This window comes from Micromonospora sp. LOL_013 (genome assembly GCF_048060315.1).
Classification (GTDB): domain Bacteria; phylum Actinomycetota; class Actinomycetes; order Mycobacteriales; family Micromonosporaceae; genus Micromonospora_E.
On sequence record NZ_JBHMIQ010000003.1, the window covers coordinates 56,995 to 171,035 of the forward strand.

The 114,041-nt window shown below is 70.2% G+C and carries 105 protein-coding genes, 1 tRNA gene and 5 pseudogenes (2 of these 111 only partly in view); 50 read left to right on the forward strand and 61 right to left on the reverse strand.

Annotation, left to right across the window (positions count from 1 at the left end; all coding sequences use genetic code 11):
* The 3 genes from ACFHWS_RS03280 to ACFHWS_RS03290 all read right to left on the reverse strand — a co-directional run.
* A protein-coding gene (locus ACFHWS_RS03280) for a nitrite/sulfite reductase (RefSeq protein ID WP_416552313.1) crosses the window boundary here: on the reverse strand, positions 1–773 show its 5' portion. The gene continues 919 nt to the left of window position 1, outside the view; only the first 773 of its 1,692 coding nucleotides appear in the window; it begins with the start codon at positions 771–773; its stop codon lies off the left edge, out of view.
* 327 nt (positions 774–1,100) lie between these two features.
* Complete coding sequence (locus ACFHWS_RS03285) at positions 1,101–2,618, reverse strand: sensor histidine kinase (RefSeq protein WP_416567590.1); 1,518 nt, start codon at positions 2,616–2,618, stop codon at positions 1,101–1,103.
* Positions 2,619–2,658: 40 nt separating this feature from the next.
* Positions 2,659–3,711, reverse strand: coding sequence for an SIS domain-containing protein (locus ACFHWS_RS03290; RefSeq protein WP_416552311.1), 1,053 nt, complete (start codon positions 3,709–3,711; stop codon positions 2,659–2,661).
* A gap of 303 nt (positions 3,712–4,014) precedes the next feature.
* Here ACFHWS_RS03290 and ACFHWS_RS03295 point away from each other — a divergent pair, with 303 nt between their 5' ends.
* Positions 4,015–5,751, forward strand: a complete 1,737-nt coding sequence (locus ACFHWS_RS03295) for a tetratricopeptide repeat protein (protein ID WP_416552375.1) — start codon at positions 4,015–4,017, stop codon at positions 5,749–5,751.
* A gap of 87 nt (positions 5,752–5,838) precedes the next feature.
* Here ACFHWS_RS03295 and ACFHWS_RS03300 read toward each other — a convergent pair whose 3' ends face one another.
* Entirely contained in the window at positions 5,839–6,054 is a 216-nt protein-coding gene (locus ACFHWS_RS03300) for a biotin/lipoyl-binding carrier protein (RefSeq protein ID WP_416552310.1), read from the reverse strand.
* A gap of 222 nt (positions 6,055–6,276) precedes the next feature.
* On the opposite strand from ACFHWS_RS03300, the gene ACFHWS_RS03305 reads away from it, so the two are divergent.
* Positions 6,277–6,351 carry a 50S ribosomal protein bL37 gene (locus ACFHWS_RS03305; RefSeq protein WP_370461611.1) on the forward strand — a complete coding sequence of 25 codons (75 nt, stop codon included), beginning with the start codon at positions 6,277–6,279 and terminating at the stop codon, positions 6,349–6,351.
* Positions 6,352–6,400: 49 nt separating this feature from the next.
* Here the strand turns inward: ACFHWS_RS03305 and rsrA are convergent, their stop codons facing one another.
* The 5 genes and pseudogenes from rsrA to ACFHWS_RS03330 all read right to left on the reverse strand — a co-directional run bounded on the left by rsrA (position 6,401) and on the right by ACFHWS_RS03330 (position 10,025).
* Positions 6,401–6,685, reverse strand: coding sequence for a mycothiol system anti-sigma-R factor (rsrA, locus tag ACFHWS_RS03310; RefSeq protein WP_278174373.1), 285 nt, complete (start codon positions 6,683–6,685; stop codon positions 6,401–6,403).
* 5 nt (positions 6,686–6,690) lie between these two features.
* Positions 6,691–7,392, reverse strand: a pseudogene (locus ACFHWS_RS03315) (sigma-70 family RNA polymerase sigma factor); the annotation flags it as partial.
* A gap of 451 nt (positions 7,393–7,843) precedes the next feature.
* Positions 7,844–8,557 (reverse strand): alpha/beta family hydrolase, encoded by a 714-nt coding sequence (locus ACFHWS_RS03320; RefSeq protein ID WP_416552309.1) that lies wholly within the window; start codon positions 8,555–8,557, stop codon positions 7,844–7,846.
* Positions 8,558–8,607: 50 nt separating this feature from the next.
* Positions 8,608–9,003, reverse strand: coding sequence for a WhiB family transcriptional regulator (locus ACFHWS_RS03325; protein ID WP_416552308.1), 396 nt, complete (start codon positions 9,001–9,003; stop codon positions 8,608–8,610).
* A gap of 251 nt (positions 9,004–9,254) precedes the next feature.
* On the reverse strand, positions 9,255–10,025 hold the full coding sequence (locus ACFHWS_RS03330; protein ID WP_416552307.1) for an SOS response-associated peptidase: 771 nt from the start codon (positions 10,023–10,025) through the stop codon (positions 9,255–9,257).
* Between the two features lie 48 nt (positions 10,026–10,073).
* On the opposite strand from ACFHWS_RS03330, the gene aroA reads away from it, so the two are divergent.
* The 4 genes from aroA (at position 10,074) to ACFHWS_RS03350 (ending at position 14,578) form a co-directional block, all read left to right on the forward strand.
* Entirely contained in the window at positions 10,074–11,372 is a 1,299-nt protein-coding gene (aroA, locus tag ACFHWS_RS03335) for a 3-phosphoshikimate 1-carboxyvinyltransferase (protein ID WP_416552306.1), read from the forward strand.
* The gene (locus tag ACFHWS_RS03340; RefSeq protein ID WP_416567591.1) at positions 11,345–12,547 is read left to right on the forward strand and encodes a ribosome small subunit-dependent GTPase A; all 1,203 of its coding nucleotides are present in this window, start codon (positions 11,345–11,347) and stop codon (positions 12,545–12,547) included. The genes aroA and ACFHWS_RS03340 overlap by 28 nt, the downstream gene beginning before the upstream one ends.
* 66 nt (positions 12,548–12,613) lie before the next feature.
* Positions 12,614–13,405: a histidinol-phosphatase gene (hisN, locus tag ACFHWS_RS03345; protein ID WP_123605243.1), complete on the forward strand. Its 792-nt coding sequence runs from the start codon at positions 12,614–12,616 to the stop codon at positions 13,403–13,405.
* Positions 13,406–13,489: 84 nt separating this feature from the next.
* The gene (locus ACFHWS_RS03350; protein ID WP_416552373.1) at positions 13,490–14,578 is read left to right on the forward strand and encodes a hypothetical protein; all 1,089 of its coding nucleotides are present in this window, start codon (positions 13,490–13,492) and stop codon (positions 14,576–14,578) included.
* Here ACFHWS_RS03350 and ACFHWS_RS03355 read toward each other — a convergent pair.
* Positions 14,554–15,801: pseudogene (locus tag ACFHWS_RS03355) on the reverse strand (glycosyltransferase); the annotation flags it as partial. The gene ACFHWS_RS03350 and the pseudogene ACFHWS_RS03355 overlap by 25 nt on opposite strands.
* Positions 15,802–16,315: 514 nt before the next feature.
* Here ACFHWS_RS03355 and ACFHWS_RS03360 point away from each other — a divergent pair.
* Both ACFHWS_RS03360 and ACFHWS_RS03365 read left to right on the forward strand, forming a co-directional pair.
* Positions 16,316–16,783, forward strand: coding sequence for a hypothetical protein (locus ACFHWS_RS03360; protein WP_416567592.1), 468 nt, complete (start codon positions 16,316–16,318; stop codon positions 16,781–16,783).
* 28 nt (positions 16,784–16,811) lie between these two features.
* Positions 16,812–17,393 (forward strand): DUF5709 domain-containing protein, encoded by a 582-nt coding sequence (locus ACFHWS_RS03365; protein ID WP_416567593.1) that lies wholly within the window; start codon positions 16,812–16,814, stop codon positions 17,391–17,393.
* 30 nt (positions 17,394–17,423) lie between these two features.
* Here ACFHWS_RS03365 and ACFHWS_RS03370 read toward each other — a convergent pair whose 3' ends face one another.
* Both ACFHWS_RS03370 and macS read right to left on the reverse strand, forming a co-directional pair.
* Complete coding sequence (locus ACFHWS_RS03370; protein WP_416552372.1) at positions 17,424–18,053, reverse strand: response regulator; 630 nt, start codon at positions 18,051–18,053, stop codon at positions 17,424–17,426.
* 41 nt (positions 18,054–18,094) lie between these two features.
* Positions 18,095–19,297 (reverse strand): MacS family sensor histidine kinase, encoded by a 1,203-nt coding sequence (gene macS, locus ACFHWS_RS03375; RefSeq protein WP_416552303.1) that lies wholly within the window; start codon positions 19,295–19,297, stop codon positions 18,095–18,097.
* 138 nt (positions 19,298–19,435) lie between these two features.
* On the opposite strand from macS, the gene ACFHWS_RS03380 reads away from it, so the two are divergent.
* Positions 19,436–19,954 (forward strand): ATP-binding protein, encoded by a 519-nt coding sequence (locus tag ACFHWS_RS03380; protein WP_416552302.1) that lies wholly within the window; start codon positions 19,436–19,438, stop codon positions 19,952–19,954.
* On the opposite strand, the pseudogene ACFHWS_RS03385 reads toward ACFHWS_RS03380, so the two are convergent.
* Together ACFHWS_RS03385 and ACFHWS_RS03390 are read right to left on the reverse strand one after the other, a co-directional pair.
* Positions 19,935–20,586: pseudogene (locus ACFHWS_RS03385) on the reverse strand (ribose-phosphate diphosphokinase); the annotation flags it as partial. The gene ACFHWS_RS03380 and the pseudogene ACFHWS_RS03385 overlap by 20 nt on opposite strands.
* Positions 20,587–20,595: 9 nt before the next feature.
* A complete protein-coding gene (locus ACFHWS_RS03390) occupies positions 20,596–21,570 on the reverse strand; it encodes an acetylxylan esterase (RefSeq protein ID WP_416567594.1) in 975 nt (324 codons plus the stop codon).
* Between the two features lie 84 nt (positions 21,571–21,654).
* On the opposite strand from ACFHWS_RS03390, the gene glpK reads away from it, so the two are divergent.
* Both glpK and ACFHWS_RS03400 read left to right on the forward strand, forming a co-directional pair.
* Complete coding sequence (glpK, locus tag ACFHWS_RS03395) at positions 21,655–23,181, forward strand: glycerol kinase GlpK (RefSeq protein WP_416567595.1); 1,527 nt, start codon at positions 21,655–21,657, stop codon at positions 23,179–23,181.
* A gap of 206 nt (positions 23,182–23,387) precedes the next feature.
* Entirely contained in the window at positions 23,388–24,083 is a 696-nt protein-coding gene (locus ACFHWS_RS03400) for a methyltransferase domain-containing protein (protein WP_416567596.1), read from the forward strand.
* 60 nt (positions 24,084–24,143) lie between these two features.
* Here the strand turns inward: ACFHWS_RS03400 and aspS are convergent, their stop codons facing one another.
* The 3 genes from aspS to ACFHWS_RS03415 form a co-directional block, all read right to left on the reverse strand.
* On the reverse strand, positions 24,144–25,448 hold the full coding sequence (gene aspS, locus ACFHWS_RS03405; protein ID WP_282234087.1) for an aspartate--tRNA(Asn) ligase: 1,305 nt from the start codon (positions 25,446–25,448) through the stop codon (positions 24,144–24,146).
* A gap of 267 nt (positions 25,449–25,715) precedes the next feature.
* A complete protein-coding gene (locus ACFHWS_RS03410; RefSeq protein ID WP_416567597.1) occupies positions 25,716–25,919 on the reverse strand; it encodes a hypothetical protein in 204 nt (67 codons plus the stop codon).
* A 19-nt stretch (positions 25,920–25,938) separates the two neighbouring features.
* On the reverse strand, positions 25,939–26,709 hold the full coding sequence (locus tag ACFHWS_RS03415; protein WP_416567598.1) for a class I SAM-dependent DNA methyltransferase: 771 nt from the start codon (positions 26,707–26,709) through the stop codon (positions 25,939–25,941).
* Positions 26,710–26,895: 186 nt separating this feature from the next.
* Between ACFHWS_RS03415 and ACFHWS_RS03420 the strand changes: the two genes are divergently transcribed.
* Together ACFHWS_RS03420 and ACFHWS_RS03425 are read left to right on the forward strand one after the other, a co-directional pair.
* Positions 26,896–27,228 carry a YnfA family protein gene (locus ACFHWS_RS03420; RefSeq protein ID WP_282234084.1) on the forward strand — a complete coding sequence of 111 codons (333 nt, stop codon included), beginning with the start codon at positions 26,896–26,898 and terminating at the stop codon, positions 27,226–27,228.
* A gap of 155 nt (positions 27,229–27,383) precedes the next feature.
* On the forward strand, positions 27,384–28,310 hold the full coding sequence (locus ACFHWS_RS03425) for an endonuclease domain-containing protein (RefSeq protein ID WP_416567599.1): 927 nt from the start codon (positions 27,384–27,386) through the stop codon (positions 28,308–28,310).
* Positions 28,311–28,393: 83 nt separating this feature from the next.
* Here the strand turns inward: ACFHWS_RS03425 and ACFHWS_RS03430 are convergent, their stop codons facing one another.
* Entirely contained in the window at positions 28,394–28,639 is a 246-nt protein-coding gene (locus tag ACFHWS_RS03430) for a DUF397 domain-containing protein (RefSeq protein ID WP_416567600.1), read from the reverse strand.
* Positions 28,617–29,492 (reverse strand): helix-turn-helix domain-containing protein, encoded by an 876-nt coding sequence (locus ACFHWS_RS03435; protein WP_416567601.1) that lies wholly within the window; start codon positions 29,490–29,492, stop codon positions 28,617–28,619. Before ACFHWS_RS03435 ends, ACFHWS_RS03430 begins: the two co-directional genes overlap by 23 nt.
* Positions 29,493–29,597: 105 nt before the next feature.
* Between ACFHWS_RS03435 and ACFHWS_RS03440 the strand changes: the two genes are divergently transcribed.
* Positions 29,598–29,963, forward strand: a complete 366-nt coding sequence (locus ACFHWS_RS03440) for a hypothetical protein (protein WP_416567602.1) — start codon at positions 29,598–29,600, stop codon at positions 29,961–29,963.
* Between the two features lie 89 nt (positions 29,964–30,052).
* On the opposite strand, the gene ACFHWS_RS03445 is transcribed toward ACFHWS_RS03440, so the two are convergent.
* Complete coding sequence (locus ACFHWS_RS03445; protein ID WP_416567603.1) at positions 30,053–30,694, reverse strand: class I SAM-dependent methyltransferase; 642 nt, start codon at positions 30,692–30,694, stop codon at positions 30,053–30,055.
* 109 nt (positions 30,695–30,803) lie between these two features.
* Between ACFHWS_RS03445 and ACFHWS_RS03450 the strand changes: the two genes are divergently transcribed.
* Together ACFHWS_RS03450 and ACFHWS_RS03455 are read left to right on the forward strand one after the other, a co-directional pair.
* Positions 30,804–31,394 (forward strand): helix-turn-helix domain-containing protein, encoded by a 591-nt coding sequence (locus ACFHWS_RS03450; protein WP_416552292.1) that lies wholly within the window; start codon positions 30,804–30,806, stop codon positions 31,392–31,394.
* A 94-nt stretch (positions 31,395–31,488) separates the two neighbouring features.
* Positions 31,489–33,057 (forward strand): MFS transporter, encoded by a 1,569-nt coding sequence (locus ACFHWS_RS03455; RefSeq protein ID WP_416567604.1) that lies wholly within the window; start codon positions 31,489–31,491, stop codon positions 33,055–33,057.
* 30 nt (positions 33,058–33,087) lie between these two features.
* Here the strand turns inward: ACFHWS_RS03455 and ACFHWS_RS03460 are convergent, their stop codons facing one another.
* Positions 33,088–33,918, reverse strand: a complete 831-nt coding sequence (locus ACFHWS_RS03460) for a phosphoribosylaminoimidazolesuccinocarboxamide synthase (RefSeq protein WP_416552290.1) — start codon at positions 33,916–33,918, stop codon at positions 33,088–33,090.
* A gap of 393 nt (positions 33,919–34,311) precedes the next feature.
* Here ACFHWS_RS03460 and ACFHWS_RS03465 point away from each other — a divergent pair, with 393 nt between their 5' ends.
* Positions 34,312–35,565 (forward strand): ABC transporter substrate-binding protein, encoded by a 1,254-nt coding sequence (locus tag ACFHWS_RS03465; protein ID WP_416552289.1) that lies wholly within the window; start codon positions 34,312–34,314, stop codon positions 35,563–35,565.
* A 149-nt stretch (positions 35,566–35,714) separates the two neighbouring features.
* Complete coding sequence (locus ACFHWS_RS03470) at positions 35,715–36,911, forward strand: helix-turn-helix domain-containing protein (protein ID WP_416567605.1); 1,197 nt, start codon at positions 35,715–35,717, stop codon at positions 36,909–36,911.
* 358 nt (positions 36,912–37,269) lie between these two features.
* Here ACFHWS_RS03470 and ACFHWS_RS03475 read toward each other — a convergent pair whose 3' ends face one another.
* From ACFHWS_RS03475 to ACFHWS_RS03505, 7 genes are all read right to left on the reverse strand, one after another.
* Positions 37,270–37,962, reverse strand: coding sequence for a DUF1775 domain-containing protein (locus ACFHWS_RS03475; protein WP_416552286.1), 693 nt, complete (start codon positions 37,960–37,962; stop codon positions 37,270–37,272).
* Positions 37,963–37,978: 16 nt separating this feature from the next.
* Positions 37,979–39,694, reverse strand: a complete 1,716-nt coding sequence (locus tag ACFHWS_RS03480) for a copper resistance protein CopC (protein WP_416552285.1) — start codon at positions 39,692–39,694, stop codon at positions 37,979–37,981.
* A 2-nt stretch (positions 39,695–39,696) separates the two neighbouring features.
* On the reverse strand, positions 39,697–40,422 hold the full coding sequence (locus tag ACFHWS_RS03485; protein WP_416552284.1) for a YcnI family protein: 726 nt from the start codon (positions 40,420–40,422) through the stop codon (positions 39,697–39,699).
* Positions 40,423–40,557: 135 nt separating this feature from the next.
* Positions 40,558–41,211 (reverse strand): GNAT family N-acetyltransferase, encoded by a 654-nt coding sequence (locus ACFHWS_RS03490; RefSeq protein WP_416552283.1) that lies wholly within the window; start codon positions 41,209–41,211, stop codon positions 40,558–40,560.
* Positions 41,212–41,321: 110 nt separating this feature from the next.
* The gene (locus ACFHWS_RS03495; protein ID WP_416567606.1) at positions 41,322–41,951 is read right to left on the reverse strand and encodes a GOLPH3/VPS74 family protein; all 630 of its coding nucleotides are present in this window, start codon (positions 41,949–41,951) and stop codon (positions 41,322–41,324) included.
* Positions 41,932–42,249 (reverse strand): hypothetical protein, encoded by a 318-nt coding sequence (locus ACFHWS_RS03500; RefSeq protein ID WP_416567607.1) that lies wholly within the window; start codon positions 42,247–42,249, stop codon positions 41,932–41,934. Before ACFHWS_RS03500 ends, ACFHWS_RS03495 begins: the two co-directional genes overlap by 20 nt.
* Before the next feature lie 156 nt (positions 42,250–42,405).
* Positions 42,406–42,786 (reverse strand): hypothetical protein, encoded by a 381-nt coding sequence (locus tag ACFHWS_RS03505; RefSeq protein WP_416567608.1) that lies wholly within the window; start codon positions 42,784–42,786, stop codon positions 42,406–42,408.
* A 421-nt stretch (positions 42,787–43,207) separates the two neighbouring features.
* On the opposite strand from ACFHWS_RS03505, the gene ACFHWS_RS03510 reads away from it, so the two are divergent.
* Both ACFHWS_RS03510 and ACFHWS_RS03515 read left to right on the forward strand, forming a co-directional pair.
* Complete coding sequence (locus tag ACFHWS_RS03510) at positions 43,208–43,828, forward strand: hypothetical protein (RefSeq protein WP_416552279.1); 621 nt, start codon at positions 43,208–43,210, stop codon at positions 43,826–43,828.
* Positions 43,829–43,910: 82 nt separating this feature from the next.
* On the forward strand, positions 43,911–44,327 hold the full coding sequence (locus tag ACFHWS_RS03515; RefSeq protein ID WP_416552278.1) for a PRC-barrel domain-containing protein: 417 nt from the start codon (positions 43,911–43,913) through the stop codon (positions 44,325–44,327).
* A 111-nt stretch (positions 44,328–44,438) separates the two neighbouring features.
* On the opposite strand, the gene ACFHWS_RS03520 is transcribed toward ACFHWS_RS03515, so the two are convergent.
* Positions 44,439–45,356, reverse strand: coding sequence for a DUF6745 domain-containing protein (locus ACFHWS_RS03520; protein WP_416552277.1), 918 nt, complete (start codon positions 45,354–45,356; stop codon positions 44,439–44,441).
* 107 nt (positions 45,357–45,463) lie between these two features.
* Positions 45,464–46,828, reverse strand: coding sequence for an Nramp family divalent metal transporter (locus ACFHWS_RS03525; protein ID WP_416567609.1), 1,365 nt, complete (start codon positions 46,826–46,828; stop codon positions 45,464–45,466).
* A 208-nt stretch (positions 46,829–47,036) separates the two neighbouring features.
* Between ACFHWS_RS03525 and ACFHWS_RS03530 the strand changes: the two genes are divergently transcribed.
* Positions 47,037–47,546, forward strand: a complete 510-nt coding sequence (locus tag ACFHWS_RS03530) for a hypothetical protein (protein ID WP_416552275.1) — start codon at positions 47,037–47,039, stop codon at positions 47,544–47,546.
* A 114-nt stretch (positions 47,547–47,660) separates the two neighbouring features.
* Here the strand turns inward: ACFHWS_RS03530 and ACFHWS_RS03535 are convergent, their stop codons facing one another.
* Positions 47,661–48,347: an SDR family oxidoreductase gene (locus tag ACFHWS_RS03535; RefSeq protein WP_416552274.1), complete on the reverse strand. Its 687-nt coding sequence runs from the start codon at positions 48,345–48,347 to the stop codon at positions 47,661–47,663.
* A gap of 60 nt (positions 48,348–48,407) precedes the next feature.
* On the opposite strand from ACFHWS_RS03535, the gene ACFHWS_RS03540 reads away from it, so the two are divergent.
* From ACFHWS_RS03540 to ACFHWS_RS03575, 8 genes are all read left to right on the forward strand, one after another.
* On the forward strand, positions 48,408–48,791 hold the full coding sequence (locus ACFHWS_RS03540) for a MerR family transcriptional regulator (RefSeq protein WP_416552371.1): 384 nt from the start codon (positions 48,408–48,410) through the stop codon (positions 48,789–48,791).
* Positions 48,792–49,024: 233 nt separating this feature from the next.
* Positions 49,025–50,275 carry a hypothetical protein gene (locus ACFHWS_RS03545; RefSeq protein WP_416567610.1) on the forward strand — a complete coding sequence of 417 codons (1,251 nt, stop codon included), beginning with the start codon at positions 49,025–49,027 and terminating at the stop codon, positions 50,273–50,275.
* A 191-nt stretch (positions 50,276–50,466) separates the two neighbouring features.
* Positions 50,467–50,691, forward strand: a complete 225-nt coding sequence (locus ACFHWS_RS03550; RefSeq protein ID WP_416567611.1) for a hypothetical protein — start codon at positions 50,467–50,469, stop codon at positions 50,689–50,691.
* A 568-nt stretch (positions 50,692–51,259) separates the two neighbouring features.
* Positions 51,260–52,573, forward strand: coding sequence for a polysaccharide lyase family 7 protein (locus tag ACFHWS_RS03555; protein WP_416567612.1), 1,314 nt, complete (start codon positions 51,260–51,262; stop codon positions 52,571–52,573).
* Between the two features lie 573 nt (positions 52,574–53,146).
* Positions 53,147–53,893, forward strand: a complete 747-nt coding sequence (locus ACFHWS_RS03560; RefSeq protein WP_416567613.1) for a polysaccharide lyase family 7 protein — start codon at positions 53,147–53,149, stop codon at positions 53,891–53,893.
* Positions 53,894–54,187: 294 nt separating this feature from the next.
* On the forward strand, positions 54,188–55,405 hold the full coding sequence (locus ACFHWS_RS03565; protein ID WP_416567614.1) for an ISAs1 family transposase: 1,218 nt from the start codon (positions 54,188–54,190) through the stop codon (positions 55,403–55,405).
* A 37-nt stretch (positions 55,406–55,442) separates the two neighbouring features.
* Positions 55,443–55,964 (forward strand): radical SAM protein, encoded by a 522-nt coding sequence (locus tag ACFHWS_RS03570; protein WP_416567615.1) that lies wholly within the window; start codon positions 55,443–55,445, stop codon positions 55,962–55,964.
* Positions 55,951–56,313, forward strand: coding sequence for a hypothetical protein (locus ACFHWS_RS03575; RefSeq protein WP_416567616.1), 363 nt, complete (start codon positions 55,951–55,953; stop codon positions 56,311–56,313). Before ACFHWS_RS03570 ends, ACFHWS_RS03575 begins: the two co-directional genes overlap by 14 nt.
* Here ACFHWS_RS03575 and ACFHWS_RS03580 read toward each other — a convergent pair.
* Positions 56,305–56,847: a class IV adenylate cyclase gene (locus ACFHWS_RS03580; protein ID WP_416567617.1), complete on the reverse strand. Its 543-nt coding sequence runs from the start codon at positions 56,845–56,847 to the stop codon at positions 56,305–56,307. The genes ACFHWS_RS03575 and ACFHWS_RS03580 overlap by 9 nt on opposite strands.
* A gap of 127 nt (positions 56,848–56,974) precedes the next feature.
* On the opposite strand from ACFHWS_RS03580, the gene cutA reads away from it, so the two are divergent.
* Entirely contained in the window at positions 56,975–57,304 is a 330-nt protein-coding gene (gene cutA / locus ACFHWS_RS03585) for a divalent-cation tolerance protein CutA (protein ID WP_416567618.1), read from the forward strand.
* A gap of 95 nt (positions 57,305–57,399) precedes the next feature.
* On the opposite strand, the gene ACFHWS_RS03590 is transcribed toward cutA, so the two are convergent.
* Both ACFHWS_RS03590 and ACFHWS_RS03595 read right to left on the reverse strand, forming a co-directional pair.
* Positions 57,400–58,023 carry a GNAT family N-acetyltransferase gene (locus tag ACFHWS_RS03590; protein WP_416567651.1) on the reverse strand — a complete coding sequence of 208 codons (624 nt, stop codon included), beginning with the start codon at positions 58,021–58,023 and terminating at the stop codon, positions 57,400–57,402.
* The gene (locus ACFHWS_RS03595; RefSeq protein WP_416567619.1) at positions 58,017–58,382 is read right to left on the reverse strand and encodes a hypothetical protein; all 366 of its coding nucleotides are present in this window, start codon (positions 58,380–58,382) and stop codon (positions 58,017–58,019) included. Before ACFHWS_RS03595 ends, ACFHWS_RS03590 begins: the two co-directional genes overlap by 7 nt.
* 368 nt (positions 58,383–58,750) lie before the next feature.
* Between ACFHWS_RS03595 and ACFHWS_RS03600 the strand changes: the two genes are divergently transcribed.
* From ACFHWS_RS03600 to ACFHWS_RS03615, 4 genes are all read left to right on the forward strand, one after another.
* The gene (locus ACFHWS_RS03600; RefSeq protein ID WP_416567620.1) at positions 58,751–59,536 is read left to right on the forward strand and encodes a helix-turn-helix domain-containing protein; all 786 of its coding nucleotides are present in this window, start codon (positions 58,751–58,753) and stop codon (positions 59,534–59,536) included.
* Positions 59,523–59,714 carry a DUF397 domain-containing protein gene (locus ACFHWS_RS03605; RefSeq protein WP_416567621.1) on the forward strand — a complete coding sequence of 64 codons (192 nt, stop codon included), beginning with the start codon at positions 59,523–59,525 and terminating at the stop codon, positions 59,712–59,714. The genes ACFHWS_RS03600 and ACFHWS_RS03605 overlap by 14 nt, the downstream gene beginning before the upstream one ends.
* Positions 59,715–59,725: 11 nt before the next feature.
* Positions 59,726–60,199 (forward strand): hypothetical protein, encoded by a 474-nt coding sequence (locus ACFHWS_RS03610; protein ID WP_416567622.1) that lies wholly within the window; start codon positions 59,726–59,728, stop codon positions 60,197–60,199.
* 73 nt (positions 60,200–60,272) lie between these two features.
* The gene (locus ACFHWS_RS03615) at positions 60,273–61,010 is read left to right on the forward strand and encodes an SDR family NAD(P)-dependent oxidoreductase (RefSeq protein ID WP_416567652.1); all 738 of its coding nucleotides are present in this window, start codon (positions 60,273–60,275) and stop codon (positions 61,008–61,010) included.
* Positions 61,011–61,530: 520 nt separating this feature from the next.
* Here the strand turns inward: ACFHWS_RS03615 and ACFHWS_RS03620 are convergent.
* The 5 genes and pseudogenes from ACFHWS_RS03620 to ACFHWS_RS03640 all read right to left on the reverse strand — a co-directional run.
* The gene (locus ACFHWS_RS03620) at positions 61,531–61,926 is read right to left on the reverse strand and encodes a hypothetical protein (RefSeq protein WP_416567623.1); all 396 of its coding nucleotides are present in this window, start codon (positions 61,924–61,926) and stop codon (positions 61,531–61,533) included.
* 630 nt (positions 61,927–62,556) lie between these two features.
* Positions 62,557–63,843, reverse strand: a complete 1,287-nt coding sequence (locus tag ACFHWS_RS03625) for an HsdM family class I SAM-dependent methyltransferase (RefSeq protein WP_416567624.1) — start codon at positions 63,841–63,843, stop codon at positions 62,557–62,559.
* 139 nt (positions 63,844–63,982) lie between these two features.
* Positions 63,983–64,069: pseudogene (locus tag ACFHWS_RS03630) on the reverse strand (hypothetical protein); the annotation flags it as partial.
* On the reverse strand, positions 64,066–64,332 hold the full coding sequence (locus ACFHWS_RS03635; RefSeq protein ID WP_416567625.1) for a DEAD/DEAH box helicase family protein: 267 nt from the start codon (positions 64,330–64,332) through the stop codon (positions 64,066–64,068). The pseudogene ACFHWS_RS03630 and the gene ACFHWS_RS03635, both read right to left, overlap by 4 nt.
* 1,081 nt (positions 64,333–65,413) lie before the next feature.
* Positions 65,414–65,629, reverse strand: a pseudogene (locus ACFHWS_RS03640) (hypothetical protein); the annotation flags it as partial.
* Between the two features lie 292 nt (positions 65,630–65,921).
* On the opposite strand from ACFHWS_RS03640, the gene ACFHWS_RS03645 reads away from it, so the two are divergent.
* Together ACFHWS_RS03645 and ACFHWS_RS03650 are read left to right on the forward strand one after the other, a co-directional pair.
* The gene (locus tag ACFHWS_RS03645; RefSeq protein ID WP_416567626.1) at positions 65,922–66,773 is read left to right on the forward strand and encodes a hypothetical protein; all 852 of its coding nucleotides are present in this window, start codon (positions 65,922–65,924) and stop codon (positions 66,771–66,773) included.
* A gap of 212 nt (positions 66,774–66,985) precedes the next feature.
* Positions 66,986–68,848 (forward strand): galactose oxidase-like domain-containing protein, encoded by a 1,863-nt coding sequence (locus ACFHWS_RS03650; protein WP_416552254.1) that lies wholly within the window; start codon positions 66,986–66,988, stop codon positions 68,846–68,848.
* Positions 68,849–68,861: 13 nt separating this feature from the next.
* Here ACFHWS_RS03650 and ACFHWS_RS03655 read toward each other — a convergent pair whose 3' ends face one another.
* On the reverse strand, positions 68,862–69,833 hold the full coding sequence (locus ACFHWS_RS03655; RefSeq protein WP_416567627.1) for a glycoside hydrolase family 6 protein: 972 nt from the start codon (positions 69,831–69,833) through the stop codon (positions 68,862–68,864).
* 240 nt (positions 69,834–70,073) lie between these two features.
* On the opposite strand from ACFHWS_RS03655, the gene ACFHWS_RS03660 reads away from it, so the two are divergent.
* Positions 70,074–72,065: a glycosyltransferase family 2 protein gene (locus tag ACFHWS_RS03660; protein ID WP_416552252.1), complete on the forward strand. Its 1,992-nt coding sequence runs from the start codon at positions 70,074–70,076 to the stop codon at positions 72,063–72,065.
* 314 nt (positions 72,066–72,379) lie between these two features.
* Here the strand turns inward: ACFHWS_RS03660 and ACFHWS_RS03665 are convergent, their stop codons facing one another.
* A complete protein-coding gene (locus ACFHWS_RS03665) occupies positions 72,380–73,681 on the reverse strand; it encodes an aKG-HExxH-type peptide beta-hydroxylase (protein ID WP_416567628.1) in 1,302 nt (433 codons plus the stop codon).
* A 323-nt stretch (positions 73,682–74,004) separates the two neighbouring features.
* On the opposite strand from ACFHWS_RS03665, the gene ACFHWS_RS03670 reads away from it, so the two are divergent.
* The 3 genes from ACFHWS_RS03670 (at position 74,005) to ACFHWS_RS03680 (ending at position 79,357) form a co-directional block, all read left to right on the forward strand.
* Positions 74,005–74,202: a hypothetical protein gene (locus ACFHWS_RS03670; RefSeq protein WP_416552250.1), complete on the forward strand. Its 198-nt coding sequence runs from the start codon at positions 74,005–74,007 to the stop codon at positions 74,200–74,202.
* A 16-nt stretch (positions 74,203–74,218) separates the two neighbouring features.
* Positions 74,219–78,142: an FxSxx-COOH system tetratricopeptide repeat protein gene (gene fxsT / locus ACFHWS_RS03675; RefSeq protein ID WP_416567629.1), complete on the forward strand. Its 3,924-nt coding sequence runs from the start codon at positions 74,219–74,221 to the stop codon at positions 78,140–78,142.
* Between the two features lie 63 nt (positions 78,143–78,205).
* Positions 78,206–79,357: a hypothetical protein gene (locus ACFHWS_RS03680; protein ID WP_416552248.1), complete on the forward strand. Its 1,152-nt coding sequence runs from the start codon at positions 78,206–78,208 to the stop codon at positions 79,355–79,357.
* 26 nt (positions 79,358–79,383) lie between these two features.
* Here ACFHWS_RS03680 and ACFHWS_RS03685 read toward each other — a convergent pair whose 3' ends face one another.
* The 6 genes from ACFHWS_RS03685 to ACFHWS_RS03710 form a co-directional block, all read right to left on the reverse strand.
* On the reverse strand, positions 79,384–81,717 hold the full coding sequence (locus tag ACFHWS_RS03685; protein ID WP_416552247.1) for an AAA family ATPase: 2,334 nt from the start codon (positions 81,715–81,717) through the stop codon (positions 79,384–79,386).
* Positions 81,714–82,463 carry a hypothetical protein gene (locus ACFHWS_RS03690; protein WP_416552246.1) on the reverse strand — a complete coding sequence of 250 codons (750 nt, stop codon included), beginning with the start codon at positions 82,461–82,463 and terminating at the stop codon, positions 81,714–81,716. The genes ACFHWS_RS03685 and ACFHWS_RS03690 overlap by 4 nt, the downstream gene beginning before the upstream one ends.
* A 317-nt stretch (positions 82,464–82,780) precedes the next feature.
* Positions 82,781–83,602 (reverse strand): hypothetical protein, encoded by an 822-nt coding sequence (locus tag ACFHWS_RS03695; RefSeq protein WP_416567630.1) that lies wholly within the window; start codon positions 83,600–83,602, stop codon positions 82,781–82,783.
* A gap of 177 nt (positions 83,603–83,779) precedes the next feature.
* Positions 83,780–83,856: transfer RNA gene (locus tag ACFHWS_RS03700), tRNA-Met, on the reverse strand.
* A 162-nt stretch (positions 83,857–84,018) separates the two neighbouring features.
* Positions 84,019–86,991 (reverse strand): UPF0182 family protein, encoded by a 2,973-nt coding sequence (locus ACFHWS_RS03705; protein ID WP_416552244.1) that lies wholly within the window; start codon positions 86,989–86,991, stop codon positions 84,019–84,021.
* A 133-nt stretch (positions 86,992–87,124) separates the two neighbouring features.
* The gene (locus tag ACFHWS_RS03710; protein WP_416567631.1) at positions 87,125–88,150 is read right to left on the reverse strand and encodes a PDZ domain-containing protein; all 1,026 of its coding nucleotides are present in this window, start codon (positions 88,148–88,150) and stop codon (positions 87,125–87,127) included.
* 104 nt (positions 88,151–88,254) lie between these two features.
* Between ACFHWS_RS03710 and ACFHWS_RS03715 the strand changes: the two genes are divergently transcribed.
* Positions 88,255–89,514 (forward strand): zinc-dependent metalloprotease, encoded by a 1,260-nt coding sequence (locus ACFHWS_RS03715; RefSeq protein ID WP_416552242.1) that lies wholly within the window; start codon positions 88,255–88,257, stop codon positions 89,512–89,514.
* Between the two features lie 15 nt (positions 89,515–89,529).
* Here the strand turns inward: ACFHWS_RS03715 and ACFHWS_RS03720 are convergent, their stop codons facing one another.
* Positions 89,530–90,126, reverse strand: coding sequence for a hypothetical protein (locus ACFHWS_RS03720; RefSeq protein ID WP_416552241.1), 597 nt, complete (start codon positions 90,124–90,126; stop codon positions 89,530–89,532).
* Between the two features lie 105 nt (positions 90,127–90,231).
* A complete protein-coding gene (locus ACFHWS_RS03725; RefSeq protein WP_278167200.1) occupies positions 90,232–90,762 on the reverse strand; it encodes a M48 family metallopeptidase in 531 nt (176 codons plus the stop codon).
* Between the two features lie 484 nt (positions 90,763–91,246).
* On the opposite strand from ACFHWS_RS03725, the gene ACFHWS_RS03730 reads away from it, so the two are divergent.
* From ACFHWS_RS03730 to ACFHWS_RS03740, 3 genes are all read left to right on the forward strand, one after another.
* Positions 91,247–91,414: a DUF5679 domain-containing protein gene (locus tag ACFHWS_RS03730; RefSeq protein WP_233606684.1), complete on the forward strand. Its 168-nt coding sequence runs from the start codon at positions 91,247–91,249 to the stop codon at positions 91,412–91,414.
* Positions 91,415–91,683: 269 nt separating this feature from the next.
* The gene (locus tag ACFHWS_RS03735; protein ID WP_416552240.1) at positions 91,684–92,790 is read left to right on the forward strand and encodes a hypothetical protein; all 1,107 of its coding nucleotides are present in this window, start codon (positions 91,684–91,686) and stop codon (positions 92,788–92,790) included.
* A 10-nt stretch (positions 92,791–92,800) separates the two neighbouring features.
* Positions 92,801–94,129 (forward strand): ABC1 kinase family protein, encoded by a 1,329-nt coding sequence (locus ACFHWS_RS03740; RefSeq protein WP_416567632.1) that lies wholly within the window; start codon positions 92,801–92,803, stop codon positions 94,127–94,129.
* 92 nt (positions 94,130–94,221) lie between these two features.
* On the opposite strand, the gene ACFHWS_RS03745 is transcribed toward ACFHWS_RS03740, so the two are convergent.
* The 4 genes from ACFHWS_RS03745 to ACFHWS_RS03760 form a co-directional block, all read right to left on the reverse strand.
* A complete protein-coding gene (locus tag ACFHWS_RS03745) occupies positions 94,222–94,365 on the reverse strand; it encodes a hypothetical protein (RefSeq protein ID WP_416567633.1) in 144 nt (47 codons plus the stop codon).
* Between the two features lie 85 nt (positions 94,366–94,450).
* The gene (locus ACFHWS_RS03750) at positions 94,451–94,855 is read right to left on the reverse strand and encodes a WhiB family transcriptional regulator (RefSeq protein ID WP_278167197.1); all 405 of its coding nucleotides are present in this window, start codon (positions 94,853–94,855) and stop codon (positions 94,451–94,453) included.
* A gap of 138 nt (positions 94,856–94,993) precedes the next feature.
* Positions 94,994–95,377, reverse strand: coding sequence for a hypothetical protein (locus tag ACFHWS_RS03755; RefSeq protein ID WP_416567634.1), 384 nt, complete (start codon positions 95,375–95,377; stop codon positions 94,994–94,996).
* Between the two features lie 93 nt (positions 95,378–95,470).
* Positions 95,471–97,648 carry an ATP-dependent DNA helicase UvrD2 gene (locus ACFHWS_RS03760; RefSeq protein WP_416552236.1) on the reverse strand — a complete coding sequence of 726 codons (2,178 nt, stop codon included), beginning with the start codon at positions 97,646–97,648 and terminating at the stop codon, positions 95,471–95,473.
* Positions 97,649–97,836: 188 nt separating this feature from the next.
* On the opposite strand from ACFHWS_RS03760, the gene ACFHWS_RS03765 reads away from it, so the two are divergent.
* The 4 genes from ACFHWS_RS03765 (at position 97,837) to ACFHWS_RS03780 (ending at position 100,144) form a co-directional block, all read left to right on the forward strand.
* Positions 97,837–98,082: a mycoredoxin gene (locus ACFHWS_RS03765; RefSeq protein ID WP_123605336.1), complete on the forward strand. Its 246-nt coding sequence runs from the start codon at positions 97,837–97,839 to the stop codon at positions 98,080–98,082.
* A gap of 161 nt (positions 98,083–98,243) precedes the next feature.
* Complete coding sequence (locus ACFHWS_RS03770) at positions 98,244–99,389, forward strand: helix-turn-helix domain-containing protein (RefSeq protein ID WP_416552235.1); 1,146 nt, start codon at positions 98,244–98,246, stop codon at positions 99,387–99,389.
* A gap of 45 nt (positions 99,390–99,434) precedes the next feature.
* The gene (locus ACFHWS_RS03775) at positions 99,435–99,671 is read left to right on the forward strand and encodes a DUF397 domain-containing protein (protein WP_416552234.1); all 237 of its coding nucleotides are present in this window, start codon (positions 99,435–99,437) and stop codon (positions 99,669–99,671) included.
* A 233-nt stretch (positions 99,672–99,904) separates the two neighbouring features.
* Positions 99,905–100,144 carry a hypothetical protein gene (locus tag ACFHWS_RS03780; RefSeq protein WP_416552233.1) on the forward strand — a complete coding sequence of 80 codons (240 nt, stop codon included), beginning with the start codon at positions 99,905–99,907 and terminating at the stop codon, positions 100,142–100,144.
* Positions 100,145–100,204: 60 nt separating this feature from the next.
* Here ACFHWS_RS03780 and nudC read toward each other — a convergent pair whose 3' ends face one another.
* The 5 genes from nudC to ACFHWS_RS03805 are packed head-to-tail and all read right to left on the reverse strand — an operon-like array spanning position 100,205 to position 105,146.
* Positions 100,205–101,221 carry an NAD(+) diphosphatase gene (gene nudC / locus ACFHWS_RS03785; RefSeq protein WP_416552232.1) on the reverse strand — a complete coding sequence of 339 codons (1,017 nt, stop codon included), beginning with the start codon at positions 101,219–101,221 and terminating at the stop codon, positions 100,205–100,207.
* A complete protein-coding gene (locus tag ACFHWS_RS03790) occupies positions 101,208–102,590 on the reverse strand; it encodes a M16 family metallopeptidase (protein WP_416567635.1) in 1,383 nt (460 codons plus the stop codon). The genes nudC and ACFHWS_RS03790 overlap by 14 nt, the downstream gene beginning before the upstream one ends.
* Positions 102,587–103,894: a M16 family metallopeptidase gene (locus ACFHWS_RS03795; protein ID WP_416552230.1), complete on the reverse strand. Its 1,308-nt coding sequence runs from the start codon at positions 103,892–103,894 to the stop codon at positions 102,587–102,589. The genes ACFHWS_RS03790 and ACFHWS_RS03795 overlap by 4 nt, the downstream gene beginning before the upstream one ends.
* Positions 103,895–103,940: 46 nt before the next feature.
* Positions 103,941–104,888, reverse strand: coding sequence for a hypothetical protein (locus ACFHWS_RS03800; protein WP_416552229.1), 948 nt, complete (start codon positions 104,886–104,888; stop codon positions 103,941–103,943).
* 60 nt (positions 104,889–104,948) lie between these two features.
* Positions 104,949–105,146, reverse strand: coding sequence for a hypothetical protein (locus tag ACFHWS_RS03805; protein ID WP_416552228.1), 198 nt, complete (start codon positions 105,144–105,146; stop codon positions 104,949–104,951).
* Between the two features lie 365 nt (positions 105,147–105,511).
* Between ACFHWS_RS03805 and ACFHWS_RS03810 the strand changes: the two genes are divergently transcribed.
* Positions 105,512–107,434, forward strand: a complete 1,923-nt coding sequence (locus ACFHWS_RS03810) for a glycoside hydrolase family 15 protein (protein ID WP_416552227.1) — start codon at positions 105,512–105,514, stop codon at positions 107,432–107,434.
* Positions 107,431–108,831, forward strand: a complete 1,401-nt coding sequence (locus ACFHWS_RS03815; protein WP_416552226.1) for a glucose-6-phosphate dehydrogenase — start codon at positions 107,431–107,433, stop codon at positions 108,829–108,831. Before ACFHWS_RS03810 ends, ACFHWS_RS03815 begins: the two co-directional genes overlap by 4 nt.
* Before the next feature lie 82 nt (positions 108,832–108,913).
* Here the strand turns inward: ACFHWS_RS03815 and ACFHWS_RS03820 are convergent, their stop codons facing one another.
* From ACFHWS_RS03820 to ACFHWS_RS03830, 3 genes are all read right to left on the reverse strand, one after another.
* Positions 108,914–110,251 (reverse strand): DEAD/DEAH box helicase, encoded by a 1,338-nt coding sequence (locus ACFHWS_RS03820; protein WP_416552225.1) that lies wholly within the window; start codon positions 110,249–110,251, stop codon positions 108,914–108,916.
* Between the two features lie 162 nt (positions 110,252–110,413).
* On the reverse strand, positions 110,414–110,617 hold the full coding sequence (locus ACFHWS_RS03825; RefSeq protein WP_123605346.1) for a cold-shock protein: 204 nt from the start codon (positions 110,615–110,617) through the stop codon (positions 110,414–110,416).
* 242 nt (positions 110,618–110,859) lie between these two features.
* On the reverse strand, positions 110,860–114,041 hold the 3' portion of the coding sequence (locus ACFHWS_RS03830) for a UvrD-helicase domain-containing protein (RefSeq protein ID WP_416567636.1). Its footprint extends 169 nt past the window's final position; 3,182 of the gene's 3,351 nt are visible here — the last part of the coding sequence; the start codon falls outside the window, past its right edge; it ends in the stop codon at positions 110,860–110,862.

Here is a 114,041-nt window from a genome sequence, read left to right on the forward strand (position 1 = left end):
GCGATCATCGGGTTGGTGGACAGCCCACCACCGACCCACAGGTCGAACCCGGGGCCGTGGTCGGGGTGATCGACACCGACGAACGAGATGTCGTTGACCTCGTACGGCGTGTCGGCCAGCCAGGAAATCGACGACTTGAACTTGCGGGGCAGGTTGGAGAACTCCTTGCTGCCCACGTACCGGCGGACGATCTCGTCGATCGCCGGGGTGGGGTCGATCTTCTCGGCGGCGGCAACGCCGGCGACCGGGCTGCCGAGCACGACCCGGGGGCAGTCGCCGCACGCCTCGGTGGTTTCCAGCCCGACGTCATCAAGCGCCTTCCAGATCGCCGGCATGTCCTCAACCCGGATCCAGTGCAGCTGGATGTTCTGCCGGTCGGTGACGTCGGCGGTGTCTCGGGCGTACCGCTGCGAGATGTCGGCGATGGTACGCAGCTGAGCCAGGTTCAGCTGGCCACCGTCGATACGCACCCGGAGCATGAAGTACTCGTCCTCCAGCTCGTGCGGCTCCAGCACGGCGGTACGCCCGCCGTCGATGCCCGCCTTGCGCTGGGTGTACAGGCCCCACCAGCGAAACCGGCCGCGCAGGTCGGCCGGGTCGATCGAGGCGAACCCCCGGTGGGCGTAGATGGTCTCGATCCGGGCCCGGACATTGAGCGGATCGTCGTCCTTCTTGGACCGCTCGTTGGGGTTGAGCGGCTCGCGGTGCCCGAGCGCCCACTGTCCCTCGCCGCGCCGGCGGCCGGGTCGGGTCGGGGTGCTGCTGCGCGCCATCGCGGCGTCCTCCGTGTCTGCGGGTCGATCTCGGTGGGCGGCACGGGCGCCTGCGTCGTCGTCGACGAGTGGGCCAGGGAGGAGGCCGGCGCGGAATGCCGCCCGGAACACAAAAAGGTCGGGCGTGCCTCAGTCGGCCGGACAGATGGCGCTGCGGACGCGGCCGTAATCAACGTGGCGGCGGGCCACGAAGCGGCGCTCAACGGCAGCGGTCATAGCACGAATGTTGCCACATCCGTACCGGTCAGACCAGCGCACCGTAGCCAATGTCCCACATGACGGGCGGGCTGTGGGCCGGCTCACCTGCGGGCCGACGGGGTCCGGGGATCACCTGCGGGTCAGCGGGACCACCAGCACCGCCTCGGTGCCGCCGCCCGCGCGGTTGCGCAGCTCGATGGTGCCGCGCAGCTCGCCGGTGGCCAGGGCCCGCACGATCTGCAGGCCGAGCCGGCCGCCCACGGTCGCGTCAAACTCCGCCGGCAGACCCCGACCGTTATCGACGACCGTTACGTGCAGCTGCTTGCGGAACCGGTGCACCGTCACCATCACCTCGGCGGCCGACGGCGACCCTCCGCCGCCCTCGCCGGCCGGGGAAAAGCCGTGCTCGACCGCGTTGAGCAGCAGCTCGTTGAGCACCATCACCAGTGAGGTGGCGATCTCCGCCGGCAGTACGCCGAAGGTGCCCTCCCGGCGCATCACCACCTCGACCTCGGTGGCGGCGACCTCGGTGGCGGCGCTGGCGACCCGGTCCAGGATGCCGTCGAACTCAACCGCCTCGTCGCTGGACATGGCGAGGGTCTCGTGCACCAGGGCGATCGACGCGACCCGGCGTACCGACTCCTCCAGGGCCGCCCGCGCCGCCGGCTGCTCCACCCGACGGGCCTGCAGCCGCAGCAGCGCCGCCACCGTCTGCAGGTTGTTCTTCACCCGGTGGTGAATCTCCCGGATGGTGGCGTCCTTGGTGATCAGCGCCCGGTCCCGGCGGCGTACCTCGGTGATGTCGCGGACCAGCACCAGCGCACCGATCGGCACGCCGGCCGGCATCAACGGCAGCGCCCGGGTGAGCATGGTGGCGCCACGGGCCTCGATCTCCTTGCGGGCCGGCGCCTCGCCGCGCAGCGCGGCCAGCATCCGGTTGGCCGCGTCGGTGCCTTCCAGCGGGTCGTCGGCGAGCCGGTGGCACAGCGCGGCGAGGTCCTCACCCACCAGGTGGGCAGAGAAGCCGAAGCGGCGAAACGCCGACTGGGCGTTCGGGCTGGCGTATGTGGTCTTGCCGCTGGCGTCCAGCCGGATCAGCCCGTCGCCGACCCGGGGCGCCGAGGTGGTCTCGCCCGGGTGTCGAGCAGGTGGGAAGGTGCCGTCGGCGACCATCTGGGCGAGGTCGTCGGCGGTGGTCAGGTAGTTCAGTTCGAGCTGACTGGGGCTGCGGGCGGTGGACAGGTTGGTGTCCCGGCCGACCACCGCGATCACCCGCCCGGTCTCCCCGACGGCCGGGCGGATCCGGACCGGCATCGCCTCGTGCCGGGCCGGCGTGTTGCCGTACCAGACCGGGTCGCCCTCGCGCCAGATCCGACCCTGGTCGTAGGCGATGGTCAGGTGCGCCACCTCCGGGCCGTCCACCGTCCGCCCGACCTGGTCGTCCTGGTAGGCGGTCGGCGCCGTGGTGGGCCGCACCTGGGCCACGCACAGGAACGAGCTGTCGGCGTCGACCGGCACCCAGAGCAGCAGGTCAGCGAAGGACAGGTCGGAGAGTAGCTGCCACTCTCCGGCGAGCCGGTGCAGGTGGTCGATGTCGACCGGCCCCAGGGAGGTGTGCTCCTCGACAAGATCACGCAGGGTGGACACCCTCGTAGCCTGCCATGCGGCGGCGGCGCGGACACAGCCGTCACCGGGTGGAGGTGACCTTGGCCAGCCCACGGGGCGCGTCCGGGTCCTCGCCCCGGGCCAGCGCGAGAGTCAGGGCCAACTGCTGCGCGGGCAGGATGTCCAGCAGCGGCGCGTACCGCTCATCGACGTCGGGCACCCCGATCACCGCGGCCGGGCCGGTCGGGCCGCTCCCGATGGCGGCAGCCCCGGCCCCGATGGCGAGTACGTCGGCCCGCCGTTCGCCGAGTCGGCGCAGCACGTCGCGCATGGCGGTGCCGCCGGGCCCGGAGCCGACCACGGCGAGCACCGGTACGTCGGGGTCGGTCATCGCCAGCGGGCCGTGCAGCAGGTCGGCTCCGGAGAAGGCGAGCGCCGGCAGGTACGACGTCTCCATCAGTTTCAGGGCGGTCTCCCGCGCGGTCGGGTATCCGTACCCGCGCCCCGTGGTGACCAGCCGGGCGGCGAACCGGTAGCGCGGGGCCAGCTCGGCGGCAGTGGAATCGGTCAGCACCCGCTCGGCGAGCGCGGGCAGGGCGTCGAGGGCGGTCCGCTCGGCGGGCGGCAACGCCCCGTCACCGGCGCGGATCCCCTCGACCAGCATCAGCAGGGCGAGCAGCTCGGCGGTGTAGGTCTTGGTGGCGGCGACCGCCCGCTCGAAGCCGGCGGCGATGTCGACGGTGAGCTCGGCGGCGGCGGTCAGCGGCGATTCGGGGGTGTTGGTCACCGCCACGGTCAGCGCGCCCTGCTCCCGGGCCACCGCCAACACCTCGGCGAGGTCCGGTGAGCCGCCGCTCTGGCTGACCCCGACGACGAGCGCGTCCCGCAGGTCGGGGCGGGCACCGAAGAGGGTCACGGCGCTCGGTGAGGCCAGCCCGGCGGGCAGCCCGAGCCGGATCTCGCTCAGGTACGCGGCGTACAGCGCGGCGTGGTCGGAGGTGCCCCGGGCGGTGCACACCACGTGACGCGGGCGGCGGCCGGCGATCGCCGCCGCCACCTCGGCGATCGGGTTGGCGTACGCCGGCTGCAGCAGGCGGGCGTATCCGGTCGGCTGTTCGGCGATGTCGGCAGCCATCCCAATGCCAGGCCGGGCGGTACCTGTCCCGCCAGCCGTCCCAGGCTGGTCCGAAACTGGCTTCCGCTGCGTCACGACGCCTCCCTGTCTGCGCGGTCCAGCTCGAACGGTGATCATTCTTGCACTTTATAGCCGCTGCGGGCAACGAAGCGAGCAGCAATACGCAGGGGTGCGACGTTTGGCGCTTCGTGCCCTAGGCTGCCGGAGCCAGGGGGGACGATCAGCTACGAGGATCGGAAGAACGTGTCCGAGGGATTGCACGACCCGCGGCTGGCGGCCGAGGGCGAGCTGGCACTGGCCCGGATGGCACTCGACGAGGGTGACTACCGGCACGCCGCCGACCACGTCGCCGGTGCGATCACGCACGCGCCGACCATGCCCGAGGTGCATGAGATGCTCACCCGGCTGGCTGCGCGCACCGGCGGAGGTCTCGACCTGTTCCCACTGGACGAGCAGGTTTTCATCGGTGCCGTGGTGGCCCGGGCGCATCTGCTGGCCGCCGCCGGCCGGGCCGGCGAAGGGCTCGAGTTGCTGGCCGCCGCGACCGGGCACGCGCCGACCCTGGACTGGGCCGGGGTGCCCTGGGTTGGCGCCGAGGACCTGCCGGCCCGGCTCGACCCGGACCAGATCGCCATCGTGCTGATGCAGATCTGCGCCAGCGTGCCGGACCCGGTACCCGCCGCCGACCGGCCGCCCCTGCTGCCGTACCTGCGGCTCGCCGGGCACGCCACCGCCGCACACCCCGACCACGGCCTGCTGCTCGGCGCCAGTTCAGCGCTGGCCCGGCGGCTCGGGGAGATCGCCACCGCGCTCGACTGGGCGAGCCAGGGGGTCCGCGCCGAGCCGTCCAAGCTGGCCGAGGTGTGGCTCGGGTACGCGTACCGCAGCGCCGGGCGCACCGGTGCGGCGATCGCCGCCCTGCGCCGAGCGAGCGCCCACGACCCGGACGACCTGTCCATCTACGCCGACATCGCCGGCACCCTCGCCGACGCGGGACGCCTCGACGAGGCGATCGACTGGATCGAGCGGGCGCTGGCCCGCAACCCCACCTTCGACTGCGCGGTGCACACCGCGTACCGGCTGCGCTACCGCCGGGACGGCGACCTGCGCCATCTGATCGCCCTGGCGGACTTCCAGCGGGACCACCCGGACGACTCGCACGAACACCATGACCTGGCCGAGTGCTGTCACGACCGGCCCTGGCTGGCCCGGCTGCCGGCGGCCGGCGGACCGGTGGTCGCCACTCTCGAACGGGCACTCACCCGTGGGCTGGTGCCGACCCGGCTGTCGCTGCGCCAGCCGGAGCCGCCCAGCGCGATGCGGCTGCTCGGAACGGCCCTGCCCGGGCTACCGGTCACCGTGCAGCGGACCCCGACACCGGATCCCCGTCAGCCACGCCGCACCTCGGTACGGCAGCTCTGGCGCTACGCCGGCTGGCAGGCCGACCCGGCGCTGGACCACCCGTCGCCGCAGGCGTGCGAGCGCATCCGGCAGATCGCCCAGCCGGTCTGGCACCACCCACCGGCCGCGTACGACAGCGCGGTGATCCTGGCCACCCTCGACGCCGACGACCTGCTCGGCCTGCTGGTACACCCACCGCCGCCGGCGGATCCGGCCGGCACCGACCCGGCCGGCTGGCTGCGGTGCGTGCAGGTGTGGGCCTGCCTGGGCATGCTGCACCACCGCACCGACGAACCCTGGCCCGGCTCGACCCGGCGCCGGGTGCTCGTCGACGTGGCCTGGGGCGTCGAGGACTGGGCCGCCGAGGCCGCACTGTTCGCCCTGGTCACCGCCGCCTGGGTGGATCCGGAGGTACGCCCGGACGTGGCCCGGGTGGTGGCGGAGCGGCTCGCCGACGCGGTGGAGGTCGCCGGGCACCGTACCGTGCCGATCCTGTGGTCGTTGGCCCAGCTGGCCTTGGCGACCCCGGAGCTGGACCCGGACACCGCCAGCACAGCACGCCGGATCGCCGGCCGGTCGGCGCGAATCCCACGCCAGCGCCGGCCCGGTCTGATCCGTCGGTTGCTGGGCCGAGCCTGATCCCCGTCCGGCCGCACGCGATCTCCCGTCCGACCGGTCCGCAAGAAGTCGACCGGTCCGCAAGAAGTCGACCGGTCCGCGAGAAACCTATTCGATGACCGCGATCAGGTCGCCTTCCTGGACCACGTCGCCCTCGTCGACGGCGAGTTTCTGCACCACCCCGTCGGACTCGGCGACCACCGGGATCTCCATCTTCATCGACTCCAGGATCACCAGGGTGTCGCCGTCGGAAACGGTGTCACCGGCGGCGACCACCACCTTCCAGACGTTGGCTACCATCTCGGCCCGGATCTCTTCGGCCATCGGCCGACCCTCCTCCGTACGCCCGGCTCGCCGGCCGGTCCATCCCTCGCGCCGGCCCACCGGCCGGCCCGTCCCGTAACCACCGGCCCGTCCCGATGTGCCGGTTGCGACATGCGAAAGGTATCCAATGACGTGCCCGTCGCGCATGCCGCTCACCGGACCGGCCTAGCATCAACGGGTCAGCTCCCGGTCTACGGGAGACACCGTCCGACGGGAGGACCGATGGCCAAGAAGGCTCGTAAGAAGAAGGCACGTAAGAAGAGCGCCGCCAACCACGGCAAGCGCCCCAACTCCTGATGCCGGTGGGTCGCCGGTCGGGCCACCCGACCGGCGGCCCGCAGCAGGGTCAGTCCGGCAGGTACTCCCGCGAGTCCGTGTCGAACACGAACTCGCTGAGCTTGGCGCGCAGCCGGTCCCGCAACTCGGCCGGCGCCGTCTCGTTGCCACAGCAACGCGCGACGAGTGCCTTGACCTCCTGCTCGATGCCGTACTCCCGCAGGCACGGGGAGCACTCGTCGAGGTGGTGCCGGATGAGTTCCCGCCGCTCCTCGGCACACTCCAGGTCCAGGTACAGGTAGACCTCGGCGAGCACCTGACGGCAGTCCTGGTCGAACGAGTCACCGCCTTGCACGATCGTCACACCTCCTGGCCGGCCGCGGCGGGCTTGGTCGAATGGACCCGGTTGAGGCCTCGGTCGGAGGCGTAGCGCTCCAGCATCCCGCGCAGATTCCGCCGCCCGCGGTGCAACCGGGACATGACCGTCCCGATCGGAGTCCCCATGATGTCGGCGATCTCCTTGTAGGAGAAGCCCTCGACGTCGGCAAGGTAGACGGCGAGCCGAAAATCCTCCGGCAGTTGCTGCAGGGCCTGCTTGATATCGCTGTCCGGCAGCCGCTCCAGCGCCTCGGTCTCGGCGGACTTCAGTCCGCTGGAGGTGTGCGACTCGGCGGCGGCGAGCTGCCAGTCGGTGATCTCCTCGGTCGGCGCCTGCACCGGCTGGCGCTGCCGCCGACGGTAGGAGTTGATGTAGGTGTTCGTCAGGATGCGGTAGAGCCAGGCCTTGAGGTTGGTGCCGTCCTCGAACTGGTGGAAGGCGGAGAACGCCTTGAGGTACGTCTCCTGCACCAGGTCCTCGGCGTCGGCCGGGTTACGGGTCATCCGCAGCCCGGCCGCGTACAACTGATCGACGAAGGGTAATGCGTCACGCTCGAACCGCGCGCGCCGCTCGTCTGTCCGCTCTGATCGGGTCAACCGCTCGTCCCCCCTCGACTGTCCCGCCGAGGATACGCGCAAAGGCTGACCGGCCGTCGCGGTTCGGCCAGGTGTGCCCGTACTCACCGGTCGTGTGGCAGGCTGACCTGTCCGGCGCAAGGTCGACTCACCGACCCGCCGGGTGGCTGACGCCGGCCGGACCGGTCCATGGGGTCGGAACGGCCCCGGCGCGGCGAGCCCTTCCAGGGGCCGCAACTCGGGTGACCATTCGAAGGCGTCCCGCAGCCGACGGCCCCCGTCGTGCTGGCCCGCGGGCTGCGTCGCGCCGCGTATGTGGATGCGCACCGGTTCCACCCCTTCGTCGAGACTGAGCTCCCGGGGTAGTAACGCGGGCCGGGTGGTAACGCATTCCAACCCGTCCCGGCCCCGGAACCCGGTGACGGGCTCCGGAACCGGGAAGGGCCTGGGAGTTCCCGCGGCGGTGTCGCCACCGCGGCGCTCCGGACGCCGGCTCGGCGTCGCGGACATCCGATGCAACGACGGCTACCGGGCACCGGACACGGCCCGGGGCGTGCGGTCACCGGCCTGCCCAGCCGTGCCGGACCAGCCAGTCGACCACCACGTCGGCCGTGCCGGCCGGGTCGACCCGCAGATCGTGCCGTTCACCCGGCCTGATCACCACGTCGCGGCCGGCCGCCGGGGGCGGCACCCCGAACGGGTCGCGATCGCCGTTCACCACCAGCGTCGGCCGGCCGGTGTCGAGCTCGTCCGCCCGGGTCCGCTCCGGCCGCCCGGGCGGGTGCAGCGGGAAGGCGAGGGCAACGACCGCGTCGGCGTGCACCGCCGCAGCCGTACGGCAGGCCACCCGCGCGCCGCTGGACCGTCCGCCGACGATCAGCGGTGGCGCGGGGGTGAATCCGGCGACCGTCTCGGTGACCACGGCATGCCAGGCCTCGTCCAGGTGGTGTGCCGGCGCGGGAGCCCGCCGACCGGCGACCCGGTACGGCTGGGTGACCAGGGCCACCGCCACCGCTGCCCGGGACGCCGCCGAGCGCAGCGCCGACAGGTCGGCGGCGGTCACGTCACCGCCGGCACCGTGCCCGAGCACCAGCAGACCGGCCGGGGGCACCGGCGGCACCGTCAGGTCGACCCAGGCGGTGCCGCGCGGCGTCGGCACCGACCGCCGGTCAGCGCTCGGGTCCACGGGTGCGCCCGGGTCGGCCGGCTCGCCCCGGCCCACCGGTTCACCCGGGTCCATCGCCTTCGGCTGGTCCGGGTCGCTTCGCTTCACCGGACCATTGTGCCGTGGTCGCCGGGCGTACCCGCCTGGCAACGCCCCGATCAGCTCAGCGGCACCAGGGTGAGTAACCGGTCGCGGACCGGCGGGCCGGCTTCGTCGACCGGACCGGGATCCGGACCATCGCCGGAGCCCCGCCAGGCCACCTGCATGGCTCGGCGTTCCCGCGGGGTCGTCGCCCCCCAGACGCCGTGGCTGTCCCCGGCGTCGAGTGCCCAGGCCAGGCACGGCCCCTGGACCGGACAGGTACGGCAGAGCGCGACTGCGGCATCGGCCGGTTCGCTCGGCGCGGGGAAGAACGTCTCCGGGTCGACGCTCTGACAGACCCCGCGAGTCCGCCAGGCTTCGTCGAGGCGGCGTTCCGCCATCGCTGTGAGCAGCCTGGGGTCGCGCCGCGCGGCTGCGACCTCATGTGGACGGGGCATTCGCGCCCGGGTCATTACCCACCTCCCCCGTGGGATCTAAGACAATGATCAACGTCGTTGGTTTGCGGCGAATCGGAATCCACTGTCGGCGCTGGTTTCTATCGCACTTCGGCAGGCATAGACAAGGGCCTGCATCGATTCTGGGGAAAATACGTCCCGGCGATTCGGTCCCAACACTGGCAAACCCCCGCCCGCGCGGTCGGCTGATCACCGGAAGTAGGACCCCGGCGTCACCGCCGAGCCTGGGAGCGGTACCATCCGCAGGCTCAGAAGAGCTCCGGATGCGGCGCCGGACCGGCCGGCCCCGACCCGCTCCCCGGAGCTACCCGTCGCACCAGTTCAGCGCCGTTGTTACGGACGTTGCCCACCGTCGTACCCACCGGCCGAATCTCGATGCAGTCCAGGTAATTGTCATTCGGCGCAGCCAGCAGGGCGGTGCCGTCCACTTCCGGGTCGAGCCATTCGGCCCAGCGGTCCTCCGGCAGCAACAGCGGCATTCGATCATGAACCTCGGCGAGCGGCCCGACCGCCGCGGTGGTAATCACACTGCTCGTGATCATTGGGTCCGGCCGGCCCCAAACCGACCAGAGACCGGCGAACGCCAGTACCCGGCCGTCGACCGGGGTCATGAAGTACGGCTGCCCGCCACCGCGCCGGACACCGGCCGGGCGTACCCACTCGTACCAGCCGTCGGCCGGCACCAGACAGCGACGACGGGCGAACGACGGCGCGAACGCCCTACTGGACGCGACCGTCTCCGACCGCGCGTTGATCATGCGGGTGCCGATCCGAGGGTCGGCCGCCCACGGCGGCACCAGGCCCCACCGGGCCACGCTCACCACCCGTCGGGCAACCGCCGGCTCGGCTACCGGCTGCGGCTGGTCGGTCCGGTCACCTCGGGACAGCCGCACGATGGGCACCGGATCGGTGGGTGCCGCGTTGTAGTCGGCCGCCAGCGAGCCGCCCGTGTCGTCCAGCGCCTCGAACAACGCGGAGAGATCCGCCGCGCTGCGCGTGGTCGCGTACCGCCCGCACATGGTGCCCAGGCTAGTTGGTCGGCCCGGCGTGGTTGGCACACTGTACGGGTGCCTGAACTCAGCAGTGTCCCGCCGCACCAGCCATGGACCGCACCCCGCGCCGCCGGGCCGATCCGGTCCACCCTCCGACTGCCCGGCTCGAAGTCGATGACCGCCCGCGCCCTGGTGCTGAGTGCGCTCGGCACCGCCCCCGGCAGCGTCGTCCGCCCGCTCCGGGCTCGGGACACCACGCTGATGGCCGCCGGCCTGGCCGCGATGGGCACCGGGATCGAGACCGGCTCCGCGCAGCGCTGGCCGGTCGTCCCGGCCGCACTGCACGGCCCGACACACGTCGACGTCGGCCTCGCCGGCACCATCATGCGGTTCCTGCCGGCGGTGGCCGGGCTGGCCGACGGTCCGGTCACCTTCGACGGCGACCCGCAAGCCCGGGCTCGCCCGCTCGGCCCGCTGCTCGACGGCCTGCGCCACCTCGGGTTGCGCATCGACGCCGCGCCGACCGGCGGGTTGCCGATCACCGTGCACGGCACCGGACAGGTCACCGGCGGTGCGGTCGAGGTCGACGCCTCGAAGTCCAGCCAGTTCGTCTCCGGGCTGCTGCTGGCCGCGCCCCGGTTCACCGGCGGGGTGCTGGTCCGACACACCGGGGCGGTGCTGCCGTCCGCCCCGCACATCGCGATGACCGTCGAGATGCTGCGCGCCGCCGGCGCGGTGGTGGACGACTCGGTGCCACAGACCTGGCGGGTCGAGCCGGGCGAACTGCGCGGGCGGGACTGGCCGATCGAGCCCGACCTGTCCGGCGCGCTGCCCTTCTTCGCCGCCGCGCTGGTCACCGGCGGCACGGTCACGCTGGCCGACTGGCCGGCGCAGAGCGCCCAGCCGGTAGGCCTGCTGATCGAGCTGATCGAGCAGCTCGGCGGCTCGGTCACGGTCGACGGCAACGGGCTGACCGTCCGGGGCACCGGCACGGTGCGCGGCGTCACCGTCGACCTGCGCCAGGTCAGCGAGTTCACTCCGGTGCTCGCCGCGCTCGCCGCGCTCGCCGACGCGCCGTCACGGCTGACCGGCGTCGCCCACATCCGTGGACACGAGACCGACCGGCTGGCGGCGCTCGCCGCCGAGCTGACCGGGCTCGGCGCCGCGGTGACCGAGCTGCCCGACGGGCTGGAGATCGCCCCCAAACCGCTGCACGGCGCAGTGTTCCGCACCTACGACGACCACCGGATGGCGCACGCCGCCGCTGTGCTCGGCCTGGCGGTGCCGGGCGTCGAGTTGACCGACGTCGGGTGCACGGCCAAGACGCTGCCGGAATTTCCGGCACTATGGTCGGCGGTGGCGGCAGGAGACTGACCGCGACGGGAGAGGAGCAGATCCTGGCCGGCAGGCGCAGGGAGTACGACGAGGACGACGTGCGGGTACGACCGCGCCGGTCGTCCCGGCCGCGTACCCGCACCAGGCCGGCGCACGACGACGCGGTCGACGGTTTCGTGGTCACGGTCGACCGGGGCCGCTACGGCTGCGTACTCACCGGCCCGCAGGCTCCGCAGCCGGTCGCCGACCCGCCTCCGGTGGTGACCGCGATGCGGGCCCGGGAGCTCGGTCGGCGCGCGGTGGTGATCGGCGACCGAGTCGCGTTGGTAGGCGACGTCTCGGGTGACGCCGGCAGTCTCGCCCGGATCGTCCGGATCGACGAACGGGCCTCGGTGCTGCGCCGTACCGCCGACGACGACGAAACCACCCCGGAGGGCCGGCTGGAGCGGGTGGTCGTCGCCAACGCCGACCAACTGGTGATCGTCAGCGCGTTGGCCGACCCGCCGCCCCGGACCGGATTCATCGACCGTTGCCTGGTCGCCGCGTACGACGCCGGGATCGACCCGCTGCTCTGCCTGACCAAGGCCGACCTGGCCGACCCGGCGCCGGTCGTCGACTACTACCGGGACCTCGACCTGGAGTACGTGCTGTGCCGACCCGGCAGTGACCTGGCCGACCTGCGGCACCGCCTGGCCGGTCGACTGTCGGTGCTGGTCGGGCACTCCGGGGTAGGCAAGAGCACGCTGGTCAACCGGCTCGTGCCGGAGGCGTTACGAGCGGTCGGCACGGTCAGCGCGATCGGCCGGGGACGGCACACCTCGTCCAGCGCGGTAGCCCTGCGGCTGCCGTACTCCGGCGCGTCGCCTGACGAGGCCGACACGTCGGCCGACGACGGTGCCGGTGCGGGGAGTCGGGCCGACGCGCGGGTCGTTCCGGCCGGCGACCCCGGATGGATCGTCGACACGCCCGGCGTACGCAGTTTCGGGCTGGCCCACGTGTCGGCCGAGAGCCTGCTGCACGGCTTCGCCGATCTGGTCGAGGGGAGCCTCGACTGCCCGCCGAACTGCGAGCACACCGGCGACGCCGGCCAGTGCCGGCTGGCCGGCTGGGTGGCGGCCGGCAACGCCGATCCGCGCCGGCTGGCGTCGTACCGGCGGCTGTTGGACTCGCGGTCCGGGGATACCGAGACCGGCCGTAGCGCGACCCGCGGGTGAGCGGGCCGGACCTTACGCGGTGGGACATCCGACCATTGCGGTGAGTAATCAGATACCTTTCCCGCCATGGCCCGGTACGCCGACGATCTCTCCCTCGCCCATCTACTCGCCGACACCGCAGACTCGATGTCGATGGCCCGGTTCCGGGCGCTCGACCTGCGGGTCGAAGCGAAGCCGGATCTCACACCGGTCTCCGACGCGGACACCGCCGTGGAGAAGGCGCTGCGCGCCACCCTGGCCCGGACCAGACCCCGGGACGGCGTGCTGGGTGAGGAGTTCGGCGCGTCGGTCGCGGCGGCGGGGCCCGGCAACCGGCAGTGGGTGATCGACCCGATCGACGGCACCAAGAACTTCATCCGGGGCGTACCGGTCTGGGCGACGCTGATCGCCCTGATGGAGGGGGACCAGCCGGTGGTCGGCCTGGTCTCGGCACCGGCGCTGGGCCGACGCTGGTGGGCCGCGATCGGTCACGGAGCGTACGCAGGACGGCACACGGCCGCCGCGACCGCGATCCAGGTCTCCGGGGTCCGCCGCCTCGCCGACGCCAGCTTCTGCTACTCCTCGCTGACCAGTTGGGAGGAGTCCGGGCGACTACCGGCGATGTTGGACATCATGCGGTCGGTGTGGCGCAGCCGGGCCTACGGGGACTTCTACGGCTACATGCTGGTCGCCGAGGGCGCGGTGGACGCGATGGTCGAACCGGAGCTGTCACTGTGGGACCTGGCCGCGTTGATCCCCATCGTCACCGAGGCGGGTGGCACCTTCACCGACCTGACCGGCCGGGCCGGCCCGGCCGGCGGCAGCGCCGTGGCCAGCAACGGCAGGCTGCACTCCGATCTGCTGCACCGGCTCAGCTGACCGCAGCCGGTCTCAGGTGGAGCAGATCGAGCGACCGTCTATCCTCGCCGGGTGACGTCGACCGGTTGGTGTTTCCTCGCGGCGATGATTGCCACGTACGGCGTCGCACACCTCTTCCAGGCGGTGGCCGCCGCCCGCACCACGGTCCGTCGCTGCTTCGACCCCGGTCTGCTGCTGCGACTCGCCCGGCAGCCGGTGTACCTGATCGGCCTCGGCTGCCAGTGCCTCGCCTTCGTGTTGGCCTTCCTCGCCCGGCGGGACCTGCCGCTGTTCCTGGTCCAGGCGAGCGTGGCCGCCGCTCTCGGCGTGACGGCGCTGCTCGGGGTACTGACCCTGGGCTGGCGGCTGCCGACCGCCGAGGTAGTCCTGCTGGTGCTGCTGCTGGTCGGAGTAACCGCGCTGGTCGTCGCCGCCCGACCCGCGCCGGCGCACCCACTCGGCCCCCGTGCGGTGGCCGTCATCGCCCTCGCTGGCCTGCTGATCGCCGCCTGCGGTGCCGGGGCGGCCCGACTCGACGGCCCGGCCGCGGCCGTCCTGCTCGGACTGCTCGCCGGGTTCGCCTTCTCCGCCGCCGCGGTCGCCTCCCGGCCGCTCGCCGGCACCGCCAGTTACCGCGACCTGGTCACCGAGCCGCTGCTCTACCTGCTGATCGCGCACTCAGCCATCGGTCAGTGGCTGATCGGCCTGGCGATGCAGCGCGGTTCGGTCACCGCCGCCATCGCTGCGATGGACGCGGCGGGCGCGGTCCCGGCCGCCATCGTCGGCCTGCTGCTACTCAACGACAAGATCTGGCCCGGACGCGAATGGCTGGCCGCGGTCGGTTTCCTCATCACGCTGGCCGCCGTGCTCGGCCTGACCCGGTACGCGACGACTCAGCACGCACCCGAGACGGCACAGCCGGCCTGGGCCGGCGGCCCAGGCCGGGCAGGCCGGCCGGTTAGGGTCAGCGGCGGGCCAGACACCGACAGCACAGGTCAGCCGGCCCGGACCGGCGTGGCGGTCGCCTCCGCCGGCGCGGTCGCCTCCAGCGGCGCCGTGGCATCGATCGCCGCCAGATCGATCTCCACGTCGACCGGCTCGACCGAATCACCGTCGGGCAACTGCCCCGAGACGACGCCGCTCGACCCGGCCGGCACCGGGCCGCCGTGGCGCGACCCGAGCACCCGCTGGTAAAGCCGTTCGATGGCGGCAGCGGTCCGGTCCCAGCCGTACCGGCACCGGACCCGGTCGACGGCCGCGTGCCCGTACGCGAACCGCTCGGCCTCGTCGGCGAGCAGCCGCCGCAGCGCGACGCCGAGCGCCCGGACGTCGCCGGGCGGCACCAGCCGACCGGTCACCGCGTCCACCACGCAGTCGGCCACCCCGCCGTGGGCGTACCCCACCACCGGCACGCCGCACGCCATCGCCTCCAATGCCACCGTGCCGACCGGCACGTACCGACTGGTGCAGGCGACCACGTCGACCGACCGGTACAGCTGCGGCATCTCCCCGGCCGGTACCGCCCCGAGCAGTTCGATCTGGTCGGCCACCCCGTACCGGGTGGCCACATCCCGCAGCCGCCGGGCGTCCGGATGCCCAACCAGCTCGGCCCGGTCGGGCCCGCCGACGATGAGCACGTCGACGTCGCCGACCAGCCGGAGCGCGCCGATCAGCTCGTCATGCCCGGAGCCGGGGGTGAGGTCGCCGACGGCGAGCAGCCGGCGACGCCGCCGTACCGGCGGCGCGGGGTCTGGCGCGAACCGTGTGGTGTCCACTCCAGGTGGGATCATCGCGACCGATGCGCGGTCACGTCCCATCCGAGCCAGTTCGTCCACCTCTTCGGTGCACTGCGCGACGGCCGCGTCGACCACCCGGCACAGCGCCTGCTCGAGCGCGATCCGTTGCCGCGGACCCTGGTAGCCGGTACCCAGCTGCCGCTGCTGTTGACTACCGATGCTGTGGAAGGTCTGCACCAGCGGGATCCGGCTGCGGCCGACCGCGCTGGCCGCCGCGAGACCACCCGGCCAGAAGTGCCCGTGCACCACGTCCGGCGTCCACTCCCCGTCGTCCCACTGACCCGCCAGCCAGCGACTGAACTCCGGCAGGTGGGCCAGCAGGTCGGCGGTGCCCAGCCGGGTCGGCGGACCGACCGGCACCCGGATCAGCTGGTAGCCGTCCGACGACTCGCCGTCCGGCTCGCCCGGCCCGGTCCGCCGCTGGTAGACCCGGACCTCGTGACCGAGAGCAGCCAGTTCGGTGGCGAGCCGGGCGATGTGCTGCCGGGTGCCGGTGACCGGCTGCCCGGCGGTGTCGAGACGTCCGGGGTCACGCTGTGCGCGGTCACGCTGTGCGAGGTCACGGTGTACGGGGTGACCCATCGCAGCTCCGTCGTGGGCAGACACCAGACCGACGCGCATCTTCACCTCCGTTGCTCGTCACGGGTGCTAGCGGTTCTTTCTAACCCCTGCGGTACGAGGATTCCTCCGGTTCCGACGAGCACCACCCTCGGGTGAGGGCCACGGGTGAGGTGCGACGACCCACACCGGTGGTATGACACGCCCAAATCGGGGTACCCGTACGCATGGCAGCGACTGGACGCAGAGCAGCCGCTTCCGCCCAACGGGTACGTCGGGACGGCGGACGATCGGTGCTGTCGTCCGCAGCGCCGGGCTGGTGCGGGGCGCCGGGAGGAGGAACGTGCCTACCGACCTGCGATGCGCGCTGGAGTGTGACCCGACCGATCCGGTGATCCGGCTGGTCGGGGTGCTGGACCGGCACGCGGTCGCTGCTCGCCGAGGGCTGTCGCCGGTGGGAGCTGCCGCAGCTGGTCGACTCGGTGGCGCTGCGGTGGGGCTGCACCCGGCTGCGAGGCGGCAAACTCGTCTGGGCAGCCATCGATCCGGCGGACCATCCACAGGACGGAGACTGACAGTGGTACGGCGCGACAGTTCGACCGGCCCGGCCCGGCTCGCCCTGCTGCTGGCCGGGGTGGCGGTCGGCTACCTGGTCGGCAGGCGGACCAGGTCCGGTGGAACCGACGTCACGACGGGGCCGACCGTGGACCAGCCGACAGCCGGCGCCGCGGTGGACCAGCCGGCGACGCACCCGGCGGCCACCGGGCCGGTACGGGTACGGCCCGCGGTGGCGCCGGCCGGCCAACGGCCCGGGACCGACCTCGGGTACCACCCGGGGCGCCCTGCGGACGAGGAATTCGCCGCCGGCGTGGTGAGCGGATCATCGGCGACCACCGCCTCGCACCCGTACCAGGTGCCGGCCGGTCGGACCACGGCGACGCCGGCAGCGCCGGTCGGCGACCCGACCGTGCCGACCGGCGCGGACGGTGACGAAAGGCCGCCGCCGGAGCGACGCCGCCCCGACCCGCCCCAACCAGGTGTGTGACCGCCACCGACCCGGGTAATGGGACGGCATGCGTACAGACGACTTCCCCGCGCCGGTTTCCGACCCGGAGTCCGAAGGGATCCCGCAGACCGCGGACGACGACTCGACCGCGTACGACGACGTGGCCAGCGGCCGCGAGGCCGACGGCCCGGACCCGGAGAGCATCCCGGGCGACGTGCCGGTGGCGGTGGACCACTTTGGCAACACCGCCCAGGAGCAGCTCGACGGGGAGTCGTTGGACTACAAACTCGCCCGGGAGGCGCTCGGCAGGCCGGTTGACGATCCACTCAGCGGGCCGGTCGACCAGGCGCTCGGCGACGAGGCCAACAGCGAACAGGCCGCCGCCCAGGCGCAACGCGACGCCGACGTGCTTGACCCCGGCCCGTACTCAGATCCGGACTCACCGGTCTCGATCTACGACCACGGCCGGCTCGGTGGGGCGGACAACGGGACGGTGGGACGGTTGGTGGAAGCCGACGAGGGGGCGCACACCGACGAGGAACCGGACTCGGTGGCGGCCGACGCCGGGGCCGCCGGTGGTGGGGCCAGTGCCGAGGAGCTGGCGGTGCACGAGACCGAGGCCCCCGAGGACCACCCGATCGACCGTTGACAGCAGCGGCCGGCCCGGCCGGCCAGTCGGTCAGTCGTCGAGGCCCTGTTCGATCGCGTACCGGGTGAGCTCCACCCGGTTGTGCAGCTGCAGCTTGCCCAGGGTGTTCTGCACGTGGTTCTGCACCGTCCGGTGGGACAGCCCCAGCCGGCCGGCGATCTGCTTGTACGACAGCCCTTTGGCGACCAGTCGCAGCACCTCGGTCTCCCGGTCGGTGAGCCGGGGCTCGTCCCCGGCGGGTCGCGCGGTAGCGGCCAGCCGGCGGTACTCGCCGAGCACCAGTCCGGCCAGGCCCGGCGTGAAGACGGGCTCCCCGGTCGCGGTCCGGCGGACCGCGTCGAGGAACTCCTCTGGGCCGGCCGACTTGAGCAGGTAGCCGGTCGCGCCGGCCTTGATCGCGTCGAGCACGCTCTGCTGTTCTCCGCTGGCCGACAGCATCAGCACTCGTACGCAGGGCTGCTCGGCCAGCATGCCGCGGATCACCTCCACCCCGGAGATGTCGGGCAGCTGCAGGTCCAGCACCACCACCTGGGGTCGGGCCGCCGCGCAGATCCGCACGGCCTGGCGTCCCTCCCCAATGGTCGCGACCACCTCGTGGCCGGCCTCGGCCAGGTCCCGGGCCACCCCTTCCCGCCACATCGGGTGGTCGTCGACCACCATCACCCGGATCGGCTCCCCCGCGCCCGCTGCCCCACTTGCCGTCACCCGTACTCCTCCGCCGTCGTATCCGGGCTCGGCACCCGCAGCTCGATCTCGGTGCCCGCGCCGGGCTGCGAGACGACCCGTACCGTGCCGCCGATCTCGGCGACCCGCCCCTCGATCGACTGGCTCACCCCGAGCCGACCCTGCGCGGCCGCCTCCGCCAGCCGACCGGGTCGGATGCCGCACCCGTCGTCCCGGACCGACACGGTAACCGCGTCCGGCTCCTCTTCGACCAGGACCCACACCCGCGCCTGCGGACCGCCGTGGCGCACCGCGTTGTCGACCGCGGCACCGAGCGCCGCGCCGAGCTCGGCGGCGAGCCGACCGGGCAGCAGCACCGGGTCGGCCGGGGTGGCGACCGAGACCCGCGACGACGCGTACCCGTTGACCACGGACCGCAGGTCGACCGGCCCGGCGTCGAACGCCACCGTCGCGGCGGGCTTGTCCGGCGGTACGGTGACCCGGCTGGTGACCAGCGCCCGCAACGCGGCCTCCTGCTCCCCGGCGAGCCGGGCCAGCTGACCGGCCTCGCCGTCGAGGTCGGCCCCGCGCCGGGCAACCATTGCCAGCACCTGCAGCACCGAGTCATGGATGTCGCGGGCCAGCCGTTCCCGCTCCCGGGTCGCGGCGGCCAGCTCCCGGGTCGCCGCCTCCAGCTCGACCGCCCGCTGCAACCGGTCCTCGGCCGCGCCGATCAGCCGGGCCACGTGCCCGACGGCGATGCCGGCCAGCAGCATCAGCACACCGGGAGTGACCGACGACTCGGTGAGCCGGTCCCGAACCGCGAGGTCGGCGGCGGTCAGCACCAGGGCAGCGGTCACCCCGAGCCGCCGGCCGCCGGCGACCGCCCAGGCCAGCACCGGACCGGCCAGCCAGGCAACCGCGATGGTCGGCACTCCGTCGACCAACGCGGGCCGCCCGATGATCCATGGGCTGACCAGCAGCGGGACCAACGCCACGAACAGGTCGACGGCGAGCAGCGGCCAGCGGCGCAGTCGGGGCCGGGCGTACGCCCAGGTGGCGGCGACCGTCCAGGCGATCATGCCGAGCAGGACCGGGACGGCGACGAGCGGATGGGCGTAGTCGGCTACGTTGCGCACGTACAGCACCAGCACATAGCCGAGGGCGGTGAACCGGAACACCGCGAGGGCCCGCCACAACGGGACGATCAGGGTGCCCACCGGGGCGGGGCTCTGCCGCACCCGCCGACGATGGCACACAGCCGGGCGGCCGGCGAGGGCTGGGCGGCCGGACACGCCCGGACCGATGTGCATTTCCCCACAGGTCAACGTAGGGTGAGAATGCCGCGAAAGCACTGACGATCAGCAGCCGGATGGGCCATGACCGACGCAGATCCCCCGTCATCGCGTACGGTCGTGCCTATCGACCCGATGGATCTGCTCAGCGAGGCCTTCGACCGGTCGCAGGTCACTGACCTGCGACACCACGTCGCATCGTGCGCCGGCTCGGCCGGGATGAGCGGCCAGCGGCTCGACGATTTCGTGCTGGCCGTCAACGAGCTGATCACCAACGCGGTCCGGCACGGCGGCGGCCAGGGCTGGCTGCGGATGTGGCGTGACACACAGTCGATGTACTGCGAGGTCGCCGACAACGGGCAGGGCATCGGGTCCGACCGGCTGCGCAACCGGGACCGCCCAGCGCCGAACACGGCGGGCGGCTGGGGGCTGTGGCTCACCGAGCGGTTGACCGACACCATGGCGGTCGCCACCGGCACGGAGGGCACCACGGTACGGATCAGCCTCAGGTTGTCCGAGACTGCGGCGTCCGGAGCCGGGGTGTCCGAGACTGCGGCGTCCGGGGCCGGGGTGGACGATCCGGTCAGCCGAACAGGGCGCTGACCGACTCGCCGTTGTGAATCCGGCGCATCGCCTCGGCCAGTGCCGGCGCGACGGAGAGCACCTGCAGCTTCGGCACCCGTTTGGCGGCCGGAATCGGCACCGTGTTCGTGCAGACGATCTCCAGTACGCCGTCCTGGTCGCTGAGTCGGTCCAGCGCACCGCTGGAGAACAGCCCGTGGGTGCAGGCGATGCGGATCGACCGGACCTTCAGCTCCCGCAGGTGGTCGATCAGCTCGATCACCGTACTGCCTTTGGCGATCTCGTCGTCGAGGCTGAACCGCTGCTTGGCCCCGGCCGCGACCGGCAGACCGAGCATCCGGGCGAAGGCGGCGGCCTCCTTGGCGTTGCCCAGGTCGGGTGAGACGACCACGGTGTCGGTCAGATCGTGGTCGTGAAAGTGCGCAGCGAGCTCACGCAGCGCGTGCAGGTGGTCGACGGGGACGCTGAAGAAGCCGTGCACCTGCGGGGAGTGCAGCGTCATCGCGAGCACCCGGTCGGCACCGGCGGAGACCAACAGGTCGGCGACGAGTCGGGCACCGATCGAGATCCGTGGGGCGTCCTTCTTGCTTGTCCGACCGGGCGTACGCGTAGTGCGGCAGCACCACGGTGATCCGCCCGGCCGACGAGACCCTGGGCCGGGCTCAACCGAGCTGTTTGCGGACGAACTCGATCGACAACTGGTCGAAGTGCGCCCGGCCACCCTCGTGCCCGTCCCACTCGTACACCTCGATCTCCTTCGGACCGACGTACGCGTGGTAGGCGGCGAAGACCGTCGACGGCGGACAGGTCTGGTCCATCAGCGCCGCGCTGAACAGCGCCGGGGCGGTGGCCCACGGCACCAGGTGGGCGGCGTCGACGTAGTCGACGGTGGCGAACACCGCCGCAGCCCGCTCCGGCTGGATCCGGCAGAACCGGACCAGCTCGTTGTACGGGTCGGCGTCGGTGATCGTGACGGCGCGGCGGATCTGGCACAGGAACGGCACCCGGGACACCACCGCGCCGACCCGGTCGCCGGCGAGCGCGGCGGCGGCCAGCGCCAATCCGCCGCCCTGGCTGGTCCCGACCACAGCGATCCTGGACCGGTCGACACCGGGCAGCTCAGGGGCGATCTCCACCGCTCGGGCCGCGTCGGTGATCAGCCGGCGGTAGTAGTAGCCGGCCGGGTCCAGCACGCCCCGGGTCAGGTAGCCCGCAGTGGTCGGCCCGGACCCGTCCGGCCCGGCGTCCGGGGTGTCCCCGCCGCGCCACGACCCGCCCTGGCCCCGGGTGTCCATGATCAGGTGGGCGAAGCCGGCCGAGGCCCACAGCAGCCACTCGTGTGGGCGGCCGCGGCCGCCGCCGTACCCGATGAACTCGACGACGACCGGCAGCGGCCCGGCGGCGCCCGACGGCACGTTGAGCCAGCCCTTGATCTCCTGGCCGGCGAAGCCGGTGAAGCTGACGTCGTACGTGTCGATCATGCGCAGCGCGGTTTCCACCGGGGTCGCCACCGGCGGCACCGCCATCGACCGGGCGTCGGACAGCGTCTCGTCCCAGAACTCGCGCAGATCCGCCGGGGGTGACAGCTCAGGCTGGTAGCGCCGCAGCTGATCGAGGGGAAGATCGAACCAGGCCATGGCGGCACGCTACCAGCGCCGGCCGATCCGACGGGGGCCGATGTCTGCGGCCATGCCGGCCCTGACTACGGCCATACTGGCCCGATGACGGAGCAGACCAGCGTAGCCGCCGCCGGACGGTACGTCGCCGCCATCGACCAGGGCACCACCTCGTCTCGGTGCATCGTCTTCGATGCCGCCGGCGCGATCGTCGCCATGGCCCAACGGGAGCACCGGCAGATCTTCCCGTGCCCCGGCTGGGTGGAGCACGACGCCGAGGAAATCTGGGCCAACGTCGAGCAGATGGTCCGGCAGGCGCTGGCCGATGCCGACCTCCCACCGGGTGGGCTGGCCGCGATCGGCATCACCAACCAGCGGGAGACCACCGTGGTATGGGACCGGGCCACCGGTCGGCCGGTGCACCACGCGATCGTCTGGCAGGACACCCGCACCGGGCCGCAGCTGCAGCGGCTCGGCGCGGCCGTCGGCGAGCAGCGGCTGCGGGAACGCACCGGGCTGCCACTGGCCACGTATTTCGCCGGACCGAAGGCGATGTGGCTGCTGGAACACGTCGACGGGCTGCGCGAGCGGGCCGAACACGGCGAGGTGCTGTTCGGCACGATGGAGTCCTGGCTGATCTGGAAGCTCACCGGCCGGCACGTAACCGACGTCACCAACGCCAGCCGTACCCTGCTGATGGACGTGCGCACGCTGCGCTGGGACGACGAGATCCGGTCCGCAGCGGGCATTCCGGCCGCGATGCTGCCGGAGATCGCCCCGTCAGCCACGATCTACGGTACGGCGGACGCCGACGTCGCCGGCGGGGCGCTGGCCGGCGTACCGGTGGCCAGCGCGCTCGGCGACCAGCAGGCGGCGCTGTTCGGGCAAACCTGCTTCCAGCCCGGCGAGGCAAAATGCACCTACGGCACCGGCAGTTTCCTGCTGCTCAACACCGGTACGAGCGCGGTCACCTCGCAGCACGGACTGTTGACCACGGTGGCGTACCAGATCGGTGACGCCCCGGCGCACTACGCGCTAGAAGGCGCGATCGCGGTGACCGGCTCGCTGGTGCAGTGGCTGCGCGACAACCTGGGCCTGATCTCCAGCGCGGCGCAGATCGAGCAGCTGGCCAGCAGCGTCGACGACAACGGCGGCTGCTACATCGTGCCGGCGTTCTCCGGACTCTTCGCCCCGCACTGGCGGGCCGACGCCCGGGGCGTGGTCGCCGGGTTGACCGGCTACATCACCAAGGGGCACCTGGCCAGGGCCGTGCTGGAAGCGTCCGCGTGGCAGACCCGGGAGGTGGTCGACGCGATGAACGCCGACTCCGACGTGGCGCTGCGCCGGCTACGGGTCGACGGCGGGATGACCGCCAACGAGCTGCTGATGCAGTTCCTCGCCGACGTGCTCGACGTACCGGTGGTGCGCCCGGCGGTGAGCGAGACCACCTGCCTGGGCGCGGCGTACGCGGCCGGGTTGGCGGTCGGCTTCTGGCCCGACCTGGACACCTTGCGCGCCCAGTGGCGGGCCGACGCGCAGTGGCGACCGGCGATGGAGCCGGCGCACCGTGACCGCGAGTACGCCCAGTGGCGCAAGGCCGTCAGCCGCACCCTCGACTGGGTCGACGACTGACGACCAGCCGAAACGCCGTTCAGCTTCCAGAGATCTACGCAGCGTCACCTCTTCGGGTCGGTCTACTCGTCGGGCGTGCTGCCACAGGTGCATCTTGATGAAACCTGTGGCAGCACGCCCGCGAAGGCACCTGGGGTTCCCGGAGCCAGCAACCCGGCGCGGCTAAACAGTTCGCAATGGACGGCGCACGGCGGGATGCTGTCCTGATGCCCGCCCGCACCGCCTACCACGACGAGCTCGGCGACCACTTCGCCCGACACGCAGACACCAGTCCGTACAACGCCTACGTCGACCGGCCGGCAATGCTTGCCCTCGCCGGCGACGTCGGCGGACAGCGGATTCTGGATGTCGGCTGCGGGGCCGGGCACTACGCGGCGGAGCTGCTGTCGCGTGGTGCCGAGGTCGTCGGAATCGACGGCAGCGCGACGTTGCTGGCGCACGCCCAGCGCAGGCTGGGCGACCGGGCCGACCTACACCGGCACGACGCCGAGGATCCGCTCGACTTCCTCGACGACGCGTCGTTCGACGGGGTGGTGTGCGCGTTGATGCTGCACCACGTCGCCAACCGACGACAGTTGCTCGGTGAGCTACGACGGGTGCTGCGGCCGGGCGGGTGGCTGCTGATCTCCACGACCCATCCGACCGCAGACTGGCGGCACTTCGGCGGCTCGTACTTCGCCGTCGACTGGGTGGACCTCCCGCTGTCCGGCGGCCCGCTGTCGATCCGCTACCAACGCATGACGCTGGAAACGTTCCTGGGCGAGCTGCTGGACGCCGGGTTGCGCCTGGAGCGGTTCGTCGAACCACGCCCGGTACCCAGCCTGTGTGACGTCGACGAGGCGGCCTACCGCAAGCTGCACCGGTCGCCGTCCTTCGTCGCTGTCCGGCTCCGGCGACCCTGACCGGCCTGATGTCGTCCGGTGCCCCGCTGGTCACGGGACACCGGACGACACCGTCGAGGGTCAGGGGGTGAGGCGGTGCAGGTCGCGCGGGAAGAGGGTGACCTGCCGGATGTTCGGTACGCCGAGCAGCCGGGCCACGAACCGCTCCAACCCGAACGCGAAGCCGCCGTGCGGCGGCATGCCGTACCGCATCGCGTCCAGGTAACCGGCGTACGGGGTGAGGTCGGTCTCGCCCCGCTCGGCGAGCGCGTCGACGTAGTCGCCGTACCGGTGCAGCCGCTGCCCGCCGCTGACCAGCTCCACGCCCCGGAAGATCAGGTCGATGGCCCGGGAGTGGCCGGGCCGGGCCGGGTCCGGGTGGGTGTAGAAAGCCCGGTGCCGGGTCGGATAGCCCTCGACGAAGACGAAGTCGCTGCCGTGCTCGCGCAGCGCCCACTCCCCCAGCCAGCGTTCGTGCTCCGGGGCCAGGTCCGGCTCGCCGGTGACGTCCCGGCCGGTCGCCGCGCTGATCATGTTGAGAGCGTCGACGAAGTGCACGATCACCGGGTCGGCCGGCAGCGCCGGCAGCCGTACGTCGAGCAGTTCCAGCGCCGGCCCGGCGTGTTCGGCGACCGCCGTCAGCATCCCGGCGACGGTGGCGTGGCAGGCGGCGATCACGTCCCGGTGGTCGTCGACGAAGCCGAGTTCGGCGTCGAGCGACGTGTACGCCGCCAGGTGCCGGGCGGTGTCGCTCGGCTCGGCCCGGAACACCGGACCGACCTCGAAGACCCGTTCGAAGACACCGACCATGATCTGCTTGTAGAGCTGCGGTGACTGGGCCAGATAGGCCCGCCGACCGAAGTAGTCGAGGGCGAAGACGTTCGCGCCGCTCTCGGTCGCCGTACCGACGATCTTCGGGGTGTGGATCTCGACAAAACCCATCGTCGTGAGTGTTTTTCGGAAGCCGGCGACGGCGGCGGCCGCGATCCGGTGCGTGGCGGCCAGCTTCGGGTGCCGCAGCGCGACCGGCGCGTGGTCCAGGATCGTCGGCAGGGTGGCCCGCAGGTCCGGCCGATACAGATCGAACGGTACGGGTGCCGCCGGGTCGGTCAGCGGCGTGATCGTCGGGCCGGTGACCTCGACGCCGCCGGGGGCGGCCGGCTGGGCGGTCGCGGTGCCGGTGACGGCGACCGTGGTCTCCTCCGGCAGTCGTTCGAGCTGCGCCCGTACCGCCGGGTCGGTGACGACGACCTGGGCGAGCCCGGCGGCGTCGCGCAGGATCAGGAACGCGACGGATTTCAGCATTCGCCGCCGGTGAATCCAGCCAGCCAGCCGTACGGGCTTTTCGACGAAGTCGGGAAGAGCAGCGGAAAGGATGCGTTGCATGGTGATGACCTCCTCCGGTGTGCGCAACGCGTCCCCAGAGAGGTGTGGGCGAGCGGGATCCTCGCGGTGCCACCACACCTTCACCGCGCCACCGCGTGGTATACGCGTGGCGCGGCCTTCGCTTACCCGTGACGTGGGCGAGTCGGCGGGAGTCTACTGAGCCCGGACGGGCCGTTCTTTCCCGCAGCTCAGGAGGGTCTTCACGGCTGGGCCGGAGTCCGCCCTCTCAGCTGTGGGCGGCTCTCTGTCACTCCGGTGGCGCAACCGCTACTCGGCTCCGTCATCGCTGTTGCCTGTCGACGTTAGCGGTAGGGCGTCGCCGTCCGCATCCAGATTCCGACCGCCATCGGCGAGAGTCTGGTGGTCGTCGGCTTCGTCCTGCTCGATGAGGTCGACGTCGAGCCGGTCGAGTAGATCACGAAGGGATTCCAGCAGCTTGGCACGCCGATCGGAATCGGCGTCAGCGGCCACCTCACCGACGATGTTCCCGCTATCTTTCATCGGTCTCGCTCCCCGGGCCAGTCGATGGCATGCGCCAGACGGAGACGTGTTTCTCGCTGTCGGAGGTGAACGGCGAGCCGTCCCAGTCCGCTACCCGCCGCTCCAGCTCCAGGCCGGCGAGCCGGGCCATCAGGTCGCACTCGGCCGGCCAGATGTAGCGGAAGTTGCTGGCACCGTACCTGGCGCTGCCGTCGTCGCGCCGGCGGTAGTGGTGCGAGGTGCCCTGCTGAGTGACCATGTCGTAGGTGTCGAAGCCGACATGCCGATCCGTCACCTCGAACGGCACCGCCGACTGCCCCGGTGGGAACCGCCGGATACCCGGCACCCACAGCTCGACGACGAACCGCCCACCCGGCGAGAGGTGCCGGGCGGCGTTGCGGAAGCACTCCACCTGCTCGTCCTGCGTACGCAGGTTGCCGATGCTGTTGTACACGACGTACACCAGGGAAAACCACCCCGGAACCGTCGCCGTCGCCATGTCGCCGACGACGACCGGCAGGTCGTCTGCCAGCGGGACCTTGCGGCGCAGCTGGTTCACCATGTGCTGCGACAACTCGATCCCGCTCACCGCAATGCCCCTCGCGGACAGCGGGATCGCTACCCGGCCGGTGCCGATCGCGAACTCCAGCGCGGGGCCGGTGCCGGCCAGCTGCGCCAGAAACTCCACTGTCGGCGTAAGCACATGTGGGGCGAACATCTCTGCCGAGGTGCGGTCGTACCCCTGTGCTGCCTGCTCACCCCACAGGTCACTGCTCGTCATGGGCACGATACTCAAAGCGTTTCCGTACGCACGCAAGTCATTAAGTGCGGAGTGGTCACACCGTCGAGGTGAGGCTGACGCACGTCATTTCGCGATTTGAGGTGTGTCAGCCTCACCTCGATGCGGCGGACGACAGCGGTGCGGCGCGCCCCAGGTGCCGGCGAAGGTCTGGGTAGGGTCAGCGCCGTGACCGTCGCGCGATCCCTCGTCCTGTTCGTCCTCGCCGCGCTGGCCGAGATCGGTGGGGCGTGGCTGATCTGGCAGGGCTGGCGGGAGCACCGCGGCCTGCTGTGGATCGCCGCCGGGGTGATGGCGCTCGGGCTGTACGGGTTCGCGGCGTCGCTGCAGCCGGACCCGCACTTCGGCCGGATCCTCGCCGCCTACGGTGGGGTCTTCGTCGCCGGTTCACTCGCCTGGGGCGTCGTCGTGGACAAGTTCCGCCCGGACCGCTGGGACATCACCGGCGCGGCGATCTGCCTGATCGGCGTCGCCGTCATCATGTACGCCCCACGCGGCTGAACTACGAAGGCCACGCTGCCGGCAGTGCTCCTGTACCCGGCGGGTGCGTCTGGAGCCGGCGATGGTTTCTCTTGCGGTGGTTGTCTTGCGTCGGATGCGCGACTGGACCGGCGTACCGGGCAGAAACGACGGCGACGACCCGGCAAGCTCGTCCGATGTCCCGCCCCGCCACGGTGCCCCGCGAGTTGAGCTTCGAGCCGTTCTCCGGCAGCCGCGCCATCGCCGCCGGCCTGATCACCCGACGGATGCTCAACGGCCCGCACTGGCGCCGCATCCTGCCCGACGTCTACGTGCACGAAGGTTCGTACCGACCCGAGGACCACCGGATGTGGTGTGTAGCCGCCGCCGCACGACTGCCGCCCGGCGCGGCGATCCACGAGCTCAGCGCGGCCTTTCTCTGGGGGATTGATCTTCTGCCGCTACGCGGCCCGAGACAGACGGTGGTGCCGGTGCACGTCGCGCTGCCGAAGACCGCCCGACCTGATCCGCACCCCAGGATCAGGTACGCATCCCGGACGCTCACCCCGGACGACATCACCTCCTTGAGTGGGCTCCCCTTGACCACTGAAGTCCGTACCGCGTTCGATCTGGGCCGATCATTGCCGCGTGCCGCTGCGCTCGGCGCCCTCGACGCGTTCCTCCACCGCCGCCTTGTCACACGCAACAGCCTTGCCGCATACATCGACACCCGCTCCGGGCTGCGCGGCCTGCTACAGGTCAGGGATCTTCTTGCTCTCGCGGAACCGTTGAGCGAATCACCGATGGAGAGCCGGCTCCGTTTGCTGCTGCACGACGCCGGCCTGCCGGAACCCACTCCGCAGTACAGGGTAAAGGCTCTTTCTGCGGGCAAGGGGCGGTTCGTCGCCCGGGTCGACCTGGCGTACCCGCAGTGGCGGATCGCCATCGAGTACGAAGGCGACCATCACCGGGAGCGGGCCGCGTTCCGCAAGGACGTGTACCGCTTCAACGCGCTGCGGGAAGCTGGCTGGATCGCGCTCCGCTTCACGGCCGACGACGTACTCCGACGAAAAGAACAACTCGCCCAAAAGGTACGGCGCGCGATCGCCGAACGCGCCACCTGACCACATCGCGCCCGTCGAGGTGAGGCTGGCGCACCTCATTTCGCGATTTGACGTGCGTCAGCCTCACCTCGGCACGGAGCACGTCAGGCCGAGGCGGGGCCGCCGCGCCGGAGGGCGGTCACGAAGTCGGTCCAGGAGTCGCCGGAGAAGGACAACACCGGGCCGTACGGATCCTTCGAGTCCCGCACCGCGACGCCAAGCGCACCAGAGACACCCTGGTCAGTGAACCCAGCCACCCCGGGAAGCCCAGCCACCTCGACGCAGTTGGAGTTTGAACCGCTCCGGCTCGACTTGCGCCACGTCCCGTCAGGCAGTTCGGCTGCGTCCATCCTCGCCTCGCTCACGCTCGTGTTCTCCCGCGAGCCGGGCCACCAGGTCGATCGACTCGGCAGGGCTCAGCGCCACCGTGAGCAGCCTATCCAGTTCCTCGCGAAAGAAGCTCACCTGCTCGGGCTCCTCCAGGAACAATCCGGAGATCTTGTGCTCAAGGTGCACAACCGTCCGGTTACGGGGGAAGTCCAAGATGGCGAATGCTCCGTCCAGACCCGTGTAGCCACCAACCGACCACGGCACGACCTGCAGGGTGACGTTCGGGCGGTCGGCGGCGTCGACAAGGTGCCGTAGTTGCCGGCCCATCACCCATGGACCGCCGAGCGGCCGACGCAGCGCCGACTCGTCCAGGATGGCATGCAGCGCCGGGGGTTCGGACCTCGCCAGAATGGCTTGGCGCCCAAGCCGAGCGGTAACTCTGGTCTGCGCGTCGGCCTCCGGAACGCCGCAGCCTTGCAAGACTGCCCTGGTGTAGTCCGGGGTCTGGAGCAGCCCCGGCACAAGCAGTGGCTCGAAGTCGACGATCGCCGACGCCTCGGCCTCCAACTGGATCAACGTCCGGGACTCGACCGGGAGACCACCCAGCACCTCCCACCAGCCGGGCTCGGAACGCTCCGACATGGCGAGCAGCCGCTGCCGTTCCTCACCGGTGACACCGTAGATGACCAGTAGGGACGCGACGTCCTCCAGCTTGCTGCCCTGCCGGCCGGTCTCCATCCTGGACAACTTCGACGCCGGCCAGCCAAGTCTCGCCGCCACCCCACGGACACTCAGCTTCCTACCTTGCCGCAGCGCGCGTAGTTCGCCAGCGAGGCCGCGGATGGCAATTGTGGGCGGCGTCGGCTTGGTCATCGAAATCCTCCTGTCCCAACCTCTTGACACGAGCCTAACCCTGTAGCCATGTTGTACGCAACGTTGCTCCTCAGCAAGCCACAGCATGAATGAGGTGAGCCAGTGATGTTGGTGAAGGTGCGGGCGTACGACCCGGCGGACAGCCCGGGACCGATCCCGTCGGTGATCGACCGCTTCCGGCCCGGCCCGGAGCTGCCCGAACAGCTCAGCGAGGCGGAGCACACGGCAGCCCGCTACACGGTGATCCTGGTGCCGCCGGAGGAAGCGGAGGTCCTCGACCTCGGCCGGGAGAACCCAGGGCTCAAGCTCTACCTGGACCACCACTGGGAGGCGGACGTGTCCGACCTCGACGAGGCGGCGACGCTGATCTCCGAGCACTGCGGCAAGCCGGTCACGCTGGTCGAGCACCGGGCCGACCTCTGCTACTGGACGGCGTACGTGGAGCTGCCCTACGCCGACGGCGGGAGCTGACGCGCCGCCAGGAAGGCGAGATGCGTACCGACGAACGACTGCCGGGCTGGCCGTGATCGGCCAGCCCGGCAACGTACAGCCTGGCTATTTCAGGGTGACGACGTGCGGTGGGCGCGGACGACGAGGTCGTGGATTGTCAGCTGCTTCGACTCGTGGTGCACCTCGCGGCTCCGGGACTCCGCGACCACCACCTCCCACTGTGCATCGGGCAGCGAGCCGACGACGGCGTCGAGGCCGATCGACGCGGCCTGCGGGGCGTGCGCCGCCGAGTGGGTGTCGGCGTGGTCGTGGCCGACGATCAGCAGTGTGCCGGCGGGGGCGACGGCTGCGGCCAGCCGTGCCACGAACTGGCCGAACGGCAGGTCGGGGTGCACGTACTGACTGGTCACCAGGTCGTAGCGCTGCGACGGCTCCCACCTGGTCAGGTCGGCGGTGAGCCAGGTGATGCGCTGCGCGACGCCTAGATCCTGCTGCGCGACGAGTTCCTTGGCGCGGGCGACCGCGGTCGACGAGGCGTCGACGGCGGTCACCTGCCAGCCCCGGCTGGCGAGCCAGATCGCGTCGGCGCCGGTGCCGCAGCCCGCGTCGAGCGCCGTACCCGGGGGCAGGTCCGCGACCTCGGCGACCAACTGCGGTCCTGGCGAGACGTGTCCCGCCGGGTGTGCCTGATAGTGCTGCTCCCACCAGTCGGCACTGAACGCGGGATGATCGGCGTGGGTGTCGTTGCTCATGCTTCGACGGTAGTGAGCCGCCCGAAAACGGGAAGAGTTCATGCGGTTTCCGCAAGAAGGTGCCGTATATCAGCGGGGCCGGACGCCGGACGGACCTAGCATGGTCGGCGTGTCAGAGGTCGAGCTTTCCGACGTGGTCCGGCAGCGCATCCGTGGTCTGCGGCAGGCGCGCGGCTGGAGTCTCGACTCGCTCGCCGCCCGGTGCCACCTCAGCCCGTCCACGCTGAGCCGCATCGAGACCGGCCACCGGCGGATCGACCTCGACCAGCTCGTCGCCCTGGCCAGGGCGCTGGACACCACGATCGACCAGCTGGTCGAGCCGGTCGACGACGCCGATGTGATCATCCGGCCGATGCAGCATCAGGAGCCGGGTCTGGCCACCTGGGTGCTGTCGCGCAGCTCAGGGCAGCCTGGCGGCAGCATGGTGGCGAAGATGCGGATCACCCCGGAGCGGCGGACCGGCCCGGGGCATCTGAGCGTGCACCCGGGGCGGGAGTGGTTCTTCGTGCTCAGCGGCACCGCGCTGCTGCATCTGGGTGAGCGGCAGATCCCGGTCGGGCCGGGGAACGCGGCGGAGTTCTCCACGATGATCCCGCACTCCATCGGTGCGGTGAACGGTCCGGTGGAGATCCTCACCATCTTCGACCAGGACGGCGAACGGGCACACGCGCAGTCGTCGAACGACGCCCCCACCAGTTAGTCTTGCTATTACTGCAAGGCTTGGTGCCGATAGCGCAAGGCGGCGCTAGCTTTCCCGCATGACCTCTCCAAGCCTGTCTCCGCAGGTGTCAGCCGTGGCGGACGCCACTGCGGCGGATTCCGACCCGACGATCCACGATCCGCGCCGACGCCGCGCCGTCCTCGTCGCGGTGTGCATCGCGCTGATGGCGGTGATCGCCTCCGTCTCCGGGCTGAACGTCGCCCAGCAGGAGTTCGCCGTCGCGTTCGGCGCCTCGCAGAGCACCGTCCTGTGGATCATCAACATCTACACGATCACCCTGGCCGCGCTGCTGCTGCCGCTCGGCGCGGTCGGCGACCGGTGGGGCCGCAAACCCGTACTGCTTGCCGGCCTGGTCATCTTCGGCGCGGCGAGCGCCGCCGCCGGCCTCGCCACCTCGACCGAAATCATGATCACCGCGCGGCTGCTCAGCGGCGTCGGCGCGGCGATGATCATGCCGATCACGCTGGCCGTGATCACCTCGACCTTCCCGGCTCAGGAACGGTCCCGGGCGATCGGCGCCTGGACCGCCGTCGCCGGCGGCGGCGGTCTGCTCGGCATGTACCTGTCGGCCTTCCTGGTCGACGTGGCGGACTGGCGCTGGCTGTTCGCCCTCCCGGTCGCGCTGGTCGTCGTGGCCGCCGGCCTGACGATCCGGTACGTCCCGAACTCCCGCGAGGAGTCGGACCACCCGTTCGACACCGTCGGTTCGCTGTCGTCGGTGCTGGCCGCCGTCGGGCTGATCTTCGTCCTGCATGAGGGGCCGGAACGCGGCTGGACCGCGCCCGCCACCCTGGTGGGTCTGCTCGTCGGTGTCGTCGGAGCCATCGTCTTCGTCGGCTGGGAACTGCGCCGACGTACGCCACTGCTCGATGTCCGGTTGTTCCGCGACCGGGGCCTGTCCAGCGGTTCGGTGGCGCTGCTCGCGGTGTTCGGCGTGCAGGCTGGCATCTTCGTCGTGCTCTTCCCGTACTTCCAGGCGGTGCTCGGCTGGTCCGGGCTGCGTTCCACGCTGGCGATGATGCCGATGGCCCTGCTGATGATGATCGCCTCGGGCCTCGCCCCACGAGTGGCCGCGCTGGTCGGTGCCCGCGCGACCATGGCGGCCGGGATCTTCCTCGGCGGCGCGGGCCTGGCCCTGATGGCCAGCTTCGTCTCCGTCGACGGCGGCTACCTGTCGGTGCTGCCCGGCATGCTCGCCATGGGGCTCGGCATGGGCCTGTCGATGACCCCCTCCACCGAGGCGATCACCAGCGCCCTGCCCCGCGCCCGCCAGGGCACCGCGTCCGCGCTCAACGACGTCACGCGAGAGTTCGGTGCCGCGCTCGGCGTCGCGCTGCTCGGGGCGATCGTGTCCGCCGGCTACCGCACCGCCGTCGACACCCGGCTCGACGAGCTGGCCGTCGATGCGCCGGACGCGGCCCGGGAGGGCATCGCCACTGCCCTGGCCGCCGCCGACGCCGCCGGCCCGTACGCCGACGAGCTGGTCAGAGCCGCTCAGCAGTCGTTCGTCGACGGCTGGCAGCAGGCGATGTGGGTGGGCGTCGCGGTGCTGGCGCTCCTGTTCGGCTACGTGCTCGCCCGGGGTCCGCAGCGTCGGCCGCAAGCCGATCAGCCACCCCGGTCGCCGGAGCAGGGCAGGTAGTCGAGGCATGGCCGCACCTGGTGAGCGGGCTCACCAGGTGCGGCCGGTGATCCGTTCGTAGACCTCGACGTAGCGGCTCCGGGTCACCTCGACGATCTCGGCCGGCACCTCGGGGGCCGGCGGGCGCTTGTCCCAGCCGGTGCTCGCGGCCCAGTCCCGCACGTACTGCTTGTCGAAGGAGAACTGGGGGCGGCCCGGCTGGTACGCGTCGGCCGGCCAGAACCGGGACGAGTCGCTGGTCAGCACCTCGTCGGCGAGGACCAGGGTGCCGTCGGGTGCCCAACCGAGCTCGATCTTGGTGTCGGCGACGATCAGGCCACGTTCCTCGGCGAGCGCCGCGCCGCGCCGGTAGACGTCGAGGGTAATCTGCCGCAGCCGCTCGGCGGGCTCCGCGCCGACCTGCGCGACGACATCGGCGTACGTGATGAACTCGTCGTGCTCCCCGACGGCCGCCTTGGTGGTCGGGGTGAAGATCGGCTCGGGCAGCTTGGATGCTTCGACCAGACCGGCGGGCAGTGCGACGCCGGAGACCGAGCCCGACTTCTCGTACTCCTTCAAGCCCAGGCCGGTGAGGTAGCCGCGGGCGATGCACTCCACTGGAACCATGTCGAGGCGGCGGCAGCGGATGGCCCGGCCGGCGAACTCGGCTGGCACGTCGGTGGCGGAGACGACGTGGTGCGGCACCAGGTCGGCGAGCTGCTCGAACCACCACAGCGACAGCGCGGTGAGCAGTTTGCCCTTGTCCGGGATCGGCGTGGGCAGCACCACGTCGTAGACGCTGATCCGGTCGGAGGCGACCAGGATCAGGTCGTCGCCGTCGGCGTACACGTCCCTGACCTTGCCCGAGTGCAGCAACTCCACGCCGGCAAGTACATCACGACGGCGGCCGGCGAAGACGGGTGCCCGTCCGCCCTGGGCTGGTGGGCGGACGGGCTGGCCAGGTTGGGGGCTCGATCCTGGCCGGCCGCCGGTTCGTCGGCGTTTCCCGGGCCGACGAAGCGACGCGTACTGGCCCTGAAAGGTCTCAGGAAAACGCTTTCCAGTGAGACGAACGCTACGCGGTCAGCCCGCACGCCGTCAATCATCGATGAAGGAGGCGTCACGAACAGCCGGACGGCCCGTTGACACCCGACCGGGTCGCTTGTGTAAATGATCGGGCCGCAGACCGGCCAGCCCAGCCCTGATCAGGAGAAACCCGTGTCATCATCCGCCGCATCGACACGCGGAGCTGTTGCCCGAACACTCACTGCCCTATTGGCGGTCGCCATCGGACTCGGCGCCTGCGCCACCGACGACACCGGCGAGCCGACCGAGGACGGGCCGGTCGAACTCTCCATCTTCTGGTGGGGCGCGGAGCGCCGGGCCGAGCTGACCCAGCAGGCGCTCGACGTCTACGCCGCCCGCAATCCGGGGATCACCTTCAGGGTCACCTGGCAGGGCTACAGCGGCTACTACGACAAGCTGGCCACCCAGGCCGCCGCAGGCAACACGCCGGACCTGTTCCAGATCGACGACAACTACCTGACCGAGTACGCCGAACGTGACGTCGTGCTCGACCTCACCCCCTACGTCGACAGCGGTGAGCTCGACCTTTCCGGCTTCCCCAACAGCCTGGTCCAGTACGGACAGGTCGGCGGGCGGACCGTGGCGGTCGCCGCCGCCGCGAACACCCCGGCGATGGTGTACGACAAGACTCTGCTGGCCGAGCTCGGTGTCGACGAACCGACGATCGGGATGACCTACCCGGAGCTGATCGACTGGGCCAGCCAGATTACCGCGCTCACCGACGGCGAGGTGGCCGGCACGATGGACCCGTCGGCTGACTACAAGGCGCTGTGGCTCTGGCTACGCAGCAACGAACTCGAGCTGTACCGGGGCCGGCAACTGGGCTTCAAAGTCGACGACTTGGAAGCCTGGTTCCAGCTATGGCAACAGGCCCGCGACGCAGACGCCACCCCGAGCGTCGAGCTGATCAGGGCGGCGAACAACGGCAACGCCACCCAGCAACTCGTCGTCACCGGCGACGCGGCGACTTCGTTCATGTGGTCCAACCAGCTGGCGGAGCTGCAGAAGCACACCACCGCCGACCTCGGTGTGGTCTCCTACCCCGGCGACCCGCAGGGCCAGTGGGCTCGGGCGTCGATGTATTGGGCGGGATTCCGGGGCACCCGGCACCAGCAGGAGGTGGTTGGCCTGATCGATTTTCTGGTCAACGACCCGCAGGCCGGCCGGATCCTCGGCACCGAGCGCGGCCTCAGCTCCAACCTGGAGGTCCGCGAGACGGTACAGGCAACGCTCGCCGACGAGAAGATGCAGGCGTCGGTCGCGTTCGAGCAGCAGATGTCCGACCTGTTCGGTCCGGCACCGGTGCCCCCGCCACCCGGCCACACCACGGTCCGGACGCTGCTGGTCACAGCGGCAGAGAGTGTACAGAGCGGCGCGACGACCCCCCGGCAGGCCGCCGAGGAGTTCGTCGCACAGGCCAACGCGGTGTTGGCGAACGGCTGACACGACTCCGGGCAGAGCGGCTGATCCGACAGTGGCAGGACCGATCGGCCGAGCACCCGGTTCACCAATAGGCGGGACAGGCGTAACAAGCAGTTACATTGGTCGACGTCGCGCCGTTTCGACCGTACCGTCGGCATGGGAGGTCTCCCATGCCGGAAGATTACATCGGCCTGCGGGTCGCGCGGTGGCGTGACATCGCCGGCATGACGCAGCAACAGCTCGCCGCCGAGATCGGGGTAAGCCGCGAGTACGTTTCCATGATCGAGAACGGCAAGCGCGCGGTGACCAAGAGGTCCATGCTCATCGCGCTCGCTACCGCGCTCGGGGTCTCTACAATGGACCTCACCGCGCAGCCGTACCTGCCCCGCTCCCGCAACGACTTGGCGCTCTACGCCGCCGTACCGGCGATCCGCAAGGCGATGGACGACGACGAGCCGGCCGCCGCCCGCCCGGCGGCGCTGCTCGCCGCCGAGACCGACCGGGCGATGCGGGCCCGGATGGCCTGCGACAACCCGACCCTCGGCATCCTGCTGCCCAGGTTGATCGCCGAGATCCGCTCCACAGCCAACGCCGACGAAGACCCAGTCGCCCTGCGGATCGCGGTGCAGGCCCTGGTCACCGGTTCGCTGGCGCTCAAACCACAGGGCCACGTCGACCTGGCGATGCGGCTCGCCGAGCGCGCCGTCCGGGCGGCGCAGCTCGCCGACGACCCGGCCTGCGTCGCCGCCGCCGACTACGCGCTGGCCCAGGCGGTCCTGGCCACCGGGCTGCGGAAGCGATCCTGGACGTTGGCCTGCGACGCCGCCGAACAAATGCAACTTCACACCGGTACGGACGAAGGCCGCGCCTGGTACGGCATGCTGCACCTGCACGCCGCGCTGTCTGCCGCCAGCCTCAGTCAGCACGACGTCGCCGAAACCCACGTCGCCGAGGCCGCCGACGTCGCCCGGCGTACCGCAGGTGATCCTTGGCGGATGGAGTTCACCTCGGCGAACGTCGCGGTGTGGCGGGTCGGGGTGGTGCTGGAGAACGGCGAGCCGGGTCGCGCCCCGGAACTCGCCCGCAAAGTGGACCAGAGCGCGCTGCGGACCCCGCAGCGCCGGGCCAGGTTGCACATGGACGCCGGGCGCGGGTTCCACGCCGCCAAGCGCAACGAAGAGGCGGCACGGGCGTTCCTGCGGGCCGAGGCGATCGCCCCGCACGAGACCCGCAGCCGGGCCACCGTACGGGAGATCATCGCGCACATCGTGCGGGACTCGTCGCCCCGTAGCGGCTCCGACGAGCTGCGGCAACTCGCGGTACGGATGGGAATAGATCCACTATCGCCAGAGGATCATTCGACGTAACCACTCGTTACGCAGAATCGGCTTGCGGTCTCGTACCGTCATGAGTACGGGGTGCGGTGCCGGGTGTCAGTGGAGAGCCCCCGGTGTCGCACCCCGGCTTTCGGGTCGCACCCGTGGCTCCGCTCGGCGGTCCCCTGTTGCGCTCGCACCGTCGTGAATGGCTGTCGTGGAGGGAGGGACATGGTCTCGTACGACGAGTACCTCGTCGCCGTCGCGGCGACACTGGCCCGCCGACACCGACCACAGTGGTCGTGGCGCCGGTGGCGGCGGACCTGCCGATGTGGCGCCGAGCTTCCCTGCCGCACGCTGCACCGGGTGCCGATCAACCGGGGCCACTGGCCACGATGAGGCTCCGCCGTCACCGTCCGGTCAGTCGGTAGCCGACCAGACCGGCACCGACCACCAGCAGCCCTACGGCGGTCAACGCCTGCGCCACACTGGCACCGCCACCGCCGGCCGGCTGATCGGCCGGAGCCGCCGGTGGTGCCGGCGCGAGCACCGCGTTGGTCGCGATCAGCGACGGGGCGGGCCGCTCAGCACCCGGCCCGGTGTCCGACCACTCGTAGCTGTCGCCGTCGACGCACCGCTGCACCGCCGGGAACCAGAAGGTCTGCCCGACCGTCCCGGTCAACCGGACCAGCACCGAGAACTCGGCGACCCCGGCGGCGATCTGCTCGGCGCTGATCGCCGGCCCGGTCCAGCTGACCCGGCCGGGGGTGACCTCGGCAGCCCACCCGGGCGGCTGTCCGGTCGTCGAACCGGCGATCGCCCCGGCCGGCATTTCGACCACCAGCTCGTCGGTGTCCGCGTTGTCGCAGCCGTGGTCGAAAGTGAAGGTCAATGTGGTGGCACCGGCACCGTTCGGGGCCGCGCCGGCCAGCTGGGTGTGGGCCGCCGCCGGCGCCGCCGACCAAAGCGTCACCAGCGCCGCCGGTGCCAGCCCCGGCAGCACCGCGCCGAGCAGCCCCAGCAGTGCCGCGCCGAGCAGTGCTGCGGCACGGCCCACCGCCGGTAGCGACGCCGCTGCCAGTTGTGGTCGGAACCTGTTCATCGGATCTCCACCAGGCTCATCGGATCTTCACCGGGATGGTCGCGATCGGGCTGTCGAACCGGGAGGTACGCGCGTTGACGGTGACCTCCCAGCTGCCGGGCAACGGGAAGTCGGCGACCGCCTCGTAGCGTCCCGGGCCTGTCTGGGCGAGTCGGCGGTCCAGCGGCCCGACCCCGACCTCGGGCAGCGTCACGGTCACCGTCGGCGGCGCGACCGGCTCCAGCGGCTGCCCGGCGGCGTCGAACAGCGCCAGCTCCAGCGCGTTGATTCCGGTGGCACCCGGGGTGATCCGGATCTGCACCCGGCCGTCGCCGAGCGCGGAGTCCGCGACGACAGCCTGCTCGAGGGCGCTGGTACGGCCGTCGGCCGAGCCGGTGGCGGTGGTGTCGGAGGCCCGGTCCGTCGGGTCCCGGGTGACCAGCACACCGGTGACGGCGAGCACCCCGACCAGCAGCACCGCCTCCGCCCGGACGGTGCGGCGCAGCGAACGCATCGCGGCGGCCTCGGCGTCAGGTCGGCGGGTACGCGGCACCAGCCGGTACCGGTTCCAGCCGGCGATGCCGACGAGCACCCCCACCGCCGCGACCTTGCCGAGCAGCACCAGGCCGTACGTAGTGCCGAACAGCGCCGACCAGGAGCCGACGATCCGCCAGCCGAGCAGAACTCCGGCCACCGCCAGCAGGGCGACCAGGAACGCGGCGGTCTGGGAGAACGCGGCCACGACGCCGGCCCGCTGCACGGCCGACGTGGTGTCGAACCGGCGGGACAACAGGTGCACCAGACCGAGGATGCCGCCGAGCCACACCGCGGCGGTGACCAGGTGCAGCAGGTCGCTGCCCAGGGTCAGCCAGACCGGGCCGAAGCTGCGGGTGTGTCCGACCAGCGCCAACGCGCCGAGAGCCAACCCGGCCCCGGCGAATACCGCCACACCGGCCGGGCGGCGGGCCGCCCCAGCGCCGCCGCTCGCCAGCCGGGCTCCGACCAGGACCGCGAGCACCCCGACGGCGGTGAGCGCGGCGGCCAGGCCGAGGTCGGACAGGTAGCCGGTCCGCCAGGTTGCCGGGCCGGCCAACGCGGCGACGTCGGCCGCGTCCTGCCAGGCGGTGGTGACCGGCGGCATCACCGCCACCGCGGCGAGTGCGACGACCCCGAGCCCGACCACCGTGGGCAACTGTCGTCGACGCGCCGGGATCGGCAGGAACGACAGGCCGAACACGGCCAGCCCGGTGCCGCCGAGCACGCCGACATACAGCAGCGCCTCGGTGACCGGACGGAGCACCCGCAGGGCGAGGTCCGGCTCGGTGACCGGGATCGCGACGCTGCCGGCGGTGGGCGCGCCGATCGCGAAGCTGAACCCGCCGGCAACCGGGTGGCTGTCCGCGGAGATCACCCGCCAGCTGACCACGTACGTGCCGTCGGCCAGGCCAGTCGGCAGGTCGACGACCACGGTGCTGTCCACCGACCTGGCGGTGGCGTCGACAATGGACCCAGCGGCGTCGAGGACCTGCACGCCCTCGGTGCGGACCTGGACCGGCTCGTCGAAGGTCAGGGTGACCGACGGCGGTGCCTCAGCGAGCAGCGCGCCGTCCGCCGGATCGTTGGCCAGCAGCGTGGCGTGCGCGGTGGCCGGACCGGCGCCGGCGAGCGCGAGCAGCAGACCGAGCAGGCTTCCGAACAACAGTCCGGGTACGGCGAGCCGCGCTGCTCGCCGTACCCGGCGCGGCGACCGCACGCCTATGTGGTCTTCCGGGTGCGCTGCAGCGCCAGGCCGCCGGCGGTCAAGCCGAGCAGGCCGAGGATCAGGCCGATCCAACCGACGACGGAGCCGCCGTCGCTGGTGGTGGAACCGGCGGTGGTGAGGTCGGTCGGCTCGGCGTCATCGGCGGGCTCGTCACCGGCGGCATTGCCGTCGGCATCGTCGGCGGTGATGACGAACGACGGTGCCGGGTAGTCCAACTCGTGGCTGTCCTGGCCGTCCGCCGGCACCTGGGCCCAGGCGGTCTCGCCCTGCTCGCAGGTCTGGATGGCGGGGAAGATCAGGGTCTCACCGGCCGCGTCGGGCAATCGCAGGGACAGCTCGAACACGTCGCGGTGGCCTTCGGGCAGTGGGGTCTTGGCGGTGTAGACGATCTCCGCGACTCGCTCGGTGAGCTCGTTGCCGTGGCTGTCGGTGACCGGCGGGTCGAGCGTGGCCATCACCTTCTCGACCGTCCAGCCCTGGTTGATGGTGGGTGTCACCGAGTTGATCAGGTCGGGGATCTGGATCGCCACCTTGGTGGTGGCCGAGCCGTCGCAGCCGTGCGGCACCGACACCGTCAGCACGGTGTAGGAATCGGCGGTGGTGACGGTGGGGGTGACGGTGACATGCGCCGCCGCCGGGGAGCTGGCGAGCAGGACGGCGGCGCCGGCGATGGCGGCGCCGGCACCGGCTCGGGCAACGCGACGAAGGGTGGGGTGCATTGACGGTAACCTCTCGATCATCGGGCCGCCGAGGGTGCCGCTCGACGGATTCTACGCATTGGTCGGCTGCCGACGCCCGCTGGTTCCCGGCGGATCCGATGATCTCGTGAAGACCAATGGTCACACAGGCCAATGTCAACGGTCCTGACCCTGGTCACCGTCGCTGCCGGACACCCGGTCGCCCTGAGCCGGCGTGCGCCACATCGGCCAGATCGGCGGGCCGTCCGGCAGCTGGACCGGCTCGTCGGCGACGTACCCGTGCCGAAGGTAGAGGCCACGGTTGCGCGGCGTGGTGGCCTCCAGGTACGCCGGGGTGGCCGATGCGTCGAGCAGCCGGTGCTGGTGGGTCAGCAGGGCGGTGCCCACGCCTCGGCCCTGCAGCCAGGGTGTGACGCCGAGGTACGCGAGATACCGGTGCGGCCGATCCGGCTGTCGTCCGCTTAGGACGCCGTGCAGGGCGGCGACGCGGTGCTGCCAGATACCGGCGGCGAGCATCAGTCGACGCTGGTGGACGGTGCTGTGGTTGGTCGACTCCGGCTGCTCGCGCTGGTACCAGATCGCCACCCCGGTGAACGGTCCCGCCACGTACACGTCGGCACCGGTGTCGATGGCGTGCTCGAGTTCGATGGTGAACAGCGACCGGAAGGTGGTGACCCGGGCATCGATGTCCCCCACCAGCCATTGGGAGACCGGTGCGATCAGAAACGCCTCGGTGAGCAGCGTCGCCGCCTGAGGGATGTCATCGTGGGTGGCTGCCCGGACGGTCATCGCGGGTGTGGTCGCGTTCATCGGCACGCTCCAAGAGGGTGAGAGTGTGGGTGGGATGAGACAGCTGGGATTTGCCCGGTAGGGGGATCGTGCGGTGACAGGTCGAGCCGGCCCTGGCTGGGCGGGCCGGCTCAGGTACGACCGCTCAGCACCGCGTTGCCGACCGCCGCGCCGGTCTGGCCCAACAGGTCGCGCAGCGCCGGCCGCAGCGCCCGCGGCAGGACGTCGAGGTGACGGGCCACCTCGGGTTCGGCACCGTCGAGCAGGTAGGTGTCCAGCCCGGTCGCCACGGCCAGCCCGGCAAGGAACAGGTCAGGTTCGTCGAGCGGTTCCATCCGGCGCAGCCGCAGCGACAACCGCGCCCACGGCCAAGCCGCGAGGTTGATGTCGACCGGCACGTAGATCGTCCGGGTGCGCATCAGCCGGCGGACCTGCTCGGGTCGGACGACACCGGCGACGGTCAGCCGCTGGGCGACGTGGTCCGGGGCACGCTCCGACAGCACGGTCAGCCAGACCCGTACGCTGGTGTGCTCCGGCTCGTCGAGCAGCAGCCGCAGCGCGGAACGACCGAGCGCGTCGGCCGGCGCCGCCGGATCGACCACCCAGACGTGACCGGCGTCGACGACGACGGCCTGCGCGGTGACCAGCTCGGCAAGGACCGCGCTGGCCAGACCGAGCCCGACCGCCCGGGGGTGCAGCCGGGCGCGCCCGGTGACGTCGTGATGTGCGAGCAGAAAAAACTCATCGGCGAGCAGCGGCACCGTCTACCACCACCTGCTCGGCGGGCGGCGGCTGGACGCTGGCCCGTCCACTGACGGCGGCCCGCCGCACCGCGGCGACGCTGACCAGCGCCTGTTGGCAAGGTGGATGGTCGGGTCGACAGTCGACGTGGTGGCCGTCGGCCCACACCCACTGCCCGCCGTAGCTGCGGGCCGAGCTGATCCGCACGCAGGTGATCAGCAGATCGAAGGGCTCGCCGGGCACGGGACCTCGCCCGTACCGCCATTCGGAGACGGCGAAGCGGAACACCGTACCCGGCGGCAACTCCGGAATTTTCACGTTCTCAGCATTGTAGGTCATATGTATCAATCCAGCCGGAATCATCGGACGCGCCACTGGGGGGCATGCGTCGCCATCCGGAGCACCGCAGGCGATCCAGACAACGTTTTTCTAACGTGAAGTTCCAGGTCGGGGAGAGCACTTGGCGGACATTGGTCACGTGGACCAGATGAATTCCAACTCGTCGGCGGCACCACCGATCCGGACCTCGGACAGCACCTCCCGGAGCGCCGAGGAAAGTTCCCCGACGGCCGCACCGGCCAACAGATCCGGATGATGAGCCGCCACGGCGTTGAACACGAGGCGTTCGACGGTGAGCGCGTCCACTGGGCTCAGCCGGCAGCCGCACGGAGCGCCGTACACCCAGCCGTTGAGCCTGGCCATCGGAATCATTTGCCGTTCGCAAGTTGCACAGAAGAGCAGGCCGGCCAGGGGTGACGGATAGCCACCCGACGACGTTTTGGGAGCAGCGACCCGAGCATTATTCAGCTCGACGCCGTCGGCAATCTCCCAGTGCGTGCCACGGCTTCTCGCCATCGCGGACTCCTCACCCTGGGACACCATCGATTGACCGCCATCGGCGGACGCAGATCGAGTCTGCCAGGGCACCCACAGTGGTGCAATGCTCAACGCGCCAGTGAAACCACACTGAAAGTTTGAAAACCCGAGACAGCTGCGGGTTCGCCTTCGTAGATGCTCCGGATATCGTCCGGATTCCGGTGACGGCGCCCCGATCGGCTACCTCCACCACACCGGCCAACGAGGACGGTGCACGCACCGGCCGATCCCGCACTGGCGGATGTCAGATACGCTGGTACGCCCACGCCTCGCGCGGGTGATCCCGGTGGCCGGCGGGATCCCTCCCCATCACCGTTCCGTCGGCCACCGCCACCGCCGTCGCGACCGGGTGCCAGCACCGCCGTCGCCGGCCTTGATCGACAGTGGCACGATCTCCGCCATGGATCACGGGCACGGCAGACTTGAACTGTCCATCGGATACCCAACCAGCCGGCCGACCCGGCTCGCGGTGTTGTCGGTACTGGGCGTCGGGCTGGTCACCGCCGGGTGCTGCCTCGGCAGCCTGCTCGGGCTGGTGGTCTCGGGCGGCGGAGACGAGCCGACCCTGCCGATGCTGCTCGGCACCGGGCTCGCCCTCGCTGCGTCGGCCGGTATCGGCCTGCCGATCGCCCGGGTCGCCCGGACCGGGGCGTGGCTGTCCGGCACCCAGCTCACCGTACGCGGACTCGCGACCCGCACCGTCGACCTGCGTACGGCCGAGACCGTGACGATCTCGCCCGGCTCCCCCGCGACCACCGATGCGGGCCTGGACAGCGGCACGGGCCCGAACAGCGGCAGGAAATCGAAAACCGGCGGCGCCCCCGGCACTCCGGTGCTCACCGTCAGCGGCCCGGACGGCACCGTCCGGCTGCCGCTGCGCAACCGGGAGGGCACCCTGCTACCCGCCGCCGAGATGATCGCGCTGGCCCGGGCGTTCTCTGCCGCTTCCTGCCCCGGCGCACACGAGGCCGCCCATCTCCTGCACACCATGGACGCCGATCCGAGCCCCCTGGTGCTGTGACCACCGCCGTCGAGCGGGTTTGCCGGCCGGTCGAAGTGGTAACCCGGAAAGGGTGAGGCGACCGGCGAGCGAAGGGGGCATCATGACCGAGGGGTTGTCGAAGCTGGTCAGGATGAGCGACGCCCACGAGATGGTGGCCGATCCGGCCGAGGACATTCGTGGCCGGAAGGTGTGCGACGCGGTTGGCAAGGGCATCGGCAAGGTCGACGACCTGCTGATCGACGAGTCCGAGCACAAGGTCCGGCTGCTGCGGGTCGAGCATGGCGGAATCCTCGGTTTCGGGGCCACCCCGTCGTTCGTCCCGGTCGACGCGATCGTCCGGATCACCGACGACGTGGTGCACATCAACGAGTCGAGTGAGCGGGTGGCCGGCGCCCCGCACTACGATCCGGAGCTCGTGTCACAGGACAAGTACTACGAGGAGCTGTACGGCTACTACGGATACCCGCCATTCTGGGGCGTCGGGTACGTGTACCCGGGCTACCCGTTCTACCGTTAGCCGGCACCGGACCAGGTCGGGGCGAGGTAGGCGCTTCAGCGCCGGGTAGCCACCACCCGGTACCGCAAGCCCCGACATGGTTGGTTGCGAGCCGCTGACCGGCCACGACTGCTAACCGATTGGTCGCCAGCCGTCCCGGTACCCGATCAGACCGTCGCCGTCCCGCGCGGGTCGGCGCTGCCCGTGGCAGCTGCCCGGCACCAGCCCGGTCCGGATCACCGCCGGACGTTCGACCAGTACGCAGGTCCGCTCCCCCGGCCACCACCAGCCGGCGGAGCGGGCCAGCGCCGCCCACTCGTCGAGTTGAGTCTCGTCGGCCCGCCGGTACCGGGCCAGCCCGAGCCGGCGCAGCACGTCGTAGTACGCCACCCAGTGCGCGTCCTGCTGGCCGTACCAGGCGGTCGGCACCGGCTGTCGCCCGACGGCCGCGAGTGCCGCGCGGACCGGTAGGGAGAAGCCGTCGACCAGGCTGGTCCGCAGCGCGTCGCGGACCCCTTGCTGTAGGACGACCCGCAGCGGTACACCGGCCGCGAGCGCCTCGGTCGGTGGCAGCACCGGCCATTTCGGTCCGGCACCGTCCGGTTTCTTGCCGGCGTCCTTCTTGCCGGCGGCCTTCCTCCGGCCGGCCTGTGCTGGGGTCAGGTCGGGATGGTCGGCACCCGCGTCCAGGGCGCTGCGCAGCCGGGACAGCCCGGCGGCGATGTCGCTGGCCAGTGGGGGTTTCCCGGCCGGCTGTCGAGCTCTGATCCACTGCTGGAGCAGGTCGTGGGCGGGCAGATCGGTCAGCAGCGGCAGTGCCTGACGGGGTGAGTCGACCCAACGGAACCGGGGTCGGCTGCGGCGGTGCCGGGCATAGATGCGGGACAGGATGTCCTCTGTGGTGGCCCGGTCGGCGGGCGCGGTGTCGAGCCCGTGGTCGAGCCATTCGCGCCGGACGGGTTCGGTTAGCCGCCAGTAGGCGACGGCCCGATCGGAAGATGGTGCTGGGGAGGTGGAGCGGGCGGCGTCACGCCGCGTGGGCGCGGTCACCGCGCGAGGGCGGTTCCGCCCTTCCGGTAGGAAGTAATCATGTCCACCATGGTGGCGGATCCAGCCACCGACCGCAACCGGCCTGCCCTTCGGCCGGCCGCTTCCGGTCAGCCGGCGAACTGCTGCCACAGGTAGTAGAGCGCGAACCAGGTGAAGAAGACCACGGCGGCGACCACCAGTGCGGTCGCGGCCCACCCGGCGCGCAACGCGCGTGGCATGGTCCGCCGGTTGAGCCACAGCACGAGTCCGGCGACCAGCGGGATGTGCACGGCCTCGATCGACCCGGCGAGGGTCAGCAGGGCGACCGGATTGCCGAAGATCAGAAACACGGCGTACGGCAGGGTCGCCAGCCACACCACGATGGCGGTCCGGCTGATCACCGTCGGGCGGGCGAGGCTGTGCTCGGCGAGCCGTTCCGGCAGCACACGCCGTACGCCGTCGGTGTAGAGCCGCTGCCACCCGTCGATGTTGGTGAGGGTGGCGGTCCAGAACGCCGAGACCAGTCCGACGACCATCAGCCAGAAGCCGACGCTGCCGAACACCTCGCTGAACAGGCGGGTCAGGTCGCGGGCGACGTCGGCTTCGGCGGGCACAATGCCTTCCGGCCGCAGCAGCTCGGCGCCGAGGACCAGGAACGCGACGGTGATCAGCGCGACGCCGACCACCGCGAACGTCGAGTCGAGGGTCATCGTCCGCAGCCAGCCGCGTACCCGGTCGATCTGGTGGCTGTCGAGGTCCCGTGGGTCGCGGCGGTCGGCCGCCGGCACCCCGGCGTGGCCGATGCCCTTGGCGGTGATCCAGTAGGAGTACCACATGAGTCCGGCCGCGCCGTTGGACAGGAAGCCGAGCCAGGGCAGGATCTCGGCGACCTGCAGGTCGTCCGGCGGCACCGGGACGAACCCGGCGGCGGCCTCGGTCAGGTCCGGCCCGACCTGGATCGCGGCGACGACGGCGCCGAGGGCGAGCGCGATGCCGAGGACCCGGGACACCCATTCGACGCCGGTGTAGTGACCGACCAGCACCAGCCCGGCGGCGGCGGCGATGACCGCGCCGGTCCAGACCTGGATCGGACCGGGTACGGCGAGCGCGAGTGCGCTGCCGGCGGCGCTGGCGATACCGGCGATCGCGGCGATCCCGACGACCAGCTGCGGCACCAGGATCACCCAGATCGCCCAGCCGGGCGGGCCGGGCAGGCCGGCCAGGCCGGTGAGCAGTCGGCGGCCGGTGACGACGCTGTAGCGGCCGATTTCCCGGGTGACGAAGAGCTTGAGGACGAGTACGGCGACGAGCGCCCACATCAGACTGTAGCCGTACTGGGCTCCGACCCGGGGGGTGAACAGCAGTTCACCGGTGGCGAGGGCGGCGAGCGCCCACAGCACGCCGGGGCCGATGTAGCGGAAGCGGCGCCAGCCGGTCGGTGCTTCGGGTACGCCGGTCGACCGCTGCGGCGCGGCCTCGGTGACCTGGCTCATGCCGTGTCTCCTTCGGGGGGTGGACTCGTCGGGTCGATGCCACTGCCCGAGCCGGTACCCAGCAGGCGACTCCTTCACGCACAACACCCACCGGCCAACAGCTGACTTCACAGCGTTACATTGGTAATCTTTGATGTATTCGTCGCCGCACCCGCACCAGGTGCCAATGACCGTCCACGAAGCATCCGAGACAGCAGAAAGGAAGCAGATGAAGCGCGCAGTCCTGCGTGCGGCGACCGTCCTCGCCGCCGCGATCGCCGCCGCTGCCCTCGCGGCCAGCGGAGCCACCGCCAGCCCGTCGATCCTGCAGCGGTTCTCCGTCCCGTCCGGGGACAACTGCACCTACGGCTACACCCAGGGTCACCTGGAGTGGCGCTCCGCCCCGCCGACCAGCGCGGTACGGGTGACCGGGGTGCTCGCCGACCGTCCGTTCCCGAACGACCCGGGAGCCGTCTGCCGCGACGACAGCCGCTACACCATCGCCAGCTATACCGCGTACGCCGGCGAGTGGGTCGTCAACGAGACCGCCCGCCGGGTGAACAACGGCGTCGTCGAGATCGAGTTCGTCCTCGGTGCGAACGCCGCCGTCCGAGGGATCGACCGCGTCGTCATCCAGGTCTGCCGGGTGTCACTGCTCGACATCACCCCGATCCCGGACTACTGCGGCCGCCCGCACACCTTCACACCGTCGACCGTCACCCCGACCGTGCCCCTCTGACAGGGCAAGCGACTCCGCCGTCCTGATGGCGCAGATGCATCGACATGCGCCTGCGCCATCAGACCGATCCGCGGAGCATCCGCAGCATCGGCGTCCATTCGCCGTACGCTCTGGTCAGGTTTTCTGACCGCCGGAGCGGTCTGCGGCGAAGGATGCCTTGACCGCACGGGCCGTCTCGTCGGCGAGCACCTCCCACTCACCCGCTTCGAGACCGTCCAGGGCGGCCTTGACGATCACCGCCGGGTCGCTTTTCGGTACGTCGTAGGAGGCCATCATGTCGGTGTCGACGGCGCCCATCAGCAGGCCGGTGACCTGGGTGTGCTGTGCGGCCAGCTCCAGCCGTACGGCGTTGGTGAGGTTCCACTCGGCGGCCTTCGCCGCCGCGTAGCCGCCGGCACCCGGATAGGCGCTCCAGGACAGCGCCGACAGAACGTTGAGGATCGCGCCGCCGGCCAGCTGCGGCGCGAAGGCCCGGATCATGTGCAACGTTCCCCAGAAGTGGGTGTCCATCTCCCGGCGGATCAAATCGAGGTCACCGCCGACCAGATCGGCGCCGGTGGTGACCCCGGCGTTGTTGACCAGCAGGGTGACGTCACCGGTAGCCGCCGCAGCGGCGGCGACCGAGTCCGGGTCGGTGACGTCCAGCGGCAGGACCCGTACGCCGGGCAGGTCGACGGACTCGGGGCGGCGGGCGGTGGCGTAGACCGTGGCGGCACCGCGCTCGACCAGCTGGGCGGCGAAGTGCCGGCCGATACCACGATTGGCCCCGGTGACCAGGGCGGTTGCTCCGGAAATATGCATGCTGGCTACCCTAGAACTTGACGTTGACGTCAAAGGCAAATGCTTGTGATGGGGGTCACTGTGCGGATCGGTGAGCTGGCTGGCCGCGCCGGGGTGAGCACCCGGGCGCTGCGCTACTACGAGGAGCAGGGTCTGCTGGTCGCGCAGCGCAGCCCGGCCGGTCAGCGCCGCTACCCGGACTCGGCCGTCGAGCGGGTCCGGCTGATCCAGCGGCTGTACGCGGCGAACCTGTCCAGCCGGACCATCGCCGACCTGATGCCCTGTGTGGACGCCAAGGTCAACACGTCCGAGTCACGCGCCCTGCTGACCGCCGAGCGCGACCGGATCGACGCGCGGATCGCCGAGTTGACGGCGGCCCGCTCCCGCCTGGACGAGGTGATCGCGCTGGCCGCGCACCCGGCCAGCGGCTGCGCGTACGAGTCCGCCCCGGCCGGAGCCGGCTGACCTCGACGCACCGGGAGGTGCGGCTCGCCACCGTCCCGGACGGTTCGGCGGCGGTGAGCCAGACGTGGCGACTGCCTAGATTCGCCGGTAGCGACTGGTCAACGGCCTGCACCGATTGGCAAGATTTCCCGCTGGTGCCTTTGTTTGCGCCGGGCACCGTGCCTTGGCCCCGGTGCGCCGCGTCCGGATTCCGGACGACCCGTACCTTGTCGCTGATCCGTCAGGAGTTGTCAATGTCGCAGGGTGATCCGGTCGACCCGTGGGCGGATGTCGATCCGGCAGTCGTCGTCATCGGCACCCCGACGGGTGAGCGCAGCGGCGATGTCGGCATCGACAGTGCCGCCACGGGCCCCGGTGGGGTGTCGCGTCCCGGCACGGTCGACGACCTGCCGCCGACCCGACCTCGGCGGCCGGCGCTGCTGCTCGGCGCGCTCGGCACGGTCGCCGTGGTGCTGACGATCGCAACGGCCGTGGCCTTCGTGAACCGGCCCGATGAGATCGGGCCGCAGGGGGCGGTGGCGCTGACCGGCGAGCCGGCGGATCCGGGAACGTCCGATCCGGCAGCACCGTCGCCCAGCGCCACGCCGAGCCCGACGGCGTCACCGGCAGGCCGGAATCGGCAGGCCGTCGCCGCGACGGCGTCGCCCGCCGCCCCGGCGCAACCCGCCACCGGCGCGATCCGGACCGGCGCGTTCGTCGGCGCGACCAGGATCGGCAGCCAGCTCAACGCGAACACGACCATGTACGCAGGCGAGTACATTCTCTCCCCCGACGGCCGGTTCGGCCTGCTGATGCAGACCGACGGCAACCTCGTCGCCTACGGTCCGTCGCCCTGCGGGGCGCCCCGACCCAACATCTGCCAGGGCCCGTACGACTGGTGGTCCAGCAAAACCGATGGCCAGCCCGGCAGCCGGGTCGTCATGCAGAGTGACGGCAACCTCGTCATCTACCGCCCCGACGACAGCGTCGCCTGGGCATCGAACACCGAGGATTCCGGCGCGACCAGGGTGATGGTCGCCAACCAGGGCCACTTCCATCTGACCCGCGGGGACGGCTCGACGGTGATGATGCTGGCGGGCCTGTCCGAACAGAACAGCTCCCTGTCGTACGCCGGCACCATGCCGGCCGGCTACCGGCTCACCGCCCTGCGGTACCTGTCCTCGCCGAACGAGGTCTACCACCTGATGCAGCAGCAGGACGGCAACCTGGTCCTGTACGGGCCCGGCAACAGCGTGCTCTGGTCGTCCGGCACACACCAGATCGTGGTCGGCGGCATGAGCGTGTGGGAGACCAGGATGCAGCCCGACGGCAACCTCGTCGTCTACGACAGCTCGGCCGCTAGCGCGGCGGCGGTGTGGGCGTCGGATTCTGTCGGGGCTGGCCCCAGCCCGGAGTTGGTGCTGCGCGACGACGGGAACCTGGTGCTGCGGTCCGGGTCCACCCGGCAGGTCTTCTGGCAGACCGGCACCGGTGGCCAACCGTAGCGAGTGCACGCCTCTGGCCCCTGGTGGCCTGGACACTCGCGTCCGGCGCGTGGTAGCAGTAGGTCCACCAGGTGTGGAAGTTGGCGCACTTGATCTGCGAGTGCAGCCAGACGTCCTCGACCTGAGCGTGCTCGGCGAGCAGAAATCCGGCCAGTTCGGTCAGGCAGATCGGCGGTACGGCGACGTGGGGCATGATGCCGGTCGGCGGGTTCTTCGACGGCTTCCTGGTCCAGGCGGTCGGGGAACGGACCGCACTGTGGGTGTGCGCCGTCGGGATGCTGGCCAGTTTGCTGCCGAGGCTCGGCCGACCGGTGCTCCGGCTGCCCCGCGACGCCGGCATCGACCAAAGACGACCAAGCCCGGTCGGAGCCGGTCGCTCGGGCGTCTTCCGCTGCGCGTTCCCGGCGCGGGTCTGACGCAGTCTCGCACGATCCTTCCCCCGTCCCTTCCCCCCGTCGCCGGTCGTCGTCTTGCCGGTCGCGCCTACTCCGACTGAGGTCCGCACGGTGCATCGATCCACTCCGCAGCAGGAGCTAGCAGCGACGGCTTGGGCTTCAACGCGCGGGCGTCACACCTGATGGGACGACATGGATCGGTCTCGTAGCGCGCGACTGTGCACCTAGATCATCGACATGCATTGACAGTCTCCCTGGCGTGCCCAGATAATGATGAACCTCAGTAAAACGATACACTGGACTTAGGGTAACGATGCGACTACTCTGCGCCATGGTCCGCGGACCTCCACCACGCCGCCACCACTCGCTCCGGACCGGATTTACGTCGTCGATCACCCCGGTCGGACCCCGGGCGGCTCCGGCCGACCCCGGGAGCGAGCAGGGTCCGATCGATCTCCGCGTCCCGGGCGAACAAGCCCGATCGATCTCGACGTCCCGGCCGATCGAGGCAGACAGCCAACTGGTTCTCGACGCACCGACCTCGCCGCAACAACCGTCCCGATCTGCGATCCGGAAGGAAACCCGCACCATGGGAACAATCAGAAGACGGACCACGTCGCTCGCGCGGATAGCAGCAGCAGGCCTCATCGCCGCAGTTGCCTCCGGCACGCTGGCCAGCACCGCGAGTGCCGACACCGTGGCCGTCGCCAATCCCGGCTTCGAAAGTGGCTACTTCGACGGCTGGCGTATTATCAACTCCCGCAAGGTGGCTCTTTCTGATATCGGCAATACCGGCCACCATTCGGCCAAGATCCAAGGTACGGGCGGCGAAGTCCGGCAAGACGTCACTGTGACGCCCGGCACCGACTACACCTTGACCGCGTACGTCCGGGGCAAGGGCGTCATCGGCGCCAGGGTGGGCGGCGACACCTACACCTCTTCCGGCGGTGGCCGTGGCTTCGAGCCGGTCAGCGTCGACTTCAACACCGGCAGCGCCAGCACCGTCGAAGTTTTCGCTGCCTACGGCGGCAAGACCGGCCGATTCGACGATTTCACCCTGTCCACCGGACTGGCACCGGGCACCGGCTTCGACCCGGGCGTCTGGGACAGTTCGGAGGCGGGCGACTACATCAAGTCAAGCGACCCGTACGTATTGAGCTTCGACGGCTTGGAGCAGTTCACCGTCACCGGCAAGGGCGGCGGTCCGCGCGACGAACTGAAGACACCGGTGAACGCCAGGAAGGCTTCGGACGAGATCTACGAATCCTTCTCAGCCGACATCAGGTTCGATCTCGACGACGGGGTCAAGCTCATCGCCCACCAGATCCACGCCGGCACCGGTGCCGGCTTCTCCACCCAGGTCAAGCTCTATGTACAGGATTCCAGCCCGCTCGGAATCTTCAAGGGCGAGGGCGAACAGGACTTCTCCATCGACGACTACCCGCTGCTCGAGGGCGTACCCAGCAACGGCGTCTTCGACGTGTACGTTCGTGTCCAGATTCCGGGCTTCGTGAGCGGTGACGGTGAAATCAACGAGGAGATCTTCGACCTCGGCACCATCCGGAGCGGAAAGACCATGAGGTACGAGTTCATCAACGACTACGGTGTGGTCACGGTCAACTCGACCATCGGCCGTACGTCGACCAGCTTCACCTACGACATGCAGGATTCCCAGGCGTCCTACATGAAGTTTGGAAGTTACGTCCAGGCCCAGGACGCCGAGAGCGGCTGCAACGTCACCAACGATCTCGACTGCGAGTACCCCGGGTGGGTACCGTACGGCGAAGCCAGCAGCCCGGAAGAGGCGGAGGTGCTCTGGCGGCAGTACTTCGCCGACTCCGACATCAGCACGGCCAGGGTCACCTTCAGCAACGTCGTACACACGGGAGGACCGCTCCAGTAGCCGCCTCGACGAGACATAGGTAACGACGCCAACATCCGCCGCGGCGGCTGATCGGCACGCGCCGATCGTCCACGACAGGCGAGCTCGCGTGGTACTGGTCGTGGAAATGGGAGCCCGACTCACGTCCCCACGACCAGTACCACAGCCAGAACCAGAACCGATACAGCGCGATTGCCGGATGGGCACACCACAGGCACGCTCTGACCTTCTGATGCCGTCAGCTCCCTCGGCACGACCGACACCGGTCGCGTCGATGGTCGAGCGACGCGAGAATTCCGCCTGCCGGCTGACGCCTGCGCGGCATCGCCACATGAGGGACACCCCGACAGTTGGCGCATCGCCTGGCAGCTGCGAGCACTGCACAAATTTTCCTATTGACGTGTGTGACTACATCTCCTACTCTCACCTGGCACCGATGCCCAACAGTTCACAACTGTGAACGAATACCTTTCTTGATGTGACGAATCGGCGCGCGACGAATCGTCCATCAAGGATGAAACGGCATCGACACCCATCACCAACCACCCTGAAAGGCGACAACCAACGATGAAAAAGCTCCGCAGACAGCGACTCGTGACCGCGCTGCTGGCGACCACAGCCACTCTCGCGGCCTCGCTCCTCACCCCAGCGAGCGTCGCCACCGCCGCCGCCCCATGCGACTACCCGGCCCAACAGCTCAACCTGACGAACTGGAAAGTCACGTTGCCGACCGGGTCATCCGGATCGCCGACCGAGATCAAGCAACCCCAACTCGCAACCTATTCGAGCAATCCGTGGTTCAAGGTCAACTCCGCCTGCACCGGGGTGCAGTTCCGATCCCCGGTCAACGGTGTGACCACGCCCAACTCGAGTTACGCACGCTCCGAGCTCCGCGAGATGGCCAGCAACGGCACTAAGAACGCCTCCTGGTCGGCTACCTCGGGCACTCACACCCTGACCTTCCGGCTGGCATTCAACAAGCTCCCGAAGGACAAGTCACATGTCGTCGGAGCCCAAATCCACGACGGCGACGACGACGTCACCGTCTTCCGTTTGGAAGGTAGCAACCTGTACATCACCAAGGGAAACACCACTCACCACAAGCTGATCACCAGCAACTACAAGCTGCACACGGTCTTCGAGGGCAAGTTCGTCGTCAGTGGTGGCAAGATCAAGGTGTACTACAACGGCACCCTGCAGACGACCATCTCGCACACCGCGTCCGGCAATTACTTCAAGGCCGGCGCCTACACCCAGGCAAACTGCGGTAACTCCTCCCCGTGCAGCAGCTCGAACTACGGTCAGGTAAGCATGTACAAGTTGCTCGTCAATCACTCCTGACAACAGGTGATCTGTCGGGAGCCCCGGAAGCGGGGCTCCCGACACCACGAAGCCACACCGGACAGTTGCAGCACCACCCACCCCGCTGATGGCGAACTGCCTGGTATTCACCGGTACAACGGCCGTCATCAGACCACCTCCTGACCACCTCCCAGCCACGGCCCCGGCGTTGTTCCGGATTGATTGGTTCTGTCCGTGTTGAGAAACGGACGAGAGGCGAGTTGCAGGACGAGCGCGACTCCTGATGATCTTCCGGGTGTCTAAGTCCTGAAGGTCATCGCTGGAGTCGCGCTCGTGACGTCATCTTCCCTGATAGACCCTGTTGTTGACCACCTCGCCGACATGGCGTTGTGGGAGGCCGAACTCGCCGCGGACGTGGCGGCGGCCGATCCGCTGCAGGTGGTGTCCCCGCTGGTGACCCGGCTGGCACAGGTGCCGGACCCACGCCGGCTGCGCGGGCTACGCCATCCGTTGCTGGTGATCCTGGTCCTGACCGCATGCGCCACCCTCGTGGCCGGCAACGACAGTCTGGCCGCGATCCGGCAGTGGGCGGCCCGGACCCCGCAGGACGTCCCGCACCGCCTCGGCGCCCGCCGCAACCCGCTGACCGGCCGCTACCTGGTGCCCAGCGAACGCACCTTCCGGCGGGTCCTGGCCGCCGTCGACGGCGATGCCCTCGACACGGCGACCTGTGGCTATGCGGCCGACATCGTCCGTGGCGACGCCCCCGTCCCGCAGATCCCCGCCGCCGCGGACGAGCCCGTCGAACGAGAGCAACGCCGCGCCGTGACGCGGGCGGTGACCCATCCGGCGCCGGCCGGGCTGTTGCCCGCGGTCGCAGTCGACGGGAAACTGCTGCACGGCACCCGCACCACGTCCGGTCAGGTGTTCCTGGTCGCCGCGGTCACCCACGACACCGGTGCGGTTCTGGGGCAGCGGCAGGTCGCCGACAAACGCGGCGAGACCACCGTGACCGAAGACCTGCTCGCCCCGCTGGATGTGGCCGGCTTGCTGCTCACCCTGGACGCACTGCACACCACGAAGAAGACCGCCCGGCTGATCACCGGGCCCCCGCACGCCCACTACCTGCTGATCCTCAAACGCAATCAGCCCCTCGCCCTGCAAGCCGCCCAAGCCCTGCTGTCCGGCAACGACATCGAGTTCGCCGACCAGACCGACATCGACTCCGATCGCGGGCACGGACGCACCGAACGCCGCACGATCCGCGTCGCACCTTCGACGACAGCCTGTTCCCGGGCGCCCGACAGGTGTTCCGGCTACGCCGCGACACCGGCGGACTCGACGGCGTACGCACCAGCAAACAGATCATCTACGGCATCGTCAGCCTCGACGCCGAACAAGCCCGCCCGCAGCACCTCAACGCTTACCCGAGAGGGCACCGGGCGGTGGAGAATCGTCTGCACTGGACCCGAGACGTCACCTTCAACGAAGACAAATCCCAGCTCAGGACCAGCACGGCTCCCCGCAACCTGGCCGCCATGCGCAACCTGACCCTCAACACCTTCCGCCTTGCCGGACGAGCCCGTTCGTGGATCGCGCGTTTCTGGCTGACGACCCGTACCTCGCCGCTGACGGACGGCTGGAGGCGAACATGGTCGGGGCTCGGGGCTGTCCCTACGACTGCTCGTTCTGCGGAGCGGCCGTGTCAGCCAACCCTGACATCACCATCCGCACCCGTACGCCGGAGAACATCATCGGGGAAATGGTGGACCTGCAGACACACTGCGGGGTGACCGCCTTTCGCTTCGTCGACGATCTGTTCCTGGGGTACGAGCGCTTCATCCGACCCTGCATGGCCACGTTCACGGCAGCACGCATTGGCGACCGCTTCGTCTGGGATGCGACCGGCCGCATCAACATCCTGCACCGCACGAGCGACGACATGCTGCAGACGTTGAAGCTCAACGGCTGCCGGGAGGTCGCACTCGGCATCGAGTCCGGCAGCGAGCGAGTTTGGTGCTCGCCTGCCTCGTCACCGCTGACCGGTATCACCACCTGGAGCACACCACATCCTGCCTGCCTTCCGGACAGGCACCATGGTCGTCTGTGACCGGTACGTGCCGACCTCTCTCGTGCTGCAGCGGCTCGACGGCGTCGATCCAGAGTTCTTGACCCAGCTCAACCGGTACGCGGCCAAGCCCGACCTGACGGTCGTGTTGACCGGAGAGCCGGAGCGTTCAGCCCAACGCGCGTCAGACCGTGGCGTCTACAGCCGGTTCCACTATGGCGGGGCAGGAGCTCGGGCAGTCGAAGACCGGCTCTACCGAGACCTTGTACGCCAGCTTCGCGAGACCGATTCGGACGTGCTGCACCACGAGGTCACGGACGAACCGGCCGAGGCCGTGGCAGCCGTCGTGCTCGGTGCCGTGCTGCAACGGTGGGAACAGCGATCAGGCTGAGGCGAGGGCCGCGCGGACGAGGGAGTCGTACGTTTCATCGGTACGGGACGCCGCGATCCCGAGCGAAGCAACGAACGCCGCCAACTCGGCCTGCACCGCCTCACCCGGCACGCCGTCGGCCACCATGCGCTCCAACTCCAGGAACGTGCCCAGTCCCGCGACCTCGTCCACGCACAGCTCACCACCGGGCATCCTGGCGGTACGGCGTACCTTGGCGATCCGCACCGTGGCGCGGAAACCCATCGCCAGGATGGCGTTGTGCATCTGCTGGCGGTCGGTGACCTCCGCCTCGTACTCGTCACACGACAGGGCGTTCTCTGCGGGGCGCTTCAGGGTGAAGGTGTGCCGCCCGTCAACGGTCCGCAACCGCACGAAGGGGACGCCGAGCTTGCTGTCGCCGTACGACCAGTCCTCAGGCGCGTACGCCTGATCGTCCTGCACGACCGGCGCACCCAGCTCGATACCGCGCGCCTTCAGCGCGGCGAGCAGCGCTTCGGTGTCCTGGACGCGGTATTTGACCTCGACCTCGCGCACAGTGCCTCCGTCGTTCCCGCCATGCTGACGGCGCAGCTTTGCACGATCAGCACGACGGAGCAAAGCAACGCGCCAGCGCGGGTCCGGCAACGGACGACGCTGGCCGCGGCGATAAGGAAGGTTGTTCATGCGCGAGTCAGAGCACTGTCAGGTCGTCACGGCTACCGACTCCCGTGCGGTGGCGGAGACACTGGCCGATACTGCGGTCGCGGCGCGGCTGGCTGCCTCCGCGCAGGTCGCCGGCCCGATCAGGAGCACCTACAGGTGGCAGGGCGATGTGGTGGCCGCCGAGGAGTGGCGGGTGACGCTCAGGACCACGGTCACCCGGTACGCGGAGCTGGAGGAACACATCCGCGCCCGCCACAACTACGAGGTGCCCGGCATCGTGTGCATGCCGATCGTTGCCGGATACGCACCGTACCTCAAGTGGATGGCTGCCGAGACGAAGGAACGCTGACCGCTCACGCCACGTATGTCAGGTGCCGGTCGTCCAGCTCGGCAGCGCCGGGGCATCGGACTTGTTCCGGGTCAGGTGATCCAAGCCGTCCCAGTTCAGCCGACCCGCAGGGCGGCGGCCATGGGTGGTTGGTCGACCGGGTCGCCGGAGCGGCGCATCGCCCACAGCGGCGGCCCGCCCGCCGGCAGGTGCGCCACCCGTACGACCCGGTAGCCGTGGCGTTCGTAGAACGCCTTGGACCGAGCGCTGCTCGCCTCCACCACCGCCGGCATCCCGATCCGATCCAGCCGGACATGATGCGCGGCGAGCAGCGCCGACCCGATGCCCTGACGTCTCAACCAGGGTGCCGCCGCCAGGAACGCCAGGTGGTGGTGCCGGCCGGTCGGCTCCAGCCGGCCGGCGGCGAAGGTGTAGTGCGCGTACGGGCCATGCCGGTCACCGCAGGACCGCAACCTGCGCCGCTGATGCTCCGCCCCCAGCAGCCGGTCCGCCGGGTGCGGATACCAGATCGCCACCCCGTCGCAGTGCCCGACCACATCGACGATCCCGTGCCGCACACCGAACTCCAACTCGGCGGTGAAGAACCGGTGCATCGTCAGGTACCGCAACGCGTGATCGTTGATCAGCCAGGACACCACCGGATCCAGCACACACGACTGCGCCAACAACTCCCCCAACGGCTCGACGTCGGCGGCCGTCGCCGGCCGGACGGTCAGCATGGCCGCCACGTCCACACCAGGAACCGGTCGAACAACTCCGCCGCCGTAACCTCGGGCAGGTCGAACGCCGCCTCGGTCATCCGCTCCACCGCGTACGTCGCCAACGCGACCGGCCCGAACACCCCCGCCAACTCGACCCGCGCCACCGCACACGGCCACACGTCGCCGCAGCCGGCACACGACCACGACGGCCGCACCGCCACATGACCACCACCACCGCCGCTGTCGGCCGCCGGCTCCGCACCGGCAACATCGCGGTACGCCGTACCCACGACCCGGCCGACCCCAGGTTGCCCGTCATGGCGGACGACCAGCACCCCACCACCAGCAGCGGCCAGGTCCCGCAACTGTGCCCTCACTCCGACCACCGGCCCCGGTTCACCCGAGCCGCGTCCACCGCAGCCCGACCCACAGCCCCGGACCGACCAGCACCCGCCGCACCAGGCAGACCGGCCGGACCCGTCGGGCTGAACCGCACCGAATGCCGAGGACCACACTCCGGACACCGCAACGTCGCCCCACACACCGGACACCACCGCCGCTTCAACTGGAACGTGAAGAGGCCAACGGCCAGTCCCGCCAGCGCCGCCAGCACGACTCCTAACAAGGTCAACATTCGCCGCTCCCCAATTCGAATTGAAATCTGACTCCACCCTGGACTGGAGGGGCGAATAGGCGGAAGATGTCGGGTGGGCACTCACCAACCACTAACTCTGGGAGCGTCAAGTTGCCTGACACGAACGAGTTTCGACACGCGCTTCGCCGCGAGCGCATGGCCCAAGGCATGTCGCAAGACGCCCTCGGTGCCAAGATCCCTATTAGCGGATCGCAGATCGGAAACTACGAGTCCGGCAAGTCGATCCCGCCACTCGACATCGCTGACGGCCTTGACAAGGTTCTGGGCACCGGGACGGAGATGCGGGAGCTCGCCGAGGAGGCGCGCGGGGAGGCCGTTGCCCCTGGCCTGCGGCCGTGGACGGAGAACGAGGAGCGAGCCACCCTCCTGCGGATGCACCAGCCGCTCGTCATCCCGGGTCTGCTCCAGACCGAGGAGTATGCCCGAGCGATCATCACCGCAGGTGTGCACACCGAGTTGCAGGTCGAAGAGATGACCCGCGAGCGGATGGAGCGAAAGGAAGCCACCCTGGACCGCGCCGACCCGGTGACATTGACGGCGATCGTCGGCGAGCCCGCGCTGCGGTACGGTGACCCGTCGATCATGAAGGACCAGCTTGCGCATCTGGTGGACATCGGCCACCGGCCGAACGTCCTCGTGCGGGTGATCCCGTTCTCCGTAGGATTGCACCTCGGCCAGGCTGGGGCGTTCATCGTGGCGACCCTGGTCGATGGCGACCGTGTTGGCTACATCGACGACCAGCTCACCGGGAGGATCGTCTCCACAGCTCGGGAGGTGGGTAGGCTGGAGAGGTTGTGGGAGAATGTCAGCGATGTGGCCCTATCCCGCCGGCAGTCACGAGACCTAATTCAGAGGATGATCGATGAACACGGTTGAGCCGATCTGGCGTACGTCCTCCCGCAGCAGCAGCAACGGTGGCGAGTGCGTCGAGGTAGCCGACAACGTCCCCGGTCGCGTGCTCGTCCGCGACAGCAAGGACCGCGACAGCGGGGCCCTGACCTTCGCGCCTGCTGCCTGGCAGTCGTTCGTAGCCGAGGTCAGCTCCAAGCACTGACCTGGCGTCCAGTGCGGATTGCCATCACCGGCCATCGAGGGCTCAGCGACGAGGTCAGCGGCCTTGTCGTGCGAGCCCTCGATGTGCACCTCGCGCATGTGACCGGCAACCTCGTTGGCGTCACTTGCCTCGCCGACGGAGCTGACCAGCTCTTCGCCGAGGCGGTGCTCCGGCACGGCGGGAAGCTCGAAGCCGTTGTCCGCGCCCAGGAGGACCGCGACGGCCTGCCCGAGCACGCCCACGCCGCGTACGACACGTTGCTCAGTCATGCCGTAGCTGTCCACCGCTGCGACTACCGGGTCTCCGACTCAGTTGCCCACATGGCCGCAAGCGAGTCGATGGTCGACCACTCGGACCAGCTCTTTGCCGTCTGGGATGGGCTGCCCGCCCGAAGCTACGGCGGAACCGCCGACGTCGTCGCCTACGCCAAGTCTCATGGCGTCCCCGTGACCGTCATCTGGCCGCCCGGCGCCTACCGTGACTGACCAACCCATCGGCAACGGCACTCAGGCCACTCACGCAGCACCAGATGTCGGCGCGACCTCGGCATCCCAGCGCATCGCGGTGGTCACCGGAGCAAACCGAGGGCTCGGCCGGGCAGTCGCCCAGCAACTGGCAAAGGCCGGCCTCCAGGTCGTGGTGACCGCCAGAAGCGACGAAGCCGCAGAACGGACAGCCGCCGAGCTGACCGGGCTCGGCCTGTCGGTCTCGGGTCACCAGCTCGACATCACCGACCCCGCCAGCGTCGCCCGCGCCATGGCCGACGTCGGCTACCAGTACGGCCGGTTCGACGTCCTGGTCAACAACGCCGCCATCGCCATCGACCGAGGCCAAGCGGCCAGCGCAGCCGATACGGAGAAGGTCGCCGCGACCCTCGACGCGAATCTCATGGGAACCTGGCGCTGCTGCACCGCCGCCATTCCTGAAGTGAAGCGAAACGGGTACGGTCGCATCGTCAACGTCACCAGCCACATGGGTACGTCCGCCGAGATGGGCACCGGTAGCGTCTCCTACCGCGTCTCCAAAGCAGGCGTCAACGCGCTCGCCCAGATCCTCGCGGCAGAACTACACCACAACAACCTCCTCGTCAACGCAGCGTCGCCGGGGAAGGTCGGCACCCGCCTTGCCTACGGCAAGGCCAACCACACCCCCGACGACGCAGCCGGCACCTTCGCCTGGCTCCCTACACTCCCCGACGACGGACCCACGGGCCAACTCTTTTACAACCACAAGCCTTTTCCCTGGCAGAGGGAAGCGGGAGCCAATCGGGTTGCCACCATGACTCAGCCCTCATAAATAACTGGCACTACCGGCGCACCGCCGCCTGCCCGAAGGAAGTACGGGCTCACCTCTTACCAGGTACCCAAGCTAGCGTCAACGCATTGTCCAGATCATCACAGCGAAACACCCAGCACAACATCTTCGTCAGCGTAGCGTCAATCAAGAAAGTCAACACCTTTCGATCGACGGCACAGCAATTCAGATTATCAGGCGTATCTGATACCCTTCACTCGACTGACGACGCCGACCGCCGACATGCCCAGCCGCGCCGACCACTGGGCGTTCCTCCTCTGGCAATAGCTGCTAGTCACCAAAGTTTCGCCGTCCTTCCGGATCAGCATGGCGACGAATCTCACGAGCAACAATCCCGGAAATTGCTGCTGCTACTCCAAGCGCTACCACAGCAGCGGGAACAACCGCGAATCCAAGTCCAATCGCAGCAGCCGCGACCGCACCAGTAACGGCCCCTGCCGTCCCAACGGCTGCGGGCACGGACTGAGACTTCGGGACTGGCGGCTCCCTCGGATCTTCCGAACTAGGCCCAGTCATAAACTTTAGCTCCCGCAACGACAGCTCCCAATAGTATGAGAATACCGAACGAGTTTGCAACGACAATCCATCCCATACCCTTTATCCGAGCATTCGGACCGTAGGCAAACACCCGAAGAAGGAACGGGAAAGCACTGCAACCCAGGACAATAGAGACAAAGCTAGCAAGAACCTGAGCAACAGGTACGGCTTCACCTTGATTGGCGGCAACTATAACCGAACCAGCCAAGGCAAGACTTGCTGCGACAATCCAGTCAGACCAGAACAACGCATCATCGCGAGTCAACCCGTGGTTTTTATTTGGAAGATCCGTCCTGCTAATACCCTTCATAATCACCTGAAGAACAGCAGTACCTACAGCCACAACCAGGGTGATAATCAAAGCGCTCAGCTCGGCCCCCTGAAGGTAAGACGATACACAGATCTACCATACCCGAAAGGCATTCATGATCACATCCATCCAGCAAGACCAGCAAGAGAGAGGAAACCGATTTCCCGGTTTCGTCGTCACAGATTGCAAGCAGCCTTAAAGAGGAGGCACCTCAGCAAACCGCATACGACCTGGTAGGAACATGATCGCCTTCGATGCCCCCGTCTTGGTCATAACAGCATCCACAGAGCGTTACAACCAACGGTGGGCTGACTTCAAACTGTCGGATTCTGGCACCTTACGGCACGGGCACCACAGACCTGGTGGACAGCCGAGCAATTCGGCAAATGCCGACCCCCAGGGCTTTGTCGAGGCATGCGCTCAGCTGCGGGTTCGGACATCGACGCCGGAGAACAGCCACCGCACGGCTTAAGGGTACGCCGGGTTGTCGACACCTCTTGCCCAAGACGTCGACCCGAAGGAGCATTTGCCAGAATTCCGACATTATGTCGAATATTGGATCCTTTTTCAAGAGTACTGGACGCGCCAGGCTACCGGCACCGCCAACGATGCCAATCCTCTGGCCGACACGCTGCTGCCGGCATCAGAGGACGGCGGTGAAATTCGGATGCTCCCGCTTACTCAAATTGATGGAGAGTCGGCTCTGGCGTCGGAGCGATCGGCTAGAGCCTCGGCGAGGGCGGTGAACTCGCGTAGGGCGGCTTGTAGGTCTTCGACGATCTCCTGGGCAATGACCTCGGGTGGCAGCAGTGCGTCGGCGTCCTCCAGCGAGGCGTCCTTCAACCAGGTGATGTCCAGGTTGACCTTGTCGCGGCTCAGCAGCTCGTCGTAGTCGTACGCCCTGAACCGCTCGCTCTCCACCCGCTCGGCCCGGTCCTTGCCCGGCAGATAGCAGTCCCGGACGAACTCCTCCAGGTGCTCCCGGCGCAGCGGGTTCTGCTTGAGCGTGAAGTGCTGGTTGGTGCGGAAGTCGTACACCCAGAGCTTGCTGGTCCAGGGCTCCTCGCGGGCGCGCTTGCGCTCGAAGAACAGGACTTTGGCCTTGACCCCACCGGCGTAGAAGATGCCGGTTGGCAGCCGCAGCATGGTGTGCAGGTCGTACTGCTTGAGCAGCCGCCGCCGGATCGTCTCCCCTGCCCCGCCTTCGAAGAGCACGTTGTCGGGCAGCACCACCGCGGCCCGCCCGTCGATCTCCAGCATCGAGGCGATGTGCTGCACGAAGTTGAGCTGCTTGTTCGACGTCGTCGCCCAGAAGTCGGCGCGCTCGATCTCCCGATCCTCGCGGCTGGCCCGCCCGTCACCGCTGATCATGCGGATCGACGAGCTACGCCCGAACGGCGGGTTGGCCAGCACCAGGCTGACCTTGCTCGACGGCTCCCGCCCGAGCGAGTCACGGACGTCGATCAGCGACGGGCCGCTCGGCGTACCGATGCCGTGCAGCAGCATGTTCATGGCCGCGAGCCGCGCAGTGCCGTCGACCAGCTCGGTGCCGAAGATCCCGCCGTTGGCGAGGTGCCGGGCCTGATCCCGGGTCAGGCTGTCACCGTGGTGCCGCTGGATGTAGTCGTACGCAGACAGCAGGAACCCGCCGGTGCCGCACGCTGGGTCGGTGATCGTGTCGTCCGGGGTGGGCTGCACGCAGTCGACGATCGCCTCGATCAGCGCGCGCGGCGTGAAGTACTGCCCGGCACCCGACTTGGCATCTTCCGCGCCCTTGGCCAGGAGCTCCTCGTAGGCGTCGCCCTTGACGTCGACGCCGGCCTGCGACCACTGCTCCTTGTCGATCAGGTCGACAATCAGCTTCTTGACCTTCGCCGGGTCCTGGATCTTGTTCTGCGCCTTGCGGAAGATCGTGCCGAGCGTGCCGGACTCCTGCCCGAGCCCGCTCAGGATGTTGCGGTACTGCACCTCCAGCCGGACACCGTCGCTGTCGAGCAGCGTCTGCCAGCTCAGGTCCCGCCGGCACGATCTGCTCCGGCTTGAGCGGCCGGCGCGCCCGCTCGTCGGCCATCTTCAGAAACAGCAGGTACGTCAGCTGCTCCACGTAGTCGATCGTGGAGACCCCGTCGTCGCGCAGCACGTCGCAGTAGTTCCACAGCTTCTGCACCAGCCGGCGCGAATCCACGTTGCTCACAGCAACTCTCCCTGCTGAAAATCGGCCCCAATCGCCCTGGTCGGCTGGATCGTGGAGATCACCACCGCCGACGAGTCGAGCATGCCCGACCCGGTCAGCCGGTCCACGTTGAACAGCTCGGTGAACTTGCGCCCGTCGCCCGGCGTGGCGTAGCCGGCGTACTCGCGCAGCGTCTGCCGGCCCAGGTTGTTGCGGTCGACCAGGAACAGCACGCGGGTCGCCTTGGCGTGGTGCAGCAGCCGGTAGCTGCTGGTCACCGCCATGAACGTCTTCCCGGCACCGGTCGCCATCTGGATCAGCGACCGGGGGGCGGTCGGCGGCCAGGGCCCCTTCGAGGCCGCGTACCGCATCGATCTGCGCCTGCCGCAGCCCCTGCTCCGGCAGTGGCGGCAGCTGCCGCAGCCGGGCGCGCAGCGTCGGCGCCGCCGGATCGTCGTCGGCCTCGCGCATCCACCGCGCGAGGGTCTGCGGCCGGTGAAAGGCGAACACCTCCCGGGTACGCGGCTGCGGGTCGAGCAGGTTGACGAACGCCGTCTCGGTGCCGGTGGCGACGTAGCCGAACGGCAGCGGCGCGTCCCGCCGCCACGCCGACATCCGCTGCGCGGCGGTCAACCCGTGCAGGTAGCGGTCCAGCTGCGCCTCCACCCCACGCGGCGCGGTGCCCTCCCGCTTGGCTTCGACCACCCCGACCAACCTCTGCTGTACGTAGAGCAGGTAGTCGGCCCGGCCGGTGGCCAGGGTGACCTCCCGGACGGCGACCCCGGCGACGCCGCTGTCCCCCGCGTACAGGTTGATCTGGGTTTCGTCCTGGACCTGCCAGCCGGCGGCGGTGAGCTGCCGGTCGATCTCGGCCCGGGTCTGCACCTCGTTGAGCGGCTCGGCCGAGGCGCGCCGGGCGCGGCTGATGAAGTCCTCGCGCTTGGCCGCCGACACCTTCGCCGGTTTGCGGGCGGCGAACTCCTGACTGGCCGCGGTCATCTGCGGCTCCAGGTCGGCGACCAGCTCGGCGGCGACGGTCCGGCGGGCCGCCGATTCGGTGACCGCCCGGTCGGCGGCGGCCCGCGCCGCTGCCTGCGCTGCCGCCACCGACGGCTGCCCGTGGAGCAGCAGTTTCGCCTCGGCCAGCTCCTGGCGGTAGCGGTCCAGCTCGGCCTGCAGGCCGTCAACGATGTGCTGCGGCACCTGCTGCGGTGGTGGGCTGGGCGGGACGAAACCGATCGGGCGGCGGTCGTCGGTCAACGCCCGGTGGAACCATACCCCCAGCTCGAAGCAGTCGCGCAGCAGCTCCAGCGCGGTCCGTACCTGGTCGAGGTGATCGTGCACGGCCTGGTTGCCGACCTTGCGCAGCCGGGTGAACGCCTCGTTGATCTTTGGAGTGAGCACACCGGCCGCGTTGAGCGCCCGTACCTGGTCGACGAACCTGTCGCTGCCGGCCCTGGTGCCGGTGCGATTCACCAGCTCATGGGCGAGGGTCTCGCCGAACGCCCGCGCCTTGAACATTGACGACTGCGCATCAACAAAGATCAACGACTCCGCGCCGACGCCGTACCAGACCAGCATTTCATGATCCACAAGGAACCCGAAGTTGGCGGACTGGTTGGCAAGGCGACGAATTCGCTGATGATCCACAACTCTCCACAGGGTACATGACCGATGTAGAACGCCAGAGCTTATCCGTGCTCGGGCCAAGACGGCATCGGCCGGAAAGTATCTGTTCGATACCGATCGGGCAGACCCCGCCGACCCGTCACGGTGGGATTCGCCTGCAGTCGGCCCTTGACCGGCCGACCGGCATCGTCGTGGCACCTCACCCCGGGCAGGGGCCGGCAGCGGCCGGGTGAATGATGGCCAGGTGAGCGAGTACCAGTACTACGACTTCCGTGCCATCGACCGGCCACTTGACGAGCAGCAGATGGCTGAGCTCCGTACGCTGTCCACCCGGGCGGAGATCACCCGTACCAGCTTCACCAACGTGTACCACTTCGGCAACTTCGGCGGCGACCCGCTGGCCATGGTCGAGGAGTACTTCGACGCGCACCTCTACATCACCAACTGGGGCACCCGGCAGCTGGTGCTGCGGCTGCCGCTGCGGCTGCTCGACCTGGGGACCGCCCAGCAGTACTGCTGGGCAGAGCCGGCCGAGGCGTACCAGTCGGGTGACAACCTGATCCTGAATTTCTTCCGCGAGGACCCCGACGGCGTCGAGGACTTCGACCGCGACGGCGACGGCTGGCTCGCCAGCATCGTCGGCGTCCGCGACCAGCTCGCGGCCGGCGATCACCGTGCCCTCTACCTGGCCTGGCTGTTCCTGATTCAGGACGGCGAGTTCGGCGACGAGGCGACCGAACCGCCGGTGCCGGCCGGGCTCGGTGACCTGACCGGCGCGCTGTGCGAGTTCGCCGAGTTCCTGCTGATCGACCCCGCCCTGATCGCCGCCGCGGCGCAGGGCAGCGCCCCGGAGGCCGCCGGTGCCGCCGCTGACCCGGACCAGCTGGCCGACTGGATCGCCCAACTGCCCGCCGCCGACAAGGACACCGCGCTGCTCGGCCTGCTACAGGGCGACGGGCTGGCTGTCACCGCCGAACTGCGGCAGCGGTTCCGGGCCGACACCGGTACGGCGGCGGCCGACCCTGCCGGCAGCAAGCCGCGCACCATCGGCGAGTTGCTCGACGCGGCGGAGACGATTCGGGAGCAGAGCGAGTAGTTCGACCGGGTGTAGTCCCAACGGCCGACCACGACTGGGCCGATGACCCACCTCCGCCGTGGCGGACGGTCGGGCTCACCGGCCCGGTCGGCTGCTCCACAGTGGCGGTTGCGGCAGCTAGCGTGCAGCGGGTGAAGTGGCCTAGCCCCGCAACCCTGCGCCACCGCGTCCTGCTACCCACACTCGGCGTAGCGATACTACTCAGCGCGAACGTGCCACCACTCTACGGTTTTACCAGTGACTGGCTGCACGAGCGCACGCTCAACAGCGTCGAGTACCAGCGGGAGCACGGCTACTGGCAGGTCCTCGAACTCCCCGAGGACCAGCGGGTCAACGCCATCCACGCCGCGCTGCTGCCCACCGGCAAGGTGCTGCTGATCGCCGGCTCAGGCAACGACCGGGAGCAGTTCGACGCCGGCACGTTCAAGACCCTGCTGTTCGACCCGGCGACCGAACAGACCGAACTCGTGCCGACCCCGGAGGACCTGTTCTGCTCCGGGCACTCGTTCCTGGCCGACGGCAACCTGCTCGTCGCCGGCGGCACCCAGCGGTACGAGGTCCTCGAATCCGACATCGAACGGGCCGGCGGCACCATGCTGGTCAAGAACGAATCCCCGGACGGCGGTCCGCGCAGCTTCGTCAAGGGCACCGAGTTCGTCGCCCCGGACGGGCGGCGCTACTCCGCCGGGCACGACTTCGTCGTACCGCCGGCCACCAAGACCGACGGACCGGGCGACCGGGTCGTCGTCACCGCCAGCGAAACGGAGGTCTGGGTCGATGCAGCCGGCTTCGGCGACGAGTACGTCGTCGAACGGCAGACCCAGTACCGGGTCAACGGCCTGGTCGGCGCCGAGGTGCAGGACATTTACGGCCTCGCCGAGGCGATCACCATGGACAAGCAGGACTACCAGGGACTCGACGCCGCGTTCGAGTTCAACCCGTGGACCGAACGGTACGAGCGGGTCGACGACATGCACGTCAAACGCTGGTACCCGACGCTGACCACGCTGCCCGACGGGCAGGTGCTCACCGTGGCCGGGCTCGACGGCAGCGGCCAGGTCCTCGACGGCACGCAGCACGAGATCTACGACCCGCAGACCAGGAGCTGGACGCTGCGCCCCGACCTGGAACGGTACTTCCCGACGTACCCCAGTCTGTTCCAGACCGCAACGCCCGACCTGCTGTTCTACACCGGATCGAACGCCGGCTACGGACCCGACGACCAGGGCCGCGACCCCGGCCTGTGGGATCTGAGCGACAACACGTTCACCGAGGTCGACGGGCTACGCGACACCGACCAGCTGGAAACCAGCATGAGCGCCTGGGCCGGCCCGGTGCAGGAGCAGCGGATCATGGTCGTCGGCGGCGGCGGGGTCGGCGAGTCGGCGCTGTCCAGCGACCGGATCGACCTCATCGACCTGACCACGGCCAACCCCCGGTTCACCCCCGGCCCGGACCTGCCGGACGGGACCCGCTACCCCAACCTGGTGCAGCTACCCGACGACACCGTGCTGATCACCAACGGCTCCAGCGACTACCGGGGCCGCGGCCTCAGCGACAACCACACCGCCCGGATCTTCCACCCGGACAGCAACACCCTGACGGTCGCCGCCGACCCCCATGTCGGCCGCAACTACCACTCGGCGGCGTTGCTGCTGCCCGACGGCCGGGTGCTCACCGTCGGATCCGACCCGCTTTTCCGCGACGCCAAGAACAGCATCAGCGGCGAGTTCGAGCAGCGGCTGGAGCTGTACTCCCCGCCGTACCTGTTCGGCGGTGTTCGTCCGGTCCTCGGCAGCGTGCCGGAGCGGATCGAACGTGGCGGCAGCGTCACCGTGATCAGCCCGCACGCCGACCGGATCGACCGGGTCCGGCTGATCCGGCCCGGCGCCGCCACCCACATGCTCAACAACGAGCAACGGTCCGTGGCGGTCGACTTCACCGCCACCGCCCACGGGCGGCTGGAGCTGAGCCTGCCCGAGGAGGCCACGATCCTGCCGTCCGGGCCCTACCTGCTGTTCGCCGTCGACGCCGCCGGGGTGCCGTCGGTCGGCGTACCGGTGATGGTGCGCTGAGCCCTGCGCACGCTCACTCCGCCGGGTCGATCAGTTGGAGCGCGTACTCGGGCCACCATTGCCCGGCCGGCGGCTCGCCCGGCCGGCAGTCGCCGTCGGACTCGCCCGGACGCTTGATCCAGAGCAGGGCGTCGACCCGGTCCAGCCCGGTCGTCGTGGTCGGTGATTCCCCCAGCGACCGGCCGGGCGGGTTGCACCAGGACGGACCACCGTCGACGGTGGCACCGTCGACCGGCCCGGCGCCGTTGCGGCTGGTGTCGACGACAAACCTGGTACGCCCGTCGAGTTCGTCGGACAGCCGCCGGCCGTAGCCGACGTTCTCCTGCGTACCGATGAAGTTGGAGACGTTCAGTACGAAGCCGTCGGCTTGCCCGATCCCGGCCCGGCGCAGCGCGTCGGCCAGCTTCGGCAGGTCGGCCACCCAACGGGCATGGCCGGCGTCGAGATACACCTGGGCGCTGCCGGTCTGCTTGAGCACGGCGACCGCGTCGGTTAGCAACGCCAGCCGCTCGTCGGCGGAGTCCGCGCCGCAACTGTCCAGGCTGTGCGCCACCGCGTCCGGTTCGACGATCACCGTGACCGGGCGGCCGGCGATCCCGGCCGCGAACTCGCGGACCCAGGCCCGGTAGTCGTCGCCGTCGAGCGCACCACCACCGCTGAAGCTGCCACAGTCCCGGTCCGGAATGTGGTACGCCACCAGCACCGGCATGCCGCCGGCAGCGTCGGCCCGGGTGAGCACGGCGTCGACGTCGGCGCGTACCGCGGTGGTGCTGCTGGTGACCCAGACCGCTGTCGGCTGCTCACTGATCCGTCGAAGCCGGTCGGCGTCACCGGTACGGCCGGCCGCCACCCAGCTGGTGACCTGGTCGACGGCGGCTCCGGTCGGGTCGACGAACAGCTCCGCTCCGGCGAGCGGCACCTCGACCGGCTGCCCGGGGGTGCCGGCGGTCCGGGCATCCGTAATCTGGTCGCCGAGACCGCCCACCCGCTCTGACGGTGCGGTGCCACAACCAGCCAGCAAGCCCAGGAACAAGCCGACGGGCAGGGCAAACATCGACTGGCGGGCTATCGACAGCAGCACCGTTCGTCCTCCGTCACTGGCGTAAAGCACGGCCGAGACTAGCTCAACCGGCTGATCCGGGCAGGCCTTCCCGGTGCCTAGGATCGTCGAGACCAGCGGCCGGGCGTGGGCCGGTGGGCGCGACTGCTGGGCGGCTTACTGCTTGTGGCGGAACAATTCGACATCCCGGTGTACGGCCGGTCCTGGGCACGACTCGAATCCTATAGCCGGCTCGCCGGTTCGCTGACCGATCCGCCGGAGGGCGTGCCGTACCGGGTCCGCTACCGCAGCATGCATGGAGCGCACGGTAGCCGGCAGATCGTCACCGCAGTACTGATCGCGCTGGCGAACATCTGCTTCGAGGTGTTCTTCTTCGTCTGGCTGCTGCAGCCGGGGCACTTCGCCGACACCAATCCCGGTCCGGTGGCCGAGGCTGCCCGGATCGCCAATGTCTTCGTCATCTGCTCCATCGCCGTCGTCGAGGCGTTACGGCTGGCCAACGTACTGTCGCTGTCGCTGGCCTCGGTGATCGCGCGGGATCCGGTGCCGGTGGTCCCGCCTCGAGGGCTGCGGGTCGCCTTTCTCACCACGATCGTGCCGAGCAAGGAGCCGGTCGCGGTGGTACGCGACACGTTGCGAGCGGCGAAGCGGATCCGGCACCGGGGCGTCTTCGACATCTGGCTGCTCGACGAAGGCGACGACGCCGAGGTGAAGGCGATGTGCGAGCAGCTCGGCGTACGACATTTCACCCGCAACGGCATTGAGCGGTACAACCAGCGGCGCGGACCGTTCCGGGCGAAGACCAAGCACGGCAACTACAACGCCTGGGTAGACGCGCACGGCGGCGGCTACGACGTCTTCCTTTCCGTCGACCCCGACCACGTGCCGCTGGCCAACTTCGCCGAACGGATCCTCGGCTACTTCCGCGACCCGGATGTGGCGTACGTCGTCGGCCCGCAGTGCTACAAGAACGGCGAGGCGTTCGTCACCCGGGCCGCCGAGTCGCAGCAGTTCCCGTTCCACAGCGTGATTCAGCGAGCCGCCAACGCGTACGGCACGTCGATGCTGGTCGGTACCAACAACGCGGTACGGATCAGCGCGTTGCGCAGCATCGGCGGGTTGGCCGACTCGATCACCGAGGACATGGCGACCGGGCTGGCCATGCACACCACCCGCAACCCGGCGACCGGCCGACGGTGGAAGTCGGTGTACACCCCGGACGTGCTTTCCGCCGGGGACGGCCCGGCCAGCTGGAGCGACTACTTCTCCCAGCAGCGGCGCTGGTCGCGGGGCACCTTCCAACTGCTGGTCGGCCGCTACTGGCGGCGCTTCCCCCGGCTGTCCGCCGGTGGGATGCTGCACTACACCCTGATCACCACCTTCTACCCGTCGATGGCCGTCGCCTGGCTGCTCGGCATCGTCAACGCGGTGCTGTTCCTGGCTCTCGGCGTCAGCGGTATGACGATCTCGCCGCAGATCTGGTTCGCCCTCTACACCGACGCCACCGCCTTCTCCCTGTGGCTCTACCTGCACAACCGGCGGTACAACGTCAGCCCGTACGAGGCACCCGGTTCCCGCGGGCTCAAGGGCATGCTGATGTCGATCATCTCGGCACCGATCTACGCCGGGCAGTTCGTCAGTACGCTGCTGCGTCGGCCGGCCCGGTTCGTGGTCACCCCGAAGGGGGCGCACAGCAGCAGTGACGGCCTGTACACGTTCCGGGCGCACCTGGGCTGGTTGGCGGTGCTCGCCGCAGCGATCGTGGTCGCCGTTGCCCGCGACTACGCCAGCTTGCCGTCGCTCCTGTGGCCCGGCGTCGCGCTGCTGATCTGTCTGCTACCGGTCGCGCTGTGGCTCCGTGACCTCCGCCGGCGTTCCCACCCGGTGCCCACGGGTGGCGGCGGTAGTGACGGCGGACCGCCGACGATCGCGGAGGTGCGCGGTCCGGATCGGGCCGGGGACATCACCATGGAGATCCCACGAGCGCTGCTGACGGCGCATCTGGCCAGCCGGTCGGTCGAGGACCAGCCCGACGACGTCTCCGCCACGATGATCCTGCCCCGGATCGAGGTGCCCCGGCAGGCCGGTCCGCCCGCCGTGGAACAGACCGGTCAGCCCGGCGAACCGGTTCAGGAGGGCGACAGGGGCACGCAGTGAGCCGACGGACCGGACCAGAGCAAACAGGCGGTTTTGGAGCGAGGACTGGTCGCGGGTGGGCTAACAGGGTGGACACCGGCTGCCCGGCGAGCACCTGATCACCGCCGACGCGGCCTGCCGCCTCGGTCCGAGTCGATTGGCCGGCGAGGCTGTCACTGATCAACCTGCCAGCCGGCCCGAGCAGCCAGCCTGGACAGGCCTGAGCAGCCAGACGCGAAACGGTCCCCCTGGCGGGCCGTCCACCGTGGCAGCAGGGGCCTCCGGGCCACCGCGGGTCCGCCGGGCGCGGCAGAGTCGACCGACGGTCATCCTCCTCAGCCGACGTCAACCTGACTGCGGTGGGAGGCGGCGATCTCCGCGGCTTCGCGGCGGGCAGCGGCAGGCAGCCGCTCGCGCGTGAGCCGGTCCGCCGCCGTCCACATCCCGTCGACCAGAAGCTGACCGGTCCCGGTCAGCTGGCCGCTCCGACTGATCACCCGCAACGTGTCCCGCACGGCAGCGCGCCACCGGGCGAACCGCACCTGGGCAAGGTGGATGTCGGTCGGATCGGTTTCGACCCGTTGCTGCCGTTGCCAGAACGTGGCGACCGCGAGATGGGCGTACGCGCCGTGCAGCAGCGCGGCTAGGGGCCGCAGATCCCGGCGCCACGGCGCGTAGTAGCGCTTGTCGTCATCCGTCGGAACGATCAGCGGGAGGGCGTCGCTCAGTGCGAGCAGCTTGGCGTGCTGCAGTTCGTGCGCGAGGGTGACCGCGACCGTCCGCGTGTCGTCCGGGGAGGACATCGCGACGGCACCGAAAGCGCCCGCGAAGGTAGCACTGCCGACCGAGCTGCCCAGCAGTTGCATCGGTACGACGGCGGTGACGCATTCGGCGACCTCCGCCGCGACCTCGGGATGATGTTCGGCGAGCAGCAGCCAGCCGGCGCGGACGCCGCCGGTCCAGCGGCGCAGGTCGAGGTGGCGCTCGTCGACGGTACGGGGCCACCCTGGTTCGTCGTTGCCGAGCCCTTGCCACCCCGAACCGTCGATGGTGACCTGCCGGCGGATCAGCACCTGCGGTAGACCGTCCCAGTCCCGCGAGGTCGGCCTGTCCCCAGCCGCAGATCGGTGAGCCGTCGGGGTGGGAACGATTACCTGCCGCCCGGCCCGTTCCAGCAGCACCAGGTCATCGTCCGCGCGCCGCACGCGTAGCGGGTCGCAGTTGCCTCCAGGCAGGGTCGCGATGCCCAGGGACGGCAGCACGATGCCATGGTTGGAACGACTTGCGCCGAGCGGCACCTCGGCGGTGGCCCCGCAACGTGCCGCCACTGCGGCCGCGACCAGGGCGAGTCGGCCCGGTTGAGCGGGTCGGTGGCTGGACAGCGCCGCCACGGTGCGGCCCAGCCATGCCCCAACCGCCGGATAGCAGAGTACGTCGTGCACCGCAGTGGGCGAGTCGCGCTCGAGATCAACCAGCAGCCGGTACGCGTACATGGTCTGTCTTGCTTCCGGATGGCTGGTCCGTCGCGCGAGGTCGGGCAGCATCCAGCAGAACAGTCTGCTACGGCTGTTCTGCAGTCCGGCGAGGACCCGGATGCCGGCGGGGGCACCACCACCTTGCGCGAACTCAGTCAGCATGTTCCTCGAGAATCGGTGCGGTTGGATCATGCCTGCTCCCGAAGCGCCTGGTTACCGACTTGCTACCGCAGTCTTCGCCCCACCTATTCATCGATGATCGCACATCATTGCCGCCGCGTGGAGCGCATGGTCGATCACCCGAGGAAGTGACATTGACTCGCCTGACTGTCCGACAGTCGTGGATCCGACTTTCCACAGCGTCCACAAAGACTGCGCGACCTCGGTGAGGATTTCGGCGATCTGCACTACGATTGGCGTTCCACGCCGCAGCGAGCGACGATGCTCCCGCGCATCAGGGCACCCCCGGCAGACAGGACCGGCGAATGACCCAAGATCGGCACGAGCAAGAGACACTTCTCGTCGACCTCACCGACGTCGACCTGCACACCCTGTCCGAGTTGCCACCAGATGCCCTGCAGATCTCCCTCGATCACCTACTCGACGAACGATTGAATCCGATCGCCTTCTTCCTTGGTCAACACGATGGCGATCCGGCGAGCAGCGCCGCACAACCCTCATGATCGAAAGAGATTCAAGATGACCGACACACCGACGACGACCGCGGCAAGCAAGACCGGCACGGGGCGGCAGACGGCTGAAGTGTTGGTCTTCGTCTCCCCCGGCGGCGGCGCCGGGCAGACGAGCATCGTCGCCAACATCGCCTGGATACTCGCCAGCACCGGGCACCGGGTCCTCATCCTCGACTGGGGAGGTAACGCACCCCGGGTCCAGGACTACCTGCACCCCTTCCTTGACGTGACCACGTCCGTCGACGAACCGCTCGGCGCAGCTCTGCGGATGATCGCCGACCGCACCGGGACGACGCCGGAGACCAGTGTCCAACGCTTCCAGGCAGCTGGTTGGGTTGACGCCGTGGACGTCGTCACCGCGTCTTCCGACAGCTTCTACCCGGCAGCACTGCCCGACGGTGCCGGCGACGGTAGTCAACTCCGACGCCTGCTGCAGCAGACCAGCTACCACTACGTGCTGCTCGACGCACCGCCGCAGAACCCGCAGAGCGCGTTGCACCAGCTCGCCTGCCTCTGCGACGCCGCCGCGGTCTGCTTCCGGTCGCACCAGCGGGTGCAGCAGGACGCGTTGCGCCTGGCAGGCGCGTTGGTCAACGCGGCTCCTGTCGGCCTACGCCTGGTGGCCACCCCGACCCAGGTACGGCTCGGCGAACCCCACGCGGCCGAGCGGCTGCACGCCGCCCGGCAACAGTTCGCCCAACTCGCCGGGCCGGCAAGCGCTGGTGTCACCGTGTCGTTCGTCGAGGTGCCGCGCCACTCGTACGACATCGAGCGGGAAGCTCTCGCCATCATTCTCGATCGCGGCAGCCTCCGGACGGGTCTGACTAGCGTCGTCCACGCGATGACCGACGGTGCCGTTCTTTCCGCTCCAGATGTCGGTCGACGACTACGGATGCGCTACGAACGGGCGCTCGGGTTCGATCCGCAGGCCGAGCCGGAGAAGGTCTACCTTGCGTACCGACCGGCCGACCGACGCTGGGCGGACTGGATCACCGACCGGTTGCGGCAACAGGGCCTGCCCGCCAGCCGGCTACCCGCCGATGATTCGTGGATCGAGCAGTCGACGCCGCCGAGCCTCGTCGTGATCGGCGGGCTCGCCACGGCCGACGGGCGAGTACGCCGCATCGCCGAACGGCTCCGCGACGCGGTGCTGTCGCCGACTGAAGTATCCGGTCAGGTCACCGACGTATCCGACCCGGTCGTACAGGTGGCCGTCACCGCTCAGACCCCGGCCGACTTCGATGCCACAGTGCCGTGTCTCGATCTGATCGGCCTGTCCGCCGGTGACGCCGAGGCACGGCTACGTCGGCACTTCCTGCTCATCGAGACGCCCTACGATGACCGTGCCGGGTTCCGCCCGCGCTATCCGGGCGGCCCGCCGGAACATCGCCAGCTGCCGCCGGCCGTCGATATTCCCGGCCGAAATCCGCAGTTCACCGGCCGAGCCGACGATCTCGAAACGCTCCGCGACAAGTTGCTCGCCGACGGCCCCGGGCCTGTTCTGGTGGTTGGTGCCACCGGAGTCGGCAAGAGCGAGCTGGCCAACGAGTACGCCCACCGGTTCCAGAAGGACTACGACATCGTCTGGTGGATCCCGGCGGACAGCTGGGAATCGATCGCCCATGCGCTACGCAGACTCAACGAGCAGTTCCAGCTGCTGGCTCCGAATCCATCCGAGGTGGACACCGAGGGCGTTGAGGAGCAGCCGCGACAAGCATTCGACCACCTGTTGCAGCTCGCCGCCAGGAGACCGTGTCTCTTCATCTTCGACGGGCTCGACGATCGGGAGCTTCTCGAGTGGGTCGGGTCCGCCGCCGGACACGTGGTGGTGACCTCAAGGATCACCGATACGCCCACCCCGCGGTTGCTCGTCGTGACCCACCTCGGGACGGACGACGCAACCGAGCTGCTGCGCACCTACGTGCCGGAGCTGAGCGAGGAGCACTGCGCCGCGGTGGTCGCCGAGGTGGGACAGCTCCCGCTCTCGCTGCGGCTGACCGGGGCGTGGCTGCGGGAGAGCCGACACCACCTGATGGCGTACGCGCCCGCAGATCTCGAAGCCGCTACCGAAGCGATGGTCGCCAGCCTCCGGCCCGAATCCCCGGCCGATCTGCCCGCCGATGCGGATGCATCGCCGGCGGTGTCGGTGCCCGACGACGATCCCACCTACCACGCGCTACGGCGATCCTGGCGCGCGTTGGAGGCGACGCTGCGACAGACGGAGATTGGTCGGATAGCCATCCACCTCGCTGAGATGTGCTCCTTTCTGTCGTCCGACGACATCAGTCTCACGCTGCTCCGTTCGAGTTCGATGATCGATCAGCTGGCCACGCTGTCAGACGGTGGCGAAGAGCGCGTCCGCAACGACCCCGCGATCTTCGACGAGGTCGTCTGGACCGGGGCCCGGTTCGGCATCTTCGACGTACGTTGGGGGCAGCGTCCCTCGATCCGTATCCACCGAGCAGTACAGGACGCGGTACGTGGCGCCCTGCCGCCGACGCGGGCCGCCGAGGTTCGCCGTCACCTGCGGCTCGGCCTGGCAAGTTACGCCCCAACCGGAGCTGAGGTCGACGGCGGCTGGCAACGGCACCGCCTCGCCGAGCTGCAACCCCATCTGCTGCCCAGCGGTGCCGTGGCCGAGACCGACCCGAAGGTGCGCAGGTGGGTCGTCCGACAAGTTCGGTACATGCGCCGGCAGGAGACCTGGGACAGCGCGAATGTCGCCCTGAAGGTCATCGACGAGGCTCTCGGCTACTGGTCGTCGGCGGTGCCGCCCACCGATCGCAGCAATATGCAGCTACGGGGCGAGCAGGCGAGTCTGCTGCGCTGGATGGGCCGGTACCGCGAGTCGCTCGAGATCGCGCAGCAACTGCGGCTACTGCAGTTGCGCACCATCGGGCAGGAGCATCCGAACACCGCGACCACGCTGCAGGGGATCGCCGGGGACGTACGGGCGCTCGGAGAGTTCGAGCTCGCCAAGAGTCACGAGGGCGTCGCCTACGATGTTCTTCGCAAGGCCTACGGCGAGGAGCACCAGCAGACCTTGATGGTCGCGCACAATTTGGCGCTGTCGTCGTACTTCGACGGCGACCTCTACACCGCGATGGTGGTGGAACGAGAAGTGGTCAACCGCCGATTGCGGGTGTTCGGCACGAGGGACCCCTTCCTCTGGTGGGCCGCTGCCAACCTGGCGACATATCAACGTGAGCTGGGCGACTACCACGCTGCGACCCGGACCATCGACGATGCTCGCGGTTGGCTGGGCCATCCGACCGGCAAGATCCCGACGGACAGCGCGAGTACGCTGCGGATCATCCGGGTACTCGCGGTCACCCAACGCCGCAAGAACATGGTGCCTCAGGCCAAGGAGAATCACGCCGACGCGCTGCGCGGGTACCAGCAGCTTCGCGGGACAAATCATCTCGACACCTTGGCCTGCAAGCTCGCGCTGGCCACCGACATGCATCTGCTGCGGGAGACACCAGCACGAGTGGTGGAGTTCGGGCAGTCCTGCTACCGCGGCTACCAGCGTCAACTTGGCCCGGAGCATCCGCTCACCGGTGTCTGCCTGGTCAATCTCGCGCTGTTCCTACGCGGTGTCGGCGATCTCGACGAGAGCCGGCGCCTCGGTGACCACGGTTTGCGGATCATCCGGACCGCTGTGCCGGCCGAGACCCACCCGTGGGTGCTCGCGGCAACGATCAACCAGGCCGGCAACCTGGGGCACGGTGGTGCGGTAGACGCCGCGATGCGACTCGCTGGTGAGGCCGTCGAGTTGTGTGAGGAGGACCTGCCACCAGGACATCCGTACCCCGACATCGCGCGTGCCAATCTTCGAGTATGGGAGCAGGCAGCGCGTCGATCCGACGGAACGGTTCCCACCAACCCGATATCCACCCGCGACCTCGATATCGACATCCCGCGGCGCTGAGAAGCATCTGGCGAACCCGACCCGCATCCCGGCGAACCACGACCACAGCAGAGGAAGTCTCAAGTGCCGACAGAGCAGGGACGACATGCGGACTCGGTGATCGGCTCGCCGCACCGAGAGTACTCCGACGCGATCACCGTGACGCAGGAGCCGACCGGTCGCCAGTTCAGCGACATCGACGATCGGATCGCCTACTGTCGTGGCCTCTTCCGGTCCGACGGACCGCTGCACTACCTGGCGCATTGCAGTCCCGGATCCCGCGACTTCGACTTGTACGCACCTGCTGGGCCCGGCCGGGACGACGATCGACTTGTCGAGAACTGCCGCCGTGTGGCGAGGCGGCTGAGTTTTCAGTCAGGACAGGTGATGCACGAGTGGCTACGGCCCCTCGGTCAGGGCGTGCCGCTGCGCACGGTGCTCCAGTCGGCCGGCGGAGCCTTCTACTGTGCCCGGGTAGTTCCCGGTGTGCTGCTCGTCGCCGGAACTCTGGGTCTGACCACCGACGAGGTTGCGTCGCTGGCCCGGCAGCCTGCCGTACAAGAGGCTGACAGCGCGCTCTCGCAGCTGGTCGATCAGATCAGAGCTGGCATTCGGCTGCCCCGACAGAACCTGGGGGCCTGGGACACAAAACACTTTAGGGAGTCCGCGTTCGACCGCGAGGCGGCCGACATCCCGCGCCAACAGCCGGCGAGCGCGCCCCGGCCGTTGCCGTCCATCGATTCCACGACGCGGCGGAACCTCGAAACGTCCGCCGACCCACGGCACCCCCTGGCGATCACCGGCGACCGCCGTCACTGGGCCTTCGACGCCTGCGCAGCCGCCGTCGATGGAACCGGCCTGCACCTTGTCGCGTGCTTCAACGACAAGGTACAGCTGTTCTCGGTCGACGCGCTCGGTACGCCCGAGCTACGTGGGGCTGCCTACCGCCACTCGCCCAGCTACCGACGCCAGCAGGTCAACGCGATGGGTCCCGCGACTGCCGCCTACCTCAGGGAGCTTGGCCGGACCGCCCGGCCTGCGATCGGTGGACCGGCCGTCCGCGCGGTGCTCGATACGGACATCGGCGCGATCTACTACTATCGTCTGTCCGCACGGGAGTACGTCATCGGCCTGTGCCTCGATCAGGACCAGGTGGACATAGCCGACAATAGCTTGACCGAGGTCGTCCTTGCGGTGTGCGGCCCGGCCGCAGCCGCCGTCCAGCCGCTTCATTGAGATGCCGCAGGCGTGACGCCAACCGATCACACGTCGCCGATCGTGCGTCGCGCCGCTGCCCGTACCCGTGCGCCAAGCCCTCCGAACACCTCCCGGATGTCGTCGAGATGCATTGGGTGCGGACCAGTCGCGGCGGCCGCTTCCGGCGGCAACGCCATGGATTCGGCAAGACGTTTGAGATGTTGCAACGACGCGTAGTCGAAGATCGCCTCGTAGGTGAGGCAGAGAACGTCCAGCCGTTCCAGGTCGGTGCTCGACGACGCGGCGTCGGCGCGGTCCACCGACACCCGCCGCATTCGCCATTCGACGACCGCCTGTCGAAAAGATTCGATCAGGGATTGCAGGAACACGGCCGTACCCAGCAGGCTGAAGCTGTCGGGATCGGCGGTCCACCCGTGGATGCGCTCCTGTGCGGATCTGATCGCCGTTGAGAGGCCCGGAGCTGCTCTGAATGCTTGGGTGAAGGCGTCTGGCAGTCCGTCACCGAGCCGTACGGCAGCGTCGATCGCCGACTCGAACAGTTCGTCGATCTCGCCCATCTCGTCCATCGGGCCGGGCTGGGTCGGCACAGGGACGGCTCGGTCCACTGACACTGTCCCGGTGAGCAGGCCAGCCACATCGGCGGAGATCTCGCTGAGGCGTTGGTTGGTCGACCGCCGCATGTCACGGACCTGCTGCTCAAGCCGGTCGATCATGGTGTATGCGCCGGCTTGCTGACGAACGAGCCGATCGACCCGGGTAACCATCAGCCGAACCGGGTCAGTCTCGCTCAACCGGGCACGCTGTAACACATGATCGATCCTGGCAACCACGGCGCTCGCCAAGGTTCGACGTTCGTACTCGATCGGTTCGGCCAGGACGACGTTGCGGACGTTCGATGCCACGTCGGGTGCCAGGTAACCGACGACCACCAGGATGATCTCGACGTCGACGCCTTCTGATCGAGCGGCCGCAGCCCGGCGAGCGACCCGTTCGACGTCCGATTCCCGCATGATGCCTTCGGAGAGCAGGATGACGCAACTCGGCTCACCGCCCTCGTTCAGCACGACGAGGTCGAGCAACGACCGGCCGTCGACGTCAAGCTGACGACGCCGCTCAAATCCGATGGCCTCGCGCTCGAGGGTCAGCATCACCTCACGTCGCACATCGTCAATGGTGGCGAAGTCGAAATGATCCCGAGCCACCAATTGGACAAGCTCGATTCCTATCACCGTACGTTCGAGCTCGGCTCGGCGGTACAGATGATGGCAGAGCTTGATGAGCTGCCGTGGAACGCCGTGGGTCATGTCAACGAGGTACTGCACGGCATCGTCGAGGAACGGGGCGATGTCGCTGTCACCTCGGGCCGCAAGATGGCTTTGCTCAATCAGCTCACGTGCCTCCTGCGCCGTAAGCGGAGTCATCCGGACGGCATGCCCCATCCGCTGCAGCACGTCTCCCTGCAGTTGCGGGGTGATCTCCACCAGACCGGTGATGATCAAGAATGCTCCGGACTCCTCCACCGCAGTCAGTAGATTTCGAAACTGCCCGACCACACCCGCATCTCGCTGATCCGCCGGATCAAGGACCCGGTCGAGCTCGTCCAGTACGACGACGAATCGCCGGCCACTGCGGCCGTGCAAGTTCAGGAGCGCGATGATCGCCGACATGGCAGCAGCTGAACTATCGATGTACTTCGACAGCCCGTGCTCCGTGACGAAGCCGTCCGACCGGTTGCCGATCAACCAGTCCCACGCTTGCACCGTGGTCCGCTCGTCGAGCAGCAACGTCATCGCCGTACCAAGGTCGTCATCGCCGGTTGCCTCGATCAGCCGGTCCTGCAACTGGGGCAGCAGGACGCTCTCCGGCAACCCGAGGTCGTCGACCACCGCCTGCGGCTCGATGACATGTCGCCGCAGGTCGTCAGCGATCTGCTGCGCATGTGGCACGTGGCTGAGCCCATCGGCGACCACCTCGGAGTAGTAGTCGCGCAGGAGGTCGACGATGTCCTCCCGGTCGAGACGACCGACGAAGCGCTTGTACAGGTCGACCAACGAGCCGAACTGGGGCGCCTCAACGTACAGGGTGCGCACCGCCGAGTCACCCGATCGACGAGCCCGATGCAGCAGGGCCGCCGCAAGATGAGACTTGCCGGTGCCGTATTCACCCACCACAGTCAGCAGACGACCGGACAGCCCGACCCGCTCCGGAGGGACGGCCTGCGCCAGGAAGGCGTCAAGATAGCGGAACGCCTCCTCGACCGCACGGGTCGACACCGTCGGCAGGCCCTGGCCGACCTCCGAGACACGCGCAACAGCGGTTGGCGAGTACGGGTTGACCCCGACCGCCCGCGGCTCTCCCGATGAGGCATTCATGGTCATCCATTCTTGATGCCCCGGCCACGAGGCCGGTAGCCGTCGCGCCGATCTACATAGTATCGATCGAAGTCGTGCTTACTGACTTCCTTGGTACCTGGGCGACGCCGAGCCTCGTCCCATAAATGAAAACACATCTTCTGGAGTTGCTTCAAGGACATCGAACGATGATCCTCCATCACCGCGTGCATAGTTTCTACGGTAACTGTCGGAACCCGAGGATGATCACACATCTGCAGCCGCCCGTTAGCGAATGTCCACCCGTCCGTACCGGTCAGCATACCTACCTCGATCACAAGAACACCCTCCCTAGCTTCACCCCGGACTCGATCGCTCCAGTCCTTGATCTGCTGGGGATTATCGCTTTCCGCAAAAAGGATCATGCGCTCGCCGACAAGGTCGAGATAGTGATTGATCGGGTGCATAGCCTGCAGCGAAAGCACCGATCTCTTCCACGTCGCGTCGTTGAACTGCGGTAGCACGATGATCGCGACTGCGTCCGCATCCTCGAGATCCCGCCCGAGTCGCGTGAAAGCCACCTTCCCCTGCATCGGTTGATCCCCTGGGTCCGACAGCCCTTCCAGCTGCCGGGACAGCCTGCTCCTGATCTTGTACGCCAGCAGGGCCAGATACTGGTCGAAATCGCCTCTGCGACCGACCATCTCGAGATCGAACGCCCGCTCTCTACTGAGGTCGGCCACCGGCGCGGCCATGATCCGGCCACCGGAGGCGCCATCGAACTCCTGCTTCAAGTGGTGTACGCACCTGTGAATCAACGAGGTACGCCCGCAGCCCGTGGGCCCGGCCACCACCACCAACTGACCGAATCTGGTGAGGTGCGTCGACGGGTCCGGTAAATGGTTGACGAAGCTGCGGTATCCCTCCTCGGCTCTGTCCACTGGGAGGTAGTACGCCTCGTGTTCCCTGTCGTGCCACGGTCGCAGCGCACGGAGGGACTGACCCAGTACGGGGGGCAGTTCGAAGGGGTTCGGAATCTCCTCAGGCCTACCCGCATGAGCACTGCTGGTCTGTGTCATCACGATGCCCTCCCATCACGCCGCTGCTGTTGTCACCGTCGCAAGCCGATGACACCAGCAGCCCGCTCCGCCTCTCGAGCTGCCTGTTCGACCGCCGTTCGCAGGTGCATCAAGCCGGTCCGCGCCTCCCGTACCCGAGGACTGTCCGCCGATCGGTCCGGCCCGGACCACGAATCGCGCATCGACTCACAGAACTTCTCGACAGAATCACGGATCACCTCCATCGATGGGCCCAGGACCGCCGGCAGGGCATCGAGATGCAGCATCAGCCGGAGGCGGGGCTCGTCGAGGCTGGTCCCCTTCGGTTGTCTGGCGGAGGCATCCGCGTACCGGGTGAGAGACTCGTCGGCTGCCCGAATGAACTCGGCCACGGCCACCCGAAGCTGGGCGGCCTGCTGGCGCGCCTCAGTCCGTCGGTGGACGCCGGTCGTCAGCACACTGGTGAACAACGCGCTGATCAGAGCGGACACCAAGGTGAGTGCGCCACCGATCAGCAAGCCACGCATCTCGGAGGTCGGCCCGGCGCGTGCTGCGTCTGGATCGATGCTGAACGCCGCGACCATGGTGGCGCAGGCGGTGTCGAAGTCGGCCCGATGCGTGTCCCGCCATCGCGCGATCGCCACCCGTTGCCCGTCCACCACCACCCGGTCCCCGCTTACCGACTCGACCAGGCCGAGCAACTCAGCAGCCCGGCCGACCTGCTGATGATGCTGGGGCGACAGGCAAACCAGCGTGGACGCTTCCTGATCCAGCGGCTCGTCGGCCAGGCTCCGTGCCGGATCGGCGATCACGATCGTCATCAGTACGAGGCAGGCGAGCAGCGACTGTATCCGACCAGTGTGGATCGCTCGCATACTGTGTCACTGTAGCGCTCTGATTCCCGTGTGGCTGTCCCCCGACGGCACGAACACGGCTTCAGTCCGATAGCCGTCTCGGCGGGCACCTGAGGGCGACGAGGGCTCAACGGGGCTGGGCGGGAGTCCGGTACGCGAAACGGCCCGCCAGGGATATCCCTGGCGGGCCGTTCACCATGGTAGCGGGGACAGGATTTGAACCTGCGACCTCTGGGTTATGAGCCCAGCGAGCTACCGAACTGCTCCACCCCGCGGCGATGAGTTAACCCTAGCGCATACCGTCAGCCCGCCGCAAAACGACCCCCGTACTGACCGACTGGCCTCGGTGATCCCACCCTGGTCCACCCACAAAAGCGGACAAGTCCGGATCACCGAGGCCAGTTCGGCGTCAGTCAGTTGGCGTCAGTCAGTTGGCGTCAGCCGGTCGGTGACGGGTCGGCACTCGGTGACGGGTCGGTGGACGGCGGCTGGGCACCGCCCACCCCGGCCGCCTGCTGCGCCGCCTGGAACGCCGTCATCGCGGCGTCCAGCCGGGCCAGTGCCTCACCGTACCGCTGGAAGTCACCGGCCGCCTGCGCGGCGCGGGCCTCGTCGATCGCGGCGCTGACCTCGGCGGCGGCCGCCTGCAGCTCCGGGGTCACCAGACCCGGGTCGACCGGGGTCGACGGCGTCGGGCTCGGGGTGCCGCCGGGCTCCTCGCCCTCACCCTCGCCTTCGCCCTCTGGCGGGGTCGTCGGCGCACCACCCGCCTCCGCCTGCTCGATCAGCTGCCGGATGCCGTCCTGCACGCTGTTGGCCAGCACCACGTACGAGCCGCCGTCACCGTAGGAGAGCAGCACCCGCTGCAGCAGCGGGTACGCGTTGGTCTGGTTGCTCTTCACGTAGACCGGCTCGACGTAGAGCATGCCGTTGCCGAACGGCAGCGACAGCAGGTTGCCGTACTGCACCTGCGCCTGGTTCGACGACAGCAAGTTCAGCTGCTGCCGGATGGCCGCGTTGTTGGTCATCCGCTGGTGCACCTGCACCGGGCCGGAGATCGCCGTCTGGTCGGGCAGCTCCAGCACCTGCAGCTGTGGCTGTCCGTCGACGTACGACCCGGAGATCAGCGCGGCCAGGTTCTGCCGGCCGGCCGGGGTCACCGCCGAGGTCAGCTGGAACCGTGGCTCGTCCTGCTCCGGCAGCTGGGTCATCAGGTAGTACGGCGGCTGCTTGACCTCGCTGTCCGGCGAGTCCGGGACGTTCGGCACCTCCCAGAAGTCCTGCCCGGAGAAGAACTCGGCCGGGTTGGTGACGTGGTAGCGGGCCAGCAGGTTGCGCTGCACCTTGAACAGGTCCGCCGGGTAGCGGAAGTGGTCGACCAGCTCCTGCGGCGTTTCCGCCTTCGGGATGACCAGGTCGCCGCCGAACGCCGCGTTCCAGGCCTTGAGCACCGGGTCGTTCTCGTCGAACTCGTAGAGCCGGACGGTGCCGTCGTACGCGTCGACGGTGGCCTTGACCGAGTTGCGGATGTAGTTGACGTTCTCCCGGGCCAGCACGAAGGTGCCCTGGCCGGTGAGCTCGTCGGCGGTCTCCACCTGCAGGTTCACCCGCTCCGAGTACGGGTACGTCGCCGAGGTGGTGTAGCCGTCGACGATCCACTGGATCCGGCCGTCGACCACCGCGGGGTACGGGTCGCCGTCCATGGTCAGGAACGGGGCGACCTTCTCCACCCGGTCCCGTGGGTTGCGGATGTACAGCAGCTTGGAGTTCTCGTTGACCGCCTCGGAGAGCAGAAAGTTGGTCTCCTGCTCCTTGATCGCGTACAGCAGTTTGCGGCCGAACGAACCGACCTCGACCCCGCCGGTGCCGGTGTAGGTGTAGTACTGCTCGCCGCCGCTGGAGGTCGGCCGGTCGAACTCGACGTTGCTGTCGCCGGGCGAGCCGACGATGGCATAGTCGGTGCCGTCCATCTGCTCGCCGTAGTAGATCCGCGGCTGCTCGACCGGGATCCGCTCGGTCGCCGAGGAGCACTGCTCCTGGGCCTGGTCGCCGAGGAAGCCGGAGACGAAGTACGGCTGCCCGCCGCAGACCACCCGGTTGGCCGGCGCGCCGACCATGCCGTACCCGTGGGTGAAGACGGTGTGCCGGTTGAGCCAGTTGCTCTGCTGCTCGGTCAGCTCGCTGTAGTTGATCTCCCGCATGCCGACGACGTAGTCCTGCCTCTCGTCGTCGATGGTGTAGCGGTCGATGTCCAGCTTGGTGCCGAAGTCGTAGAAGCCACGCACCTGCTGCAGCTGGGTGTAGGTCTCGGAGACCAGCTGCGGGTCGAGCAGCCGGATGTTGGGCACCACCGCGGTGTCGGTGGCCAGGCTCTCCGGCGGCGTCAGGTTCGTCGCCGGGTACGGCGTCTGCTGGCTGATGTCCAGCCCGAACGCTTCCCGGGTGGCGACGATGCCCCGTTCGATGAACGCCGCCTCCTTGTCCCGCAGGCTCGGGTTGACCTCGAAGGTCTGCACCGCCCACGGGTAGATGCCACCGATCGCCACGGCGGAGATGCCGAGCAGCGCCAGCGAGATGCCCGGCCAGACCAGGTTGCGCATCACCGCGTTGGAGAACACGATGATCGCAATCGCCACCACGATCGAGATGTACGCCAGGATCTCCTTCGCCGGCAGCAGTGCGTTGATGTCGGCGTAGCCGGCGCCGTAGATGCGCGCCTGCTCGTTGTACTCCAGCAGCATGCCGCGCCGGTCGAGCACGTAGGCGACCGCCTTGAGCAGTACGAAGACGGCGACCAGCGTGGTCAGGTGGGCCCGCGCGGCGGTGGTCATCCGGTCGCCGATGCCCTGCAGCCGTACACCGCCGTAGAGGTAGTGCACGGCGAGCGCGCCGATCACCGACAGCACCACGGCGGTGAACGCCAGGCCGAGCAGGTAGCGCAGGAACGGGTACTCGAAGACGTAGAAGCCGATGTCGATGCCGAACTCCGGGTCGGTGACGCCGAACTCCTGGGAGTTGCGGAACAGCAGCCACTGGCTCCACCGGTTCTGCGCGGACAGCCCGGCGAAGACGCCGACCAGGGCTGCGGCCGCGGTGATCCAGATGCCGATCCGGGGGCTGAGCAGCATCCGGTAGCGCTCCAGGCTGACCTGTTCCGGCGAGTGCGGTCGCAGCGCCGGCCGCAGCCGGTACGCCAGCCACAGGTTGGCCGCGACCACCAGTGCCATGGCCAGGCCGACCGCCGCGAACAGCAGCAGTCGGGTGAACAGCACGCCGGTGAAGACCTGGGTGTAGTCGACCTCCTCGAACCACAACCAGTCGGTCCATGCGTTCACCCCCCAGCCGAGCAGGGTGAAGAGAAGGAAGATCCCGATGAGTACGCCGACGGTGACCCGGCCACGTCGGCTCATTCCGGGCATTGGGCTGCTACGCATGACCACGACTAGGTACTCCGCACGTTGGTGTGATCCGCTGGGCGATCAGGCACCAAGACTACGGGGTGTGTCCACCTCAAGGCCGGTTGAGGTGGACCTGACCGGGGTGTCAGTCGCTGCCGCAGAGCGTCGGCTTCTCGCCGGTACGCAGCCGGTCCAGCGCGTCGAGCGCCTCGTCGAGGGTGGCCACCCGCAGCAGCGGCAGGTCGGGTACGGCGTTCGCGACCGCTTCGGCGCAGTTGGCCCGCGGGACGAGGAAGGCGACCGCACCCGCTTCCTTGGCTCCTACCAGCTTCTGCGGGATACCACCGATCGCGCCGACGTTGCCCTCGTTGTCGATGGTCCCGGTCCCCGCGATGATCTTGCCTCCGGTGAGGTCCTCGGGTTCGAGCTTGTCGATGATGCCCAGGGCGAACATCAGCCCGGCGCTCGGCCCGCCGATCTCGTCGAGGTCGATGGTCAGCTGGAACGGCCTGGGCTGCTCCTCGGTGATCTCGATGCCGATCCGGGGTGGGCCGCCGTCACTGGCCCGAGTGGTGATCTCGGCGGTGGCCGACTGGCCGTCGCGGGTGTAGCCGATGGTCAGCGTGCTGCCTTCCGGCTCGGCCCGGATCAGCTCGGTCAGCTGGGTCGCCGAGCTGACCGGCGTGCCGTCGACCGAGGTGATCACGTCGTCGACGTCGAGCAGCCCGACCGACGCCCCGTCCGGGGCGACCGCCCTCACCAGCACCTGCACCGGGTAGCCGAGCTGGCGCAGCGCCGCGGTCTCGGCGCTGGTCTGCGACGCCGCGAAGTCCTCGGCGTTGCGCTCCTCGACCTCTTCCTGGGTCTGCCCCGGCGGGTAGATCACCTCGTACGGCACCACCGCCTCGGCGTCGCTCAGCCAGCCGGCGACCGCCTCCCGCAGCCCCACGTTGGGGCGTACGCCGACGGTGGTGAGCCGCAGCTGCCCGGCCGAGGTCGAGGTGTCGGTCCCGGTGATCTGGATGACGTCCGCGCCGTCGTCGGTGCCGAGTGTGTCGACCGTCGGCCCGGGGCCCAGCACCACGTACGGGACCGGTGCGGCGAGCACGGCGTAGGCGAGCAGTGCGGTGAGCAGCGCGCCGAGGATGACCGTGACACCGCGACGTCTCATGCGCCTGAGCGTACCGACTGCGGTCGGGCCTGTGACGCGGAGCTTCGCGCTGAGCGGAACGCACCGGCGGCGTTGCGGCCGGTGGCCCGCGTACCGTGGAGGGCGTGCCTGATATTCCGTTCGGCTTCCAGCTCCCCGGCGGCCAGCCTCCGGACCCCAACGACCCACGGCAGATGCAGCAGTTCATGGCGCAGCTGCAGCAGCTGCTCGCCGCTCCGGGCAGCGGTCCGGTGAACTGGGACCTGGCCCGGCAGGTGGCGGCCAGCCAACTCGCCGCCGAGGGTGACCCGTCGGTCAACCCGCACGAGTGGCACACCGTCGAGGAGTCGCTACGCGTCGCCGACCTGTGGCTCGAGTCGTCGTCGACGTTCCCGTCCGGGACCCGCACGTCGGCGGCGTGGAACCGCAACGAGTGGATTTACCGGACGCTCGACGTGTGGCGCAAGCTCTGCGACCCGGTGGCCGGTCGGATGGTCGGCGCGATGGGCGACCTCGTTCCGCCGGAGGCCCGCAGCCAGCTCGGCCCGATGCACGCCATGATGACCACTCTCGGCGGGGCCCTGTTCGGCGGTCAGCTAGGCCAGGCGCTCGGCTCGCTCGCCACCGAGGTGCTGTCGGCCAGCGACATCGGGCTGCCGCTGGGCCCGGCCGGCACCGCCGCGCTGCTGCCGGCCAACATTCGGGCGTACGGGTCCGGCCTGGAGCTGCCCGAGGAGGAGGTCCGGCTGTACGTGGCGCTGCGCGAGGCGGCCCACCAGCGCCTCTTCGAGCATGTGTCGTGGTTGCGGGGGCACGTGCTGGCCGCGGTGGAGACCTACGCGTCCGGGATCACCGTCAACCGGGAGGCGATCGAGGACGCCCTCGGCCGGGTCGACCCGATGAATCCGGAGTCGATGCAGGAGATCGCCATGGAGGGGATCTTCACTCCCGAGGACACCCCCGCCCAGCAGGCGTCGTTGGCCCGGATCGAGACGGTCCTCGCGCTGATCGAGGGCTGGGTGTGTCACGTCGTCGACAGCGCTGCCGGGGACCGGCTACCGAACGTCGTGAAGCTGGCCGAGGCGTTCCGGCGTCGGCGGGCGGCCGGCGGGCCGGCGGAGCAGACCTTCGCCGCCCTGGTCGGGCTGGAATTGCGGCCCCGCCGGCTGCGCGAGGCGGCCGCGCTGTGGGCCGCGCTGGACACCCATCGTGGGGTTGACGGCCGGGACGCGTTGTGGAGCCACCCCGATCTGCTGCCGTCGGACGACGACTTCGCCGACCCGGAGGCGTTCGCCCAGGCGAAGACCGACTTCGACCTCGGTGACATCGACTTTGGCAGCGAGCCGCCGGGGCAGCCGGAGCCGCCGGCCGACGGGCCCCGCTGACCGATAGGCCCGGGTTCAGCCGGTGGTCAGCAGCGCGCGGGTGGTCTCCCAGCCTTCGACGGCCGGGTTCAGGGCCGCCAGGTCCGCCGGGCCCCGCAACCGACGCCAGGGCGGCGTCACCGCCACCTGTCCCGGGTGCGGCGCCGCTGCCCGGACGGCCTGCGGATCGGCGGCGAGGGTCAGCGGCGGCAGCCAGTCCGGAGCCGGCAGTTGGGCCGCCACGCCGAGCAGTCCCCCGCCGTCGCCACCGGTCGGAGCCACCGCCACCGGCCGGGTGGTGATCGGTCGCAGCAGCTTGCCGATCAGCAGGCCGGGCAGGTCCGGTGCGTCGGCGGCGAGCACCGCCGCCTGGTCGTAGCCGTGTGCCGCGACGGCGGCCAGCGCCGCGTTGACCGAGATCTCCGGCAGCGGATGGATCGGCATGTCGGGCCAGGCGATCGACCTGGCCAACGGCAGGTCCGCGTTGCTCGCGGCGATCGCCGGTTCCACCTGGCTCAGGGTGGCGAGCAGGTCGACCATGTCCTCGGCCAGGGCGGCCCGCCAGGCGGCGGGATCGGTGCCGGGTGGGGACCAGTCGACCAGGTCGAGAAGAATGACCACGGCACGGCGCATCTGACCCACTCTAGCGGCGGCGGCGTACCCGGCAGGTCCGGGGCGTACCCGGCGTGGTTGGCGTAGTCGGTGCGGCTGGCGTAGTCGGTGCGGCCGGCAGGTCGGTCAGTCGGCCAGGACGAAACCGCTGGCCGCCGCCACCCCTTCCAGGTAGCCACGGGCCCGTTCCGCCTTTGGGTAGCGGCCGACGAGCTCCCAGAACCGGGCGTTGTGGCTCGGTACGACCAGGTGCGCCAACTCGTGCAGCAGGACGTAGTCGATGACCCAGTCCGGCATCTCCTGGATCCGGTGGGATATCCGAATGGTCCGGTCCGCCGGGGTGCACGACCCCCAGCGGCTGTTCTGGTTGGTCACCCACCGGACGCTCGCCGGGACCACGACCCGGGCGTGTTCCGGCAGGTAGCGGTCGACCAGCCGGCGGGCCCGGCCGATCAACTCACTGTCTGACCGGCGAAGGCGTTCCTCCCGGGCCGCCAGCCGGGCGAGCATCCGGTCCACCCACTCGGTCTCCTCGGCCCGGGAGAACTGGTCCGGGATGAGGATGACGACGCGTTCGCCCTCCCGGTACGCGGACACCGTCCGGCGTCGGCGCTGGCTGCGCCGCACCTCGACGACCGGCTTACGCGCCCCTGCCATCAGCGGCCCGCGCAGCCCCGGGTTTCGCTCACGATGGCACGCTAATCCGTACTGACCAGGGGAACGCAAGAGGCAACACGGCGTATCGAGGGTGAATCACCCCTTTTGGGGCCGATTGTCGCGAAAAAAGTTACCCACTCGACCGCCGTACGTCGCGCCCGAGCCGCTCAAGGTCACCGTAGGCGATCACGAAGAGGTTTTCACCTCCACCCCCCGGCCCACGATCGCCTGCGGATCTTCTCCCGGCGTGTCACTGCGAATCTGACTTATCCGATCTATTGCGGCATGCACACTCTCGACGTCGACTTACTCACAGTGTCGGTGAATTGTTGACATGGAACCGCCCAGTCCTGGGTAGGGTCCGCGGACCGGCGGTCAACAGTGGCCGCGGAGAAAATCCCAGCGCGCGGCGCCGCCGACGGTCGCCGCGAGCGGGTGCACGCCGGGTCTGCAACCACCCGGCGAGGAGACGAGGAGGGGCACCGTGGCCGACCAGGCCCAGACCTACAACGGTTACTGCGTGAAGTGCAAGGAGAAGCGCGATTTCGAGGGCACTGTCGAGGTGTCGAAGACCGGCATGAACATGGCCAAGGGCAAGTGCCCGGTCTGCGGCACAACAGTCAACCGGATCTTGGGCAAAGCCAAGGTCTGACTTGCGGCGCTGCGTCGAAGGGGCGGCTCCGGCCGCCCCTTCGACGCGTGGCCGGACCCGCCCGACGCAGCGTAGAGCGGCCCGCCACAAAACACCCGACCAACATCGAGTGGCGCACCGCTCTACGCTGCGTCATGTCCGAGCCGCGACACCACCCCGACAGGGCTGTGGAAAACTCGCCGGAATCTGTGGATAACCGAGGACGCGCGGGGCACAGGCTGTGGATAACGAGCCAACGGGCGTTTCGTTACGGTGACAGCCTGTTGTTCATGCCCACCAATCCCCTGCTCAGGCCGACTCTGTTGCCCGGCCTGGCCCGCCTCTGGCGGGACCGCGCCACCCTGCAGCTCGGCTCGGATCCGACGCACGCCGTACTGCTCGACCTCACCGACCCGGCACAGTCCCAGCTGCTCGACCTCCTCGACGGCAGCCGGTCGACCCGCGCCGTACTGGACCACGCCGCCCGGCTCGGCGTCCCGGCCGACCAGGCCCGGCATCTGCTGGACATGCTGATCGCCCGGGGCCTGATCGTCGGCGCGCACACTCTGCTGCCAGCGAACCTGCCAGAGCACGCCCGGCACCGGTTGACCGCAGAGGCGACCGCCCTGGCGCTGCGCCGCGACGAGCTTCCCGGCACCCCGGCGCAGATCCTGCGGCGACGGGCCGCCGCCCGGATCGTGCTGACCGGCCGGGGCCGGCTGGCCCGGCCGCTGGCCGTCGCGGTGGCCGAGGCGGGGATCGGCCACGTCGCCATCGACCTGGCCGGTACTCGCGATGCCCGGGAAGCCGTCGCCACCGCCGTCAGCCGGGCCGTCCCGGGAGTCGAGACCCGCCCGGTACGGCGCGGCCAGGCCACCCTGACGGTGCTGCTCGGCGCCGACCGGCCGGCCAACCTGCTCGCCGCGAGCTACGCCCGGCACCGGCAGGCCCACCTGCTGGTCGACATCCGGGACCGGACGCCGGCAGTCGGCCCGCTCGTGCCGCCGACCGGTACCCCGTGCCTGAACTGCCTGGACCTGCACCGTCGGGACCGGGATCCGGGCTGGCCGCAGCTGGCGTCCCAGTTGTGCGCGATCGGCCCGGCGACGATCTGCGACTCGGCGACCCTGCTGGCCGCGGTGAGTGTCGGGACGGCCGAGATCCTGGCGTTCGTCGACGGTGGTAGCCCGGAGACGATCGGGGCGGCGATCGAGGTGCACGCCCCAGCCCGGCTGCGGCGCCGGGCCTGGCCGGCCCACCAGGATTGCCACTGCCACCGGCGCCGGCCGCGCCGCTGCACCCCGGGGCGGAGCCCTGCCGATGGCGTGGGTCACGCGCAGGGGGTTGGTGGCATGAGCCACGCTCAGGGAGGGGTCGCGGTACGCGATCGTCGGTAACAATGGCCAGGTGACCGATATCCCGCGCTGGGCCGTGTCCAGGACCGCCAAACTCGCCGCGCTGCCGATCGGCTTCGCCGGCCGCACCGTCCTGGGGCTGGGCAAGCGGGTCACCGGGCTCGCCTCCGACGTGATCTCCACCGAGATCCAGGAACGCACCGCCGAGCAGCTGTTCAGCGTACTCGGGCAGCTCAAGGGTGGTGCGATGAAGGCGGGACAGGCGCTGTCGGTGTTCGAGGCGGCGCTGCCGGACGAGCTCGCCGCCCCGTACCGCCAGGCCTTGACCAAACTGCAGGAGGCCGCTCCGCCGTTGCCCGCCGGATCGGTGCACAAGGTGCTGGCCGAGCAGCTCGGCGCCGACTGGCGGGAACGGTTTGTCGAGTTCGACGACCGTCCGGCCGCCGCGGCCAGCATCGGCCAGGTGCACCGGGCGGTGTGGCACGACGGCTCCGCAGCGGGCCGGCCGGTGGCGGTCAAGGTGCAGTACCCGGGGGCCGGCGACGCCCTGCTCGCCGACTTCAAGCAGTTGTCCCGGCTGAGCACCATGTTCCGGGCGATCCAGCCCGGGCTGGACATCAAGCCGCTGCTGAACGAGCTACGGGACCGGCTGGCCGAGGAGCTGGACTACGAGCTGGAGGCGGAGTCGCAGCGGGCGTTCGCCGTCGCGTACGCCGACGACGACCAGATCATGGTGCCGGCGGTACTCGCCGCCGCGCCCCGGGTGCTGGTCACCGAGTGGATCGACGGCGTCCCGCTTTCGAAAATCATCTCTTCCGGTACGGCTGACCAACGCGACCGGGCCGGGCTGCTGATGGCGGTGCTGCACTTCTCCGCGCCGGCTCGGGCCGGGCTGCTGCACGCCGACCCGCATCCGGGCAACTTCCGACTGCTCGACGACGGCCGGCTCGGCGTGGTCGACTTCGGCGCCGTGGCCCGGCTGCCCGGCGGGCACCCCGAGCCGATCGGCCGGCTGGTCCGGCTGGCGCTCGACGGGGACTCCGACGCGGTGGTGACCGGGCTGCGCGACGAGGGTTTCATCAAACCGGACGACCCGATCGACGCCCCGGCGGTGCTCGACTTCCTGCTGCCGATGCTGGCGCCGCTGGCGGCCGAGGAGTTCCAATTCACCCGGCAGTGGCTGCGCGACGAGGCGGCCCGGCTGGCCAACCCGAAGTCGCCGGCGTACCAGCTGAGCCGGCATCTCAACCTCCCGCCGGCCTATCTGTTGATCCACCGGGTGACGCTCGGCTCGATCGGGGTGCTCAGCCAGCTGGAGGCCCGGGCCCGGTACCGGGACGTGGTGCGGCGCTGGCTGCCGGGTTTCGCCCCGACCGGCTGACCCGCACGGACGGCCGGGGCCGTGGTCAGACTCATGGCCTGGTAGACGGATAGTGCCCGGTCCCCGCTGTGTTCAGCGGGGACCGGGTTCGGTCAGCGCCCGCTCAGGCTGCGGGCCCAGAGGTGCCGGGCCTGCATGGCGACGGTGCGGGCGGATCGGGGTGCCTCAGTACGCGCGGTGCCGGCCTGAGGCGGTTGCATTCGCGCCCGGGAGAGCGCTTCGGTGAGCAAGTGCATGACGGCTTCTCCTGTGCTGGTCGGTGCTGCGGTGTGGGTTGTCTGTGCCGGCGCCCGGCCGGTGGTCAACGTGCTCCGATGCATGTCAGGCCGCCAGCCGGACGGTGCCGCGGGAGCCGGCGACCCCGTTGGCCGCCATGCGTGCCTCGACCTCGCCCCGCAGGGCGGCGTCGCGGGCCAGGTCCTCCTTGCGTGGCCGGCCCCGGGGCCGCTTGCGCGGCACGACCGCACCCCGCTCGAAGATCTCGCCGCCCCAGACGCCCCACGGCTCGGCCCGCTCGATCGCCCCGGCGAGGCACTCCACCCGCAGCGGGCAGTCCACGCAGAGCGACTTGGCCAGCTCCAGCTCGGTCGGGGAGTCGGAGAACCACAGGTCAGGGTCGAACTTCCGGCACGGCAGCTCCGCCACGACGTCCGGCTGGCCCGTTGCGGCCGGCCGGCACCCCGGCTGGTAGTCGCTGCGGTCGAGAGTGGCAAACGCCAGACTCATCGCCCGGTCACCTCTTTCTTTCGCTTCGATCTCGTAGATCGCTTCCGACTTGCTCGTACCTGTGCGGCGACAAAAACTAAGGCCGCGGATCCCGGTTGCGGGTTCCGCGGCCTCGAGGTGAGCCGGTGTGGTCTGGTGTCAGACCGGCCTTCCTCGAGGTGGAACACCGCGGGCAGCATCCATGAACGGCTTTTCGGCCGCCGGGATGGTGGTGCGAACGCTGCCTTCGGAGCTGCTGGTGCCAGTGGTCGCCGCGACTACGGACGCACCCCGGAACCGGACCCAGCCCTGATCGACGCCAGCCCACCCGGTGACCGTGCGGTGCTGCCCGGTCGGACCGGCGGGCACCGTCGTCGGCACGGCGAGCCGGAGCCGGTGGGTCTGCTCGACCTGAATCTGAATCTGGATCTGGTGCGCCCCTGCCGAGTGACCGATGGGCGCGACGGCGGCCAGATAGCCACCGACCGTCGGAGCGCAGGCAGCGGTCAGCGTCGACAGCGCGGAATTCTCGTAGCTCAGCACCGTCGTCACCTCCTGCCTGGACTCGTCACGGAAAAACCCTCCACCCCGACGGAGCAGCGAGAACACCCACTGCTCGCGAGGTGTGACCTGAGGCTAAGCCTCTTGCGACGCCGGGGGCAAACCATTTTCCGGGTCGGATTCCGAACTTTTCTGCCAGTCAAGATCATCTACGGCCGCGCCGCCCACCAGAGCGTGCACCGACGGACCGTAGAGCCCCAGCTTGCGGGGGCCGATCCCGGCGATAGCCAGCAACTCAGCGTCGCTGCCGGGCCGCCGCTCGGCGATCGCCAACAGGGTCGCGTCGGTGAACACCACGTACGCCGGCACCCGCTGCTCGCCGGAGACCCGCGACCGCCATGCCCGCAGCCGGTCCAGCAGCTCCTCGTCCAGATCCGACGGACAGGTGGCGCACCGGCCCAGCTTGCGGTCGACGCCGGCCAGCAACGTGGTCCCACAGACCCGGCAGGAGACCGGCTGCCCGCGGCGGCGCTCGCCGGGGCGGCCCGCCCCCGGACCGCCGCGCTGAGCACCGCCGGCACCACCGCCCGAGCGGTCCAGCTGCGGCAGGAACCGGCAGGGCCGGCGGGCCCGCCCGCCCGGCGACCGAGCGGCACCGTAGGACAGCCACAGCCACTGCCGGGCCCGGGTCACCCCGACGTAGAGCAGCCGGCGCTCCTCCTCCAGTTGCTCGGCGGTGCGGGCGTACGTGGTGGGCAGCGTCCCGTCGGCGAGCCCGACCAGGAAGACCGCGTCCCACTCCAGGCCCTTGGCCGAGTGCAGCGACGCGAGGGTGACTCCGGCGACGGTCGGCACGTGCTGCGCCGCCGCCCGCCGCTGCAGCTCGGCGCAGAAGTCGGCGAGCGGAACCGGACGTTCGCTGACCGCCGCCTCCCCCACCGGTACCAGCACCGGTTGGGCGCCGAACTCCTCGGCCAGCTGGACCAGCGCGGCGAGCGCCTCCCAGCGTTCCCGCGCCGCCCCGCCCGGCGGCGGCTGGTCCGGGGTCCAACCCACCGCGGCGAGCCCGGCGGTGACCGCCTCGGTCAACGGGGTCTCCCCGGGCGTCGACCGGACCGCCGAGCGCAGCGCGACCATCGCCTGCCGGATCTCGGCGCGTTCGAAGAACCGCTCCGCGCCCTGCACCACGTACGGCACCGCCGCCTCGGCGAGGGCCTTCTCGTACGCCTCGGACTGGGCGTTGGTCCGGAACAGCACGGCGATCTCGGCGGCCGGCGTACCCGCCGCGATCAGCTCGGCGCAGCGCGCCGCGACCGCCGCCGCCTCGGCCGGCTCGTCGGTGAAGATCCGCACGTCCGGCTCTGGGCCGGGATCACGCTGGCCGACCAGCTCCAGCCGCAGCCGGGCCTCGGCGCCCCGGGCCTGTTTGATCACCGTGTTGGCCAGCCCCACCACCTGCGGTGTCGACCGGTAGTCGCGGACCAGTCGGACCACCACCGCGTCCCGACAGCGCCGGGCGAAGTCGACCAGGTACGCCGACGTGGCACCGGTGAACGAGTAGATCGTCTGGCTCGCATCGCCGACCACTGTCAGGTCGTCCCGCTCCCCCAGCCAGGCGTCGAGCAGCCGCTGCTGCAACGGGTTGACGTCCTGGTACTCATCCACCACGAAGTGCCGGTACTGGGCCCGGACCTGCTCGGCGACGTCCGGGTGCTCCTCGATGCCCCAGATCGCCGCCCGCAGCACGTCCTCGAAGTCGATCACGCCGTTGCCGCGCTTGATCTGCTCGTACCCGGCGTACACCTCGGCCACCTTGGCCGGCTCGTGCGGAGTCTCCCGCAGCGCCTTCGCCGCCGCGACGGCGTACTCGGACGGCTCCACCATCGACGACTTCGCCCACTCGATCTCACCGGCCAGGTCCCGGGCGGCGGCCCGGTCGGTGCGCACCCCGACCCGGCCGGCGGCGAGGGTGACCAGCCGGACCTTGCTGTCCAGCAGCTCGGGCATCTCTCGGCCGCCGAGCAGCCGGGGCGCGAAGTAGCGGACCTGGCGCAGCGCCGCGGCGTGGAACGTCCGCGCCTGCACCCCGCCCACGTTCAGCGCGCCGAGGCGGGCCCGCATCTCGGCGGCGGCCCGCGCGGTGAAGGTGACCGCCAGTACGTGCCGGGCGGCGATCTCGCCGGAGAGCACCCGGTAGGCGATGCGACTGGTGATCGCCCGGGTCTTCCCGGTGCCGGCGCCGGCCAGGATGCAGACCGGCACCGCCGGAGCGGTCACCGCCGTACGCTGCTCCGGGTCCAGCCCGCTCAGCACTCGGCCTGGTCCTGGGTCTGAGTTGGTATCGGCCGCCACGGGTAGGAATCATCGCAGCCTCGCGCGACGTTGCACCGGCTAGCCCGGGTGCCGCCCGGGCCGGAACTACTGCGCCCCGGCACCGCCCGGGGCCGGCGACCCGGCGGGCGAGCGCCCGCCGTGGCCCGACGACCGCGGAGGACCTGCTGATGTTGACCATGTATTCGACCAGTTGGTGCGGCTACTGCCACCGGCTCAAGTCGCAGTTCGACCGGGAGCGGATTCCGTACGAGGTGGTCGACATCGAGCAGGACACCGAGGCTGCCGCTTACGTGATGGGGGTCAACGGCGGCAATCAGACGGTTCCGACGGTCCGTTTCCCAGACGGTTCGGCATTGACGAACCCGAGTATCGTTCAGGTTCGGCAGCGGCTCAGCGACCTCGCGGCGAGCTGAGTCGCACTCACGGTCCGTCCGCCGCTGTGCACAACGTCGCATTTGGCTAACACGCCCACCAGAGGACCCCACCGAGGCAGCAATCGGGCCATACTGTTTCGGGCCGTGACCCACATCGCCGCGACATTGGCGGTCACCAAACGGATCGGGGGTGGTTTCCGGTGCAGCCCGAGGAGCCCGAGCAGCCCATACCGAGCCCGAACCTGCGTCGTCGCCGCCTCGGCAGCGAGCTGAGGCGGCTACGGGAGAACGCCGGACTGACCGGTGAGCAGGTGATCGAACGGGTGAAGTGGGCGTCCGCGTCCAAGCTCTCCCGGCTCGAGAACGGGCGCAGCCGGCCGGGGGTCGGCGACGTGATGGACCTGCTCGACCTGTACGGCGTGACCGGGACCGAGCGCGACGATCTGGTCGGCATCGCCCGCGACGCCGGCAACACCCGAGCCTTTCTCAGCTCGTACGCGGTGATGACCAGCCTCCAACGGGCGTACGCCGAGTTGGAGGCTGGTTGCACCGGAATCCAGGAGTACGGCGCGGTGATCATCCCGGGCCTGCTGCAGACCTCCGCCTACGCGAAGGTACGCATCCTCTCGGCGCGCCCGCTGGTGGAGGTGGTTGACGAGCGCACCGCCGGACGCCGGACGATCCTGCAGAAGGCGACCAACCACCGGACCGCCAATCAGAAGCGCAACGCCGACGACCCGGACACCGAGGTCGCGGCCCGGCAGTCCCGGCAGTCGATGCTGCTGCGCGAGAACGGAGCACCGAAGTACACCGCGGTACTGGAGGAGGCGGCGGTCAGCTTGCGCTGCGGCCCACCCGACGTGATGGTGGCGCAGCTGAAGCATCTGCTCGCCATGGCGCAGCTGCCCAACGTCACCTTGCGGGTGCTGCCACCGAACGCCACGGTGGCCTCCTGGTACCTGTCGGAGACCGCGTTCTCGATCTACCACTTCGCCGACCCGGAGGACCTGAGCGCGGTGGCGATCGAGACGCTCGCCGCCGACATGATCGTCAACGACGTGCCGGTGCTCGAACGGTACGGCCAGGTCTTCGACTGGCTCTGCGGGGCGGCCCGCAGCCCGCAGGAGTCGATCGACTGGCTCAGCGACGCCGTGGCCCGGCACGTCGCCGCCGGCGCCACCGAGCTTGACTCCGTACCCGACGGTGCCGCCCCCTCCTCCACCCCTGCCCCGCTGTCCCCGCCCGCTGCGGGCGGGGCAGGCCCCGGCCGACCGGCCGGGCCGCCGATCCAGCGTGGACCGCACGAGCGGGCCACGCGCCGGACCGGCCAGGCGATCCCGGACTGACCGACGGTCCGCCCGCCCGGTCCGCTTGACCAGCAAGGAGCAGGAATGAACCCAGCAGATCAGTCCAGCGTGCGCGTCCCCGGTCCGACCCCGCCCGCCTGGCGCAAGAGCAGCCGCAGCCAGAGCACCAACTGCGTCGAGGTCGGGGCGACGGCGGGTCACCGCGCACCGGTGCTGATGCGCGACAGCAAGGACCGCCGCGGGCCGGTGCTGTCGTTCGACCGCACCACCTGGCGTGACTTCATCGACAGCGCCAAGGACGGCGAGTTCGACCTGGTCTGACCGCCGGCGCCGGACGGCGGGTCGAGCCGGGTGGCCAGCGCCACCCCGACCCGGCTCGACCCCGACACCACCTCCACCGAACGGACATCAGGATCGATCCGTTCGTCAGGTTTGACCGACCATCGCAACGGGTTCTCCTTCTGCGGCGACGACCGATGGAACTTCCAGCAGGAGCCTGTCCGACCTGAGCCATCGGCCGTCCTACCCAGGTCACCGGTTGCTCGGAGTCGTTCATGCGATACCTGATCGTCCGCACGGAGATCCGCGCGGTGGCACACGACGAACTCATCGCCGCGGTCCGCACCGGCCAACGCATTCGCGACGAGCGGACCGCACCCGAGCCGCGCCGGCAGACGGTCTGCGCGGAGAACCTCGAAGCGGCCTTGCACCTGGCCCGCGCACTGTCCACCGTCGGGCCGGTCCGCTCCGGCCGGCAACGGGTGAAGGTGGTGCCGGTCCCGCCCATCGGCTGACCGGCACACGCCCCGGCGCAGGCCCGACCGGCACCCGCCCGGTGGGGTCCGGCGCGGCGGTCACCGACCGGGGTCCGGTGCGGCCTCCGCCACCCAGCTGCGGATCAGGAACGCGGCGATCGACGCCGGCGGCGCGAACCGGACCGGGTACCCGTCGCCGGAATCGAGCCGCTCACCCGCCAGCCCGGCGGCCACCTCGGCCCGGGTGAACCAGCGCGCCCGGATGATCTCCTCCGGTTCCGGCCGCAGCGGCTGCTCCGGGTCGACCCGGCCGAGGTAGCCCAGCATCAGGGTGCCCGGGAACGGCCAGGACTGGCTGCCGACGTACCGCGTCGCGGTCAGCGTCAGACCAACTTCCTCGGCCACCTCGCGGGCGACCGCCGACTCGGCCGACTCGCCGGGTTCCACGAATCCGGCCAGGCAGGAGTAGAGCCGGCTGGACCCGTCCCCACGCCGAGCGTGGTGGTTGGCCAGCAGGCACCGCCCGTCCGGGCCGGAACCGCCGTCGGTCAACAGCACGATCACCGCCGGATCGGTCCGTGGCCAGCTCCGCGTACCGGTGTCGTCCACCCGGGACCAGCCACCGTCGGTCGCCCGGGTCGGCAGACCGGACGCCGCCGAGTAGCGGTGCCGGGCGTGCCAGCCAACCATCGCCGCGGCGGTGGTGAACAGCCCGGCGTCCCGGTCCGACAGCAGATGGCCGACCTCCCGGACGGTCACCGACCGCAGCTCCGGCTCAGCCACGGACGACGGTGGTACGGCGTCGACCGCGAAGACCGGGGTGCCGTCATCGACCGTACCGATGAAAATGCGATCGGTGACTTCGACGGCGGGTGCCTGGTCCGGGCACACCAGCACCAGGGCGGTCCCGTCGGCACCGTCGCGCACCAGCGCCCGGCCACCCGCCGCGCCGTCCACCACCAGCACCAGCGAACGTGGCCAGGCCCGCGTCAACCACTGCGGATCCCGGCGGTACGGCGCCGCCCGGTCCATCGCGGCGCGGGCCAGCGGCGGTTCTGTACCGGCGGTCGGCTGCGTACCGGCGGTCGGTCCGACGGAGGTGTCACCCGGCGGCATCGGGCACTGCCGCACCCGGCCCGACTACGCCGGTGACCGACGCGTCGGACGTTTCGACCTCGGTCAACGCGGCGACCGGACCGGCGATCCGCGCGACGTCGCCGAGCACCACCCCCGTCGTCAGCGCCGGTGCCAGGTAGCGGGTCGCGGCGGCCGCCACCTCGTCGCGGGTCGCCGAGACAAGCCGCGCCGTGTGCTCGGCGAGAAACTCCAATGGCAGGCCGAACCCGGCGTAGGTGCTGGCCAGCCCGGCCAACCCGGCCTGTGTCGACATGCCCAGTTGCACGCTGCCGACCGCGTACTGCCGGGCCTGTTCGAGCTCGTCGACGTGGGGCGGCAGCACCGCGAGTCGGCCCAGCTCGTGCAGGGTCTCCAGCAACGCGGGCGCGGTCACCTCGGTCGCCACATCGGCGGCGAGCAGCAGCACCGATCCGGCCACCGAGTGTTCGACCATCGAGTACGGGCCGTAGCTGTAGCCCTTGTCCTCGCGGATGTTCTCCACCCAGCGGGACGAGAAGTAGCCGCCGAACACCATATTGGCCAGCTGCAGGGCGGCGTGGTCCGGGTGCCGCCGGTCCACCGCCGGCAACGCGATCCGCATCGACGACTGCACCGCCCCGGGCCGGTCGACCAGCAGCAACGGGGCCGGACGCGGCGCGGGTGCCGCCGGCAGCGTCAACTGCCGGCCACCGGCCGGCCAGCCACCGAGCACCTGCTCGGCGGTGTCCAACACCCGGGCCGGTGACACATCGCCGACCAGCACCAGGTGCGCCCCGGTCGGCCGGACCCGGTCGGCGTGCAGAGCGCGCAGCCCGGCCGGCCGGACGGAGCGGACCTGGTCCACCCCGGGCACCGATTCGGCGTACGGGTGTCGGCCGTACATCCGCCGGGACAGCGCGGCGCGGGCCAGGTGCGCCGGCTGGCTCAGCGCCACCTGGATCCGGTCGGCCAGCCGGGCGCGCTCGATTGCCACCTCGCCGGCCGGGTACGTCGCCCCGGTCAGCACCTCGCCGAGCAGTTCTAGCATCCGCCGCAGCCCGGTGACCAGCCCGGCACCGGCGACCAGCAGCCGGTCGGCGTCCACCCCGGCGGACAGACCGCCACCGACCGCCTGCAGCTCGGCGGCCAACTCCACGCCGGACCGGTCGACGGTGCCGGAGAACAGGGTCTGCGACAGCACCGTCGCCCTGGCCAGCGGGGCCCGCGCGAACGGCACCCAGAGCCGGACCTCCACCAGCGGCACCGACGGCCGGCGGACGGCGATCACCCGCAGCCCGTTGTCCAACGTCCGCTCAGCCACCTTGGGCAACGGCGGTCGACGGGTCGGTCCGAGCGGCGGCAACGGCCTCCGGGTGGGGGCGGCGGTCACTGGGCTCCTCCGGGGACGACCTCGATCGTGGCGCGGCGGTACGGACGTAGGGTGGCGGCGGCGGCACGGACCTGTGTCTCGGTGACCGTGCCGAGCATCCGCGGTAACTCGTTGAGCAGCTCGGGGGTGCCCCGCTGCTGCTCCAGCACCGCCATCCGCAGCCCTCGGCCGAGCACCGCGTCGGTGTCGCGCAGCAGGTGGGTGGCCATCCGGGCCTGCACCCGGGCCAATTCGCCCCGGGCGAAGCCGTCGACGGCGAGCCGGTCGAGCTCCTCGTCGACCGCGCCGAGCACCTTGTCGACGTCGCCGCCGGGCGGCAGGTGCGCCTGCAGGACCAACGCCGACGGGTCCCGTACGTCGAACGGCTCCCCCTCGAACGACAGGTAGCCGCCGAGGCTGGTGACCGTACGGTCGCCACGCACCAGCCGCTCCACCAGCCGGGCCGCGTCACCGTCGGTGAGCACCTCGGCGAGCACCACGTACGGCAGGTAGCCGGCCAGGTCGTCGACCGGGTCCGGCACCCGCCAGGCGGCGGCCACCGCCGGCAGCGGAGCCAGCGGATCGGGGTACGTGGTGCGCCGCTCGGTGGTCAGGTCCGGCTCGGCGAAGCTGGGGCGGGCCGGCGCCGGCCGGGCCGGGACGTCCCCGAAGTGCCGCTCGACCAGGCCGGTCGCGGCGGTGACGTCGAAGTCACCGGCGACGGCGAGCACCGCGTTGCCACTGGCGTAGTAGCGGGTGAAGAACTCGGCCGCCTCCCCGACGGTGGCGCTGTCCAGATCGGCGAAGGAACCGTAGCCGTCGTGCGCGTTGGGGAAGGTGTCGAACAGCACCGGCGGCAGCCGAAGCCAGGGAAATCCGCCGTACGGCCGGTTGAGCACGTTGACCCGGATCTCCTCCTTGACCACATCGACCTGGTTGCGCAGGTTCTCCTCGGTCAACTGCGGGCCGCGCATCCGGTCGGCCTCCAGAAACAGCGCCCGCTCCAACGCGTTGCTCGGCAGCACCTCGTAGTAGTCGGTGTAGTCCAGGTGGGTGCTGCCGTTGAAGGTGCCGCCGGAGCCCTGCACGTGGCGGAAGTGCGCCAGCTTCTCCAGGTTCGCCGAACCTTGGAACATCAGATGCTCGAACAGGTGCGCGAACCCGGTACGCCCCGGTGGTTCGGACCGGATCCCGACGTCGTAGACGACCGCGACGCCGACCACCGGCGCGCTGCGGTCGGGCGCCAGGACCACCCGCAGGCCGTTGGGGAGGGTGAACCGCTCCACCGGGTACGCGGTCGCCGGGATCCGCACTGTACGCGCCACGCACCGACCCTAACCTGTCGTCGACAGTCCTCGGCGTACCGCCGGATCATTCGACGCGCACGGATGCGTACAGGTCGTCGACCACCCAGTCGAGCTGGCGGTGGGTGCCGGGAATGGAGACGAACAGCACCGCGGCGGTCGGCCGTCCGACGTCGATACAGGCGACCGCCACCAGTTCGTCGGTGGCCTGCAGGCCGGGCTGGGTGAAGTGCAGCCGGAACACCGTTAGCCAGGCGGGTCGCCCACCGATCGAGGTCCGCTCGTCGCGGATCAGGTCCATCCGGTTGGGCTGCGGGTAGTACTCGGCACGGACGTCGGCGGCCACCTGCCGGCCGACGCACTCCAGGTCGAGGGAGAGCGCGTCGTTGTCGGCGGCCGGCACGGCGGCGGACAGGATCGAGGCGTGGTAGTCGCTGAACCCGTTGTAGTCCGCCTCGGTCACAAAGTGCTGCCCCACTTTGTACGGCACCTGCAGCGCCCCGGCGTTCCACACCGTCGACCACTGCCGCCACGGTTCGCCGTACTCGGTGTACGAAATGCCGGCGTCCGGGTCGACGGTGCGCGGCCCGGACGGTTCGGGCAGCGCGGGAGCCGGCGTCGGGTCGGCCGGCGAGGGTTGCCCGCCCGGTCCTGCACTGGGGCCGGGGCAGAGCTGGGCCAGCGGCGGCCGGACATCCGGCGGCGGGTCCGGGCTGCCGAACGGGTCCGGGTTGCCGCTGAGCACCAGCACCAGCACGGCGACCAGACCACCGGCGAGCACCACGGCGGCGGCACCGCCGAACCACCACAGTCGTACCCCGTCCCGGCCGCCGCGCCGCGGGTCGGTCGGCGGTGGCCCCGACCCCCCGGCGCCCGGGCCGGTCGGCGGCCCGGTGGGCGGACCCGCACCGGCACCGGCGGCCGGGTACGGGCGGCCGGACCGGGTGACCGGCCCGGCGGACCAGCCCACGGCGGTCCCGGACGTTGACCGGTCAGACGGCAGCGAAGCAGACATCTGTCCTAGTGAAGCACTCGACGGCGGGAAAACCGGCAGCGCCCCGACCGGTCCGGTGGATCAGCGCGGGGCCGCTTCGATGTCGGTGGACCGTACCGGCGGGTCGGGTGCGTGCAGTTCGACGACGACCGGCCCGGCGCCAGCGGTCGGACCGGTGTACCAAGGAGTGACGACAGAAGTCAGGGCCAGCAGCACGCCGAGCATCGCGACGCCGACGACGAGCAGGATCTCCCTCGTCGCGCTGGTCTCGGCTGTCATCTCCACCCGACCTCTCTGCCCGGGGGTCCCGGCGGCGGTGCCTCGTCCGCCACGCAAAGGATCCCGGCGGCGGGCGCGACGTGCAGTCAGCCATCGGACGAAAAGCGTGGATGTCTCGCGGATGCCGCCGCCCGTACGGACGACCCTGCTCATCCGTACGGGCGTCACTGTCCGTCGACACCGGCGGCTCCGCTAGAACGTACGGCCGGCCGCGACGACGAACGGACGGCGGACGGCACGGCCACCGGCTCCGTCGCAGGCGTCAACCGGTCCGGCACCGGGTAGAGGAACCCGCGTACCTGTCTACATCACGGCTCACCGGGGAGAGTGGTGCCGGACGGACCCACCATGTGGAGGAGACACCTGTGACGGACCATCTGGCGGAGATCAAGGCGCTGCCAGTGCCCGAACTCACCGACGGCTACCCGGCCATCGCCGACCACGGCCTGATCGGCGACGGCCAGACCGCCGCGCTGGTCGGCGTGGACGGCACCGTACGGTGGCTCTGCCTGCCGAGATTCGACGGGCCGGCGCTGTTCGCGGCACTGCTCGACGCCGAACGGGGCGGCGCTTGGACGCTGCGGCCGGCCGGCCTGCGCGCCGTCCGGCAGGAGTACCTGCCGGACACCGCTGTACTGCGTACCGAACTACACACCGCCACCGGACGCATGGAGATCCGCGACGCACTGCTGACCACTGCCGCGTCCGGCGAGCCGGCGGACGAGCCGGCCGACGGGGGCGGCGGTCGGCCTGACGGGGCCGGACCGGTCAGCGACCGGCCGCTCGGCACCGAGCTCGGGGCGGCCTGCGGCGAGCTGGGCCGCCTGGTCACCGTCATCGACGGCACGGTCGACCTGGACATCGGGCTGACCGGCCGGGGTGGGCTGCGGACCACTCCCACCGCCGAGGAGATCGGCATCGAGTTCCTGGCCGGGGACGGCGGCCGGCTGCGGCTGACCGCCAGCCGGCCGGTACCCGGCCTGGACCGGCTGGCCGGCCGGATCCGGTTGACCGCCGGCGACCGGCTCGGCCTGGTGCTGCGCTGGGCGCAGGGTCCGACCAGGCACCGCGACGCCGATCAGCTCGCCGCCGCGCTGGACCGCACCGCTGCGGCCTGGCGGACCTGGAGCCGCCAGATCAACTACACCGGACGGCACGCCGGCCTGGTCCGCCGCAGCGCCATCACGCTCAAGCTCTGCGACGACCACGACAGCGGGGCGGTGGTCGCCGCCCCCACGTCGTCGCTGCCGGAGGCGATCGGCGGCCGCCGCAACTGGGACTACCGGTTCACCTGGGTACGCGACGCCGCGTACACCGTCTACGCGCTGCGCCGGGTCGGGATGGCCGCCGAAGCTGAGTCGTTCCTGTCCTGGGTGTTGCAGGCCTGCACCCGCGACGGCCGACCGCACGTGCTCTACACCCTGGACGGCACCCGGCCGGCCCCCGAACGGATCGACCCGGACCTGTCCGGATACCGCGGTTCCCGGCCGGTGCGCTGGGGCAACGCGGCGGCCGATCAGATTCAGCACGACGTGTACGGCGAAATCCTCGACTGCGCCTGGCAGTGGGCCCGGGCCGGCGGTGCGGTCGACGACCGGCGGTGGTCCCGGCTGACCCGGCTGGGCCGCTCGGCGTTGCAGCACTGGCGTACTCCGGACCACGGCATCTGGGAGATTCGCCACGAGGGCCGCCCGTTCACCTACTCGGTGGCGATGTGCCAGGTGGCGGCGGACCGGATGGCCCGGCTGGCGACCGCCACCGGCCGACGCGACGAGGTCGAGCGGTGGCGGCGGGCAGCCGAGGAGATCCGCTCGGCGCTGCTGACCGAGGCATGGGACGACGACAACGGGCATTTCACCGAACACCTCGGCCAGCCCGGCACCGTCGACGCCAGCCTGCTCGCCCTGCCGCTGCGCCGGGTGGTCGACCCCGCCGATCCCCGGATGGTCGCCACCGTCGACGCCGTCCAGCAACGCCTCGGTGCCGGCGGCGACCTGCTCTACCGCTACCTGCCCGAGGAGTCGCCGGACGGGGTCGGCGGCGGCGAGGGAGCCTTCCTGCTCTGCTCCTTCTGGTGGGTGGACAACCTGGCCGGCAGCGGCCAACTGGACCGGGCCCACGAACTGTTCGAACAGCTCTGCGGCCGGGTGAACCACGTCGGGTTGCTCCCCGAGCAGATCGACCCCGCGACCGGCGCCTTCCTGGGAAACTTCCCGCAGGCGTTCAGTCACATCGGGCTGATCAGCAGCGCGGTCAACCTGGCCCGGTACGGAAGGATGCGGACGTGACAGCGAACGTGATCGTGCTCGGCGCCACCGGCGACCTCACCACCCGTTATCTGTTGCCCGGCCTGGCCCAGCTACGTGAGCTCGGCCGGCCGGCCGGCGGGATGCGGCTGATCGGGGTGGCCCGCGACGAGCTCGACGACCGTGGCTTCCGGCACCGGGTGAGCGCCGCGCTGCGCGAACACGCCCCCGAGGTGGCCGCCCGGGCCCGCAGCGAACTCGCCGAGACGGCCAGCTACGTCCACGGTGACGTGACCGACCCGGAGGTGCTGGCGACGGCGCTGGGAATCGCCCGGAACGGCGAGCGGGCCAGTCACGGTGACGACGCCGTGGTGGTCTACCTGGCCCTGCCGCACCGGTTGTTCGAGCCGGTCGTGATCGCGCTGGGTCGCTGCGACCTGCCGGCCGGCATCCGGCTGGTGGTGGAGAAGCCGTTCGGCGAGGACCTGTCCAGCGCCCGGCGGCTGAACACGGTGCTGCACCAGGTGCTGCCGGACGACCGGGTGTTCCGGGTGGACCACTTCCTGGCCAAGCAGACCGTGCTGAACCTGCTCGGGCTGCGGTTCGCCAACCGGGTGCTGGAGCCGCTGTGGAGCAACACGCACATCACCGGAGTCGACATCGTCTTCGACGAGACGGTCGACGCGGAAGGTCGGTCCAGCTACTACGACCACGCCGGCGCGCTGCGCGACATGGTGCAGAACCATTTGCTGCAGCTGCTGACCCTGGTTGCGATGGAGCCGCCGCTGACCGTCGACCCGGCCGACCTGGCGGTGCGCAAACTGGACGTGCTGCGGGCGGTCCGCCCGATCCGGGCCGCCGACGTGGCCGCCTGCACGGTACGCGGTCGGTACACCGCCGGGGTGGTCCAGGGCCGGCGCGGCGAGCAGAGGGTGGCCAGCTACGTCGACGGCGCCGGGGTCGACCCGGCCCGAAACACCGAGACGTACGCCGAACTGACCGTCCACATCGACAACTGGCGGTGGTCGGGAGTGCCGTTCAAGCTGCGTACCGGCAAGGCGTTGGCCGCCGACCGGCGCGAGATCGTGATCCGGTTCGCCGACGTGCCACACGCGATCTTCACCGGCCGGAACAGCCCGTGCAACGAGCTGCGGCTGCAGCTCGACCCGGACCGGATGTCGCTGCGGCTCAACGTCAACGGCATCGGCGACCCGTTCGACCTGGAGCCGGTCGAGATGGTGACCGAACTGGCCCGGCAGGCACCGAGCCCGTACGGGCAGTTGCTGCTGGCCATCATCGAAGGTGACACCCGGCTCAGCGCCCAGGCGCAGGAGGCCGAGGAGAGCTGGCGGATCATCGAACCGGTGCTCGCCGGCTGGGCGCAGGGCCGGACACCGCTACGCGACTATCCGGCCGGGAGCACCGGACCACGACCCTGACCGGGCGGGCCGCGTACGGCTCCCGGTCGGGCCGGACCGCGTCGCGGCCCGGTCCGGTCCGGTCCGGTCCCGATCTGGCCGGTCAGCGGGCCGCCGGACGGCGGGCCGGGCGACGCCGGCCGCCCGGTCGGCGCCCGGGGCGCCGACCGGTACCGGTGCCGCCGGCGGTGCCGGTCGGAGTGTTCTTCGCCGCCGCGGCCCGGGTCGGCGTGGGCAGCGTGACCGGCACCCCGGACGGGGTGCGGGCGCCGGTGACCCGGGCCAGCTCCGTGTCCGCCGGGCCGACCGAGCTGCGCTGTGGACGGATCTTCGCGGCGGCCATCAGGCGGTCCATGTCCCGCCGCTGCTCGGGCAGGACCAGGGTGGCCACCACGCCGGTGGCACCCGCCCGGGCGGTACGCCCGCCCCGGTGCAGGTAGTCCTTGTGGTCCGCCGGCGGGTCAACGTTGAGCACCAGGTCGAGGTCGTCGATGTGGATGCCGCGGGCCGCGACGTCAGTGGCGACCAGCGCGGTGACCTGACCGGTCTTGAACTGCTCCAGGATGCGGTTGCGCTGCCCCTGGGACTTGCCGCCGTGCAGGGCTGCCGCCCGTACCCCGCTGGCGAGCAGCTGGCGGGCCAGCCGGTCGGCGCGGTGCTTGGTGCCGATGAACATGATCACCCGGCCGTCCCGGGCGGCGATGGCCGCCGTGGTCGCCGGCTTGTCGGCGGCGCTGACGTGCAACAGGTGGTGGCTCATCGCGCCGACGGTGGCGGTGGACGGGTCGACCTGGTGTGACACCGGGTCGGTGAGGAACTCGCGGACCAGCCGGTCCACCCCACGGTCCAGGGTGGCCGAGAAGAGCATCCGCTGTCCGCCCGGCGCGACCTTGCGCAAGATCATGGTGACCTGCGGCAGGAAGCCCATGTCGGCCATCTGGTCGGCCTCGTCGAGCACCGCCACGGTGACGTCGTCGAGCTGGCACGCGCCCCGGTTGACCAGATCGTTGAGCCGGCCCGGGGTGGCGACGACGATTTCCGCGCCGGAGCGCAGCGCGTCAGCCTGGCGTTGGATCGACAGGCCGCCCACGACGGTGACGCAGCGCAGCCGCACCGCCCGGGCGTACGGTTCCACCGCGGCTGTCACCTGCTGGGCCAGCTCACGGGTGGGGACCAGGACCAGGGCCAGTGGCCGGCCGGGGCGGGCGCGCCGCCCGGCGGTACGGGCCACCAGCGGCAGCCCGAAGGCGAGGGTCTTGCCGGAGCCGGTGCGGCCGCGGCCGAGGACGTCGCGGCCGGCCAATGAGTCGGGCAGCGTCGCCGCCTGGATGGGGAACGGCTCGTTGATGCCGTTGGCGGTCAACGCGGCGAGCAGGCTCGCCGGCACACCGAGGTCGGCGAACGAGGGCGTCTGGACGTGAGGAATCGTGGTGGTGCTCATCTGACCGGATCGGCCTTCCGCTAGCTAGGTGGCACGTAGCGAGGAAGGCGCCGGGCGGTGGGGTCGCCAGCAGCGGGTCACAAGCACGAACCAGGGTAGGACTTGCTGCGGTCCGGCTCCCGCCGCCTGAGCGGCGGGAGCCGGACCGTCGTACCGAACAGCTCAGAGCGGGCGGATGTTGGCCGCCTGCGGGCCCTTCTGGCCCTGGGTGATCTCGAACTCGACCCGCTGGTTCTCGTCCAGGCTCCGGTAGCCGGAGGACTGGATCGCGGAGAAGTGGGCGAACACGTCGGCACCGCCCTCATCCGGGGTGATGAAACCAAAACCCTTGTCCGCGTTGAACCACTTGACGGTGCCTACTGCCATGTAACTCTTCTCCTTGATGGAACGATCGGACCCGAGACTGCCTGCGGGCCGATGTGAGATCCGCGCTTACTACGCGGACCGGCGTCGCGGTGCTGATCGCCCCATCCGGAACAGAGCCCGGACACAACAAAGAGCGCCTGGGCCGAGACCCCACAGGCGCTCGCACTGTCTCTGTGACCGGCCGGCCGGCGGGTAGCACCGGGGGCGGCACGGGGAACCAAAACTGCAACAGCACCAGGCTATCACGAATCCGGCGCGTCACCCAGCAACGGCAGATCACTGATCAGCTTCGCCAGCCCGGCCCGGTCCAGCAGGTCCGCCGGGCGCACGGTGACGCCGTCGCGCACGTAGTGGAACGCCGCCCGGACCTGCTCCACCGGCACCCCGGCCAGGTCCGCCCAGGCCAGCCGGTACGCGGCGAGCTGCACCGCCGCCGCGGCCTCGGCCACCCCGGTCGGTTGCCGGCCGGTTTTCCAGTCGACCACGTCGTAGCGGCCACCCGGGCCGGCGAACACCGCGTCCATCCGGCCACGGACCACCACCCCGGAGATCACCGTGGCGAACGGCACCTCCACCTCGACCGGCACCCGGCCGGCCCACTCACTGGCCAGGAACCGCTCCTGCAGCTCCAGCAGGGCGTCATCGGGTGCGGCGTCGGCGTCGGCGGCACCGGGCAACTCGTCGACGTCCAACAGCCGGTCCGCGCCGAAGCGCTGCTCCAGCCAGATGTGGAACGCCGTCCCCCGTCGGGCGTACGGGTCCGGTCGACCGGGCAGCGGCCGGCGCAGCGTGCGGGCCAGCCCGAACCGGTCCCGACGCAGGGCCACCAACTGCGACACCGACAACTGGTCCGGCAACGGCACGTCCACCGGCCCGACCCCGTGGGCCAGCCGATCCCGCTCGGCGAGCAGGATCCGGGCCTCCGCCCACCACCCCGCCGAGGGCTGATCGTCCGGCGGGTCGACCGGCCGGTCCATCGCCTGACGGACCAGGTTCGCCGCCTCCGCCATCCGGGGCCGCTGCGCGCCCAGCGGATCGGCCGGCCACTCGGCCCGTACCGTCACCTCGTCGATCGGGTTTGCCGCACCCGGCAGCGGCTCCGGCGCCCAGTGGTCCACCACCCCCGCGCCGGCCAGGCAGTCGTCGTGGATCTCCTTGAGGAACACCGACGGCCCGCGGTGCCGTTTCACCCCGGCACCCCACCAGTAGCCGGAGCAGAGCAGCAGCCGGCGCGGCCGGGTGACCGCCACGTACGCCAGCCGCCGCTCCTCCCGCTCGTCGTGCTCGCGCCACCGCTTTCCGAACTCGGTCAGCTCCCGCTCCACCGCCTTTTGGTCCTCGGCGTCGTCGAGAGCCAACGCCGGCAGGCCGTCCGCGTCGCCGCGCAACGGGAACGGCAGCACCCCGAGGCCGTACAGGTAGTGGTCCGAGCCACGCACCGCCCCCGGCCAGACGTCGCGGGTCAGCCCGGCCACCGCCACCACGTCCCACTCCAGGCCCTTGGCGGCGTGCGCGGTGAGGATCTGCACCGCGCCGGACACCACGTCGATCTCGCCGGGGCTCAGCCCGCGTTCCTCGTCCTCGGCGGCGTCCAGGAACGCCAGGAACGCCGACAGGGTCGCGGTGTCCGACTCACCGGCGAACCGGGCGGCGACGTCGCCGAGCGCGTCCAGGTGCCCGCGGGCCAGCCCGGCGTCACCGCCGCCGGCCCCGCCGGCCCGGACCGCCACCTCCACGTCCAGGCCAGTGGTCCGCTCGACGTCGGCGATCAGGTCCGGCAACGACTGGTCCAGGCGTTGCCGCAGCAGGGCCAGCTCCCGGCCGTACCCACGCAGCCGGGCGTAGCCCTCCGCCGAGTACAGCTGGGCCGGCCCCGGATCGGCCAACGCCTCCACCAGGCTGGCCTCGTCGAGCCGGTCGACGACGATCTCCGGCTCGGCCGCCCCGGCCCGGGGCAGCTCCCGCCGGACGTCGGCGATCGCCCGGGCCCGCCGGTGCAGCGCCACCAGGTCCCGGGGACCGATCCGCCACCGGGCCCCGGTCAGCAGCCGCAGCAGCGCCGCACCGTCGGTCGGATCGGCTAGCACGCGCAGCGTACTGACGACGTCGCGGACCTCCGGGGTGTCCAGCAGGCCGCCGAGACCGACCACCTCGACCGGCAGGCCGCAGGCCCGCAGCGCCGCCTCGACCGCCGGGATCTGGCTGCGCACCCGGACCAGCACCGCGCTGGTCGGCCGGGCGTCGACCGGGATCTCGTCACCGCGACCCGGCTCGACGCCGGCCGCCCCCCGCCAGGCCGCCAACATGCCGTCGGCGATCCACTCGGCCTCGTCGAGCACCGTGTCCAGCAGCGCGCAGTGCACCGTCGCGGCCGGCGCGCCCCGGGCCGTGCGGCCCGGAATCGGCGGGGCGACCTTCGCGGCGGCAGCCAGCGCCGCCACCCGGGCCCCGGCGGTCCGCAGCGGGCCGGACAGCTGGTTGGCGACGCTGAGGATCTCCGGCCGGTTACGCCAACTGGTGGTCAGCGTCAGCGACCGGGCCGGGGTGCCGTCGGCGCGGGCGAACTCGCCGGGGAACCGGTCCAGGGTGCCGGCGCTCGCCCCGCGCCAGCCGTAGATCGACTGGCACGGGTCACCGACCGCGACCACCGGATGCCCGCCGCCGAACAGCGACCGCAGCATCACCACCTGGGCGTGGCTGGTGTCCTGGTACTCATCGAGCAGCACCACCCGGTAGCGGTCCCGCTCCAACTCGCCCACCGCCGGATGGTCCCGGGCCACCTGCGCCGCCCGGGACATCTGGTCGGCGAAGTCCATCGCCTCGAAATCGGCCTTGCGCTGCTGGTACGCCCGGACCAGAGGCAGCAGGCGCAGCCGGATCTGCTGGATGGTCAGCGCCCGCCGCACGTCGGCGTACACCCGGCCGGGCCGGGACTGCACCTCGGCGAAGAACCGGCCGGTCCAGCCGGCCAGCTGGTCCGGGGTGACCAGGTGCTCGGCCAACTCCCCGGCGAGTGCCAGCACCGCGTCGGTGACCGTGCCCGGTGCCCGGTCCACCTCGGACATGTCACCGTCGTAGTTGCGGACCAGGAAGTCGACGATCTGCCAGCGGGACGCCTCGGTGAGCAGCCGGGCCGACGGCTCGTAGCCGGCCCGGAGCCCGTGTTCAGTGACCACCCGGGCGGCGTACGAGTGGTAGGTGGCCACCATCGGCTCGCCGGCCAGCGGATCCTCCTCCGCCCGGCGGCCCTGCCGGCCGAGCTGGCGGACCAGCTGTCCCAGCCGGGTCCGGATCCGGTGGGCCAGCTCACCGGCGGCCTTACGGGTGAAGGTGAGGCCGAGCACCTGCTCCGGGCGTACCTGGTCGTTGGCGACCAGCCAGACCACCCGGGCGGCCATCGTCTCGGTCTTGCCGGACCCGGCCC

What these genes read in the sequence shown, in the direction of transcription:
- ACFHWS_RS03290 (WP_416552311.1), bottom strand. Translation starts at nt 3,711, where the DNA reads ATGGCTGCCGACATCGCCGAACAGCCGACCGGATACGCCCGCCTGCTG.
- ACFHWS_RS03295 (WP_416552375.1), top strand. Translation starts at nt 4,015, where the DNA reads ATGGCACTCGACGAGGGTGACTACCGGCACGCCGCCGACCACGTCGCC.
- ACFHWS_RS03300 (WP_416552310.1), bottom strand. Translation starts at nt 6,054, where the DNA reads ATGGCCGAAGAGATCCGGGCCGAGATGGTAGCCAACGTCTGGAAGGTG.
- ACFHWS_RS03325 (WP_416552308.1), bottom strand. Translation starts at nt 9,003, where the DNA reads ATGACCCGGGCGCGAATGCCCCGTCCACATGAGGTCGCAGCCGCGCGG.
- ACFHWS_RS03330 (WP_416552307.1), bottom strand. Translation starts at nt 10,025, where the DNA reads ATGTGCGGGCGGTACGCGACCACGCGCAGCGCGGCGGATCTCTCCGCG.
- ACFHWS_RS03340 (WP_416567591.1), top strand. Translation starts at nt 11,345, where the DNA reads ATGGTCGGCGGTGGCGGCAGGAGACTGACCGCGACGGGAGAGGAGCAG.
- hisN (WP_123605243.1), top strand. Translation starts at nt 12,614, where the DNA reads ATGGCCCGGTACGCCGACGATCTCTCCCTCGCCCATCTACTCGCCGAC.
- ACFHWS_RS03350 (WP_416552373.1), top strand. Translation starts at nt 13,490, where the DNA reads ATGATTGCCACGTACGGCGTCGCACACCTCTTCCAGGCGGTGGCCGCC.
- ACFHWS_RS03365 (WP_416567593.1), top strand. Translation starts at nt 16,812, where the DNA reads ATGCGTACAGACGACTTCCCCGCGCCGGTTTCCGACCCGGAGTCCGAA.
- ACFHWS_RS03370 (WP_416552372.1), bottom strand. Translation starts at nt 18,053, where the DNA reads ATGGTGGTCGACGACCACCCGATGTGGCGGGAAGGGGTGGCCCGGGAC.
- ACFHWS_RS03380 (WP_416552302.1), top strand. Translation starts at nt 19,436, where the DNA reads ATGACCGACGCAGATCCCCCGTCATCGCGTACGGTCGTGCCTATCGAC.
- ACFHWS_RS03390 (WP_416567594.1), bottom strand. Translation starts at nt 21,570, where the DNA reads ATGGCCTGGTTCGATCTTCCCCTCGATCAGCTGCGGCGCTACCAGCCT.
- glpK (WP_416567595.1), top strand. Translation starts at nt 21,655, where the DNA reads ATGACGGAGCAGACCAGCGTAGCCGCCGCCGGACGGTACGTCGCCGCC.
- ACFHWS_RS03400 (WP_416567596.1), top strand. Translation starts at nt 23,388, where the DNA reads ATGCCCGCCCGCACCGCCTACCACGACGAGCTCGGCGACCACTTCGCC.
- aspS (WP_282234087.1), bottom strand. Translation starts at nt 25,448, where the DNA reads ATGCAACGCATCCTTTCCGCTGCTCTTCCCGACTTCGTCGAAAAGCCC.
- ACFHWS_RS03415 (WP_416567598.1), bottom strand. Translation starts at nt 26,709, where the DNA reads ATGACGAGCAGTGACCTGTGGGGTGAGCAGGCAGCACAGGGGTACGAC.
- ACFHWS_RS03425 (WP_416567599.1), top strand. Translation starts at nt 27,384, where the DNA reads ATGTCCCGCCCCGCCACGGTGCCCCGCGAGTTGAGCTTCGAGCCGTTC.
- ACFHWS_RS03430 (WP_416567600.1), bottom strand. Translation starts at nt 28,639, where the DNA reads ATGGACGCAGCCGAACTGCCTGACGGGACGTGGCGCAAGTCGAGCCGG.
- ACFHWS_RS03435 (WP_416567601.1), bottom strand. Translation starts at nt 29,492, where the DNA reads ATGACCAAGCCGACGCCGCCCACAATTGCCATCCGCGGCCTCGCTGGC.
- ACFHWS_RS03440 (WP_416567602.1), top strand. Translation starts at nt 29,598, where the DNA reads ATGTTGGTGAAGGTGCGGGCGTACGACCCGGCGGACAGCCCGGGACCG.
- ACFHWS_RS03445 (WP_416567603.1), bottom strand. Translation starts at nt 30,694, where the DNA reads ATGAGCAACGACACCCACGCCGATCATCCCGCGTTCAGTGCCGACTGG.
- ACFHWS_RS03470 (WP_416567605.1), top strand. Translation starts at nt 35,715, where the DNA reads ATGCCGGAAGATTACATCGGCCTGCGGGTCGCGCGGTGGCGTGACATC.
- ACFHWS_RS03475 (WP_416552286.1), bottom strand. Translation starts at nt 37,962, where the DNA reads ATGAACAGGTTCCGACCACAACTGGCAGCGGCGTCGCTACCGGCGGTG.
- ACFHWS_RS03485 (WP_416552284.1), bottom strand. Translation starts at nt 40,422, where the DNA reads ATGCACCCCACCCTTCGTCGCGTTGCCCGAGCCGGTGCCGGCGCCGCC.
- ACFHWS_RS03490 (WP_416552283.1), bottom strand. Translation starts at nt 41,211, where the DNA reads ATGAACGCGACCACACCCGCGATGACCGTCCGGGCAGCCACCCACGAT.
- ACFHWS_RS03505 (WP_416567608.1), bottom strand. Translation starts at nt 42,786, where the DNA reads ATGGCGAGAAGCCGTGGCACGCACTGGGAGATTGCCGACGGCGTCGAG.
- ACFHWS_RS03510 (WP_416552279.1), top strand. Translation starts at nt 43,208, where the DNA reads ATGGATCACGGGCACGGCAGACTTGAACTGTCCATCGGATACCCAACC.
- ACFHWS_RS03515 (WP_416552278.1), top strand. Translation starts at nt 43,911, where the DNA reads ATGACCGAGGGGTTGTCGAAGCTGGTCAGGATGAGCGACGCCCACGAG.
- ACFHWS_RS03525 (WP_416567609.1), bottom strand. Translation starts at nt 46,828, where the DNA reads ATGAGCCAGGTCACCGAGGCCGCGCCGCAGCGGTCGACCGGCGTACCC.
- ACFHWS_RS03530 (WP_416552275.1), top strand. Translation starts at nt 47,037, where the DNA reads ATGAAGCGCGCAGTCCTGCGTGCGGCGACCGTCCTCGCCGCCGCGATC.
- ACFHWS_RS03535 (WP_416552274.1), bottom strand. Translation starts at nt 48,347, where the DNA reads ATGCATATTTCCGGAGCAACCGCCCTGGTCACCGGGGCCAATCGTGGT.
- ACFHWS_RS03545 (WP_416567610.1), top strand. Translation starts at nt 49,025, where the DNA reads ATGTCGCAGGGTGATCCGGTCGACCCGTGGGCGGATGTCGATCCGGCA.
- ACFHWS_RS03550 (WP_416567611.1), top strand. Translation starts at nt 50,467, where the DNA reads ATGATGCCGGTCGGCGGGTTCTTCGACGGCTTCCTGGTCCAGGCGGTC.
- ACFHWS_RS03555 (WP_416567612.1), top strand. Translation starts at nt 51,260, where the DNA reads ATGGGAACAATCAGAAGACGGACCACGTCGCTCGCGCGGATAGCAGCA.
- ACFHWS_RS03575 (WP_416567616.1), top strand. Translation starts at nt 55,951, where the DNA reads ATGGTCGTCTGTGACCGGTACGTGCCGACCTCTCTCGTGCTGCAGCGG.
- cutA (WP_416567618.1), top strand. Translation starts at nt 56,975, where the DNA reads ATGCGCGAGTCAGAGCACTGTCAGGTCGTCACGGCTACCGACTCCCGT.
- ACFHWS_RS03590 (WP_416567651.1), bottom strand. Translation starts at nt 58,023, where the DNA reads ATGCTGACCGTCCGGCCGGCGACGGCCGCCGACGTCGAGCCGTTGGGG.
- ACFHWS_RS03605 (WP_416567621.1), top strand. Translation starts at nt 59,523, where the DNA reads ATGAACACGGTTGAGCCGATCTGGCGTACGTCCTCCCGCAGCAGCAGC.
- ACFHWS_RS03635 (WP_416567625.1), bottom strand. Translation starts at nt 64,332, where the DNA reads ATGGCGGTGACCAGCAGCTACCGGCTGCTGCACCACGCCAAGGCGACC.
- ACFHWS_RS03665 (WP_416567628.1), bottom strand. Translation starts at nt 73,681, where the DNA reads ATGCTGACTGAGTTCGCGCAAGGTGGTGGTGCCCCCGCCGGCATCCGG.
- ACFHWS_RS03670 (WP_416552250.1), top strand. Translation starts at nt 74,005, where the DNA reads ATGACCCAAGATCGGCACGAGCAAGAGACACTTCTCGTCGACCTCACC.
- fxsT (WP_416567629.1), top strand. Translation starts at nt 74,219, where the DNA reads ATGACCGACACACCGACGACGACCGCGGCAAGCAAGACCGGCACGGGG.
- ACFHWS_RS03685 (WP_416552247.1), bottom strand. Translation starts at nt 81,717, where the DNA reads ATGACCATGAATGCCTCATCGGGAGAGCCGCGGGCGGTCGGGGTCAAC.
- ACFHWS_RS03695 (WP_416567630.1), bottom strand. Translation starts at nt 83,602, where the DNA reads ATGCGAGCGATCCACACTGGTCGGATACAGTCGCTGCTCGCCTGCCTC.
- ACFHWS_RS03705 (WP_416552244.1), bottom strand. Translation starts at nt 86,991, where the DNA reads ATGAGCCGACGTGGCCGGGTCACCGTCGGCGTACTCATCGGGATCTTC.
- ACFHWS_RS03710 (WP_416567631.1), bottom strand. Translation starts at nt 88,150, where the DNA reads ATGAGACGTCGCGGTGTCACGGTCATCCTCGGCGCGCTGCTCACCGCA.
- ACFHWS_RS03720 (WP_416552241.1), bottom strand. Translation starts at nt 90,126, where the DNA reads ATGCGCCGTGCCGTGGTCATTCTTCTCGACCTGGTCGACTGGTCCCCA.
- ACFHWS_RS03725 (WP_278167200.1), bottom strand. Translation starts at nt 90,762, where the DNA reads ATGGCAGGGGCGCGTAAGCCGGTCGTCGAGGTGCGGCGCAGCCAGCGC.
- ACFHWS_RS03735 (WP_416552240.1), top strand. Translation starts at nt 91,684, where the DNA reads ATGCCCACCAATCCCCTGCTCAGGCCGACTCTGTTGCCCGGCCTGGCC.
- ACFHWS_RS03745 (WP_416567633.1), bottom strand. Translation starts at nt 94,365, where the DNA reads ATGCACTTGCTCACCGAAGCGCTCTCCCGGGCGCGAATGCAACCGCCT.
- ACFHWS_RS03750 (WP_278167197.1), bottom strand. Translation starts at nt 94,855, where the DNA reads ATGAGTCTGGCGTTTGCCACTCTCGACCGCAGCGACTACCAGCCGGGG.
- ACFHWS_RS03765 (WP_123605336.1), top strand. Translation starts at nt 97,837, where the DNA reads ATGTTGACCATGTATTCGACCAGTTGGTGCGGCTACTGCCACCGGCTC.
- ACFHWS_RS03775 (WP_416552234.1), top strand. Translation starts at nt 99,435, where the DNA reads ATGAACCCAGCAGATCAGTCCAGCGTGCGCGTCCCCGGTCCGACCCCG.
- ACFHWS_RS03780 (WP_416552233.1), top strand. Translation starts at nt 99,905, where the DNA reads ATGCGATACCTGATCGTCCGCACGGAGATCCGCGCGGTGGCACACGAC.
- nudC (WP_416552232.1), bottom strand. Translation starts at nt 101,221, where the DNA reads ATGCCGCCGGGTGACACCTCCGTCGGACCGACCGCCGGTACGCAGCCG.
- ACFHWS_RS03800 (WP_416552229.1), bottom strand. Translation starts at nt 104,888, where the DNA reads ATGTCTGCTTCGCTGCCGTCTGACCGGTCAACGTCCGGGACCGCCGTG.
- ACFHWS_RS03805 (WP_416552228.1), bottom strand. Translation starts at nt 105,146, where the DNA reads ATGACAGCCGAGACCAGCGCGACGAGGGAGATCCTGCTCGTCGTCGGC.
- ACFHWS_RS03820 (WP_416552225.1), bottom strand. Translation starts at nt 110,251, where the DNA reads ATGAGCACCACCACGATTCCTCACGTCCAGACGCCCTCGTTCGCCGAC.
- ACFHWS_RS03825 (WP_123605346.1), bottom strand. Translation starts at nt 110,617, where the DNA reads ATGGCAGTAGGCACCGTCAAGTGGTTCAACGCGGACAAGGGTTTTGGT.